General features: G+C 70.5%; 98 protein-coding genes, 1 tRNA gene and 7 pseudogenes (2 of these 106 running past the window's edge). 47 read left to right on the top strand and 59 right to left on the bottom strand.

What is annotated here, in order from left to right; genetic code table 11:
• Window positions 1-1599: the 5' portion of an acyclic terpene utilization AtuA family protein gene (locus tag IG84_RS0107380; RefSeq protein ID WP_107053830.1), read on the bottom strand. Its footprint begins 195 nt before the window's first position; only the first 1599 of its 1794 coding nucleotides appear in the window; the start codon lies at window positions 1597-1599; its stop codon lies off the left edge, out of view.
• 159 nt (window positions 1600-1758) lie between these two features.
• On the opposite strand from IG84_RS0107380, the gene IG84_RS0107375 reads away from it, so the two are divergent.
• Entirely contained in the window at window positions 1759-2364 is a 606-nt protein-coding gene (locus tag IG84_RS0107375; protein WP_031052780.1) for a TetR/AcrR family transcriptional regulator, read from the top strand.
• Window positions 2365-2385: 21 nt separating this feature from the next.
• On the opposite strand, the gene IG84_RS0107370 is transcribed toward IG84_RS0107375, so the two are convergent.
• The 7 genes from IG84_RS0107370 to IG84_RS0107340 form a co-directional block, all read right to left on the bottom strand.
• Window positions 2386-3288, bottom strand: a complete 903-nt coding sequence (locus IG84_RS0107370; RefSeq protein WP_037799448.1) for an enoyl-CoA hydratase-related protein — start codon at window positions 3286-3288, stop codon at window positions 2386-2388.
• Window positions 3285-4076: an enoyl-CoA hydratase/isomerase family protein gene (locus tag IG84_RS0107365; protein ID WP_031052774.1), complete on the bottom strand. Its 792-nt coding sequence runs from the start codon at window positions 4074-4076 to the stop codon at window positions 3285-3287. Before IG84_RS0107365 ends, IG84_RS0107370 begins: the two co-directional genes overlap by 4 nt.
• 80 nt (window positions 4077-4156) lie before the next feature.
• Complete coding sequence (locus tag IG84_RS0107360; protein WP_031052772.1) at window positions 4157-5194, bottom strand: LLM class F420-dependent oxidoreductase; 1038 nt, start codon at window positions 5192-5194, stop codon at window positions 4157-4159.
• On the bottom strand, window positions 5191-6804 hold the full coding sequence (locus tag IG84_RS0107355) for a class I adenylate-forming enzyme family protein (RefSeq protein WP_051861479.1): 1614 nt from the start codon (window positions 6802-6804) through the stop codon (window positions 5191-5193). The genes IG84_RS0107360 and IG84_RS0107355 overlap by 4 nt, the downstream gene beginning before the upstream one ends.
• Window positions 6801-7973, bottom strand: coding sequence for a CaiB/BaiF CoA transferase family protein (locus IG84_RS0107350; protein ID WP_031052769.1), 1173 nt, complete (start codon window positions 7971-7973; stop codon window positions 6801-6803). The genes IG84_RS0107355 and IG84_RS0107350 overlap by 4 nt, the downstream gene beginning before the upstream one ends.
• On the bottom strand, window positions 7973-8737 hold the full coding sequence (locus IG84_RS0107345) for a crotonase/enoyl-CoA hydratase family protein (RefSeq protein ID WP_031052767.1): 765 nt from the start codon (window positions 8735-8737) through the stop codon (window positions 7973-7975). The genes IG84_RS0107350 and IG84_RS0107345 overlap by 1 nt, the downstream gene beginning before the upstream one ends.
• An 83-nt stretch (window positions 8738-8820) precedes the next feature.
• Entirely contained in the window at window positions 8821-9582 is a 762-nt protein-coding gene (locus IG84_RS0107340; protein ID WP_031052765.1) for a 3-hydroxyacyl-CoA dehydrogenase, read from the bottom strand.
• A gap of 197 nt (window positions 9583-9779) precedes the next feature.
• On the opposite strand from IG84_RS0107340, the gene IG84_RS0107335 reads away from it, so the two are divergent.
• From IG84_RS0107335 to IG84_RS0107325, 3 genes are all read left to right on the top strand, one after another.
• Window positions 9780-10835 carry an MBL fold metallo-hydrolase gene (locus IG84_RS0107335; protein ID WP_211266426.1) on the top strand — a complete coding sequence of 352 codons (1056 nt, stop codon included), beginning with the start codon at window positions 9780-9782 and terminating at the stop codon, window positions 10833-10835.
• A gap of 67 nt (window positions 10836-10902) precedes the next feature.
• Window positions 10903-11748, top strand: a complete 846-nt coding sequence (locus tag IG84_RS0107330) for an acyl-CoA thioesterase (RefSeq protein WP_245659250.1) — start codon at window positions 10903-10905, stop codon at window positions 11746-11748.
• Window positions 11749-11794: 46 nt separating this feature from the next.
• Entirely contained in the window at window positions 11795-13390 is a 1596-nt protein-coding gene (locus tag IG84_RS0107325; RefSeq protein ID WP_051861477.1) for a long-chain-fatty-acid--CoA ligase, read from the top strand.
• Between the two features lie 71 nt (window positions 13391-13461).
• Here the strand turns inward: IG84_RS0107325 and IG84_RS0107320 are convergent, their stop codons facing one another.
• Entirely contained in the window at window positions 13462-14253 is a 792-nt protein-coding gene (locus tag IG84_RS0107320; RefSeq protein WP_031052757.1) for a crotonase/enoyl-CoA hydratase family protein, read from the bottom strand.
• Window positions 14254-14545: 292 nt separating this feature from the next.
• Here IG84_RS0107320 and IG84_RS0107310 point away from each other — a divergent pair, with 292 nt between their 5' ends.
• Together IG84_RS0107310 and IG84_RS0107305 are read left to right on the top strand one after the other, a co-directional pair.
• A complete protein-coding gene (locus tag IG84_RS0107310; RefSeq protein WP_031052754.1) occupies window positions 14546-15703 on the top strand; it encodes an acyl-CoA dehydrogenase family protein in 1158 nt (385 codons plus the stop codon).
• Between the two features lie 72 nt (window positions 15704-15775).
• The gene (locus IG84_RS0107305; RefSeq protein WP_031052751.1) at window positions 15776-16948 is read left to right on the top strand and encodes a thiolase family protein; all 1173 of its coding nucleotides are present in this window, start codon (window positions 15776-15778) and stop codon (window positions 16946-16948) included.
• 22 nt (window positions 16949-16970) lie between these two features.
• Here the strand turns inward: IG84_RS0107305 and IG84_RS0107300 are convergent, their stop codons facing one another.
• The 6 genes from IG84_RS0107300 to IG84_RS0107275 form a co-directional block, all read right to left on the bottom strand.
• Window positions 16971-18176, bottom strand: coding sequence for an alkyl sulfatase dimerization domain-containing protein (locus tag IG84_RS0107300; protein WP_031052749.1), 1206 nt, complete (start codon window positions 18174-18176; stop codon window positions 16971-16973).
• 60 nt (window positions 18177-18236) lie between these two features.
• Window positions 18237-19553 carry a DUF1254 domain-containing protein gene (locus tag IG84_RS0107295; RefSeq protein WP_031052747.1) on the bottom strand — a complete coding sequence of 439 codons (1317 nt, stop codon included), beginning with the start codon at window positions 19551-19553 and terminating at the stop codon, window positions 18237-18239.
• Complete coding sequence (locus IG84_RS0107290; RefSeq protein WP_031052746.1) at window positions 19550-21592, bottom strand: acetate--CoA ligase family protein; 2043 nt, start codon at window positions 21590-21592, stop codon at window positions 19550-19552. Before IG84_RS0107290 ends, IG84_RS0107295 begins: the two co-directional genes overlap by 4 nt.
• A gap of 36 nt (window positions 21593-21628) precedes the next feature.
• Window positions 21629-22966: an MFS transporter gene (locus IG84_RS0107285; RefSeq protein ID WP_031052741.1), complete on the bottom strand. Its 1338-nt coding sequence runs from the start codon at window positions 22964-22966 to the stop codon at window positions 21629-21631.
• A gap of 203 nt (window positions 22967-23169) precedes the next feature.
• A complete protein-coding gene (locus IG84_RS38750) occupies window positions 23170-23799 on the bottom strand; it encodes a TetR/AcrR family transcriptional regulator (RefSeq protein ID WP_031052738.1) in 630 nt (209 codons plus the stop codon).
• Window positions 23800-23879: 80 nt separating this feature from the next.
• Window positions 23880-24842 (bottom strand): TauD/TfdA dioxygenase family protein, encoded by a 963-nt coding sequence (locus tag IG84_RS0107275; protein WP_031052735.1) that lies wholly within the window; start codon window positions 24840-24842, stop codon window positions 23880-23882.
• Window positions 24843-25239: 397 nt separating this feature from the next.
• On the opposite strand from IG84_RS0107275, the gene IG84_RS0107265 reads away from it, so the two are divergent.
• The 9 genes from IG84_RS0107265 (at window position 25240) to IG84_RS0107230 (ending at window position 37175) form a co-directional block, all read left to right on the top strand.
• Entirely contained in the window at window positions 25240-26502 is a 1263-nt protein-coding gene (locus IG84_RS0107265) for an ROK family transcriptional regulator (protein ID WP_078648661.1), read from the top strand.
• 44 nt (window positions 26503-26546) lie between these two features.
• Complete coding sequence (locus IG84_RS42895; protein ID WP_382467422.1) at window positions 26547-26618, top strand: putative leader peptide; 72 nt, start codon at window positions 26547-26549, stop codon at window positions 26616-26618.
• Between the two features lie 192 nt (window positions 26619-26810).
• Window positions 26811-28400, top strand: coding sequence for an ABC transporter substrate-binding protein (locus IG84_RS0107260; protein ID WP_031052731.1), 1590 nt, complete (start codon window positions 26811-26813; stop codon window positions 28398-28400).
• Between the two features lie 2 nt (window positions 28401-28402).
• The gene (locus IG84_RS0107255; RefSeq protein ID WP_031052728.1) at window positions 28403-29347 is read left to right on the top strand and encodes an ABC transporter permease; all 945 of its coding nucleotides are present in this window, start codon (window positions 28403-28405) and stop codon (window positions 29345-29347) included.
• 5 nt (window positions 29348-29352) lie between these two features.
• Entirely contained in the window at window positions 29353-30237 is an 885-nt protein-coding gene (locus IG84_RS0107250; protein WP_031052726.1) for an ABC transporter permease, read from the top strand.
• Window positions 30234-32117, top strand: coding sequence for an ABC transporter ATP-binding protein (locus IG84_RS0107245; RefSeq protein ID WP_051861475.1), 1884 nt, complete (start codon window positions 30234-30236; stop codon window positions 32115-32117). The genes IG84_RS0107250 and IG84_RS0107245 overlap by 4 nt, the downstream gene beginning before the upstream one ends.
• Window positions 32114-33055, top strand: coding sequence for a formylglycine-generating enzyme family protein (locus IG84_RS0107240; RefSeq protein WP_211266425.1), 942 nt, complete (start codon window positions 32114-32116; stop codon window positions 33053-33055). The genes IG84_RS0107245 and IG84_RS0107240 overlap by 4 nt, the downstream gene beginning before the upstream one ends.
• Entirely contained in the window at window positions 33052-34860 is a 1809-nt protein-coding gene (locus IG84_RS0107235; protein ID WP_031052720.1) for a sulfatase, read from the top strand. Before IG84_RS0107240 ends, IG84_RS0107235 begins: the two co-directional genes overlap by 4 nt.
• Complete coding sequence (locus IG84_RS0107230; protein ID WP_031052717.1) at window positions 34857-37175, top strand: arylsulfatase; 2319 nt, start codon at window positions 34857-34859, stop codon at window positions 37173-37175. Before IG84_RS0107235 ends, IG84_RS0107230 begins: the two co-directional genes overlap by 4 nt.
• Before the next feature lie 33 nt (window positions 37176-37208).
• Here IG84_RS0107230 and IG84_RS0107225 read toward each other — a convergent pair whose 3' ends face one another.
• The 3 genes from IG84_RS0107225 to IG84_RS0107215 form a co-directional block, all read right to left on the bottom strand.
• On the bottom strand, window positions 37209-38384 hold the full coding sequence (locus IG84_RS0107225; protein WP_031052715.1) for a globin domain-containing protein: 1176 nt from the start codon (window positions 38382-38384) through the stop codon (window positions 37209-37211).
• Window positions 38385-38531: 147 nt separating this feature from the next.
• Entirely contained in the window at window positions 38532-38960 is a 429-nt protein-coding gene (locus IG84_RS0107220; protein ID WP_031052713.1) for an RrF2 family transcriptional regulator, read from the bottom strand.
• A gap of 59 nt (window positions 38961-39019) precedes the next feature.
• A complete protein-coding gene (locus tag IG84_RS0107215; RefSeq protein WP_107053823.1) occupies window positions 39020-40210 on the bottom strand; it encodes a YncE family protein in 1191 nt (396 codons plus the stop codon).
• A gap of 88 nt (window positions 40211-40298) precedes the next feature.
• Here IG84_RS0107215 and IG84_RS0107210 point away from each other — a divergent pair, with 88 nt between their 5' ends.
• The gene (locus IG84_RS0107210; protein WP_031052708.1) at window positions 40299-41810 is read left to right on the top strand and encodes an MFS transporter; all 1512 of its coding nucleotides are present in this window, start codon (window positions 40299-40301) and stop codon (window positions 41808-41810) included.
• A gap of 1 nt (window position 41811) precedes the next feature.
• Here IG84_RS0107210 and IG84_RS0107205 read toward each other — a convergent pair whose 3' ends face one another.
• From IG84_RS0107205 to IG84_RS0107170, 8 genes and pseudogenes are all read right to left on the bottom strand, one after another.
• Window positions 41812-43323 (bottom strand): MFS transporter, encoded by a 1512-nt coding sequence (locus tag IG84_RS0107205; protein WP_051861474.1) that lies wholly within the window; start codon window positions 43321-43323, stop codon window positions 41812-41814.
• Between the two features lie 96 nt (window positions 43324-43419).
• Window positions 43420-45033 carry a carboxylesterase/lipase family protein gene (locus tag IG84_RS0107200; protein WP_031052704.1) on the bottom strand — a complete coding sequence of 538 codons (1614 nt, stop codon included), beginning with the start codon at window positions 45031-45033 and terminating at the stop codon, window positions 43420-43422.
• Window positions 45034-45200: 167 nt separating this feature from the next.
• Window positions 45201-46769, bottom strand: coding sequence for an FAD-dependent oxidoreductase (locus tag IG84_RS0107195; protein WP_031052700.1), 1569 nt, complete (start codon window positions 46767-46769; stop codon window positions 45201-45203).
• Window positions 46770-46830: 61 nt separating this feature from the next.
• Window positions 46831-47754 carry an AurF N-oxygenase family protein gene (locus tag IG84_RS0107190; RefSeq protein ID WP_031052699.1) on the bottom strand — a complete coding sequence of 308 codons (924 nt, stop codon included), beginning with the start codon at window positions 47752-47754 and terminating at the stop codon, window positions 46831-46833.
• A gap of 167 nt (window positions 47755-47921) precedes the next feature.
• A pseudogene (locus IG84_RS37745) lies at window positions 47922-49142 on the bottom strand (pectate lyase family protein); the annotation flags it as partial.
• Window positions 49143-49283: 141 nt separating this feature from the next.
• Window positions 49284-51308, bottom strand: coding sequence for an ATP-binding protein (locus tag IG84_RS0107180; RefSeq protein WP_245659265.1), 2025 nt, complete (start codon window positions 51306-51308; stop codon window positions 49284-49286).
• A 167-nt stretch (window positions 51309-51475) separates the two neighbouring features.
• Window positions 51476-52459, bottom strand: a complete 984-nt coding sequence (locus IG84_RS0107175; RefSeq protein ID WP_078648660.1) for a PP2C family protein-serine/threonine phosphatase — start codon at window positions 52457-52459, stop codon at window positions 51476-51478.
• 119 nt (window positions 52460-52578) lie between these two features.
• Window positions 52579-53382, bottom strand: a complete 804-nt coding sequence (locus tag IG84_RS0107170) for an SDR family NAD(P)-dependent oxidoreductase (protein ID WP_031052694.1) — start codon at window positions 53380-53382, stop codon at window positions 52579-52581.
• Window positions 53383-53679: 297 nt separating this feature from the next.
• On the opposite strand from IG84_RS0107170, the gene IG84_RS0107165 reads away from it, so the two are divergent.
• The 6 genes and pseudogenes from IG84_RS0107165 to IG84_RS0107140 all read left to right on the top strand — a co-directional run bounded on the left by IG84_RS0107165 (window position 53680) and on the right by IG84_RS0107140 (window position 58191).
• Window positions 53680-54861, top strand: a complete 1182-nt coding sequence (locus IG84_RS0107165; RefSeq protein WP_031052688.1) for an acyl-CoA dehydrogenase family protein — start codon at window positions 53680-53682, stop codon at window positions 54859-54861.
• Between the two features lie 368 nt (window positions 54862-55229).
• Window positions 55230-56102, top strand: a pseudogene (locus IG84_RS37740) (helix-turn-helix transcriptional regulator).
• 352 nt (window positions 56103-56454) lie between these two features.
• On the top strand, window positions 56455-56967 hold the full coding sequence (locus tag IG84_RS37735; RefSeq protein WP_051861471.1) for an MFS transporter: 513 nt from the start codon (window positions 56455-56457) through the stop codon (window positions 56965-56967).
• Between the two features lie 119 nt (window positions 56968-57086).
• Window positions 57087-57644, top strand: a complete 558-nt coding sequence (locus IG84_RS0107150; protein WP_031052685.1) for a heme-binding beta-barrel domain-containing protein — start codon at window positions 57087-57089, stop codon at window positions 57642-57644.
• A gap of 81 nt (window positions 57645-57725) precedes the next feature.
• Complete coding sequence (locus IG84_RS41515; protein ID WP_169749864.1) at window positions 57726-57881, top strand: hypothetical protein; 156 nt, start codon at window positions 57726-57728, stop codon at window positions 57879-57881.
• A gap of 37 nt (window positions 57882-57918) precedes the next feature.
• Window positions 57919-58191 (top strand): hypothetical protein, encoded by a 273-nt coding sequence (locus IG84_RS0107140; protein WP_031052682.1) that lies wholly within the window; start codon window positions 57919-57921, stop codon window positions 58189-58191.
• 47 nt (window positions 58192-58238) lie between these two features.
• Here the strand turns inward: IG84_RS0107140 and IG84_RS37730 are convergent, their stop codons facing one another.
• The gene (locus tag IG84_RS37730; RefSeq protein WP_037799439.1) at window positions 58239-58793 is read right to left on the bottom strand and encodes a hypothetical protein; all 555 of its coding nucleotides are present in this window, start codon (window positions 58791-58793) and stop codon (window positions 58239-58241) included.
• Between the two features lie 434 nt (window positions 58794-59227).
• Between IG84_RS37730 and IG84_RS42080 the strand changes: the two genes are divergently transcribed.
• A complete protein-coding gene (locus tag IG84_RS42080; protein ID WP_245659248.1) occupies window positions 59228-60394 on the top strand; it encodes an FUSC family protein in 1167 nt (388 codons plus the stop codon).
• Between the two features lie 248 nt (window positions 60395-60642).
• Window positions 60643-61113, top strand: a complete 471-nt coding sequence (locus tag IG84_RS0107120; protein ID WP_031052676.1) for a DIP1984 family protein — start codon at window positions 60643-60645, stop codon at window positions 61111-61113.
• 511 nt (window positions 61114-61624) lie between these two features.
• Here IG84_RS0107120 and IG84_RS0107115 read toward each other — a convergent pair.
• Window positions 61625-62653, bottom strand: a complete 1029-nt coding sequence (locus tag IG84_RS0107115) for a LacI family DNA-binding transcriptional regulator (RefSeq protein ID WP_031052673.1) — start codon at window positions 62651-62653, stop codon at window positions 61625-61627.
• 140 nt (window positions 62654-62793) lie between these two features.
• On the opposite strand from IG84_RS0107115, the gene IG84_RS0107110 reads away from it, so the two are divergent.
• Genes IG84_RS0107110 through IG84_RS0107095 form a run of 4 tightly spaced genes read left to right on the top strand, consistent with a single transcriptional unit; the run spans window position 62794 to window position 68253 of the window.
• Entirely contained in the window at window positions 62794-64104 is a 1311-nt protein-coding gene (locus IG84_RS0107110) for an ABC transporter substrate-binding protein (RefSeq protein WP_031052671.1), read from the top strand.
• Between the two features lie 32 nt (window positions 64105-64136).
• The gene (locus tag IG84_RS0107105) at window positions 64137-65027 is read left to right on the top strand and encodes a carbohydrate ABC transporter permease (protein WP_031052669.1); all 891 of its coding nucleotides are present in this window, start codon (window positions 64137-64139) and stop codon (window positions 65025-65027) included.
• On the top strand, window positions 65024-65845 hold the full coding sequence (locus tag IG84_RS0107100; protein WP_031052659.1) for a carbohydrate ABC transporter permease: 822 nt from the start codon (window positions 65024-65026) through the stop codon (window positions 65843-65845). The genes IG84_RS0107105 and IG84_RS0107100 overlap by 4 nt, the downstream gene beginning before the upstream one ends.
• Window positions 65846-65895: 50 nt before the next feature.
• Complete coding sequence (locus IG84_RS0107095; RefSeq protein WP_417828488.1) at window positions 65896-68253, top strand: beta-xylosidase/alpha-l-arabinosidase; 2358 nt, start codon at window positions 65896-65898, stop codon at window positions 68251-68253.
• Window positions 68254-68462: 209 nt separating this feature from the next.
• Here IG84_RS0107095 and IG84_RS0107090 read toward each other — a convergent pair whose 3' ends face one another.
• Complete coding sequence (locus IG84_RS0107090; RefSeq protein ID WP_051861470.1) at window positions 68463-69746, bottom strand: MFS transporter; 1284 nt, start codon at window positions 69744-69746, stop codon at window positions 68463-68465.
• A 45-nt stretch (window positions 69747-69791) separates the two neighbouring features.
• Entirely contained in the window at window positions 69792-72521 is a 2730-nt protein-coding gene (locus IG84_RS0107085; protein ID WP_051861469.1) for an alpha-L-rhamnosidase, read from the bottom strand.
• 120 nt (window positions 72522-72641) lie between these two features.
• On the opposite strand from IG84_RS0107085, the gene IG84_RS0107080 reads away from it, so the two are divergent.
• A complete protein-coding gene (locus IG84_RS0107080) occupies window positions 72642-73286 on the top strand; it encodes a TetR/AcrR family transcriptional regulator (RefSeq protein WP_037799436.1) in 645 nt (214 codons plus the stop codon).
• Between the two features lie 90 nt (window positions 73287-73376).
• Here the strand turns inward: IG84_RS0107080 and IG84_RS41510 are convergent.
• A pseudogene (locus IG84_RS41510) lies at window positions 73377-73621 on the bottom strand (IS5/IS1182 family transposase); the annotation flags it as partial.
• Window positions 73622-73993: 372 nt separating this feature from the next.
• On the opposite strand from IG84_RS41510, the gene IG84_RS41505 reads away from it, so the two are divergent.
• The 3 genes from IG84_RS41505 to IG84_RS0107065 are packed head-to-tail and all read left to right on the top strand — an operon-like array spanning window position 73994 to window position 77673.
• The gene (locus tag IG84_RS41505) at window positions 73994-74806 is read left to right on the top strand and encodes a hypothetical protein (protein WP_031052650.1); all 813 of its coding nucleotides are present in this window, start codon (window positions 73994-73996) and stop codon (window positions 74804-74806) included.
• Window positions 74796-77024: a CHAT domain-containing protein gene (locus tag IG84_RS0107070; protein WP_031052648.1), complete on the top strand. Its 2229-nt coding sequence runs from the start codon at window positions 74796-74798 to the stop codon at window positions 77022-77024. The genes IG84_RS41505 and IG84_RS0107070 overlap by 11 nt, the downstream gene beginning before the upstream one ends.
• Window positions 77025-77028: 4 nt before the next feature.
• The gene (locus IG84_RS0107065) at window positions 77029-77673 is read left to right on the top strand and encodes a hypothetical protein (protein ID WP_031052645.1); all 645 of its coding nucleotides are present in this window, start codon (window positions 77029-77031) and stop codon (window positions 77671-77673) included.
• A 177-nt stretch (window positions 77674-77850) separates the two neighbouring features.
• Here the strand turns inward: IG84_RS0107065 and IG84_RS0107060 are convergent, their stop codons facing one another.
• Window positions 77851-78045: a hypothetical protein gene (locus IG84_RS0107060; protein WP_031052643.1), complete on the bottom strand. Its 195-nt coding sequence runs from the start codon at window positions 78043-78045 to the stop codon at window positions 77851-77853.
• Between the two features lie 110 nt (window positions 78046-78155).
• A complete protein-coding gene (locus IG84_RS0107055) occupies window positions 78156-78998 on the bottom strand; it encodes a helix-turn-helix transcriptional regulator (protein WP_031052641.1) in 843 nt (280 codons plus the stop codon).
• Between the two features lie 250 nt (window positions 78999-79248).
• Between IG84_RS0107055 and IG84_RS37725 the strand changes: the two are divergent.
• Window positions 79249-80185, top strand: a pseudogene (locus tag IG84_RS37725) (SDR family oxidoreductase).
• A 70-nt stretch (window positions 80186-80255) separates the two neighbouring features.
• Here IG84_RS37725 and IG84_RS0107045 read toward each other — a convergent pair.
• Genes IG84_RS0107045 through IG84_RS0107015 form a run of 7 tightly spaced genes read right to left on the bottom strand, consistent with a single transcriptional unit; the run spans window position 80256 to window position 87565 of the window.
• The gene (locus tag IG84_RS0107045; protein WP_031052636.1) at window positions 80256-81650 is read right to left on the bottom strand and encodes an FAD-binding oxidoreductase; all 1395 of its coding nucleotides are present in this window, start codon (window positions 81648-81650) and stop codon (window positions 80256-80258) included.
• Complete coding sequence (locus IG84_RS0107040; RefSeq protein WP_051861468.1) at window positions 81647-82861, bottom strand: acyl-CoA dehydrogenase family protein; 1215 nt, start codon at window positions 82859-82861, stop codon at window positions 81647-81649. The genes IG84_RS0107045 and IG84_RS0107040 overlap by 4 nt, the downstream gene beginning before the upstream one ends.
• Complete coding sequence (locus tag IG84_RS0107035) at window positions 82858-83898, bottom strand: ABC transporter substrate-binding protein (protein WP_031052632.1); 1041 nt, start codon at window positions 83896-83898, stop codon at window positions 82858-82860. The genes IG84_RS0107040 and IG84_RS0107035 overlap by 4 nt, the downstream gene beginning before the upstream one ends.
• The gene (locus IG84_RS0107030) at window positions 83895-84998 is read right to left on the bottom strand and encodes an LLM class flavin-dependent oxidoreductase (RefSeq protein WP_031052630.1); all 1104 of its coding nucleotides are present in this window, start codon (window positions 84996-84998) and stop codon (window positions 83895-83897) included. The genes IG84_RS0107035 and IG84_RS0107030 overlap by 4 nt, the downstream gene beginning before the upstream one ends.
• Window positions 84999-85005: 7 nt before the next feature.
• Window positions 85006-86010 carry an ABC transporter substrate-binding protein gene (locus tag IG84_RS0107025; protein WP_031052618.1) on the bottom strand — a complete coding sequence of 335 codons (1005 nt, stop codon included), beginning with the start codon at window positions 86008-86010 and terminating at the stop codon, window positions 85006-85008.
• Window positions 86007-86804 (bottom strand): ABC transporter ATP-binding protein, encoded by a 798-nt coding sequence (locus IG84_RS0107020; protein ID WP_051861467.1) that lies wholly within the window; start codon window positions 86802-86804, stop codon window positions 86007-86009. Before IG84_RS0107020 ends, IG84_RS0107025 begins: the two co-directional genes overlap by 4 nt.
• Window positions 86801-87565, bottom strand: coding sequence for an ABC transporter permease (locus IG84_RS0107015; RefSeq protein WP_051861466.1), 765 nt, complete (start codon window positions 87563-87565; stop codon window positions 86801-86803). The genes IG84_RS0107020 and IG84_RS0107015 overlap by 4 nt, the downstream gene beginning before the upstream one ends.
• Window positions 87566-87605: 40 nt before the next feature.
• On the opposite strand from IG84_RS0107015, the gene IG84_RS42575 reads away from it, so the two are divergent.
• Window positions 87606-87740: a hypothetical protein gene (locus IG84_RS42575; RefSeq protein WP_281179326.1), complete on the top strand. Its 135-nt coding sequence runs from the start codon at window positions 87606-87608 to the stop codon at window positions 87738-87740.
• Between the two features lie 55 nt (window positions 87741-87795).
• Here IG84_RS42575 and IG84_RS0107010 read toward each other — a convergent pair whose 3' ends face one another.
• The 3 genes from IG84_RS0107010 to IG84_RS41075 all read right to left on the bottom strand — a co-directional run bounded on the left by IG84_RS0107010 (window position 87796) and on the right by IG84_RS41075 (window position 89826).
• A complete protein-coding gene (locus IG84_RS0107010; RefSeq protein WP_051861465.1) occupies window positions 87796-88668 on the bottom strand; it encodes a sulfurtransferase in 873 nt (290 codons plus the stop codon).
• Complete coding sequence (locus IG84_RS0107005) at window positions 88665-89396, bottom strand: alpha/beta hydrolase (RefSeq protein ID WP_031052609.1); 732 nt, start codon at window positions 89394-89396, stop codon at window positions 88665-88667. The genes IG84_RS0107010 and IG84_RS0107005 overlap by 4 nt, the downstream gene beginning before the upstream one ends.
• A 268-nt stretch (window positions 89397-89664) precedes the next feature.
• A complete protein-coding gene (locus IG84_RS41075) occupies window positions 89665-89826 on the bottom strand; it encodes a hypothetical protein (RefSeq protein ID WP_157848839.1) in 162 nt (53 codons plus the stop codon).
• A 96-nt stretch (window positions 89827-89922) separates the two neighbouring features.
• On the opposite strand from IG84_RS41075, the gene IG84_RS0106995 reads away from it, so the two are divergent.
• The gene (locus IG84_RS0106995) at window positions 89923-90801 is read left to right on the top strand and encodes a LysR family transcriptional regulator (protein ID WP_031052607.1); all 879 of its coding nucleotides are present in this window, start codon (window positions 89923-89925) and stop codon (window positions 90799-90801) included.
• Between the two features lie 186 nt (window positions 90802-90987).
• Here the strand turns inward: IG84_RS0106995 and IG84_RS0106990 are convergent, their stop codons facing one another.
• Window positions 90988-91674, bottom strand: coding sequence for a DUF2848 domain-containing protein (locus tag IG84_RS0106990; protein ID WP_031052606.1), 687 nt, complete (start codon window positions 91672-91674; stop codon window positions 90988-90990).
• A gap of 155 nt (window positions 91675-91829) precedes the next feature.
• Here IG84_RS0106990 and IG84_RS0106985 point away from each other — a divergent pair, with 155 nt between their 5' ends.
• Together IG84_RS0106985 and IG84_RS0106980 are read left to right on the top strand one after the other, a co-directional pair.
• The gene (locus IG84_RS0106985; protein WP_031052605.1) at window positions 91830-93182 is read left to right on the top strand and encodes an MFS transporter; all 1353 of its coding nucleotides are present in this window, start codon (window positions 91830-91832) and stop codon (window positions 93180-93182) included.
• Between the two features lie 54 nt (window positions 93183-93236).
• The gene (locus IG84_RS0106980; protein ID WP_031052603.1) at window positions 93237-94031 is read left to right on the top strand and encodes a carbon-nitrogen hydrolase family protein; all 795 of its coding nucleotides are present in this window, start codon (window positions 93237-93239) and stop codon (window positions 94029-94031) included.
• A 75-nt stretch (window positions 94032-94106) separates the two neighbouring features.
• Here IG84_RS0106980 and IG84_RS0106975 read toward each other — a convergent pair whose 3' ends face one another.
• The 5 genes and pseudogenes from IG84_RS0106975 to IG84_RS42565 form a co-directional block, all read right to left on the bottom strand.
• Entirely contained in the window at window positions 94107-94754 is a 648-nt protein-coding gene (locus IG84_RS0106975; protein WP_245659247.1) for a GntR family transcriptional regulator, read from the bottom strand.
• A gap of 47 nt (window positions 94755-94801) precedes the next feature.
• Window positions 94802-95027: pseudogene (locus IG84_RS41785) on the bottom strand (ISAzo13-like element transposase-related protein); the annotation flags it as partial.
• A gap of 9 nt (window positions 95028-95036) precedes the next feature.
• Window positions 95037-97211, bottom strand: coding sequence for an ATP-binding protein (locus tag IG84_RS42570; protein ID WP_169749863.1), 2175 nt, complete (start codon window positions 97209-97211; stop codon window positions 95037-95039).
• A 407-nt stretch (window positions 97212-97618) separates the two neighbouring features.
• Window positions 97619-97975, bottom strand: a pseudogene (locus IG84_RS0106965) (alpha/beta hydrolase); the annotation flags it as partial.
• Window positions 97976-98195: 220 nt separating this feature from the next.
• Window positions 98196-98324, bottom strand: a complete 129-nt coding sequence (locus IG84_RS42565) for an LPFR motif small protein (protein ID WP_281179322.1) — start codon at window positions 98322-98324, stop codon at window positions 98196-98198.
• 602 nt (window positions 98325-98926) lie between these two features.
• Between IG84_RS42565 and IG84_RS0106960 the strand changes: the two genes are divergently transcribed.
• Window positions 98927-99772 (top strand): SigB/SigF/SigG family RNA polymerase sigma factor, encoded by an 846-nt coding sequence (locus IG84_RS0106960; protein WP_031052592.1) that lies wholly within the window; start codon window positions 98927-98929, stop codon window positions 99770-99772.
• A complete protein-coding gene (locus IG84_RS41070) occupies window positions 99769-99909 on the top strand; it encodes a hypothetical protein (RefSeq protein ID WP_157848838.1) in 141 nt (46 codons plus the stop codon). The genes IG84_RS0106960 and IG84_RS41070 overlap by 4 nt, the downstream gene beginning before the upstream one ends.
• Window positions 99910-100022: 113 nt before the next feature.
• On the opposite strand, the gene IG84_RS0106950 is transcribed toward IG84_RS41070, so the two are convergent.
• Window positions 100023-100096: transfer RNA gene (locus IG84_RS0106950), tRNA-Met, on the bottom strand.
• Between the two features lie 352 nt (window positions 100097-100448).
• Window positions 100449-100598 carry a hypothetical protein gene (locus tag IG84_RS41065; protein WP_157848837.1) on the bottom strand — a complete coding sequence of 50 codons (150 nt, stop codon included), beginning with the start codon at window positions 100596-100598 and terminating at the stop codon, window positions 100449-100451.
• On the opposite strand from IG84_RS41065, the gene IG84_RS39675 reads away from it, so the two are divergent.
• Window positions 100533-101228, top strand: a complete 696-nt coding sequence (locus IG84_RS39675) for an ANTAR domain-containing protein (protein ID WP_342668410.1) — start codon at window positions 100533-100535, stop codon at window positions 101226-101228. The genes IG84_RS41065 and IG84_RS39675 overlap by 66 nt on opposite strands.
• Window positions 101229-101241: 13 nt before the next feature.
• Window positions 101242-101507 (top strand): annotated as a pseudogene (locus IG84_RS42765) (transposase); the annotation flags it as partial.
• A gap of 30 nt (window positions 101508-101537) precedes the next feature.
• Here IG84_RS42765 and IG84_RS42890 read toward each other — a convergent pair.
• From IG84_RS42890 to IG84_RS0106900, 7 genes are read right to left on the bottom strand one after another with little or no spacing between them, the layout of a single operon-like run.
• On the bottom strand, window positions 101538-101834 hold the full coding sequence (locus IG84_RS42890) for an ArsR/SmtB family transcription factor (protein ID WP_031052570.1): 297 nt from the start codon (window positions 101832-101834) through the stop codon (window positions 101538-101540).
• A gap of 5 nt (window positions 101835-101839) precedes the next feature.
• Window positions 101840-102703, bottom strand: a complete 864-nt coding sequence (locus IG84_RS0106925; protein WP_157848835.1) for a sulfotransferase — start codon at window positions 102701-102703, stop codon at window positions 101840-101842.
• 57 nt (window positions 102704-102760) lie between these two features.
• Window positions 102761-103198 (bottom strand): ATP-binding cassette domain-containing protein, encoded by a 438-nt coding sequence (locus IG84_RS0106920; RefSeq protein WP_031052565.1) that lies wholly within the window; start codon window positions 103196-103198, stop codon window positions 102761-102763.
• A 12-nt stretch (window positions 103199-103210) separates the two neighbouring features.
• Window positions 103211-104626 (bottom strand): sulfotransferase, encoded by a 1416-nt coding sequence (locus tag IG84_RS0106915; RefSeq protein WP_051861461.1) that lies wholly within the window; start codon window positions 104624-104626, stop codon window positions 103211-103213.
• Entirely contained in the window at window positions 104623-105225 is a 603-nt protein-coding gene (locus tag IG84_RS0106910) for a sulfotransferase family protein (RefSeq protein ID WP_051861460.1), read from the bottom strand. Before IG84_RS0106910 ends, IG84_RS0106915 begins: the two co-directional genes overlap by 4 nt.
• Window positions 105222-106220 (bottom strand): NAD-dependent epimerase/dehydratase family protein, encoded by a 999-nt coding sequence (locus IG84_RS0106905; protein WP_211266423.1) that lies wholly within the window; start codon window positions 106218-106220, stop codon window positions 105222-105224. The genes IG84_RS0106910 and IG84_RS0106905 overlap by 4 nt, the downstream gene beginning before the upstream one ends.
• 8 nt (window positions 106221-106228) lie before the next feature.
• The gene (locus IG84_RS0106900; RefSeq protein WP_031052555.1) at window positions 106229-107374 is read right to left on the bottom strand and encodes a glycosyltransferase family 4 protein; all 1146 of its coding nucleotides are present in this window, start codon (window positions 107372-107374) and stop codon (window positions 106229-106231) included.
• 699 nt (window positions 107375-108073) lie between these two features.
• Here IG84_RS0106900 and IG84_RS0106890 point away from each other — a divergent pair.
• The 6 genes from IG84_RS0106890 to IG84_RS37720 all read left to right on the top strand — a co-directional run bounded on the left by IG84_RS0106890 (window position 108074) and on the right by IG84_RS37720 (window position 114206).
• Window positions 108074-109030: an aKG-HExxH-type peptide beta-hydroxylase gene (locus IG84_RS0106890; protein WP_031052553.1), complete on the top strand. Its 957-nt coding sequence runs from the start codon at window positions 108074-108076 to the stop codon at window positions 109028-109030.
• Window positions 109031-109120: 90 nt separating this feature from the next.
• Window positions 109121-110347: a YcaO-like family protein gene (locus tag IG84_RS0106885; RefSeq protein WP_031052551.1), complete on the top strand. Its 1227-nt coding sequence runs from the start codon at window positions 109121-109123 to the stop codon at window positions 110345-110347.
• Window positions 110348-110392: 45 nt separating this feature from the next.
• Window positions 110393-111142: a class I SAM-dependent DNA methyltransferase gene (locus IG84_RS0106880; protein ID WP_031052548.1), complete on the top strand. Its 750-nt coding sequence runs from the start codon at window positions 110393-110395 to the stop codon at window positions 111140-111142.
• Entirely contained in the window at window positions 111139-111984 is an 846-nt protein-coding gene (locus tag IG84_RS0106875) for a class I SAM-dependent methyltransferase (protein ID WP_031052544.1), read from the top strand. The genes IG84_RS0106880 and IG84_RS0106875 overlap by 4 nt, the downstream gene beginning before the upstream one ends.
• A gap of 83 nt (window positions 111985-112067) precedes the next feature.
• Window positions 112068-112967, top strand: a complete 900-nt coding sequence (locus IG84_RS0106870; protein WP_157848834.1) for a phytanoyl-CoA dioxygenase family protein — start codon at window positions 112068-112070, stop codon at window positions 112965-112967.
• Window positions 112968-113678: 711 nt separating this feature from the next.
• Window positions 113679-114206: a TetR/AcrR family transcriptional regulator gene (locus tag IG84_RS37720; RefSeq protein ID WP_245659246.1), complete on the top strand. Its 528-nt coding sequence runs from the start codon at window positions 113679-113681 to the stop codon at window positions 114204-114206.
• 63 nt (window positions 114207-114269) lie between these two features.
• Here the strand turns inward: IG84_RS37720 and IG84_RS0106860 are convergent, their stop codons facing one another.
• Window positions 114270-115343, bottom strand: the 3' portion of a protein-coding gene (locus tag IG84_RS0106860) for an RsbRD N-terminal domain-containing protein (RefSeq protein WP_063761748.1). The gene runs 180 nt beyond the window's last position; the window shows 1074 of its 1254 coding nt (coding positions 181-1254); its start codon lies beyond the right edge, outside the window — the gene reads right to left on this strand; the stop codon is at window positions 114270-114272.

Here is a 115343-nt window from a genome sequence, read left to right as displayed (position 1 = left end):
CTCCTTCGCCTCGGGGACCATCCGCCGCAGCTCGTCGGTGCTCAGCGCGGACCGCAGCCACGGCCACGCCTCCGGGTCGGTCGCCCAGATGCCGACATTGCTGTTGCCGCCCTTGTCCCCGCTGCGGGCGTGGGCGATCCGGCCCAGCGGGGCACGCTCGGTACGGGCCCGCGGGTACGGAGCGGGCTCCGCGTGCACCGGCTGCCCCGCCGGCGCCTCGGTGACGGCCGGCGGCGCGACGGCGATGCGGCGACCGTCCGCCAGTACGACCTGGTGCTCGACGGCCGCCATGGGCAGCAGCCCCGGCCAGTACTCGATGCGCGGCTGCGGCCCGGTGACCCGCTGCGCACCGGTGTCGTAGTAGAAGCCGGGGACGCTGCACAGGAACAGGCCGCCGATCCGCCCGGCGAAATTCGCGTACTCCAGCGGCTCCCGCTCGCGTGCGGTGGCCATGATGCGGACCGGTACGGTCGCCTCCCACTGGCTCTGCGGATCGGCCGCGACGGTGCCGATGATGCTGACGTCCAGCTCGTCGACGCCCGGCCCGGCCACCTGGTCCCGGATCTGGGTGCGCAGCAGCTCGTACTTCTCCTCGATGTCCAGCCCGGTCAGATAGACGGTCATGACGATCTGGTGGCCGATCGGGGCGAAGAGCGCGACCTTGGTGGTGGGCGGCGGCGGGGAGCCGGCCGTACCGGAGACCCGCACCCGGTCGGGGCCCGCCTGGCTCAGCCGGACGGTGTCCAGGTGGACGGTCACATCGGGGTTGAGGTAGCGCGGGCCCTGGATCTCGTAGACCAACTGGGCGGTGACGGTGTCGACGGTGACCGTGCCGGGATCGCGCCCGTGCTTGGTGATCACGCTGCTGCCGTCGGCCGCGACCTCGGCGATCGGGAAGCCCGGCCGGTGCGCGCCGGGGATCTCGGTGAAGCCGGAGAAGTTGCCACCTACGGCGTGCGGCCCGCACTCGATGATGTGTCCGGCGACGACGGCTCCGGCCAGCCGGTCCCAGTCCTCGGTGCCCCACTCGTGCCACCAGGCCGCCGGGCCGGCCGTCAGCGAGGCGTCGGTGACCCGGCCGCAGACCACGATGTCGGCGCCCTCCCGCAGCGCCGTGGCGATGCCCCGGCCGCCGAGGTAGGCATGGGCGCTGATCGGCTCGGCGTCCCAGGCCGACAGCGGCTCACCGGTGTCCAGATTCTCGAACCGGTGCCCGGCAGCGCGGAGTTCGTCCAGCCGGGGCTGGAGGTTGTCGCCCTCGACATGCGCCACCCGGAGCGTCACACCCGCCTCCGCGATGGCCTCGCGCAGGGCGTTCGCCAGCGCCTCCGGGTTGAACGCGCCGGCGTTGGTCACGACCTTCATGCCGCGCTCGGCGAGGGCGGCGAGGTGCGGGCGGATCTGGCGGAGGAAGTAGGTGATGTATCCCTTCGACGGGTCCTTCGTGTACAGCGGTGACATCGACGCCAGCGTGATCTCGGCGAGGTAGTCGCCCATCAGCACATCCACCGGGTCACCGGCCATGGCCTCGTCGAAGGCGCTGTAGCGGTCGCCGTAGTAGCCGGAGAAGTTCGCGATGCGGACCGGCCGTCGGTTCATGTGCTTCATTCCCCTCTGACTTCTCCGTGAATGAACGATCGTTCAGGTACGAGAATGGCGGGTGCGGCGGAGGGTGGCAAGCCCCGCCGCGGGACGACCTCGGCCGGGGCCGGGACGCGTACACTGACCGACGTTCGTTCAGGCGTAAGGAGGGCACCGGTGCGAGGTGCAGGCCAGCAGGCCATTCTGGAGGCCGCCCGGCACGAGTTCGCGGAGCGCGGCTACGCCGCCGCGTCGATCCGGGACATCGCCCGGCGGGCCGGCGTGAGCCTGTCGGCGATGTACCACTACTACACCGGCAAGCAGGAGCTGCTGCACGCACTGGTGAACGACAGCGGTCAGGCGTACTTCGAATCCTGCCGCAAGGAGCTGGAAGCGGCCGGCGACGACCCGGGGGAGCGGCTGGCCGCCCTGGTGCGGGCCACCGTGCGCTACCGCGCGGAGTACCGGCTGGAGAGCAGCCTGACGCTCACCGAGTGGCGCAGCATGTCCGCGGGGCAGCTCGAGGACTTCCAGCGCCGCCAGTTCGACGGCTCCCGGATGTTCCAGCAGATCGTCGAGGACGGGGTGGACCAGGGGGTCTTCCGCACCCCGCACCCCGAGGACGCACGGCGCGGTGTGATCGCGATGTGCAACGCGATCGCCCAGTGGTACCGCGAGGGCGGCGAGCTGAGCGTGGACGAGCTGGCCGAGCGCTATGTGGAGCTGGCGCTCGTACTCGTGGAGTACCGCCCGGCGGGGCGGCGCCCGCGCCACCCCGCCTGACGGGCCCTCAGCAGTCGCGACTCAGGACATCTCCTCGGGGCGGACGGGCCACGGTGGTACGACATCGAGGTGGTCGGCGATGCGGGCGGGGAACTTCGGGGGGCGCTTCTCCAGGAACGAGGTGACGCCCTCGGCCGCGTCCGGGGCCTGGCCGAGCCGGTTCATCGCCCGCGAGTCCAGCCGGTGCGCCTCCCACGGAGTCGAGGCGCCGAGCATCGACCACAGGAGCTGCCGGGAGAGCGCGACCGACACGGCGGAGGTGTTCTCCGCGATCTCGGCGGCGATGGCGTATGCGGTCGGCAGCAGCTCGGCCCCCGGTACGACCCGCGAGACGAGCCGGCCGGCCAGCGCCTCCGACGCGTCGAAGACCCGCCCGGTCGCCACCCACTCCATCGCCTGCGAGATCCCGACAATCCGGGGCAGGAACCAGCTCGAAGCGGCCTCCGGCACGATGCCGCGGCGGGCGAAGACGAAGCCGAACCGGGCCGTGTCCGAGGCGATCCGGATGTCCGCCGGGAGCGTCATCGTGGCGCCGACGCCGACCGCGGGCCCGTTGAAGGCCACGATCACCGGCTTGCGCGAGGCCGCGATCCGCAGTGACACGCAGCCGCCGCCATCGCGAGGCGCCCCGCCGACGGTAGCGAAGTCGGCACGCTCGGCGGCCCGTTGCGGGTCGCGGTGGTCGAAGGTCGCGGCCCCGCCCTGCAGATCGGCGCCCGCGCAGAAGCCCCGCCCGGCGCCGGTGAGCACCACGGCCCGTACGGCGTCGTCGGCATCGGTGGCGTCCAGCGCGGCGATCAGCTCGGCGGCCATCGTGGTGGTGAACGCGTTGAGCCGTTCCGGGCGGTTCAGTGTGATCGTGGCGATGTTGTCGGCGACGGCGTAGCTGATCTGCCTGTAGTCGGTCTGGGTGTTGTCGGTCACTTGACGGCCCACTCTCCCGTGAACTCCGGTTCCCGCTTCTCGTTGAAGGCGGCGATGGCCGCCGGCGCGTCCGCGGTCGCGAAGTTGACCGTCTGGGCGCGTGCCTCGCTCGCCAGCGCGTCCCGCATGGTCCGGTCCGCCCCCTCATTGAGCAGCGCCTTGTTCTGTGCCAGCGCCACCGGCGGCCCGGCGGCCAGCCGCTCGCCGAGGCCGGTGACGAACTTGTCCAGCTCGTCCGGCTCGACCACCCAGGTCACCAGGCCCAGCCGGTGCGCCTCGTCCGCTTCGATCATCTCGGCCAGCAGCGCCAGCCGCTTGGCCTGCTGCAGCCCCACCAGCTTGGGCAGCAGCCAGGAGCCGCCGAAGTCCAGCGACAGACCGCGGCGCGCGAAGATCTGCGAGAACCGGGACCGCGCGGTGGCGACCACGAAGTCGCAGCCCAGGGCGAGGTTCCAGCCCGCGCCGACCGCCACGCCGTCGACCTTGGCCACGGTCGGTACGGGCAGCTCGTGCAGCCGCAGCGCGATCTCGTTGATCCGGTGCATCCGGGACAGCGGATGCGCTTCGGCGCGCCGGCCGGAAAGATCGGCACCGGCGCAGAACGCCCCGCCGGCCCCGGCCAGCACGACCGCCCGCACCTCCGGATCGTTGCCCGCCGCGGTCAGCGCCTCGCCCAGCGCGTTCCACAGCTCGTCGTTGATGGCGTTCTTGCGGCGCGGACGGTTCAGCGTCAGCGTCAGGACGCCACCGGCGCGGTCGGTCAGCAGTACGGGCTCGTCGTCGCTCATGGCGTCAGGCCCAGCCTTTCTTACGGCGGTGGAGGAGAGGTGGTCGGTCACGGCCGGCAGAGAGCCGGTGGCCGGGCCGGCTAAGCCATGGCCTTGAGCCGTTCCAGGTCGGCCAGGCGGCGCGCCGGATCGGGCGATACCGGGTTGACCTTGAGGGTGGTGACACCGGCGGCCCGATAGGCGGCGAGGCGTTCGGCGACATAGGAGGCGGGCCCGATCAGCGAGATGTCCCGCAGCAGATCGGCGGGGACCGCGGCGGCGGCCTCCTCCTTGCGGCCGGCCAGATAGAGATCCTGGATCTTGGTCGCCTCGGCCTCGTAGCCGTAACGGCGCGCGAGGTTGTTGTAGAAGTTCTTGCCGCGCGCGCCCATTCCGCCGATGTAGAGCGCCAGTTGGGGCCGGGCCAGGTCGATCAGCTCGTCGACGTCCTCGCCGAAGGCCAGCGGTGCCTGCGCCACGATGTCCAGCGGTCCGAGCGCCGGGTCACGCCGGGCCGCACCCTCGGCCAGCGACGGCCCCCAGACCTGGCCCGCCTTCTCCGGGTGGAAGAAGATGGGCAGCCAGCCCTCGGCAATCTCGGCGGTCAGCGCCACGTTCTTCGGCCCGATCGCGGCGAGGATGACCGGGACCCGGTCCCGCACCGGATGGTTGATGAGCTTGAGCGGCTTGCCCAGCCCCGTGCCCCGCTCGGCCGGGAGGGGGATCTGATAGTGCTTGCCTTCGTGGACGACCTTCTCGCGGCGCCACACCTGCCGGCAGATGTCGACGATCTCCCGGGTGCGCGCCAGCGGAGCGTCGTACGGCACGCCGTGGAACCCCTCGATGACCTGCGGCCCCGAGGCGCCGATCCCGAGGGTGAACCGGCCGCCGGAGACATAGTCCAGGCCGGCCGCGGTCATCGCGGTCAGGCTGGGCGTCCGGGTGTAGATCTGGAGGATGCCGGAGGCGATCTCCAGGCGTTCGGTGCGCGCGGCGATGAAGCCGAGCTGGCTGATCGCGTCGTAGGAGTACGCCTCCGGGACGAAGACGATGTCCAGTCCGGCCTTCTCGTAGTCGCCGAGCACCTCGACGGTCTCCTTGAAACCACCGCTGTAGCTCAGCATCATGCCGATTCTCATGCCTGCCTCCGGGTGTCCTGAGCCGCCGGGCCCGCCACTGCCGCGTGCCGGGCGCGCAGCTCGTTCTTGAGGATCTTTCCTGCCGCGGAAACGGGGAGGGCCGGGACGAAGTGCAGTTCGCGCACCCGCTGGTACGGGGCGACCCGCTCGGCCACGTACGCCATCAGCTCCTCGGCGGTGGCCGCGGCGCCGTTGCGCAGCACCACATAGGCGGCGGGGATCTCGCCCGCGTCCTGATGTGGCACACCGATCACCGACGCGGTGGCGACCGCGGGATGACCGGCGAGGATGTCCTCCAGATGCACGGGATACACGTTGTAGCCCTTGTAGATCAGCATGTCCTTCGCGCGGCCGGAAAGAAAGAGGTGGCCCCGGTCGTCCAGGTGGCCGGTATCGCCGGTGCGCAGCCAGCCGTCGCGGAACTGATCGGCCGTCAGGTCGGCCATTCCGTGGTAGCCGTCGGTGATCTGCGGCCCGCGGGCCCACACTTCACCGGTCTCGCCGGCCGGCAGCTCGCGCTCCAGGTCGGTCAAGTCACGGATCGACAGTTCGGTGTCCGGCAGGGGGAGACCGACGGAGCCGGGCGGGATGCCTGCATCTCTGTCCAAGGGGTGCAGCACCAGCGCCACCGTGGCCTCGGTGAGGCCGTACCCCTCGGTGATCCGGGCGTGGGGAAACAGTTCGGCCAGGCGCCGCCAGGTCTCCGGATCGATGGGCGCGGCACCGGAGTTGACGACCGAGACGGACTCCATCCGCCGCCCGGCGGCCGCCGGCGAGGCCAGCAGCGCCCGGTACATCGTGGGGGAGCCGTTGAGCAGGGTGACCCGGTGCTCGTCCACATCGGCGAGGAAGCGTTCGGGGTCGAAGCGGGAGGAGAGCACCGTGGTGGTACCGACCAAGGTGTTGGCGACCATGCTGGCCAGCCCCAGTGCGTGGAAGAGCGGTGCCACCGCGAGCGTGACCCCGGTACCGGGCGGCCGGTGCCAGGATGTGGCCCGCTCCTTGTCCTGCTCGGCGCCGAGCACCCCGTCGACGAGCACCGTACGGGAGGCCGAGCGGACCCAGCTCACCTGCGTGACATTGGCGACCAGATTGCGGTGCAGCACCCGCACCGCCTTGGAACGGCCCGTCGTCCCGCCCGTGTACGAGAGGTGTGCCAGGTCCTCCGGGCCGCGCGGGACGCGCTCCGCGGTGCCGTACCCCAGCAGGGCCTCGGCGGCCACCACGGTCCCGCCCGACGGTGCCGGCGCGGTCGCTTCGGGGCCGGGGACGATGACGGCGCGGGCCCCGGAGTCCTCGATCTGGGTGGCGAGCGCCGCGGCGGGCTGCGCGGGGTTGGCGGGGCTGACGACCGCACCGGCGTACAGGGTGCCCCAGTAGGCGACCGGGAACCACAGGGTGTTGGGGAGCAGCAGCAGTACGGTGTCGCCGGGCCCGATGCCGTACTCGCGCAGTCCCCGGGCGAAGCGCAGCGCGTGGTCGTGGAGTCCGGCGAAGGTGAGGGTCCGCTCGCCGTCGCGCACCGCGACACGCTGCGGGTAGTGGTGCGCGGCCCCGGCAAGGACGGCACCGGCGTCCACGGACGGGTAGTCCAGCGTGGTACGGGTCATGCGATGACTCCTCGCGCGGTCAGTCTGTCGAGCTGAGCAACGGTGAGGCCGGCATCGGCCAGGACACCCAGGGTGTCCTCGCCCGCCTTGGGCGCGACGCCGGGCGCGGTCGCCGGGGTGGCAGAGAAACGGGGTGCCGGGGCGGGGCGCAGCGGGCCGTCCGCATTCAGGAACGTGCCGCGGGCCGCGTTGTGCGGATGCGCCGCGGCCTCGGTGAGGGAGAGGACGGGCGTGACACACGCCTGGGTACCGGCGAAGTGCTCGGCCCACTCGTCCCGGGTACGGGTCGCGAAGACCCCGGCGAACCGCTGCCGCACGGCGGGCCAGTTCTCCCGCGCGCCCTGCGTGCCGCACTCGGGGTCGTCCGCCAGGCCCAGTCCACGTACCAGATCGGCGTAGAACCGCGGCTCGATCGCGCCGACCGCGACGTGGTTGCCGTCCGCGCAGCGGTAGGTCGTGTAGAACGGCGCGCAGCCGCTGAAGAGGTTGACGCCGCGTTCCTCCTGCCACATCCCGTGGGCGAGGAACCCATGGGTCATGGCGAGCAGCAGGGCGCTGCCGTCGGTCATGGCGGCGTCCACCACCTGGCCGCTGCCGGTGGCGCGGGCGTGCAGCAACGCGCTGACCACGCCGAGCGCCAGCAGCATCCCGCCGCCGCCGAAGTCGCCGATCAGGTTGAGCGGGGGTACGGGGTCGCCGCCGGCCGGGCCGATCGCGTGCAGCACACCGGTGAGCCCGATGTAGTTGATGTCGTGGCCGGGGGCCTGGGCGAGCGGGCCGTCCTGGCCCCAGCCGGTCATCCGCCCGTACACCAGGCGCGGGTTACGGGCCAGGCAGTCCTCCGGGCCCAGGCCCAGCCGCTCGGCGACGCCCGGCCGGAACCCCTCGATCAGGGCGCCGGCGGAGTCGGTCAGACGCAGTACGGCGGCGGCGCCCTCGGGGTCCTTGAGGTCGACGGTCACCGACCGCCGGCCGCGCAGCAGGACCGTGTCGGCGGCGCTGACGCGCGCGCCGGGCCGCTCGATCCGGATCACCTCGGCACCGAGACCGGTGAGCACCATGCCCGCGAACGGGCCCGGGCCGATGCCGCCGAGCTCGATGATCCGGACTCCGGCGAGTGGCCCGCCGGGCGGGTCCGGCGGATCCTGCGCGTATGGTCCGGTGGACATCAGCGGCCGGTCCAGCGCGGGGCGCGCTTCTCGGCGAATGCGCGCGGGCCCTCCTTGGCGTCCTCGGAGACGAAGACGGGCTCCACCAGGGCCTTCTGGCGCTCCTTGGCCTCGGCGGCCGGCCAGACGGTGGAGCCCACGACGACCTCCTTGCTGACCCGGACCGCGAGCGGGCCGTTGGCCGCGATGGCGGCGGCGAGGTCACGGGCGCCGTCCAGCGCGCCGCCGGGCTCGGCGAGCCGGTTGACCAGACCGTAGCCGTGGGCCCGGTGGGCGTCGAGGAAGGCGCCGGTCAGGGCCAGTTCCATGGCGATCTGGTACGGCAGGCGCTGCGGCAGCCGCAGCAGTCCGCCGGCCGCGGCGACCAGCCCGCGCTTGACCTCCGGAAGGCCGAACTGCGCGTTGTCGGCGGCCACGATCAGATCGCAGGCGAGGGCGAGTTCACAGCCGCCGGCCAGCGCGTACCCCTCGACCGCCGCGATCAGGGGCTTACGGGGCGGCGCGTCGGTGAGGCCGGCGAAGCCGCGCCCCTCGATGCCGGGGCGCTCGCCCTTGAGGAACGCCTTGAGGTCCATCCCTGAGCAGAAGGTGCCGCCGGCGCCGGTGAGGATGCCGACGGCCAGGCCGTCGCGGGCGTCCAGCTCGTCGATCGCGGCGGCGACACCCTCGGCGACGCTCAGGTTGACGGCGTTGCGGGCCTCGGGGCGGTTGATCGTGATGACGGCGATGCCGTCGGAGAATTCAGTGTGGACCGCATCGGTCATCGGTGGCTCCGTACGGGGTGGGCGGCCGCGAAGGGCCGGTGCGGGTGCGCTTTCTTCGGGACCGGTCCGGATGACGCGGGTTCTTACTTGGGAGCCATCCGGATGGCGCCGTCGAGGCGGATGACCTCGCCGTTGAGCATCGGATTGTCGACGATGTGCGCGACCAGCGAGGCGTACTCGTCCGGGGTGCCGAGGCGCGACGGGTGCGGCACCTGCTTGCCCAGCGAGTCGCGCAGCTCCTGCGGGGCACGGCCGAGCAGCGGGGTGTCGAACAGGCCCGGCGCGATCGTCGTCACGCGGACCTGACGGTTCGCCAGGTCGCGGGCGATGGGCAGGGTCATGCCGACGACACCGCCTTTGGAGGCGGAGTACGCGGCCTGTCCGATCTGGCCGTCGAAGGCGGCCACCGACGCGGTGTTGACGATCACGCCCCGGTCGCCGTCCACGGGCTCGTTGCCGACCATCTTCGCCGCGGCCAGCCGGATCACGTTGAAGGTGCCGATCAGATTGACCGTGACCACCTTGGTGAACCGCTCCAGCGGGAACGGGCCTTCCTTGCCCACCGTACGGGCCGATCCGCCGATGCCGGCGCAGTTGACGGTCACCCGCAGCGGCGCCGGCCTCGACGCGGCCTCCACCGCACGCGCCACGTCCGCCTCGTCGATCACGTCGCCGGCGACGAACACCGCCCGCTCGCCCAGCTCCTTCGCCACCGCCTCGCCGTCGGAGGTCGGCAGGTCGAACAGCACCACGTGGGCGCCCGAGGCCAGCAGTTTCTTGGCGGTGGCCAGGCCGAGGCCGGAGGCCCCACCGGTGACAAGAGCGGAAACACCGTCGGTGCGCATGAGAGAACCCCACTTCCTTCCCTGTGGCGGGCTGCCACCGGAGGGCGGCCGCGTGGGAGCCCCTCGCGATGAGCGTTCTCCGCTCCCGGCCGAGGGGCTGCCAGTGCCGCGCCTGGTCTGCTAACTTAACGAGCGTTCGGCAACTGCCGCCCACAGGCAACCACAGCCCCATGGCGGTGTCAACGGAAAGGACAGCCGTGGCACTTGAGATCAGCGGCACCGTGCAGTGGCAGGCGTGGCAGGACCGCGTCCTGCCGCCGGTCGAGCGGGTGCGCGAGGGGCTGTGGTCCATCCCCGTACCCATCCCCGACAACCCGCTGCGCTACGTCCTGGTGTACGCGCTCGAAGCCGGCGACGGCGTCGTGCTCATCGACGCGGGATGGGACGCCGAGGTCTCCTGGCAGGCCCTCAACGACGGCCTGGCCGAGCTGGGGACCGCCGTCGGGAACGTCAAGGCCGTCCTCGTCACCCACAGCCACCCCGATCATCTCGGCCTGGCCGGCCGGGTGCGCGAGGCATCGGGGGCGTACGTCGCCCTGCACACCCTGGACGCCACACTCCTCGGCGCGGACACCGAGACCCGGGACAAGTGGCACAGCAGCCTCCTGCAGTACCTGACCACGCACGGGGTCCCCGGCGCCGAGGCCGCCGCGACGGTGGACGGCATGAACAGCGACCTGGTGTTCGGGGCCGCCCGCCCGGACGTGCTGCTGCAGGACGGGGAGCGGATCAAGCTGCCGGGGCTGGACCTGCGGGTGGTGTGGACCCCGGGGCACAGCCCCGGCCACTCCTGCTTCTACGAGCCCGAGCGGCGGCTGCTGTTCTCCGGCGACCATGTGCTGCCCCGGATCACCCCGGCGGTCGGCGTGTACGCCCAGACCCCCGGCGACCCGCTGGCCGACTTCCTGCTCTCGCTGGAGCGGCTGGAGCGGTTCGACGTCGACGAAGTGCTGCCGGCGCACGAGTACCGCTTCCGCCGGCTGGACGAGCGGCTGGTCCAGATGGCGCGGCACCACACCGAGCGGCTGGCGGAAACGCTCACCGCGGTGCGGGCGGCGTCCGGCGCCACCGCGTGGGAGCTGTCGGCCCGGCTGAAGTGGTCGCGCCCCTGGGCCGACTTCGGCGTGCAGCAGCGGCGGTTCGCGCTGGGGGAGACGCTGGCGCATCTGAAGCTGCTGGAGGCGAGGGGTGAGGTTGTGGAGGCAGTCGAGGGCACTGCGGCCGGGCCGGCTCGTTGGTATCCGACTCGTTGACATCGCCGCGCTCCGATTGGGAGAGTGCACCTCTGTCGAACGACCGTTTAGCTGAGAGGCGCTGAGCGTGATCAAGGCCAGGTCCACCCAGCCGCTGCCGCCGCCCGCCCCCGCGGGGGTCTCGCTGCTGGAGCTGCTCGACCTGGAGGCCGTGGACCGCGACCTGTACCGCGGGAACGTGGTCTTCGACGAGCCGTTCGCGCTCTTCGGCGGGCAGGTCGCCGCGCAGGCGCTGATGGCGGCGGGGCGCACCGTCGGCCCCGATAGGACACCGCACTCGATGCACGGCTACTTCCTGCGCGCCGGGGATTCCGGCCGCCCGACCGTCTTCCGGGTCGAACGGGACCGGGACGGCCGCTCGTACTCCGCGCGCCGGGTGGTCGCGCTGCAGGACGGTGAGGTCATCTTCAGCATGTCCGCGTCGTTCCACGTCGCCGAGGACGGCAGGGACCTCCAGGCGTCGCCGGTACCGGACGCGCCACCGCCGGACACGCTGCCGACCGGGACGATGCCGCGGCTGGCCTCCTTCGAGGCCCGCCAGCCGCAGCAGCCGTACCCCGAGGCGTCCTGGCCGACCCGGTTCTGGGCGCGCTGCACCGCGGACCTCGGGGACGACCCGCTGCTGCACACCGCCGCGCTGACCTACCTCTCCGACGTCCTCAGCGGTCTCGCGCCGCTGCGGGACGAAAGCTGGACCCCGATGAGCAGCCTGGACCACGCGGTGTGGTTCCACCGCCCGGTACGGCTCGACGACTGGGTGCTGCTCGACCTCGTACCGCATACGACGGGTGGCGGGCGCGGCTGGTACACCGGCACGGTCAGCAGCGCCGACGGCGTCCTGCGGGCGAGCCTGACCCAGGAGCAGCTCTACCGTCAGCGCCGCACCCCACAGGAGAAGCGCATCTCGGAGTGACCTTCAACCGCACCTCACCGGAGACGGGGAGGGAGAGGGAGGCCGTATGCAGGCACACGACAACGACGCCGTGGCCGCTGCCCGACGGATGTCGTACGGGGCCCAACTGGCCCGCTGTGCAAGGAAGTTCCCCGACCGCATGGCGATGCGGCACGGCACGCGCGCGCTCACTTTCACGGAGCTGGACGAGCGGGTCAGCCGGCTGGCGAACGCGCTGAGCGCCCGCGGGGTCGAGCGCGGCAGCCGGGTCGCGGTCGTCATGCACAACCGTATCGAGACCGCCGAGAGCTATCTGGCAGCGGTCCGGCTCGGGGCGATCGCGGTACCGGTGAACTTCCGGCTCGTCGCCGCCGAGATCGCGTACATCCTCGCCGACTGCGGCGCCACCGCGCTGCTCGTCGACGAGCGGCTGGCCGCCACCTGCGCGGAGGCGGCGCGCGATGTCGAGGGGCCGATCACCGTGCTCGTCACCGGGGACCCGGCCGCGTACGGTCCGGACGCCGAGCCGTACGAGGCCGCACTCGCCGCCGCCTCGCCGCAGGACCCCGGCATCGACGTACCGGAGAACGACCCGGCATTCCTCATGTACACCTCCGGCACCACCGGTCGCCCCAAGGGCGCCGTGCTCACCCACTTCAACCTGGTCATGGCAGCCTTCACGGTGCTCTCCGCGACCGGCGGCATCCGGCGCGAGCCCGATGTCTCGCTGCTCGGGGTGCCGATGTTCCACATCGCCGGGCTGAGCGTGACCCTGCGTGGGCTGCTCAGCGGCGGCCGGCTGGTCATCGACGCGTCGTTGGCGTTCGATCCGGCTGCCTTGGTCGACGTACTGGAGAAGGAGCGGATCACGAGCTGTTTCCTCGTACCGAGCCAGTGGCAGGCGGTCTGCGCGGTGCCCGGGATCAAGGACCGCGAGCTGGCATTGCGCACGCCGGTGTGGGGCGCGTCCGTCGCGCCGCCGTCCGTACTGGAGTCGCTGCAGGAATGCTTCCCGGACGCCCCCGCCTACAGCGCGTTCGGGCAGACCGAGATGAGCCCGACCACCACGATGCTGCGGGCCGAGGACGCGGTGCGGAAGATGGGATCGGTCGGCACCCCGCTGCCGGGCATCGAGGTGCGGATCGTCGACGAGGAGATGCGGGACGTTCCGGTCGGGGAGGTCGGCGAGATCGTCTACCGCGGGCCGACGACGATGCTCGGGTACTGGAATAAGCCGGCGGAGACCGCGGCCGCATTCGCGGGCGGCTGGTTCCACTCCGGCGACCTGTGCCGGATGGACGAGGAAGGATTCATCTATGTCGTCGACCGCAAGAAGGACATGATCATCTCGGGCGGGGAGAACATCTACTGCGCCGAGGTCGAGGCCGCCATCGACGCGCACCCGGGCGTCGCCGAGGTCGCGGTGATCGGCGTCGACCACCCCAAGTGGGTACAGACGCCGCGCGCGGTGGTCGTCCCGGCCGACCCGGCGAACCCACCGGCCGAGAAGGAGCTCATCGACCACTGCCGCTCCAGACTCGCCTCGTACAAGAAGCCGACTTCGGTGGTCTTCGTGGACGCCATGCCGCGCAACGCGAGCGGAAAGATACAGAAATTCCGGCTGCGCGAGCGGTACGGCCGGGAGGCCGATTCCCACGACTGACCGGCCTCACCCTGCGGCGGCTCGGGGTAGGACACGCGCCCCTGACCGCGCCCGCCCCGTGAGGGCTCGGCTCAGACGTCCGTGAAGCGCGGCTCCCGCTTCTCGAAGCGTGCCGCGACCGCCTCCGCCTGGTTGGGACTGCCGATCAGGGCGCCGATCTCCTTCTGTTCCTCGGCGAAGCCGGTGCCGAGGTCGGTGCGGCCGCCCAGGTCGAGCAGCCGTTTCGCCGCGCGGACCGCGTGCGGGCTGTGCTGGGCGATCTCCCCGGCCAGGGCGAGCGCCTCGGCGAGCGGGTCGGGCGCGGTGCGGGTGGCGAGGCCGATGCGGGCGGCCTCCTCACCGCCGACGATCCGGGCGGTCAGCGTCAACTCCTTCGCCACGTCCCGGCCGACGAGCTCCGGAAGTAGCTGAGTGCCCGTCATATCCGGTACCAGCCCCCACGCCACCTCGAACACGCTGAGCCGGGCGTCCGGCGCCACGATCCGGATGTCGGCGCCGAGCGCGATCTGCAGGCCACCGCCGAGCGCGTTGCCGCGCAGCGCGGCGATCACCGGAACGGGCAGCTCGGCCCACACGTACGCCGCGCGCTGTCCGGCGGCCTGCGCCGGCCCGTCCGACGGCGGGAGCTGCGCGAGTCCGGAGAGCCGCTGCCCGTCCCGCATCGCCCGGAACGAGGTGAAGTCCAGCCCGGCGCAGAAGTCCGGACCCTCGCCCGACAGCACCACCACCCGCACCCCGGGCTCGCTCTTCAGTCGCTCCCCGGTCGTCACGAGTGCCTCGAACATCGCCGGGTCGAGCGCGTTGCGTTTCTCGGGCCGGTTCAGCCGGACATCGGCGATCCCGTCGGCCAGTGTGACGGTCACCCGCTCGGATGTCCTGGACGTATCGGATGTTTCAGACGTGCTTGCCATCCGCTTTCTCCCTCTTCCCTCGGCGTTGAGGACGCTGCCATGCTAGCCGAACGATCGTTAAGGAGGAGTCATGGATGATGAACTCCCCGCGGAACTGACCCGGAAGCTCGCGGAACTCGACGCGTTCATCGAGCGCGAGATCGCGCCCTTGCGCTCTGGACAGGTGTGCAGTGCAGGTATAACTTAACGATCGTTCAAGAGACCGGTGTGATGGTTCGAGAGACCGCGGAACGAAGGGGTTGCTGTGCGCCTTTCGGTGTTCAACGAGGATCACGAGGCTTACCGACAGACGCTGCGGGACTTCATCGACAAGGAGGTCGCGCCGGTCCATCACGAGTGGGAGGAGCAGGGGCACCCGCCGCGGGACTTCTACCGCAAGCTCGGCGAGCTGGGCGTGCTGGGCATCCAGGTGCCGGAGGAGTACGGCGGCGCCGGCGAGAGCAGCTTCAAGTTCGCCGCGGTCACCATGGAGGAGACGGCCCGGGCCGGCGTCTCGTTCGGCAACTACTCGGTGCACGCCAACCTGATCCTGCCCTACCTGATGAAGTACGCCACCGAGGAGCAGAAGCGGCGCTGGCTGCCCGGCTTCGCGAGCGGCGACATCATGACGGCGATCGCCATGACCGAGCCCGGCACCGGCTCGGACCTGGCGAACATCCAGACCAAGGCGCAGCTCTCGGCTGACGGACGGCACTACGTCCTCAACGGCGCCAAGACCTTCATCACCGGCGGTGCACTGGCGGACCTCATCCTGGTCGTGGCGCGCACCACCCCGTACGACCCCGAGGACCGGCGCGCCGGCCTGTCCATCCTGTGCGTGGAGACCGCCTCCGAGGGCTTCGCGGTCGGCCGCAAGCTGCAGAAGATCGGGCTGAAGGCGTCCGACACCGCCGAACTGTCCTTCACCGACGTCAAGGTCCCGGTGGAGAACCTGCTCGGCGAGGAGGGCAAGGGCTTCTCCTACCTCTCCCACAACCTCCCGCAGGAGCGGCTGTCCATCGCGCTGGGCGCCGCGGCCTCCGCGGCCGCCGCACTGCGTTTCGCGACCGGGTACGTCAAGGACCGCACGGTCTTCGGCAAGCCCGTCGCGCACTTCCAGAACACCAAGTTCGTCCTGGCGGAGTGTGCGACCGAGGTCGAGGCGGCGCAGTTGTTCGCCGACCGGGCTCTGGAACTGCACGACGCCGGGGAGCTGACCGTCGCCGATGCCGCCAAGGTGAAGCTGTACTGCACCGAGGCGGCGGGTCGCGTCATCGACAAGTGCCTCCAACTGCACGGCGGTTACGGCTACATCACCGAATACCCGATCGCCCGGCTGTACGCCGACACCCGTGTCTCGCGCATCTTCGGCGGCACCAACGAGGTCATGAAGACCATCATCGCCAAGTCGCTCGGCCTGTGACACCGCCCTTGCCACGGCCCTTTCCACGTCCCTTCCCCCGCACGTACCGAGACGGACCAGAGGAGCACCTCCATGCGTGACGCAGTCATCGTCGACGCCGTACGCACGCCCGTCGGCAAGGGCAAGCCGGGCGGCGCGCTGTCCGGCATCCACCCCACCGACCTGTCGGCGCACGTCCTCAAGGCGCTGGCCGAGCGCAACGGCCTCGACCCGGCCACCGTCGACGATGTGATCTGGGGCTGCGTCTCCCAGGTCGGCGAACAGGCCGGCTGCATCGGGCGGTACTCGGTCCTCGCCGCCGGCTGGCCCGAGCACGTCCCGGGCCTGACCATCGACCGCCAGTGCGGCTCCTCCCAGCAGGCCGTGCACCAGGCAGCGGCGGGCGTCATCGCCGGTCAGTACGACATCGCCATCGCGGGCGGCGTCGAGTCGATGTCCCGGGTGCCGATGGGGGCCAGCCGCTCCGGCGGCCAGTTCGGCGAGGCGTACGGCCCGCTGGTCGCCGAGCGGTACGACCACTACCGCTTCAACCAGGGCGTCGGCGCCGAGATGATCGCCGAGGAGTTCGGGCTGAGCCGCGAGGAGCTGGACCAGCACGCGCTGGACTCGCACGCCAAGGCCGCCCGCGCGATCGACGAGGGCCGCTTCAAGGGCCAGATCGCGCCCGTCACGGTCACCGACGCGGATGGCAACGAGCGCGTCTTCGACACCGACGAGGGGGTGCGGCGCGGCGGCACCCTGGAGAAGCTGGGGGGCCTGACCACCCCGTTCAAGGAGAACGGTGTCATCTCCGCGGGCAACGCCTCGCAGATCTCCGACGGCGCGGCAGCACTGCTGGTCACGACCCGGCAGGTCGCCGAGCGCAACGGCTGGACTCCGATAGCCCGCTTCCACACCGGTACGGTCACCGGCGCCGACCCGATCACCATGCTCAAGGGCCCGATCCCGGCCACCCACAAGGTACTGGAGCGGTCCGGCCTCACCCTGGCCGACATCGGGACCTTCGAGATCAACGAGGCGTTCGCCTCTGTATCGCTGGGCTGGCAACGCCAGGTCGGCGCGGACTACGACCGGCTGAACCCCAACGGCGGCGCCATCGCCCTCGGCCACCCGCTCGGCGGCTCCGGCGCCCGCCTGATGACCACCCTCGTCCACCACATGAAGGACAACGGCATCCGCTACGGCCTGCAGTCCATGTGCGAGGGCGGCGGCATGGCCAACGCAACGATCCTCGAACTGCTCTGAACACCGCCCTGCACGCCTGGTTTCATTGTGATGTCCCGTAGCAGCTACGGGAGACGTAGCTGGGGGCGTCCTTCCTGCGCAGCGCGCACAGGTCGGCCTTGAGCTTGCGGGCCTGCGCGACATGGGGGTCGCCGCCGGGCGCCAACGCCAGCAGATCGATGACGTGCAGCGCCTCCTGCACCCGCCCGGCGTCACGGAGCCGGGCGGCATGGTCGAGCACCGCCTGCTTGTCGGTGATGGCGTCGGCGCGCGCGGCGGCGGCAACGGCGGGCGGGCTGGGGTGCAGAGTGGTGGGGTTGCCGTCCCACCACCCGGTTTCCGACCGCACGATGTCGCGCACGATGAATTCGCGATGCCCGTAGTTCTCGCGCATCCAGGGCACGTCGAACAGCTCGGCCGGGTAATCGATGTCATGCACGAGGTCATCGACGCCCATGCCCCGATTGAGCCGCTCGACGACCGCGCGGCGCAGCCAGCGCAACGCGGCGGCGGTCGCGGTCAGTTGCTCGGCCGCACCGTCGCGGAGCACCGGACCGAACTCGGGGATCACGATCGCCGGATCGAGCGCGGCGAGCCGGTCGAGGGTGTCCGCCCAGCGCACGGTGTCGCGCATGGTGCGCATCGGGGTACCGATGTTGGGGATGCCGTTGATCACGGCCGCGCTGGCGTACAGTATCCGCTCCTGCGGCAGCCACACCGCGGTCACATCGTCGGTCTCCGAGGGTGCCCACAACAACCGGACCGTGCGGCCCGTGCTGTCCAGGGTGAGGGACTCGGCGTAGGTCTGATCGGGAAAAGTCAGCGGGGGAACGGGCGGGAAGTCCTCGATGGGCCGGCGGAACTGGCGCGCGTTGATGTGGTTCTGCAGGCCCGCGGTCTCCAGGTAACGGCGGTACCGGCGCTCGACGTTCTCGTGGGCGATCACCGTGGGGCGCGCCTCGCCGCGCTCCTCGGCGGCCTGGAGAAAACCGGGCACACCGTAGTTGTAGCCGAGATGTCCGTGGCTGTAGACGATCCAGCGGACCGGCTTGTCGGTGTGCGCACGCAGCCGGTCGAGTACCGGGCGAACGAGGCGGGGCGCCGGCCCGGAGTCGACGACCAGCAGACCTTGTCCGGTCTCCACGGCCAGGCTGTTGCCCTGCAAGCCGATGGTGTAGACCCCGGGTGCGATGACTTCCACTTCCCTGAGCCCGAGCAGGGGATTGGTCTCGTCGTTTGTCGCCAGCATGGCGGAAGCTCCTCGATTCGGTGTCCTGCCGTGGGGATGTGCGGTCGGTGGTGACTTTGATCAGCGGCGCTGGATGGGCGGCAGAGGGTATTTCCCTTGGAGCATCTCTTCGCGCGGCTGGTAGAACCGCAGGGTCAGTTCGAACTTTCCGGACGGTGCGGGCAGCCAGTTCGACGGGCAGTCGGCGGGTTCCTGGCGCTGGACGAAAATGTCGAGGGACCCGTCGCTGTTGTAGGTGAGACCGGGGGTTCGGTCACCGATGGCGTACCGGTTGATGTCGTTCTCGACGAGGAAATTCTCCTCGTCGTAGGCCGTGAGAGACCAGAAGGCGTCCACGGGCGGCAGCCGGTCGGCATCAAAATGCAGCCGGTAGGTGTTTTCGCCGGTGAGCTGATGGCCGGCCGCGTCCAGCCGAGTACTGGCGTAGACGGCTTCTTCCGCGGTGAGCGCGCCGAGGCCGTGCTGGGCGATGATCGCGCGGAGCAGGTGATTCTGCCCGTAGCTGCCGAGGTCGAGATCGTAGGACCATCCGGCCCCCTTTTCGTCTTTCTTCGCACCCCTCGTCGAGCCCCTGGTCTTCAGGAGACGGTCGCCGAAGTGGACCGCCTGCTCAAGGGCCAGCCTGGCCACGCCCTCGGGTACGTCCTGAGAGGGACGGCGCCCCGGCCCGATACCGAGGGAGGCGAAGCTGTCGAGGAGGGCGGTTTCCGTCGCGGGCGGGGGATTGACTTCGAGCGCGGCGCCCAGTTCATCGAAGAAGGAGATGCCCGCGGCGCCGATCTCGTGCGGGGAGAGCAGCGGTCCCGTCGACCATTCCGCAGTACGGTCGCTCTCGTCGGCCGGTGTCAGCCGGTACTGATTGATGAGTTCCGATGCGGCCTTGAGATCGCCTTCCCCGTCGACGATCGTCCGCCCGAGCAGCCAGACGGTGTTGGTCGGGGACTTCAGAACCGGAAGACCGGTGCTTTCTCCGTGCCATTGAGGCCCGACGATGAGGTGGCGGCCGGCTTCTGTGCCCGTTGTGCGACGGCCCACATATGCCCAGGTGTTGGTGTAGGCATCCAGAAACTGGAAGCTGTAATAACGCCCGCTGACGTCGGGGACGTCGAGGACGAGCGGCCCGCTCGCCAGGTCGAGCCAGGCGATGGAGTAGAGGGTGTCATTGTTCGGCTTGACGATTTCGCGGTCGCGTGGCGTTGCCAGTTTGGCACGGTGGCGAAGCGTGTTGAGAGGGGCGCTGCCGCGGTGGTTTTTGTGTGTGAGCAGTTTCCTGGTGCGTTCCATCAGGACCAGCGGATAGCCCCACACATAAGCCTCGACGCCGATGGCGAAGGTATCCGTGGCACGCTTGACGATTCCGAATCCGGCAGTGCTCATGACCGTATCTCCTTGGACAGCACGATGAGTGAGTCGACGGCGACCGCGGAGCCGTCGGTGCGGACGAGCAGCGGGTTGATGTCGAGTTCGGCCACGGTCGGTGCTTGCATGAGGAACTCGGCGAGCAGCGACAAGATCTCGGCGATTGCGGTGTGATCGAGCCCGGGGTACGTGGCGGCCAGCGTCGCAGCCACGTGTTGTACGGCGCCCGGGGCAGCGGGGAGCGGGATGGCGTGCCGTGCCTCGTCCGCGTCTTCCGCGTGAGCGCCGCCCGGGCCGATGACGAGGGCCGGCCCGTAGTGGGGGTCGCGGACGGCTCCCACGGACAGTTCCCCGCAGTGGGAGAGCTGAGGCTGCACTACTGCCTGTACGTCGCGCAGGCGCAGCTCATCGGCCCTGTCCAGCAGAGCGGAAGTCACCTTGGGGACGTCGGCGCCCGAGACCCCCAGGCGTACGAGGCCGAGCCGGGCGCGGTGCGGGGCGTCCGGAGAGTCGATCTTGACGACGAACGGCCCGTTGTCGTACGGCGTCGTGGTGACGGACTCCACGTACGGCACACCGAGCTCGCCGAGGAGCGTGCTCGCGAGTACCTCGGTCACCACACCGGGCTCGCGCGGCAGGCGGGCCGCGGCCCTCATCGCCGCTGCTTTCACGGCCGCTGTCGTGTCCTCGTCGAGCAGTTCGGGATCGGGTGCGCGTACGAGGCCGGGGAGTGCGCGCATCAGGCTCGCGATGCTCGTATGGACGACGCCGGCAGGGGTGTCGGCCAACGCACCGTCAGGGGGACAGGCCCAGATCAGCCAGCCGGGGGTCTCCAGGCCGGCGAGCGTGACGGCGAGCCGGTGGTACACCTCCGGGAACTGGTCGCCGAAGGTGAAGTAGCAGACGATGCCGTCCAGCGACGCGTCCTTGTCCAACGTCGTGAGCAGTTCGCCGAACGCGTCCGTTTTCCGGTAGAACTGACCGCCCAGGTCGATCGGGTTGTCGATCGCGGCCACCCCCGCCAGCTCCAGCGCTGCCACGGCAGCCCGCGTGCGCGGCCCCAGTTCCGGCACCTCGGCACCGAGCGCTGCCAGCCGGTCGGCGATCACCGCCCCGGCGCCACCGGACATGGACAGCACGGCGAACCGCGGGCGCGGGGGCAGTGCGATCGGGCGTTGCATCGCGGTCATCAGGTCGGCGAACGACTCGTCGTCCCCGGCCACGACGATCCCGGAGTCCCGGCACAGCGCGCTGAACAGCAGATGGTCGCCCGCGACGGCCGCGGTGTGCGAGAGGGTGGCCCGGCCACCCGCCTCGCTCACACCGGACTTCAGGACCACGACGCGCTTGCCGAGTGCGGCTGCCCGACGGCCGAGCCGGGTCAGTGCCGCGGGGTCCCGCACCTGTTCCACGTACAGGCCAAGGACGTGCACGTCGGGCCGTTCCAGCAGGTAGCCGCCGACATCGGTGAGTTGCAGGCACGCCTCGTTGCCCACGCTCGCGTAGTAGGAGTACGCGGCGCCGCGCTGATTGAGGAGACCGGCCAGTACGAATCCCATCGCGCCGCTCTGGGTGACGATGGCCAGCGGTCCGGGCGGTGGTGCGGGGCGTGCCACGTACGCGGACGCGGTCACCGCGGCAGCGGCGGGCTTGCTGATCACGCCGAGGCAGTTCGGGCCGAGCAGGGGCATGTCGCCCGCGGCGGCACGCAGCCGTTCCTGCCGGCCGCGGCCTTCCGGGCCGTCCTCGGCGAATCCGGCCGAGAACAGGACCACCGCTCCCACCCCACCGCGCCGCGCCCGCTCGACCACGTCGATGGCGGATGCGGCCGGCACGGCGATGACCAGCAGGTCGAGGAGGTGTCCCGCGGCCACGAGGTCGTCGATGACGGGGAGCCCGGGATCGGGGTCCCGCGGCTCGACGGCGTAGACCTCGCCCTCGTAACCTCCTGCCTGCAGCAGTTCGACGACGCGGCGGCCCCAGGTGCCGGGGCGCGCCGACAACCCGATCACACCGATTCTGCGGGGAAAGAAGAGCGCGTCGAGCGGATCGGACATCGAGCACCTCCGTGACTCGGTACGGGAATCAGCTGGTCAGCCTGACGTCAGCTGGAAGCGGCGGGCCTCGCGTTCCGGGTTGATGGTCAGCACGCCGATGAGGCCGCCGACGATCATCAGTCCGGCGCACACGGCGAAGGCCCCGTGGAAACCCGAGCCCGGCGACGGTGCCGCGTCGATGATCCAGCCGGTGACGGCGGGGGCGACGACGCCCGCCAGGGTCACCAGCGCGGTACTGGTGGCCAGCACCGCGCCCCGCCGGCGGACGGGTACGACCTGTGCCCCGATGAGGTAGTTCAGCGGGAACACCGCACTGGGCAGACCGAACGCGAGCGTCATCAGGAGCACGGCCAAGCCGTCGCCGGCGTAGGGGAGAGCGAACATGCACACCCCGGCGACGATCACCACCAGGCCGCCGGTGACGCCCCGGGCGACGCGGCCGCTCGCTCCGCCGCGCATCCAGCGGCCCGAGAGCCAGGGGACGAGCAGCAGCACTGCCGCGCTGACGATGTGCGGGACGACCACGAGATTGCCGGCCCCGGCCGCGGTGTACCCGAGTGAGGTCTCCAGGTACGCCGGAAGCCATGCCACGTTGAGCGCCAGCGCCCAGTAGGCGCCGATCCCCGCGGCGAGCGTGCCCAGCCAGGTGCCGTTGAAGAACAGCCGGCGGTATGAGACGTGCGGCTCGACGCGGGCGTCCGTGTTCTCGGCGCCCCTGTTCTCCGCGCCGTGCAGCCCGGCATCGTAGGTGTCCAAGGGGCCCTCGCGGCCGATGAACGCCCACAACACGACCCAGGCGAGCCCTGCCGCCGCGAGGGCGGCGAAGGCCGACCGCCAGCCGTGGTGCGTGATGAAGTACACCAGTGTCGGAGCGGCGATCGCCAGGCCGAGGGCGCCGCCCATGTTGGTCAGCGCCGTCGGCACCGATCGGGAGCGCTCGGGGAACCACTTCTGTACCGCGTGCACGGCCATCGGCGCGGTCGGACCCTCCGCCGCGCCCAGTGCGATGCGGCTGACGTACAGCGCGGGGACGCTGGCGGCCAGCAGTACGGGCAATGCGGTCAGCGACCACAGCACGGCGAGCGCCGCGAGGATCCACGTCGTCCGCACCCGGTTGGAGAGGAACCCGACGATCACCGCCGACAGGCTGAACAGCAGGTAGAAGCTGCTGGCGATCGCACCGTACTCGCCGGCGGTGAGGCCGAACTCCTTCATGATCGGGGCGGCGGCGAGCCCCAGCACCGCCTTGTCCGCGAAGTTGATCACCATCAGCGCGACCACCATCGCGGTGACCGCCCAGCCGCGCATGGTGCGCCGCGTGGTCTCGCCCGTGCCGCGCACGCCGGATCGTCCGACAACTTGCGGAGCCGTCATCGTGTGGCCTCCTGGACGCTGAAGGGAGCCGGGCATACCGCGTGGTATGCCCGGGCGACACCGATGAAACCGGTCCTTTAGCGTTCCGTCAACGGGGTGGGCGCCAGCGTTTTAGCGAAACGCTAAGCTTCAACAGGGCGCAGCCAAGCCGGTATTGACGCGGTGACCTGCAGATACGCCTGTCCGCCGAGGCAGGTCCGGAGTCAGCCCTTTCCGCTTTCCTCGGACGGTCCGGCGGTGCGCTCGGATGGCCCGTCGGGGTCCTCGGCCGGGCCGTCCACCGCGCTGCAGAGCCGCTCCGCGAGCCCGATGAACCGGTCATCGAGCTCGCGGACGCCCACCCCGAACTCCTTCGCCAGGCGCGAGCGCGCAAGGACGTAGCCCGTCGAGAGGGAGGTCAGAGCGGTGTGCAGGGCGACCAGATCGACATCACGGTCGATCAGCCCCGCCTCCTGATCCTGCCGCAGGAGTTCTTGTGTACGCGGCAGGTCGGGCATCAACCGGAGCTGTGTATCGCCGTCGAGGAGCAGGAGGACCGCCAGCCGGAAGGCCGACGCGTACCGGACGCCGCCCTTCAGCACGTGCCGGACGCGGGAGCTGAAGCGCGCCGGGCGGTCCTGGAGCCGGATGGCGGCGATGCGTTCCCGTACGTTCCGGCGGAGCGCCGAGCGCAGCAGATCCCGGCGGGAGCCGAAGTAGTGGTACACCAGCCCACGGTTGACCCCGGCCCGGTCGGCTACCTCGCGCAGGTTCAACCCGCCGAGCACACCATCGCGTTCGAGCAGGTCGAGAGCGGCGCGTTCGAGTGTCTGCGCGGTGAGTTCGCTGTCCATCGACGGCCCGGAAGACGCCCCCCTCTTGCCCACACTCTCACCCCACGACTCGGCAGCCTTGATACCGCCCCATCCTAGGGTTACGACTCGACTGCGGTGGTGGTGGCGCCGGAGGCCGGGCCGAAGGCGGGCGCGGGCACGGTTTCCGGGGACAGCAGTACGGAGGGCCGGCCGTCCACGCCCACTGGTACGTCGCCGTCGATGGTGACCCGGCGCAGCTTGCGCGTGTGGTCGTCGGAGTCGTCCACGCCGTAGTGCTGGGTGGCGCGGTTGTCCCAGATCGCCACGTCGCCGACCTGCCACTGCCAGCGCACGGTGTTCTCCGGCCGCTCGATGTGGGACTGGAAGAGGTTCACCAGGGCGCGCGAGTCCGCTCCGGTGAGGCCGGCGATGCGCTGTGCGAAGTTGCCGAGCAGCAGGACGCGTTCACCGGTCTCCGGGTGCACCCGGACCACCGGGTGCTCGGTGCGGAACTTCGTGGCGGTGAAGACCTCACGGTAGTGGACGAGCTGCTCGGGCGCGGCGTTGGGACGCAGCGCTGCGTAGTCGTAGTCGTTGGTGTGCACGGCCCGGAGACCGTCGGCGAGGGCGCGCAGCGGTGCGGGGAGGTTGCTGTACGCCGTCGCGGTGTTGGCCCACAGGGTGTTGCCGCCGTAGGGCGGGATGACGACGGCACGGAGGATGGAGAAGGCCGGGTAGGCGGGGACGAAGGTGACGTCGGTGTGCCACTGGTTGGCCCGGCCGCCGTAGTCGGAGTCGATCGGCAGGGCGTAGCGGCCGTCGGCCGAGGGAACGGTGGGGTGCGCCACCGGGGTGCCGAGGAGCGTGGCGAACTCCTCGTGGCTCTCCTCGTCCAGATGGTCCTGGCCGCGGAAGAAGACCACCTTGTGTTCCAGCAGGGCCGCGCGGATCGCGGCGACCGTCTCGGGCGGGAGGTCGCCGCCGAGGCGTACTCCGGAGATGACGGCGCCGAGGCGGCCGCCCACCTTTTCGACGGTGAGCGTTGCGGAAGCGGGGGCGGGCGCTGCCGTGGTGGAGGTCATGACGGGGATGTCCCTTCGGGAGGCGGAGGCGGAGGCGGAGGTGGAGGACGTCCGGGCTCGATTCGGCGTGGAATTCGACTCGGAGCGGAAGTAATGCCCGGGAGCGTCGCAGCGTCCGTGAAGGTGCGTCAAGCGGTCGCGGGCTCCCCGCACAGCACTCCCTGATGGTTCAATCGGCCTCTGCGCCGGTGTCTTCGCATCATCGGCGTCCGGCTGCGAAACCGGCCCTGACCAGCGACGATGACCACATCGCTGGGACAGAAGCGGAAGCGCGGAGCCGCTCGGGCGCCCACTGTTGTCTCGCCGTCTCCCCGGCGAACGGATTTCACACTCCGGCAACGTGAGAACCAACTGCGGCAATGTGCGAACCACATAGGAAAACCAGGAAGGCCGACCGATGACACTTGCCACCCCCGGTCCGCGCATGGCGGGCGACGGGCGCCGCGAAGCCAACACCGCCGCCGTGCTGAGGACAGTGCTCGATCACGGCCCCGTGGCGCGCAGTCGCATCGCCAGGCTGTCCGGGCTGAGTCCCGCGGCCGTCTCCCGGCAGTGCACGGACCTCACCCGGCTCGGCCTGGTCCGCGAGGTGCCGGGCCGCGCCGAAAGCGGTGGCGTGGGCCGCCCGCAGGTCCCCGTCGACCTGCACACCGGCGACGGCGGACCGGTCGCCGCGGGAGTCCACATCGGCGTGCCCGCCTCGACGTTCGGCATCGTGGACCTGCGCGGCACGGTGCTGGCCAAGGAGGTGTTCCCGCACGAGGGGATCTCCACCGAGCACCTTCAGGAACATGTACTGGACGGGCTGCGGGAGTTCGTCGCGACCGCTGTGCCCGGGCGGCCGTTGCTCGGCGTGGGCGCGGCGATGGGCGGTTGGATCGAGCCGCGCGAGGGCACCGTGGTCCGGCACGACCTGCTGGGCTGGCGGAGCCGCCCGCTCGGCAGCGCCCTCACCGCACGGCTGGGCCTGCCCGCCGCGGTCGACAATCACGCCCGTGCCATTGCCCAGTCGGAGATCCTGTTCGGCAGGCCGGCGGCCCGCCGCAGTCTGGTGCACCTCTTCGTCGGCAATGTGGTCGATGCCGCGGTCGGCATCGCGGGTGTGGTGCACCGCGGGCCGCGTGCGGGCGCCGGTGACGTGGCCCATCTGCCGGTGCCCGACTCCACGGTGGCCTGCGACTGCGGGCGCGTCGGCTGTCTCGGGGCGACGGCTTCCGACACCGCGACGGCGCGTACGGCGGTGCGCCGCGGCATCGTCCCCGAGCCGGATGCCGCGCTGTTGGTGGAGGCCGCGGCGGCCGGGGACGCGCGGGCCGACCGGCTGCTGCGCGAGCGGGCCAGGGCCGTGGGGCGTGCCACCGCGCTGCTGCTCGATGTGCTCAACCCCGACCTCGTGGTGATCACCGAAATCTCCAGTGCCCGGAACCCGGCGTACTTGGCGGAGATCCGGGGCGCGGCGGTCGATCTGTCGCACGTGTGCGACGACCCGGAACGCATCGTGAGTCCACATGCCGGACGGGAGGTACTTCCCGTCGCGGCCGGCACCGTCGTGCTGAACCCCCTGTTCAGGCGGCCTCTGCGGTCCCTCGGGGCACGGGCGACACATGAGGTACATACGGGCGCAACAACTGACGGTGCGTCGGCAATGGACGTCGGTTGACCGGTCGTAGGACTCACTGTCATATTGCTCGCGTGAATCCGGACATGCGCCTCATCGCCCGCAGGCACGTCGACCTCTGTCGACAGGCCAGCGCGGTCTGTGCCGTCCGCGACTGATTCACCCCTCTCTTCTCACCATGCCTTGAGGCCGTCCCGCCTGCTTGCACGCGGGCGTCAGGCCGTTGCGTGTTCCTCAGCCACCAGGTGTGAGTCCCGCGGCCATTAATTGCTGCCGCAGCGAAAAGAACTTCCCCGCACTCTCCCGGGCACTGGCCGTCCACACCATCACTCCGTCATCAGGCAGGCCCCATGACCGAGCCACACCCTTCCCCGTCACCCCATCCGTCGCGGCGCAGCACCCTGCGTGCCACCGGCGCCGGCGCCCTGCTGCTCGGACTGGGGCTGACCGGCTGCCGTTCGGCGGTGTCCGCTTCGAGCTACCGGGCCGGCGACGACAGCGGCCCCCGCCGGGGCGGCACCGTCAGCGTGGCCATCAACAGCGACTTCACCCCGAGCCTGCTGTTCTCCCAGAGTTCCCAACCCCTGCAGAACCGGCTGCTGTTCAACACCCTCACCCGGTACGACGACGCACTGAAACCGCACCCCGAACTCGCCACGTCGTGGACGTACGCGAAGGACGGCCGCAGCGTCACCCTGAAGCTCAGGGACGACGTGACGTACCACGACGGCCGCCGGTTCACCGCTGACGACGTCATCTTCGCGGTACGGAATCTGCAGGACCCGCAGCGCGCCGCCCAGTTGAGGGCGACAGCGGCGGCCATCACCGATTTCGAGAAGCGCGGTGACCACGAGCTGGTGCTGAAGCTGGCCCACCCGGTGACCAATCTCTTCGACCTCTTCGAATTCATGATCATCCCGGACCGGCACACCGTCGAGCAGGCCGTCACCGGCAAGACGCTCAACGGCACCGGGCCCTTCCGGCTGAAGAAGTGGAGCCCCGGTTCCGCCCTGAGCCTGATCCGCAACGACAGATACTTCAAGCCCGGACGCCCCTACCTGGATGCGGTGGAACTGCGCGTCATACCGCAGGCCGAGGCCCTGATCTCCTCCCTCCGCTCCGGCCAGTCGCACCTCTCCTACCAGGTGCCCGGGAAGAGCATCCGCACGGTCAGGGACAACCCCGATCTCGTGGTCACCACGTACGACACGGGCGCCGGCGCCAGCTATCTCGGCGTCAACACCACCATCGCGCCCTTCGACGACAAGACCGTCCGCCAGGCGCTGGCCTGGTCGGTGGACCGCGACCGGATCCTGAAACAGTCCCTCGGCGGCTACGGCCTGGCCTCCGCGGCGCCCTGGCCCAAGTCCTCCCCGGCCTACACCGAGGCGAACCGCACCCACTACACCTACGACCCCGCCAAGGCGCGCCGGCTGCTGAAGTCCGCGGGCCACAGCCGGCTCACAGCACCCCTGCTCCACCTCAACTCACCCGAATCCACTGCCATCGCCGAGGCCGTCCAGTACGACCTCCAGCAGGCGGGCGTCCGCGTCACATTGCAGCCCACCGACCCGGCCACCGCGCAGAAGAAGCTCATCTCGCAGGACATGCCGGCGCTGTGGACCATGGACCACGGCTTCGCGCAGGTGCAGCCCGCCACCCTCGCCGTCAGCGCGTACCCCTTCAACGAGGCCAAGAACACCTCGAAGTACCGCTCGGAGCACTACACGAAGGTGGTACGGGAGGCATGGACGGCCGCCGGAGCCGGCACCGCGCGGCAGCACGCCCTGGAACAACATGTCTCCGACGTCCTGCTCGACGAGGCGTTCATCATCGACCTCGTCGTCCAGGGGAGCGTGCAGGTCGCCAGCAGCAAGCTGCACGGCGTCACGCTCAACAAATTCATGTACCTCAACCTCGACGACGCCTACCTGGTGTGATCATGCGCAGCTACCTCCTCAAGCGGCTGCCGTCCGCTCTCCTCGTCCTCGTCCTCGCCTCCTTCCTGATCTTCGGCATCCTGCGGCTGGTCCCCGGCGATCCCGCGAGCGCCCTCGCCGGGCCGGACGCCGACACCGCCACCGTGGCCGCCATCCGCGAGCGGCTGGGGCTGAACGAGCCGCTGTTCGCCCAGTACGGCTCCTGGATCGGCGGACTGATCAGCGGCGACCTCGGCCCCTCGTACGTGATCGGCGGCGACACCGCTGACCTCATCACCGGCGGGCTGGGCGCCACCGTCGAACTGACCCTGGGCGCCCTGCTGTTCACCGTCCTCCTCGGCACCGCCTTCGGTGTACTCGGCGCGACGTCGCGCAGTCGTGGGGTCCGTACCGCCGTCCGCGTCGTCACCACCGGCGCGCTGGCCGTGCCGTCGTTCGTCACCGGCGTCCTACTCGTCCTCGTCTTTTCGGTGGCCGTCCGCGTCCTGCCCTCCGGCGGGCGGGTGCCACTGCTCGAAGCGCCCGACCTCTCCGTGCAGTACCTGCTGCTGCCGTCGCTGTGCCTCGCACTGCCCAGCGCCGCCGTCCTCGGCCGGTACCTCAAGGACGGCATCGAGCGGACCCTCGGCGAGGAATACGTCCGCACCGCCACCGCCGCGGGCATTCCGCCGCGCAGGCTGCTGTGGCGGCACGCACTGCCCAACGCGCTGCCGCCCGTCGTGACCGTCCTCGGCATGCAGATCGGCCAACTCCTGGGCGGCGCCGTCCTGGTGGAGGCCATCTTCGCCTGGCCGGGGCTCGGCCAGCTCGCCGAACAGGGCCTCGTCCGCCGCGACTACCCGGTCGTCCAGGACCTGCTCCTCCTCCTGGTCACCGTCTTCGTCCTCGTCCAACTGCTCACCGACCTCGTCTACGCCTGGCTCGATCCCCGGATCAGGTGGGAGTGACCGCCATGACCACCACCACACCGACCGCCGGTGCCGTCCCGGGCACCGCGCCCGCCGCCCGTAAGGCACCGGCCCGCCGCCACCCGTACCTGGCAGCGCTGCGCACCCCGCGCGGCCTCACCGGCCTCGCCCTCGTCGCGCTGATCGTCCTCGGCGGACTCTTCGCACCCCTGCTGAGTGGCCACGACCCCACCGCGCAGAGCGGCCTGGGCCTCGCCGCGCCCGGCACCGCAGGCCACCCGCTCGGCACCGACGACCTCGGCCGCGACCTGCTCGGTCGGGTGCTGTACGGCATCCGCACCGACCTGGGCGTCATCGCCCTGGCCGTGCCACTCGGCGCCCTGCTCGGCTGCCTCTTCGCACTGCTGGCGGCCGCCCACCCGGTCGCCGACACAGCAGTGCAGCGGGTCTTCGACCTGATCCTCGCCTTTCCCGGGCTGATCCTCGCGCTCGCCGTCACCGCCGTGCTCGGCCCGGGGCGGCTGCCCGTGATCCTGGTGATCGCCCTCGCCGAAATACCCGTATTCGGACGGCAGTTGCGCGGCGGCATCCTCGTCCAGCGGGAACGCGAGTACGTCGTCGCCGCGCGCGTCGGCGGCACCTCCAGTTCCCGGGCACTGGTCCGCCACATCCTGCCCAACGCCGCCGACCCGCTCGTCGTGCAGCTCGCTCTCTCGCTCACCGTCGCGGTCTTCCTGGAAGGCGCCATGAGCTTCCTCGGCGTCGGCGTCCGGCCCCCGGAACCCACCCTCGGCAGCGTGCTGAACCAGTCCATGCCCTACCTCGCCGACGCTCCGCAGTTCGCCGCCGGGCCGCTGCTCGCGGTGACCGTACTCGTCCTCGGCCTCTCGCTGGTGGCCGATGCCCTGAACCGGGAGATACGCCGATGACGACCACTCGGACCAGCCCCCTGGCCGGAGAGCGGGCCGCGGGAGTCGACGCCGAACTGCTCGAAGTACGCGACCTGTCCGTCGAGTTCACCGGGGCCGACGGACGCCCCGTACGGGCCGTGCGCGACGTCTCCTTCACACTGCGGCGCGGCGAGACCCTGGCCATCGTCGGCGAGTCCGGCTCCGGCAAGTCGACGACCGCCTTCGCGGCGGCCCGGATGCTGCCCGGCACCGGACGTGTCACCGGCGGCTCCGTCCTCCTCGACGGCGAGGACCTGGTGGCGGCCGATGAACGCCACCTGCGCACCGTACGCGGTGCCCGCATCGGCATGATCTTCCAGGACCCGATGACGTCCCTGAACCCGGTGCTCACCGCGGGCAGACACCTCGACGAAGTACTCCGCGCGCATGGATACGGCGACCGGGCCGCACGCAGGGCCCGCGCCGCCGAACTCCTCGGCCTGGTCGGCATCCCCGACCCCGAGCGGCGCCTCGACGACCACCCGCACCGCTTCTCCGGCGGCCAGCGCCAGCGCATCCTCATCGCCATGGCCCTCGCCGGCGAACCGGACGTCCTGATCGCCGACGAGCCCACCACCGCCCTCGACGCCACCGTCCAGGACCAGATCCTGAACCTGCTCACCGACCTGAACCGGCGCACCGGCACCGCACTCGTCCTCATCTCCCACAACATGGGCGTGGTGGCCCGCACCTGCGCACGCGTGCTGGTGATGTACGGCGGCTCCGTCGTCGAGGACGGCCCCACCGACCGGGTACTCACCCGGCCGCGCCACCCCTACACCGCGGGGCTGCTCGCCGCCGTACCGCGGCTCTCCGCCCCCTCGGGCACCCGGCTGACCGGCATTCCCGGCAGCCCGCCCGACCCCGCACGGCCGACGGAGGGCTGCGCCTTCGCGGAGCGGTGCGCCTTCGCCGAGGACGGCTGCCGCACCGCCCGGCCCCGGCTCGTCACCCTTGACGACGGGGTGCGCGCCGCCTGCCCGCCGGCCGCCGCGCGTACGGAACCACTGTCCGGCCCCGCGGCGCCCGAACGCATCGACCGGCCGACGCCCGGCGGCACCGTGCTGGCCGCCGAGAACATCCGCAAGGTGTACCGGGGCCGTGGCCTCACCGGGCGCACGAAGGGCTTCACCGCGCTGGACGGGGTGTCCCTCACCCTAGCGGCGGGGGAGACCCTCGGCATCGTCGGCGAATCCGGCTCGGGGAAATCGACGCTGGCCAGGGTTCTCGCCCACGCGCACCCCTCGGACGGCGGCACGCTGCGCCTGCGCGGCCAGGACATCACCCGGCCGTCGCGCACGGAGTTGCGCGAGGTGCGGCGGGCCGTCCAGATGGTGTTCCAGGATCCGTACGCCTCCCTCAACCCCCGCATGACGGTGGGTCAGGTCGTGGCCGAGCCGCTGATCTCCCTCGGCCTCGGCGACCGTCGGGCACGGGAACAGCGGGTCGCCGAGCTGCTCCGGCAGGTCGGTCTCGACCCGTCAGCGGCCGGCCGGCACCCGCGCGCCTTCTCCGGCGGGCAGCGGCAGCGCATCGGCATCGCGCGCGCCCTGGCACCCGAACCCACCGTGCTCATCTGCGACGAACCCGTCTCCGCACTCGATGTCTCTCTGCAGGCAGGGATCGTCAACCTCCTCGGCGACCTGCAGCGCGACCTGGGGCTCGCGTTGGTCTTCATCGCACATGACCTCGCGGTGGTCCGGCAGGTCAGCCACCGCATCGCCGTGATGCACAACGGGCGGATCGTGGAGACCGGCAGCGCCGACGAGGTCTGCGAGAACCCGCGCGATCCCTACACCCGGGCGCTGCTCGCGGCGGCCCCGGAGCCCGTACCCGTCGCGCCGGGGGTGGTCGTATGACGGCACGCATTGCCACCGCCTCGTGTTGTGCGCCGCGCCGACCTGCCACGGCGGCTCCCGTTTCCCTACCCCTGCGGAAGCCGGAGCCCGCCACCCCACCGGGACACCGCATGGCCGACCTCCCCGGCGGCACCTTCCGGATGGGGGATGCCTTCGGCGAGGGGTACTGGGCCGACCGCGAAGGCCCCGTCCGCGAGGTGGCCGTGGCGCCCTTCGCCATCGACACCACCGCCGTCACCAACGCCCAGTACGCCGCCTTCACCGCCGCCACCGGCTACACCACCGATGCGGAACGCCTCGGCAGCTCCTTCGTCTTCCACCAGCTCCTCGCGCCCACCGCCCGTAAACACGTCCTCGGCCGGGTGGCGGGCGCACCGTGGTGGCTCGGCGTCGAAGGCGCCGTCTGGCACGCCCCCGAAGGCCCCGGCTCGCACGTCGACGACCGGCACGACCACCCCGTGGTCCATATCTCGCACGCCGACGCCCTTGCCTACTGCGACTGGGCGGGGCTGCGGCTGCCCACCGAAGCCGAATGGGAGTACGCAGCTCGTGGCGGGCTCGACGGCGCCCGCTTCCCGTGGGGCGACGACTTCACCCCCGGCGGCCGCGAGATGTGCAACACCTGGCTCGGCTACTTCCCCCGCCGCTCCGACCGGCCGGGCGGACGCACCGGCACCGTCCCGGTCACCGCGTACGAACCCAACGGCTACGGCCTGTACAACACCTCGGGCAACGTCTGGGAGTGGTGCGCCGACGCCTTCGCGCCCGGCGAGCGGGTCATCCGCGGCGGCTCCTACCTGTGCCACGCCTCGTACTGCCACCGCTACCGGGTCGCGGCGCGCTCCCACAATACCCCCGACTCCTCCACCGGACACGGCGGCTTCCGCTGCGCCCGCGACCTCCCGCAGCCCCCGACGGAAGAAGGAACCACTCCGTGAAGGCCGTCATGGTCATGTTCGACAGCCTCAACCGGCACCTGCTGCCGCCCTACGGCGCCGACTGGACGCACGCACCGAACTTCTCCCGGCTCGCCGAACGCACCGTCACCTTCGACAACTGTTACGCGGGCTCGATGCCCTGCATGCCGGCCCGCCGCGAGCTGCACACCGGGCGCCACAACTTCCTGCACCGGAGCTGGGGGCCGCTGGAGCCGTTCGACGACTCCATGCCGGAACTCCTCAAGCAGCACGGTGTGTACACCCATCTCGTCAGCGACCACCAGCACTACTGGGAGGACGGCGGCGCGACCTACCACACCCGGTACAACTCCTGGGAGTTCTTCCGAGGCCAGGAGGGCGACCCGTGGAAGGGCCAGGTAGCCGACCCGGAGCCGCCGCGCGACCTGCACTCGGGCCGTGGCGAGATCTGGCGGCAGGACTGGGTGAACCGGCAGTACCTCGACACCGAGGCCAAGCAGCCGCAGACCCTCACCTTCGACGCGGGCCTGGAATTCCTCCGCGTCAACCACGCCGAGGACGACTGGTTCGTCCAGATCGAGACCTTCGATCCGCACGAGCCCTTCTTCACCCAGGAGCACTACAAGGACCTCTACCCGCACGACTACGACGGTCCGCACTTCGACTGGCCCGACTACACGAAGGTCACCGAGACCGAGGAACAGCAGGCCCACGCGCGGTACGAGTACGCCGCACTGCTGTCGATGTGCGACCGGTCCCTCGGCCGGGTCCTCGACGCGATGGACGAGTACGGGCTGTGGGACGACACCCTGCTCATCGTCTGCACCGACCACGGCTTCCTGCTCGGCGAGAAGGGCTGGTGGGCCAAGGTCGTCCAGCCCTGGTACAACGAGTTGGTCCACACCCCGCTGTTCGTGCACGACCCGCGCCGCCCGGAGGCCGCCGGCAGCCGCCACGACGGACTCGTGCAGACCATCGACCTCGCGCCCACCCTGCTGGAGTACTTCGGCGTCCCGCCCACCCCCGACATGCAGGGACGCCCCCTCGGCGAGGCGCTGACAAGTCAACTGCCGCGCGAATCAGCGCTGTTCGGCATGTTCGGCGGCCATGTCAACATCACCGACGGCCGTTACGTCTACATGCGCGCCTGCCACGACGACACCAATAAGCCGCTGTACGAGCACACCCTCATGCCCACCCACATCCGCGGCCGCTTCTCGCCCGAGGAACTCTCCGACATCCGCCTCGCCGAGCCGTTCCCCTTCACCAAGGGAGTGCGCACCCTCCGTGTCGAGGCCCGCACCTCACCGCTGCTGGGCCCGGCCCGCTTCGGCACCCTCCTCTTCGACCTGGAGACCGACCCCAGGCAGGAGCACCCCCTCGCGGACGACGAGGTCGAGCTGCGGATGCTGCGGCTCCTGGTCGAGCAACTGCGCGCGGGGGACGCGCCCGACGACCAGTACGAGCGGCTCGGTGTACCGCGAGACCCGGCCGAGGTCGCCGAGAAGGACCTGCTGGTCACCGCGCAACGCGAGCGTGCCGACGCCGCCCGGCTGCCGGCACCGCGCTCCGACCAGTTCCCCGAGGGGCGGCTGAACCTCCGTACCCCGCTGGTGGAGCTGTTGTCCGCACCGGCGGCCGTCGAGGCGGTGCGCAGGCTGCTGCCCGGCTTCCTCGACACCGAGCTGCTGACCGTACGCGGCGGCGGCTCCCTGCTGCAGCTCGCCGCCGTCACCGGCCACCCCGCCCCCGACCAGCTCACCGCGCTGGCCGAAGAACTCGCCCGCCTGTATCCGGCCCACGCCCAGGAGATCCCCGCACCGTGACCACCCGCCGAGACCCCTACGAAGACTTCCCCGGCCACATCGCCCGCACCTTCGCCGCGTCCGAGCCCGCCTGGCCCGCACGTCGCACCGCTCCCGCCGGCGCACCCAACATCGTCGTGGTGCTTGTCGACGACATGGGCTACAGCGACATCGGCCCCTTCGGCTCGGAAATCCCCACTCCCACCCTGGACGACCTCGCCGACCAGGGCGTACGGCTCTCCAACTACCACACCATGCCGCTGTGCTCCCCGGCCCGCGCCGCCCTCCTCACCGGGCTCAACCCGCACCGCGTCGGCTACGCGCACGTGGCCAACTCCGACCCCGGCTTTCCCGGCTACGGCATGACGATCGCCGAGGACATCCCCACCCTCGCGGAACTCCTGCACGACCAGGGTTACGCCACTTACGCCGTCGGCAAGTGGCATCTCGTACGCGACTCGGCCTCCAACGCCGCCGACGACCGCGCCAACTGGCCGCTGCAGAAGGGCTTCGACCGCTACTACGGCGTCCTGGAGGGCCTGACCAGCCTCTTCCACCCGCACCAGCTCGTCCGTGACAACAGCCCCCTCGACATCGACGAGCTGCCCGAGGGCTACTACTACACCGATGACCTCACCGACCAGGCCCTCTCCATGATCAAGGGCCTGCGCGCCCACGACCCCGACAAACCCTTCTTCCTCTACCTCGCGCACAACGCCGTGCACGGCCCCCTCCAGGCCAAGGAGGAGGACATCGCCCGCCACCGCGGCCGCTACGACGAGGGCTGGGACGCACTGCGCGACCAGCGCTTCGCCGCCCAGATCGCAGCCGGCCTCTTCCCGCCCGGCACCGCACTGCCCGACCGCAACAGCGAGGCCGGACTCGACGTACCCGCCTGGGACTCCCTCACGGCGGACGAACAGCGCCGCTACGCCCGCTACATGGAGGTGTACGCGGCGATGGTCGACAACATCGACCAGAACCTCGGCCGCCTCACCGCCACCCTCGAAGCCCTCGGCGAACTCGACAACACCGTCATCGTCTTCACCTCCGACAACGGCGGCACCGGCGAGGGCGGCGCGGAGGGCACCCGCTCCTACTTCAGCCGCTTCGTGCACCACCCGCGGCTGCCCGGCGACTGGGAGCCGGACGTCGACCGCGACCCGGACCTCATCGGCGGCCCGCGCAGCCTCGTGCACTATCCCCGAGGCTGGGGGATGGCCTCCAACACGCCCTTCCGCCTGTACAAGGGACACACCTACGCGGGCGGGGTGCGCGTACCGTTCGTGCTGTCCTGGCCGCGCGGCGTCCGCGACGGCCGCCTCGCACGGGGGCTGCGCACCCAGTACCAGTACGTCACGGACATCACCCCCACCCTCCTCGAACTCGCCGGTACCCCGCGCCCGGACGAGCGTCGCGGGGTGCCCCTGCAGGAGGTGGACGGAGCGAGCTTCGCCCCGGTCCTCGCCGACCCGGCCGCCGGCTCCACCCACCCCGAGCAGTACTGCGAGATGACCGGGAACCGCAGCTACTACCGCGACGGCCACAAACTGGTCACCCTGCACCGCCCCGGCACCCCCTATGACGACGCCGAGTGGGCCCTGTACGACCTTCGCACCGACCCCACCGAGATCCATGACCTGGCCGGTCAACGGCCGGACCTTGTAAAGGAGTTGGCGGCCGCATGGGAGGAGGCCGCCTGGCGCAACGGTGTCTTCCCGCTCCCCGACGGCAGTGGCGCGCTCGCCCACCGCCACCCCGCCGACGAGCGCTACACCCGCGAGCTGCGGCTGCTGCCCGGCACCCCCGAGCTGGAGCGCTACCGCTCCTCCCGGCTGATCGCCTTCCGCTCCTTCGAGATCGCCGTGCGCCTGGAGTCGTACGCCGACGGCGACCAGGGCGTTCTCGTCTCGCACGGTGACCAGGGCGGCGGCTACAGCCTCTACGTCGAGGACGGCCGGCTGTACTTCGCCTACAACGAGTACGGCCGGCTGCACGAGACGGATGCCGGGCCGCTACCGCCCGGCACCCGCGACATCCTGCTCACCGCCACCGCCGAGGAGGGACTGCGCTGGCGTTTCTCGCTCACCGTGGACGGCGCGGAGCGGCCGGTGCCGGGCAGTGTGCACCAGCTCATCGGCATGGCACCGTTCCAGGGCATCAGCGTCGGCATCGACCGCAAATCACCGGTCTCCTGGCCGCTCCACGAGCGCCACCGCGCCTTCCGCTACGACGGCCGGCTGCACTCGGTGACCTACCGCCCCGGCGCGCCGGGCCCGGACGCGCCGGAGACAGTGGCGAAAACCCTGCGGGAGGCGGCCGCCGCCTTCGAGTGACCACTCCGGTACGGCACCGGGACGCGGGGTGGCTCAGGCGGTCGCCAGCCACAGGTCGGGGCCGAAGACCTCGTAGTGAATCGCCGCGGCGGGCACCCCGCGCTCCAGGAGCTGGGTGCGCACGGCCCGCATGAAGGGCAGCGGACCGCACAGGTAAGCCTGCACCCCTTCCGGCAGGGCCACGTCGGCGAGGTCCACCAGGCCGGCGCGGTCGCCCTGCTCGGCGTCCTCGGTGTTCTCGTACCAGAAGTGCACCGCGCTGTCCGTCAGCTTGCCGGCCAGTGCCCGCTGTTCGGTGCGCAGGGCGTGGTCGGCGGGGGAGCGGTCGCCGTGCACCACGGTCACGGGGGCGGCGTAGTCGGTCTCCGCGAGGTGGTCGAGCATGGCCAGCATCGGGGTGACACCGATCCCGGCGGACGCGAGGAGCAGCGGGGTCCGGGTGTCGGGCAGCACGAGGTCGCCGTAGGGGGCGGACACATCGAGCCGGTCGCCCTCGCGCACGTGGTCGTGGAGGTGGGCCGAGACCTCGCCGTCGCGCTTGACGGTGATGGTGCGGGTCTCCTTGCCGGGGGCGCCGGAGAGGCTGTACTGACGGATCTGGCGGGCGCCGTCCTCGAGCGGGACGCGTACCGAGACGTACTGGCCGGCGCGTGCGGTCGGCAGCGGGCCGCCGTCGGCCGGGCGGAGGCGGAAGGTGACGACGTCAGCGGTCTCCTGGGTGCGCTCGGTGACCACCCAGGGCCGCCAGGTGTCGCCGAGCAGCACGCCGTGCTGGGCGTACAGCCGGGCCTCGATGGCGATGAGGCCGTTGGCCATGAGCCAGTAGACCTCGTCCCACGCGGCGGCGACCTCTTCGGTGACCGCGTCACCCAGTACCTCGACGATGGCGGCGAAGAGGTGGGTGTGCACGACCTCGTACTGGCCGGGGGTGACGCCGAGGGAGGCGTGCTTGTGCGCGATGCGCTCGAGCATGGCGTCCGGGCGCTGTTCGGGGTGTTCCACGAGGCCGGTGGCGAAGGCGGCGATGGCGCCCGCGAGGGCCTGCCGCTGGGTCCCGGCCGCCTGGTTGCCGCGGTTGAACAGGTCCCGCAGCAGTTCCGGGTGGGCGGTGAAGAGCCGGTCGTAGAACCGCTCGGTGATGTCTCCGATGGCCGCGCCGACGGCGGGCAGGGTGGCGCGGATGGTGGCAGCCGAAGCGGGGGAGAGCATGACGGGGCTCCGTATCTGAATGAATCTGAATGTGAGATGCGTATTTACGGGTGAGAGGAAGCGTCGCTGGCGGCGCGACGGATCAGGGTCTCGGGCCAGGGTCCGGTCGGTGGGTCAGATCCTCGGGTCAGGGCCTCGAGCGGTGGCTCACGGGCTCGACAGGGAGAGGAGTACCGGACCGGCCGGTGAGGCGGTGAGGTCATCCACGGTCAGCGGGTCCAGCGTGGCGTAGAACGCCTCCTGGGCCTCGCGCAGCGCCCTGCGCAGTCGGCAGGCCCCTGCGAGGGGGCAGGGTGGATCACCCTCGCAGTCGACCACATCGCCGACACCCTCCAGCTCCCGGACCAGCCATCCGACCGACGCCGTCCGCCCCGTGGCGGTGAGCGCGAGCCCGCCGCCCCGTCCCCGGCGGCCTTCGACGACCCCGAGGTGCTGCATCCGCGCGGCGACCTTGGCCAGATGCGAATGCGGCACCTGCATCGCCTGCGCGACGTCACGCGCGGTCGACGCGGTGTCGCGTACGGCCAGGAACATCAACGTCCGCAGCGCGAGATCGGTGGACTTCGTCAGGCGCATGCCGGAACCCTAGCTAAATGCGAATATCGCATGCAAGTTTAGGTGGGGGTGGCCGGTGATCACCGGAAAATGCCGGTGTGTCCGAGTGAGTAGCGGCCCGGCTGCGGATAGACGGCGAGGCCGTGCGGCCCGCGGCCCACCGGGATCTTGGCCAGTGTGCGCCCGTTCCGGGTGTCGATGGCATACACCTCGGAGTCGTAGCGCCCCGAGAGCCACAGCACCTTGCCATCGGCCGACAGCCCGCCCATGTCCGGACTGCCGCCACCGCGGAGGTGCCACTTGCCGACGAGCCGGCCGCTGTCGAAGTCCAGCAGGGAGATCGAGCCCTCCTCCCGGTTCGAGATGTACATCGTCCGCGAGTCCCGGCTCACATACAGGCCGTGGGTGCCCTCGCCCGTGTGCAGCAGCCTCGGCTCGGTGAACCGGTCCCCGTTGAGCACCCACACCCCGTCGGACATCATGTCCGCCACGTACCAGGTCCTGCCGTCCGGGGAGATCTTCACGTCCTGCGGCATCGCGCCCTTCCGGGGCAGCCGCTGCTTGCCGATCACCGCCATCCGCGCCGTGTCGACCTTGAGCAGCTCACCGGAGAACTCGCAGGAGACGATGAAGTACCGGCCGTCGGGCGAGAAATCCGCGTGATTGACCCCGGCGCAGTCGACGGAGAGGGCCTTGCGGACCTTCAGCGTCCTCGGATCCCGGAAGACCACCTGGCGGTCCTTGGAGGCCATGACCACCGCGTACCTGCCATTGGGCGTGAAATAGAGGTTGTACGGGTCGTGCGTGTCGACCGTGCGGCCCTTCTTCCCGGTGGCGGGGTCGAGGGCGGTCAGGCTGTTGCCGAGGTCGTTGTTGACCCACAGGGTCTTCAGGTCCCAGGAGGGCACCACGTGCTGCGGCTGCCGCCCCACGCGGATCGTCCTCGTCACCTTGTACGTCCTGGGGTCGATCACGCTGACGGTGTCCGACTCGGTGTTGGGCACGTACACCCGCGACGGGAAGTCCCTGACCACCGGAGACAGCTTGTTCGGCCGGTCCGCCGCGTACAGGTCGCGCGGGTTCAGAACCGGCGGCATCCCGGGGAGCGCGCGTGCCGCCGCGGTACGTGCCTGCGGAGAGGCGCTGTGGCCGTCGTGGCCCTCGTGCCCGGCCGGTCCGCCACAGCCCGCGGCCGGCAGCACGCCGGCCAGGGCCGCGGCGGCCACGACACGCCGCCGACCCGTCGGCGGCCTCTGGGAGAACGATGGCATACGCGTATTCATGCACGGTTGTGCGACGTGTTCAGCGTTTCCCGTCTGTTCGGGTGGTTCCGTGCCGTAGTGGGTGCATGCTCACCCTATGAGCAACCTCGCAGCTCCCGGCACTGTACGGATGGCGACAGCCCAGGGCCGCTGGGTCCTGCTCACGGCCGTCCTCGGCTCGGGCATGGCGATGCTCGACAGTACGGTCGTCAATGTCGCCCTGCCCCGTATCGGCACCGACCTGCACACCCCTTTGGCCGTCCTGCAGTGGACCGTCAACGCCTACCTGCTCACCCTGGCAGCCCTGATCCTGCTCGGCGGCGCCCTCGGCGACCGCTACGGCCGACGCCGGATCTTCCTCATCGGCATGGTGTGGTTCGCCGCGGCCTCTCTGCTGTGCGGACTGGCACCCAACGCCGCGGTGCTCCTCGCGGCGCGGGCCCTCCAAGGCGTCGGCGGCGCCCTGCTCACCCCCGGTTCGCTCGCCCTCATCCAGGCCGTCTTCCATCCTGATGAGCGGTCCCGCGCGGTCGGCGCGTGGTCCGGCCTGGGCGGCGTGGCCACCGCGGTCGGCCCCTTCCTCGGCGGCTGGCTGGTGGACGGCCCCGGCTGGCGCTGGGTGTTCTTCCTGAACGTGCCGCTGGCGGTGGCCTGCGTACCGATCGCCGCCCGCCATGTGCCCGAAACTCGTGACCCCGCCACGCACGGCCGCTTCGACGTGCTCGGCGCAGCCCTGGGTGCGCTGGCGCTCGGCGCGGTGACCTACGCCCTGATCGCGGCGCCCGGCCGGGGCGCGGCACCCGACGTGCTGCTCACCGCGATCGCCGGCGTGCTGCTCGCGGTGGCCTTCCTTCAAGTCGAGCGGCACCACCCCGACCCCATGCTGCCGCCGTGGCTCTTCACACTGCCGCAGTTCACCGCGGTCAACGCGGTGACCGTCTGCGTCTATGCGGCCTTCGGCGGCTTCTTCTTCCTTACGGTGCTGTACTTGCAGGTGGCCGCGGGCTATTCGGCGCTCGCCGCCGGAACCGCACTGCTTCCCACCACCGTACTGATGCTGCTGCTCTCGGCCCGCTCCGGCGAACTGGCCCGGCACATCGGCCCACGCATCCCGCTGGTCGTCGGCCCGCTGCTGTGCGCCGCGGGGATGCTGTTGATGACGCGGGCCGGCACCCATGCCTCCTACCGCGCCGAGGTCCTGCCCGCCGTGTCGGTGCTGGGCTGCGGCATGGCGCTCCTGGTCGCGCCGCTCACCGCCACCGTCCTGGCCTCCGTGGACGTCACCCGCGCCGGACTGGCCAGCGGCGTCAACAACGCCGCGGCACGCGCGGCCGGTCTGCTCGCCGTGGCGGCCCTGCCCCTGCTGGCCGGCATGGGCCCGGAAACGTACCTCTCGCCCACCGCGTTCGCCGCCGGCTACCGGCGGTCCCTCTTCCTCTGCGCGGCACTGCTGATCGCCGGCGCGGTCCTCGCCTGGTTCACGGTGCGGTCCCGCGCCCCGGAGCGCGCCCAGGAGCGCACCCCGTGCGCCTACCACTGCGGCGTATCAGCGCCGCCCCTCGACCCGGGCGCCTCGACGCAGTCCCCGAGGCGGAAGGGCGGCAACTGACTCAGTGCTTTCCGGAATGCTCGGCCGTACCGGAATGCGCGGCAGTCTCCGGCGCCGGCCTGGCCCGTTCCTCCGCGTCCGCGTCAAAGCCGACCGGCTCCCAGCGCTTCACGAGGAGCGCGGTCAGGCCGAGGACGGGCGCGGCGAGGATGACCCAGTACACATCCGTGCCCAGGCCGCTGCTGAGGACGGGGAAGAAGAACAGTGTCAGCGTCGAACCGAGCCGCAGCACGGCCTGGTTGAAGCCGATGCTGACGCCGCGCATCGACGTGGGGAAGCCCAGCGAGGCGTAGCTCATGATGTGCGCGCCGGGGCCGAAGCCCTGGGCGAACATGAAGGCGCCGAGCATCAGGATCCCCGCCGTCACCACGGCCGTCCCGGACGGTTGCCCGATGAGCCCGAGCAGGGTGATGGCGACGAGCTGGATCGCGAAGCCCAGCGTCATCATCGGCCAGGCGCCCTTCGTCGACGCCCAGCGGATGCCGAGCAGCCCGCCGGTGAGGGCGAAGACGAGGTTCAGGGCGAAGGAGGACGCGATCGTGGTCAGCGGGCCCTGGGTCATCAGCGTGGCGATGATGATCGGCAGCCCGAACGCGACCGCGTTGTATCCGAAGGTCTCGGCCACGCCGACGGTCACGGACTGGATCGTGCGTGCGCGGTACGGCGGGGTGAAGAGCCGCGCGTACGAGGCGAGCCCGGGCCGAGGCGGGCGGGGCGCCCGCGCGGGCACGTCGTCGGCGACGCGCGCGTCCACACCGTACGACTGCCGCAGAATCCTCGCCGCGCCCTCCAGGTCGCCCTGGTCGGCGGCCCAGGTCGGGGACTCGTTCATGTACCGCCTGCGCAGCAGCAGGACGACCAGCGCGGGCACCGCGCCGAAGCCGACGGTGAACCGCCACAGCCAGCCGAGCTGCGCGTCCGGCAGCAGGAAGTACAGCAGCATGATCACCAGGTAGCAGCCGCTGGTCGCCGCGTACCAGGCGGGCGACCAGGCGGCCGTGCGCGAACCCTTGCTGCCCTTGCCGCGCAGCCGGGAGAACTCGGCGAGGAACGCGATGGCGACCGGGATGTCCATGCCGACGCCGATGCCCATCACGAAGCGCGCCACGATCAGCGTCCACGCGTCCTGCGCCACCGCGCACACCAGCGCGGTGACGACGAAGAACAGCATGTTGGCCATGAAGACCCGGTAGCGGCCGATGCGGTCCACCAGCCAGCCGCCGATCAGCGCACCCAGCAGCGACCCGACGCTGATCGAGGCGGTGACCAGCCCCGCCATGGCCGAGCTGAGCCCGAACTGTTTCGTGATGTCGGGCAGCCCGTACGCGAGGGAGCTCAGGTCGTACGCGTCGAGGAAGATGCCGCCGAGCGCGATGATCACGATCATCCTGGCGTGCCGGCCGCGTGCCGTGCCCGAGTTGACCAGATCGGAGACATCGGCCGCCGAACGGATCAGCACCGCGCCGGACGCCGTCTCCGGCGATGTGGCGGACGGGGGAGGGGTGGAGCTCACGGGGGCCTTCCGGTGCGGTGCGGGGACGTACCGGCGAATCGTATGCACTGACCGGAATTCGTCTGCGCGAGTGTCCGCATATCGGTCACCAGCACGCTACTGGCCTGCACCGTCCCAGAGATCACACAGGTGGTCGGTGTGAAGGGTGGCGGTCACCGCGTTGCCGCCCGCCGACGCCGTGCGCAGGGAGAGGGCGCGTCCCGGCGCGGTGCGCTGGTCGGGAAGGTCGGGCTGGCCGGCGACGTGCGGGGTGCCGGTGCGGATGAAGGCCGTCCAGTACGCGGTCATCTGCCGGGCCAGTACGCGCTGTTCCGCGTTGAGCGGGGCGTCGTGCCCGAAGTGCCGGAAGAGGTACTGCACTTCGTTGACGTGAGTCGCGCCGAAGGGGAAGTCGGTGCCGAGGTTGCGCAGCGACTCGAAGGGCGGTGAGGTCCGGTCGGCGAACTCGTACGCGTACACCGGGGTGCGTGCGCCGAGGCGGTCGTCCAGGCGCAGCGCCGGGCAGGCCATCAGCTGGTCGCCGACGGTGGCGGCGTAGGCGAGCGTCGGCGTCGGGTAGTCGGCGAGCGGGTAGCGGGCGAGGGCCTTCTCGCCGGTTTCGGGGCCGTACGCGGTGCGCAGGGCCTGCGGGTACTGCTCGGCGGTGAGCGGTGTGCCCTGGGCGTCGTAGCTGCCGAAGGCGAAAAGGGTGCCTTCGTCGCGGTTGGCGCCGTTGATCACCGGTACTTTCGCGTAGCGACCGCTCGCGAAGGCGGCGGCGGGCTGTTCGGGCAGGAAGGAACCACCCGTCACCGGACCCCAGTCGTGGCCCGCCTGAGCAGCGAGAATGTCCTTCGCGGGCTTGCGGCGCAGACAGGCCGTGGCGGTCGCGGGGTCCTTGCAGCCGACGGAAGCGGCGAAGGACGTGCCGTCGGCGTCGGCGGCACGGCGCGTACGGGCGCCGCAGTCGCTGTAGGCGCCGCTCTGGATGATCGCGCGATGGAACAGGCCGCGTGCGGTGGGCGAGGCGAGGTGGGTGCAGACGGAGCGGCCGCCGGCCGATTCGCCCGCGATGGTCACCTGGTCCGGATCGCCGCCGAACCGCGCGATGTTGGCCCGCACCCAACGCAGGGCCGCCTGCTGGTCCTGCATGCCGAAGTTGCCCGAGGTGCGGTCTCCGGCCTCCTCATCGAGGCCCGGTGTGGCGAGGAACCCCATAGCGCCGAGGCGGTAGTTGAGGGTGACGGCGACGACCGATCCCTTGGCGGCGAAGTCGTCGGGGACCACATCGGCCCCCGCACCGCCGGTGAGTCCGCCACCGTGCAGCCACACCATGACCGGAAGCTTCCGGCCGGAACGGGCGGCGGCGGGGCTGTACACGTTGAGGTTGAGGCAGTCCTCGGTATGGGTGGGCTGTTCATAGCCGGGGTCCCAGCCGGCGGACTGGACGCAACGGTGACCGAAGTCGGTGGCGTCCCGTACGCCGGACCAGGGAGCCACGGGCATCGGTGCCCGCCAGCGCAGCGCACCGACAGGCGGCGCGGCGTACGGGATACCGAGGAACTGACGCCCGGCCGCGGTGGCTTCGCCCCGCACCCAGCCCTGCTGGGTACGCACGGCGGTGTCGGTGTCCGGTACTGGTGTGGTGGCGCCTGCCTGCGGCGCGGCGAGCGCGACCAGCGCGCCCGCCAGCAGGGCGGTACACGCGCGGCGTAAACGAGTGGTGAGCATGGGCGGCCCTTTCAGTGTGCATCGACGCGGATACAACTACTGAACGCACTGAACGCATTACGCCTCGGAAAGCTACGGGCGTGACCCAAGTCGGTCAATAAGTTGAACAAGAAAACGTTGGGCCCGAATGACCTGGCTTGCGCGGTCAGTGCTGGGCAGCCCTGCCGTCAGCGGCGTCGGCGGCGTGCGAGGCGGCGGAATGCCTTTGGTCCGCCGGTCGGTGCGGGCAGTGCGCCCGCCACCGCGTCGGCCAGCAGTGTGCCGACCGTCTCGGCCGCGCACGTGCGGTTCGCGCCGATGCCTCCCGAGGGTCCGCGCTTGATCCAGCCGACGACGTACGTCCCGGGACTGCCGGTCACCCGGCCACGCTCGTGCGGCACGGTCCCGGTGACCTCGTCGAACGGCAGCCCCGCCAGGGGCACTCCGCGGTAGCCGATCGCTCGCAACGCCATGCCGGCCGGGATCTCCAGCTCCCCGGCGCCGCCGGTGACGCGCACCGCGCGGAGGGTGTCGTCCCCGCACACTTCCACGGGCGTGGAGTGGAAGCGGAACACGATGCGGCGCCGCCGTCCCGCCGCCTCCGCGGGCACGGTCCAGTCGACGGCCTCCCGCGCCACGCCCTGCAGTACCTGCGCCTTCTCCATCGGCCCGGCGGCGTCGATCGTCGCCCCGATCCGCGGATCGTGGTCGTCCACGAGCAGGTCCACCTCGGGCAGGTGCTTCAGGGCGAGCAGCTCTGACCTGGTGTACGCCGAGTGTTCCGGGCCGCGGCGCCCCAGCAGTACCACCTCGCGCACCTTGCTGCGGCGCAACGCTTCCAGGGCGTGGCGGGCGATTTCAGTGTCGGCCAGTGTCTCCGGGTCGGAGACCAGGATCCGGGCCACATCGAGGGCGACGTTGCCGTTGCCGACCACGACCACCCGCTCGGCCGAGAGGTCGACGGCGTCCGGTGCGACCTCCGGATGCGCGTTGTACCAGGCGACGAAGGTGGTTGCGGAGATGCTGCCCGTCCGGTCCTCGCCGGGTATGCCGAGCCGCCGGTCCGTGGCGGCACCCACGGCGTAGATCACCGCGTCATGGTGTGCGGCGAGCTCCTCGGCCGTGACATTTGCGCCCACCTCGAGGCCGAGGTGCATGCGCACGCGCGGATGAGCGTAGAAACGGGCGAAGGCGTTGCCGATCTTCTTGGTGGCCGGGTGATCCGGCGCCACTCCGTACCGGATGAGTCCGCCGGCGACCGGCAGCCGGTCGACGAGCGTCACCTCGCTCCGGGTGTTCAGCAGCAGGTCCTCGGCGGCGTACATGCCGGCCGGCCCGGTGCCGACTATCGCCACCCGGAGCGGCTGGAAGTCCGAGGGCAGGATGCGTTCGAAGGCCGGCTTGCCCCAGGCGTGGAAGTTCGGGCCGTGGTCGGCTGCCTCCGAGGCTGCCGGCGTTCCCGCCTCCGCGTCCGTCTCCGGCTCCGCCTGTGACGTCAGCTCCGACTGCTGGAAATAGGCCGCGTTGATGTCGGCGTACTCCCGCTGTCCGCCGGTCAGGCTGTCGACCGGGAAGATGGCGTCCACCGGGCAGGCGTCGGCGCAGGCGCCGCAGTCGATGCATGCCTTCGGATCGACGTACAGCATCTCCGTACTGCCGAAGGCCCGCTCATCGGGCGTGGGATGAATGCAGTTGACCGGGCAAACGGCCACGCAGGTGGCGTCCGTGCAGCAGGTCTGGGTGATCGCGAAGGCCATGTCGTCCGCTCGGCTGAAAGTCGTCAGATCAGGTCGTTCAGGTCAGTCGTGTGATCAGTCGTCAGATCAGGTTGGCGCGCTTGTAGAAGTACAGCGCGGGCTTGGTGAGCAGTCCCACCGAGGTCAGGAACTCCATCAGGCCCGAACAGCTCGAGCGCATCATGGACTTGTGGTGCTCGTTGGCCTTCGCCTCGCGGAGGGCGCGTTCCTCGTCCAGCCCGGCGTTCGCGTAGACCTTCCGGTTCACCATGCTCGTGACGATGACGTAGGACGCCACGGCTATCAGGAGGGAGTGGATCTGGCGACGCACCCGGCCGGCGCGCGCGAGGCGCTTGCGCGTCTCGTCGCGGGCGAACTTCATGTGCCGTGACTCCTCGACGACATGGATGTTGTTGATGGTGCGGACGAACGGCACGACCCGCTCGTCGCGCATCCAGTCGCGCTGCATGACGTCGAGGACCTCCTCGGCGACCAGGATCGCCGCGTACGCCGCCTCGCCGAACGCGACGGTCTTGAAGACCCGGCCGAGTTCGACCGCGGCCCGGTGCGGGCGGTAGGCCGGGGCCCGCAGCTTCTTCGCGCCGCGCGCGAACATGATCGAGTGGCGGCACTCGTCGGCGATCTCGGTGAGCGCCCACTGGAAGGTGTCGTCCGTGGGGTCCTTGGCGTAGATGTCCCGCAGCACCATCTGCTGCAGGATCATCTCGAACCAGATGCCGGTGCTGGCCACCGAGGCGGCCTCCTGCCGCGTCAGCGCCTTGCGCTGCGCGTCGGTCAGCTCGTTCCAGTACGCCGTCCCGTACAGGGTGCTCCACTCCGGGCTGGCGCCGTGGAAGCCCTCGTCGAGCGGGGTCTCCCAGTCGACCTCGGTGAGCGGGTCGTACGAGAGCTGCGCGGACGAATCGAGCAGCCGCCGCGCGATGCCGTCAGCGGGCGTCTCGGGGGTGCGGTTCCGGGCCTCCGGCCGCGGGATGCTGATGGCCATGCGGGGCTCCTCCAGTCGAGTCCGGGAAGTACCTCATCCACTGCTGCTATTACCGGCGGTAACGGCGTCGGCTTGTTGACGGACTTTATAGCAAGAGCCGTGGTGTGCCTACCCCTCGGTAACGACGAGGACGGGCATGGCTGCGGAACCCCTGGTCAGGGGCACCGTGATCTTCGCTTGACCGAGCCGGAACCGTCGGCGCCGACCCCGAGGCCGAGGCCGGCGCCGCTGGGTTCCGTCGGTTCCAGTGAGGGCTCGGTCGGTGCTGCGGCCGGCGACTACGCCGAGCAGTCGCCGTTCGACTCCTGCAGTCCCTTGCCGGCTCCCGCGGTCCGGCTCACGATGTCCGGCACGCAGGCGGCCTCGTCGAGGCCGTAGGAGTAGGGGATGCCGACCGAGGTGTTGGACTGCGGGTTCGGGCCGGCGGGGTGGTTCTCCTCGCTGGGGCTGGACCAGGTCACGTTGTCGAAGGTGTTGCCGCTGACCTGCCAGTAACCGGCCGCGTCGGTGTAGAAGGTGCCCAGGACGTCCTTGGAGTCCTCGAAGTAGTTGTTGTCGACCTTGGCGCGGGCCCCTGCCCGGGAATTGATCCCGGACTCGTTGAGGCTCACGTAGTGGTTGTTGTACATGTGCGCGACGCCGCCACGCAGCAGCGGCGCACGCGAGTCGATGTTCTCGTACAGATTGTGGTGGTACGTGATGTAGCCGTTGGAGACGTCGCTCTCGCTGGACCCGACGAGGCCACCGCGGCCGGAGTTGCGCAGGATGCTGTAGGACAGGGTCACGTACTGGGTGTTGTTCTTCATGTCGAAGAGGCCGTCGTATCCCTCCGACTCCCCGCCCGACGCTTCCAGCGTGGTGTGATCGACCCAGACGTTGCGGACGTCGCTCTCCATGCCGATGGCGTCCCCGCCGTTGGAGGTGGGGGAGCCCGACTTCTTGACGTTCTTGACGGTCACGTTCTGGATGATGATGTTGCTGGATTCCCGGATGTGGATGCCCAGTTGGTCGAAGACGGCGCCATTGCCGACCCCGATGATCGTGACGTTGCTGATCTGCTTGAGCTCGATCACGCCGTCGGCGGTGTTGCAACTGTCGCCCGACACCTTGGAGGTGTTGCCGTGATTGATGGTGCCCTCGACCTGGATGGTGATCGGAGTGCTGCTGCTGGCCCGGTTGCACAGGGCCGTGTGGATCGCGGTCCCTGTGGTGGCCCGTACCGTCTGCCCGCCCGCACCGCCGGTGGTTCCGCCGTTCTGGCTCGCGTAGCCGGTGGCGCCGGTGGTCGCCGCCGAGGCATCGGGTGCCCCCAGAGCCACCCCGGCCGCGGCCGCGAGCGCCATCGTGGCCAGCGCCGCATGAAGTCGCAGCGCTACTGATCGTCTCATCCTCGTCTCCCCATTCCTCTTCGAATGCTGGGTGCTACTGCACGCTGTAGTCGTCGCAGCAGCCGTCGAGGTTGCCGACCTGTCGATGAACAGTCGGCTGCCGGCGCGGCCGACCTGTCGACGGAGTTCCCGGAAGCCGCCTTACGGGAATCGCATCTCCGGCGCGGATTTCCGGAGCAGCTGGTCCACCTCGACCAGCGCCGAAGCGACCGCCTCGCCCAGAGGGAGCCGGATACCGCCTTCCACGGCCGCTGCGTACTGATCGTCACCCAGGGCCTTCCGGGCGAGGGCAACGGCCGCTTCGTGCGGGGCGTTGAAGTATGCGGATCCAAAGAGGGGCAGCCCGACCTTCCGCCAGATGCGCCGGGCCGCGCCGTGCAGCATGGCGGCCGGGAAGCTGTGTCCGCTGGAGGCGCGGAACAGGGAGATGAGTTCGATGGGCAGGACCACGCCGACCAGGTCGCGGAACTCGTAATTGATGACCAGGCACTCCTGCGCCAGCTCCGCGGCCTCCTCATACCGTCCTGTGGTCCAGGCCGCATAGGAGAGGACGTAGAGGGCGTATGCCTTGGCCCAGCGCTCGCCGTGCGACTCGCAGATGGAGCGGGCCTCCGCGCAGAGGCCGACGGCGGCCTCCAGGTCGCCCTGGAAGGCAAGGGCCATGGCCAGTTCGACCTGAGCCATCATCACATTACTGTTGAGCTCACCGAGTTCGGCGTAACGGCTGCGTGAGGTCTCGAAGAATTCCTGCGCCGTTCGATGGTCATCCCGCATCAGTGCGGCACAGCCGAGCCGGTGGGTGGCGTACGCGTACGCTGTGTCGTCGCCGGTACGCAGCGCCTGCGACCGGCACTCGGTGAGCATGGCCAGGGCCGCCTCCGAGTCGCCTTGGAGGATGGCGACATACCCGCCCACCCAGAGCACCTTGAGCCGCTCGCGGGTGGGACCGGACCCGAGGGCGCGGGCACGGTCGAGCCAGTAGCGGCCGTCGCCGAGCAGACCGCAGCCGACCCAGTAGAACCAGAGTGTTCCGGCGAGCCGCAGCCCGGCCTGCTCGTGGCCCGGAGTGGACAGCGCGAAGTCGAGGGCGGCGAAGAGCTGTGCGTGCTCGCGGCGGGTGGCGTGGAAGACGGCGGCCTGACCCGGGCCGAACCAGTTCCGTTCACCCCGCTCGGCGAACGCCTGACACCAGTCGAGGTGGCGGGTGCGCTGGGGTAGTTCCTCGCCGAGGCGCCGCAGCCACTCGGCGCCGTACGCACGTACGGTGTCGAGCTGTCGGAACCGCTCGCCGTCCGGTCCTCTCTCCCGGACCAGGAGCGATTTCTCGACGAGCCCGGTGAGCAGATCGCCGATCTCCGCCTTCTCCAGAATGTCGTCACCGCATACGCGCTCGACGGCCGTGCGGGAGAAGTCGCCGATGAATACGGAGAGCCGGGCCCACAGCAGCCGCTCGTGCGGCCGGCACAGCTCATGGCTCCAGCCGATCGCCGTGCGCAGCGTGTCGTGGCGGAAGGCGCTGTGGAGCGGGCCGCCCGGATCGCCGGCGGCCTTCTCGGCGAGGGTTTTCTCGTTGACGAGGAGCTGGAAGCGGTCGTCCAAGCGGTCGAGGAGATCCTCGAGGCTCTCGGTCCGCAGTCGCCCGGCTGCCAGTTCGATGGCGAGCGGAATGCCGTCGAGCCGCGTGCAGATCCGCTCCACGGTCGCCCTGTTGCGGCCGGCCAGCGTGAAGCCGGGACGAGCGGCGAGGGCGCGCTGCGCGAACAGGGCGACCGCGTCTTCCGTGACGGGCAACGGTTCCAGCAGGAATGCCTGTTCGCCGGGGATGCTGAGAGGCTGCCGGCTGGTGACGAGAAGGTGTAGCCGGGGGGCGGCGCGCAGCAGCAGGTCCGCGAGGTCCGCGCAGGCGTCTACGAGGTGCTCGCAGGTGTCGAGGATGAGCAGCAGATGCTTGGTGCTGAGGTGATCGGCCAGCACCTCCTCCATGGGCCGGGTCGTGTGGTCGGTGGGGCACAGCACCCTGGCGACCGCGTGCATCAGCAACTCACTGTCCTGGAGCCCGGAGAGCTCGACGAACCAGGCTCCATCGCGGAAGTCGCCCGCAATCTCGGCGGCGGCGCGCAGCGCGGTGCGGGTCTTCCCGACACCGCCGATCCCGGTCAGTGTCACCAACCGGGAACGCTTCCACGCCTGCCGCAGGGCGGCGAGTTCACGGCTACGTCCGATGAAGCCCGGCTTTTCCGTAGGCAGACCGCCAGCCACAGCCGACTCACCTCAGTGATATGGACGCCTTATTCAGGGATGGGCACGGCCACCGGCACGCCCCCTATGGGGCCCTACCGTATGGGCCTGGTGGCACTCTTCCGAGGCGATTGACAACTTTCCGCCCACGCTTGGCGCGCACGTGCACGAATCTCTCCGAAGTCGATGAGCAAAAGCGCGGCGTCGTCGTGCAGTTTGCCCATCGAGTACTGAATGAGGTCGGCAGTGAGGACGTCGAGGAAGGTTCCGGGATCGTCGTCGTTCAGCACCGCCGCCCGCTCCGCGAGGGGATAGAAGTCCCCCTTGGCGTCGCGGGCTTCGGTGACGCCGTCCGTGTAGAGCAGCAGCCGGTCGTTGTCGGCCAGCGGTACGGTGCCCGCCCGGCACCAGTCGTTCTGGAGGCCGAAGAGGCCGAGCGGTGGCGACGGCGGCAGAACGTCCACGAAGGTGGCTCGGCCGGCGCGGATCAGCAGCGGTGGCGGGTGGCCGCAGCAGACCAGCTCGGCGCTGTCACTCCCGTCGGCGACCTCGATCAACAAGGCGGTGACAAAGTCCACGCCGCCGTCCCGGACGGCGAGGACCGAGTCCATGCGCTGTGCCAGCGCGGACAACCGCCTTTCGCGCTGGGCCAGGTTACGGAAGGCGCCGAGGGCATCCATGGCGGTCCCTACCGCCGACAGGCCCTTGCCCATCGCGTCACCGATGAACAGCCGCACACCGAAAGGCGTATGGACGGCGTCGTAGACATCCCCACCGACCAGCGCCCCGGATTGCGTGGCCTCGTAGCGGACCGCGGTACGCAGTCCCCCGAGCCGGTCCGGCAGCGGTCGCAGCATCTCCCGCTGGACCGTCTCCGCCACCGCCCGCAGCGCACTGAGGCCCCGCCCCCGGCGACGGAGTATCACCGCGGAAACGCCGGAGGACGCCGCTACCAGCGCCATGCAGGCACCGGCCATCACGGTGTCGGAAGGTTCACGTGCGAGCGTGCCGAGAATGGCTGCGGCACCCGCACCTGCCGCTGCGGGAAAGTACCAGGAATAGTCCCGGGGAGACTTCATCGCCGTTCCAGCTCGATCAGCCGATGTATCGCCCGGACCTCAAGGAACGACCCGGACCCTCGACCGAACGCCATTCCGCGCCGGCCGCTCATACGCCGCTTTACCGTTCACATGTTCCTCTACATCCCCATGCCGCCATCGACCGGCAGACCCGCGCCGGTGACGAAGCGGGCCGCGTCGGAGGCGAGAAAGACCACCGCATCGGCCATGTCGGTGACCTCACCGAGCCGACCGAGCGGGGTGAGCCCGATGACATCGCCGACGGCCGCCTCCGCGCTGGGCCAAAGCCCCAGCTCCTCCATGTCCCGGGCGAGTTGGATACCCATCGCGGTGGGTACCAGGCCCGGATAGACGCAGTTGACCCGCACGCCGTAGCCGAGCTTGCCGGACTCCAGCGCGGCCACGCGGGTCAGCCGGTCGACTCCGGCCTTGGTCGCCGCGTAGCCCGCGATGCCGGGGAAGGGGACCGTCGCGGCCACCGACGAGACATTGACGACCGCACCGCCACCCCCGGCCGGCCCACCAGGGCGCATGGCCCGGAAGGCATGCTTGATACCGAGCGCGACCCCGAGGACATTCACCTCCAGCATCTCGCGGACCGCCTGGCGCTCGAGGTCGGCGATCAGCCCTGAGGCCAGCACTCCCGCGTTGTTGACGACGATGTCCAGGCCACCCAGCGCGGTGACGGTCCGACCGACGGCCGACTCCCAGCTCGCATCCTCGGCGACATCGAGGGGGACGAACTCCACTGTGGCACCGGACTCCCGCAGTGACTCCGCGGTCTCCCCGCCGGCCTCCTTCTGCACATCGCCGATCATGACGGCCGCGCCGGCGCGGGCGAGCGCCTCGGCCATCCCGGCTCCCAACCCCTGCGCACCGCCTGTCACCAGCGCCGTTCGCCCGGTCAAGTCATATGGCGCCATGGCGCCCTCCTTCTGTGGGCCGACTCTGCGACGACAAGGGCCGCTCGGGCCAACGACGGAATGTATCGGCCCCGAATGGCTTGATGCAGTGCATCGTAGGGAGCTCGGTGCCCCACTCCACACGATTTTCAGATAATGCGTACGCAGCCGACGGCGAGTTGATACAGCCACTGGCCGCAGCCAACGGGTTATCGCCCGGCAGCTCGGGATGGGCAACGGCGGTCTGGGGAATGGTACGGCCCCTCGCTAAAGTGACGCTGACTCAGTACTGATACTGATAGCGAGGAGCGACCACCCATGGCGGTCTCGGCCGGATTACATGTCAGCCCGGAATGTCCCGCGATGCTCGAGCGGATCGACGCACTCGGCGGGGCGCTGGAGGCGAACGCGGACGCGGCCGAGGGGCTCGGCAGACTCACCGAGGGCATCGCGCAGGCATTGCTGGACGCTGGGATCATCCGGGCCGCACTGGCGCGGAACCTCGGCGGCCACGAGTTCTCCCCACGTCAACTGATCGAGACGGTCGAGCGGGTCAGCTACCACGATGCCGCGGCCGGTTGGACGATGATGGCGCTGCAGTTGATGACCGGCACGACTGCGGCCTATCTCGATGCCGTTGCGGCCGCCGACTTGTTCCCGGACGTCGCGCGCGGGGATTACGCGTTGCTGGCCGGGCACGGCACCCGGCCCGGACGGGCCGTCCCCGTCGAGGATGGCTATCTGGTGAGCGGCAGTTGGCAGTTCGCCTCCGGCATGGCGCACGCCACCCATATCCACAGTGCGATCCAGGTCGAGGGCACCGGGGAGCTGCGGGTGCTGGCGATGCCGAAGTCGCAGGTGGAACTGGTCGACAACTGGGATGTGCTCGGGCTGCGTGCGACGCACAGTATCGACTACCACTGCGCCGATGTGTACGTCCCGGCGACGCACACCTATCTCGCCACCACGACCACCCCGGCCAACGGTGGCGCGATCTACCGCCTCGGCTTGGTCAACATGTCCGCAATCGGGCACACCGGCTGGGCGCTCGGTGTCGGGCGGCGCCTGCTCGATGAACTGAAGTTGGTCACCGCGGCCAAGTCCGGCACGCGTAACGCCGCCGTCGACACGGCACAGTTCCACGCGGAGTACGCGACCGCCGAAGCCAAGCTTCGTTCGGCGCGGGCGTGGGTGATGGAGGTATGGCACGGTATCGAAGCCACTCTGGACACAGGTGAGTTGCTGAGTACCGAGCAGGACACGCTGCTCAGGCTGGCGCTCAACCACGCGACATGGACCGTGCAGGACGTGGGCCGGACGGTGCACCGCTGGGCAGGGACGGCGGCGATCCGGCGCGGGCCGATCGACCGGTTCCTGCGCGATCTCGGCACAGGCACCCAGCACATCACCTCGAGCCCGATGGTCCTGCAGAACTGCGGAAAATGGCTCAGCGGTGCACAACCCCGATCCCACTGGGAGTTTCTCGACCTGGCGCCGTGATCAACAGGTGGCGGAGACCTCCAGCGAGCCGATGGTCCTGGTCTTCATGTCCGTGACCTTTCTCGTACGCAGAGTCGGGTGTACGGCGCAGCCGGGGCGGTCGCTCCGCCGGCGCGATGCCGGGCCGAGGACAGTCCGGCCCAGCGCGGCTGCGCCTCATCCGGCTCACACACGCGTCGTGTCGAGCCCGATGTCCCTCACCCGGAGCAGGAGCCCGCGCCAGTACCGGTGGACGCACCCCGAGCGGGGCAGCCCGGTGAGGGCCTCGCTGTCCAGCGAAACGCGGCCGGCGGTGGCGAGGGAGCCTCTGACCAGGGGTGTACCAGCAGGGACCCGCTCGCTGGACGCTCCGCTCCTATGCTGGTGACGTGGACAAGCGCAGTGAAACCCGTGCATTCCTGAAATCCCGTCGGGACAAGATCACGCCTGAGCAGGCGGGCCTCCCGGTGTACGGGCAGTGGCGGGTGCCCGGGCTGCGCCGGAGTGAGGTCGCGATGCTCGCCGGGGTGAGTGTCGAGTACTACACACGGCTGGAGCGCGGCAATCTCGGCGGGGCCTCCGACAGCGTCCTGGACGCCCTCGCCCAGGCTCTGCGGCTCGATGACACCGAGCGGGAGCACTTGTACGCACTGTCCCGTGCCGGCAATGCCGGCAGGACCCGCGTCCAGCGTCGCGGCAAGAAGGCCGCCGTGCGGCCCAGCGTGCTGCGCATCATCGAGGGCCTGAACGACCAGCCGGCGTACGTGCGCAACTACCGCATGGACATCCTCGCGGCCAATCCACTCGCCCCTGCACTTCGAGGTGTTCGAGCAGGAGCCGGTCAACACCTGCCGGTTCGTCTTCCTCGATCCGCGGGCCACCCGGCTCTACCCCGAGTGGGAACGCGTGGCCCGCGAAGGAGTGGGAGTGCTGCGCGTTGAGGTCGCCAAGAACCCGCACGACCGCGAGCTGTCGAATCTGATCGGAGAGCTGTCCACCCGCAGTGATGCCTTCCGCACCATGTGGGGCGCGCACGACGTGCATGTCTTTACGGCGGGAACGAAACGGTTCATGCCCCGGCGGTGGGCGAGATGGAACCGGTCCACGAGACTCTGGAGCTGCCCGGCGATGACGGGCTGTCCATCACCGTCTACAGTGCCGACCCCGATACACCGGCCGCAGACGCCCTGAAACTGCTGGCCGGCTGGGCAGCCTCCCAGGACCAGGACACGCCTGCCGCACAGGCCGGTACCGAGCGCTGACGCCGGGCCCGGCCTCCCTCTCGCGCGATGTCATCCTCCGTGGCCCCATCACGGCCCGTTTCGGCCGGTGTCACCGCACCATTCCCTGCTGCGGCGCTTCCTGCACTGTCGCCACGTCCCCTCGCACGGTTCTCGGAACGAGGGAGCCCCTGGCATTACCCCTCTCCAGCGTGTCTGTTACCTGGTCTTCGGGGCTGTTTTCGTGGGTCCTGGCGGCTGCCGGCGTGATCGGCCGCCAGTTGTCCGCCGACACCGGTGCCGACGGCACCACCGCCCGCGCCGAGCTCGGCGCCCTCAAGCACCCCGTCTGTGGCTGGTCTACCTCGCCACCGCGCTCGTACAGGGCGGCATCATGGCCGCCTACAGCTACGTCGCCCCACTGCTGACCGAACGGGCCGGTCTCCCGCAGACCGCGGTGCCGCTGGCGATGCTCGGCTACGGCGCCGGCGCACTGACCGGCACCGTCTTCGGTGGACGCCGAGGCGACCGCCGAACCTACGCCACGCTGATCCCGGCCGCCGCCGTCACCGCCGCGCTGCTGGGCGCCATCACCCTGTGGGCGACCAGCAGCATCGCCGCGGTGGCCCTGGTCGTTCTGCTCGGCGCCGCCGGCATGTCCACCAACCCGATCCTGGTGGGGGAGGTGGTCCGCATCGCCGGACCCGGACGTGCGCTGTCCATGGCACTGGCCACCTCCTCCTTCCAGGTCGGCATCGCCGTCGGCTCCTGGCTCGGCGGGGTGGCCTTCAGCTCCGCGCTGGGGCTGAAGGGTCCCTCCATGACGGGCCTCGCCCTCCTCCTGGCGGCCCTGCTGCCTCTCGGCATCCTGGCCGCCACCCGACGACGCGCCACGGCACCTCGCTGATTCCCCACGACATGGTTGGTCGGGGGCATTTGGCCGCGTCGCCCGGCGCGGCGCGGCCTGCCGCCCGCCGAGCCCCTAGGCTGCCACCCGGCACCGGCCTCGACCCAGGAGCACCCCTCATGTCCGACCCCACCCGGCAGCTTCCGTACCCCGACGCCCTCGACCCGGACGGCCTCCCTGCGCCGCACCCGTTGCTCGCCCCGGTGGCCGGGCTGCTGGGCACTTGGGCCGGACGGGGGAGCGGTGAGTATCCGACGCTCGCCGAGGACTTCACGTACGCGCAGGAGGTCACCTTCAGCCACGACGGCCGGCCCTTCCTCGCCTACGAGGCCCGGGCCTGGCTGCTGGACGCCGATGGTGCACCGCTGCGGCCGGCGGCCCGGGAGAGCGGCTGGTGGCGGTTGCAGCCCGAGGGGCGGGTGGAAGCGCTGATCACCCAGCCCACCGGGATCGCGGAGATGCTGGTGGGCCGGGCGGACAGCCAAGCGGTCGACCTCGCCACCCACCAGGTGGCGCTCACGCCCACCGCCAAGGAGGTCGACGCCACCCGCCGCCGCTACACCCTGACCGACGCGGACACCCTCGACTTCGTCCACGACCTGGCGGCGGTCGGCCGACCGTTGCAGCACCACCTCTCGGCGCGGCTGCGACGCGCGGGCACGAGCGTGGTGTGGTGAAACCGGGACGAGTGGGTACCCGCGGGGTGGCAGAGCACGAACGGTACTCATGACACCGAAGTCCGCGATGAGAGGCACGGCATGCTTCTTCCCTTTCTCGGCCTCCTGCTGACGGAAGGTCTGCTGGGCGCTTCGGCGCACGCGCCGCCCTCCGCCACGTTGCCGGCCGCCGTCGTCATCGGCGGCTGCCTGCTCGTGGTCGCCGTACGCGAGCGTGTCCGCCACCGGCACCAATGACTCGAAGAAGTCGAATGATGGAGGTCACCGCTTCATGATGGAGGTCACCGCTTCCGCCCGCCGGCGGACCGGACTGCGCGACGCCAACGGCATGGCCGTCGCCTCGTTCGTCATGGGCCTCATCGGATTGCTGGTCATGAACCTGATCCTGGGGCCGGTCGCCATCGTCCTGGCGAGCCTCGCGCTGTCCCGCTCCACCGACCGCCGCTTCCCCGCGCTGGCGGGGCTCGGACTCGGACTCGGCGACCTGCTCGTGTACGGCGTCCTCGTCGCCGCCGACGACTCGGTGGCGTGGACGTTCAGCGGATGAGCAGTCGGCACACGCGGGTGCAGAATGTGGCAGTGCGATTCGGGTTGCTACCAGCGTGTCAGGTCGTAGACGGCCGAGCAGTAGCGATCCACCGCGTCCGAAGGGTTGTACTTCAACTGGTCGCCGGAGACCAGCGTGGGCAGGGCGGTGGCCAGCCCGGTGATGCCGACGGTGACCGCTCCGTTCTCATCCCGAAGAGCGACATCGAGACCGACCACGCCGGGCAGGCCGTCTCCATCCACGTACAAGCGTACGGACCGCTCGTCGAGGAGAAGGAAACCGCGCAGTCGTAGCTCCTCTTCGTCCTCATCGACGGGCGGGCACAGGGCGGCCACCGCGGCGTGGAGCGCATCGGTGAGGTGAAAGACCGGCCCTTCCTCGAGGAAGCGTGTCGCTTCCTCGACGGATACGACGGAGATGCCATGCGCCTCGCGAGGGAGCGCGGGCGTGGGTGTGGTCGGCCGACCGTGCACCCGTTGCCACACGATGCGACGCAGCAGCACTGACAGTTCGTCAGGCGGTACGTTGTCGCCGTCGCGGCCGACCAAAGGGAGGTCGTAGGCCACCGAGCTGGCGAGATCATTGCCGTCCCAGACGACCACCCTGCCCACTCCCGGTGCCTCAGGCGGTGGCAGCACCCCTCGTACCAGAGGGCCCGTCGCACCGAGTGCCGGTGCGGTGAACCGCAACATCTCGTGGACCAGAGACGCTTGAAGGCCCGCGAGGCTTTCCTTACTCCAGTGCTGCATTCCGCCGCATCCTCGTAGTTCGGCCGCGCTCAGGTGTTGTTGACTGCATCCGGGCCCTTGTTGTGGGCGACACGCTCACAGTATGCGGTGATCGTGCCGATCTTCCCGAGACGATTCGTCAGTTCGCCGCCGCACACTCGACGAGCGTCCTTCTCCTCCTCCGGCGCTCGTCTGATGAATGGACTCCTCGCTGATGACACAGCTTGCAGCCGGGTACTCACCTGCGGGATTCAGCAACCGCTGGTTCCAGTGAAGCAACCAGGCAAGTACAGCGGGAAGAGGTGCGAGTGACAGTGCGGGAGCAGCTCCGGGTGGGGTGGCGATGGCTGGGTTGGGAGGCGGCAGCGGTCGGGCGTACGGTCCGGTATGCGATACGCGGTACGGGCCCGGAGCGCGACACGATGGTGCAGGCGCTGAAGATGGCCGGTGCCGCGATCGCCGCGTGGGCGCTGGCCGGGTGGTGGCTGAAGGCACCGCTGGCGCTGATGGCGCCGTGGACGGCGCTCGCGCTGGTCGACGCCACGGTCTACCGTTCCCTGCGCTCCGGCCTGCAGCAGATCTCCGTGATCGTCGTCGGTGCGGTGTGGGCGTCGCTCGCGATGGCCCTGGCCGGTGGCAGCACGCTGGGCGCCATGATCATTGCCTTGCCGGTGCTGGCCCTGGTGGGCACCTACCGCCGCTTCGGCGCGCAGGGCATCTACGGGTCGACGACGGCGCTGTTCGTCATCACCTACGGCGCGTACTCGCTGACCGAGGTGGGCCACCGGCTGCTGGAGACCTGCATCGGCGCCGTCATCGGCATCAGCGTGAACGCCTTCGTCTTCCCGCCCATCCATCTGCGCTCCGTGTACGACCAGCTGCAGCGCCTGCCGCGCGACAGTGCCGATCTGCTGCGGCACATGGCCGACGGGCTGCGGGAAGAGTGGGGATCGGCCGAGGCAGAGGAGTGGCGGGACCGCGCCCGGCGCCTCCAGCCGATCCTGCGCTCGCTGGCCGACGCACGCCAGTGGACCAACGAGAGCCTGCGTCTCAACCCCGCCTGGAATCTGCGCCGGAGGAGCCCGCAGCCTCCGCCGGAGTCGGAGGACACCCGCTGGCACGACATCACCGAACACCTGACGGTCATCAGCCGGACGCTGGCCAGGACAACCGGCGAGGACAGCGACCTCGCCCGCCCCGCCCCCGCGTTCCTGGACCGGTATGCGGTCCTGGCCGAGCGGACGGCCGAGGTCTGCGCGGCCGAAGCCGGTCTGTTCGACCAGGACGAGGACGAGAAGTCGGCCCGGGAACGGCGGAAACAGGCCGCGCAGGATGCCTGGCGCTACTACGACAGCCTGGCCGACGCCTTCGGCCAGGAGACCGGCCCCGCTGCCGCGGTCAGCGGGGAACTGCTGGTGGAGACCCGGCAGTTGCTGTCCGTACTCGCCCCCCACCACGGCCGGGAACCACAGTGAAAGAAGAAGGAAAACGCCGGTGACGACCGCACCGGCCACCGCCACGTGCAGACCAGCCGCCGTCCGGTACTCCGCTGAACCGAGTCCCAGTCCGCGTCGGCCAGTATCCGCTGACGCAGGGCAGTACAGGCCCGGCGTTCTCGTTCCGGCAGTCGGCCGACCTCGGGTTCGGAATAAAAACCTGGTGCGTCTGCGGCGTTCGCATTCGTATGCTCGTGCGAGATTCAGGCGGATGGGAGGTGGAGACAGTGAAGCTTGCTGAGGCGCTGGCAGAACGGGCGGAGGCGACGCGGCGCGTGGAACAGCTGCGCGCACGCGTGGTGAGCAGTGCGCGTTACCAGGAGGGGGAGACGCCTGCTGAGGATGCGGCTCTGCTGCTGGCCGAGGCCGGTGAGGTGATGGACTCCCTCGAGACGTTGATCCGGCGCATCAACCGGACCAACGCCGCGGTGGAGATGGGGGAGGACGGTACGCTCACCGACGCGCTCGCGCGCCGGGACGTGCTGCGGCTGCGTCACTCGGTGGTCACTGCGGCGGCGGATGCGGCAGCAGGTACGGGCGAGCGGGGGTACGGTCGGCAGCTCCGCTCTGAGCTGATGATGCTCTCCGCGCTTCCGGTCGCGGAACTGCGCGGTCAGGCAGACGACCTCGCACGGGAGATCCGTGAGATCGATGTGCGGATCCAGCGGAAGAACTGGGAGGCCGATCTGCTGGACTGAGCGCTCCCAGCAGGGCAGGACGATGCGGAGCAGGTAGGCGTTTCGGAGGCGTGCACACACCGAGGGCCGGCGGTTTTCCGGCCCTTCCTGGCGCGTGAAGAGCAACGCTGGGGTTCGATTCCCCACCAACAGTGCAGCTCAGCACCGCGCACAGGTAACAGTGCACAACGCACAGCACATCACCACGTGCAGATCCGGGCGACGAGGGCGGGTTCGGGGTCTTCCGCAGCACAGCAAATCGCAACTTCCGAGGGTCTACGTCATGAGGGAGACCTCCGGAGGCGGCGGCAGTCCGGGCCGGTGACGGCGAACCAACGGTTCGTTGGGTGGTTGCTCCGGCTCGAAAACGTCATCAGTGGTGGCCCGGCGACGGCGAACCGGCTCCCTCCGCGTCACGGGCCTCCCGCCCGCCGCCCCCTGGCTGCTCCTCGTGGCAGTACCGGCACTGGCCGTGCTGCTGCCCCGTCGCGTATCGGTCGGCAACGCGCAGTAAGGCGTCCTCGGCCGACGGTCAGTCGCGGGGTGGGGCCGTGCTCTTCCTGACGACGAGGCTGGTGGCCAGTTCGAGCCTGGTCGTCACGGGTTCCTGTGCCCGCATGCGCAGCAGCATCTGGGTCGCCTCCTCGGCCATCTGCCGCAGTGGCTGGTGCACCGTGGTGAGCGCCGGGCTGGACCAGCGCGCGACCGGTACGTCGTCGTAGCCGACCACGGACAGGTCGTGCGGGACACGCAGACCGCTGACGCGGGCCGCCTCCAGGGCGCCCAGCGCCTGGAGATCGCTGCCCGCGAAGATCGCGGTCGGTGGCCGGGGGAGTCCGAGCAGTTTCCGCGTTCCTTCGTAACCGCCCTCCACGTGGAAGTCGCCGTACAGGACGAGATCGGGGTCGGTCTCCAGGCCCGCCATGCTCATCGCCGAGCGGTAGCCGTCCAGGCGCGCCAGCGAGCAGAGCATGTCGTCGGGGCCGGTGATGATGCCGATGCGGCGGTGCCCGGACTCGATGAGATGGCGCGTCGCCGCTAGCCCGCCGCTCCAGTTGGCCGAGCCCACCGAGGGCACGTCGGGGTCGGGGTCGCCGGCCGGGTCGACGATGACGAAGGGGATGGAACGCGAGCGAAGCTGCTGCTTGACCTCTGCCGGCAGGGCGGAGAAGACCAGCACCACGCCGAGCGGCCGGCGTTGCAGGACCCCTTCGATCCAGTCGGGGCCTGGGGCCTGCCGGGTCCCGCTCTCGGTGAGGACGACGCCGGCCTGGTGGTCCTTGGCGACGTTCTGCACGCCCCGGATCAGCTCCATTGCCCAGATGCTGTCCAGTTCGTGGAAGACGAGCTCGATGAGCGGCGCCTCCTGGGCCGAGCGCGTCGTGCGCCGGTAGGCATGCGCCTCCAGCAGGCGTTCCACCTTGAGCCTGGTCGGTGCGGCGACGTCCTGCCGCCCGTTGAGCACTTTCGAAACTGTCGAGAGGGAAACGCCGGCCTTCTTGGCCACCTGGGCCAGGGTGATACGGCCCAACTCCTGGTCATCGCGCATGGTGAGGAGCATAGAGCACGAATAACTCCGAGCGCAGCGTCACGAGTTGGTAACTCGGCCCCCAAGGGTTGACCTGCCTCAGTGGGGAGTTCTAGCGTCCCGACGCATGAAGTTTCGGTAATCCTGCCGAAATACTTTCGAGAGGTGTGCCGATGAGGCAACGCGCACGGTTTCTGCGGAACACCGCTGTCGGCGGTGCGGCTCTGACCCTGGTACTCACCCTGTCGGCATGCGGAGGGGGCGGCTCGGACTCCGCGGGCGGGGACGACGGCAGGATCCACGTCCTGGTCTACGGCGACAGCGCCAACAAGGTGGAGAAGCGGATCATCGCCACCTTCAACAAGACGTCCGAGGTGAAGGCGGTCCTGGACACCATCCCGGGCGCCGACTACCAGGCCAAGCTGCAGACCATCATCAACAGCGAGCAGGCACCCGACGTCTTCTTCAACTGGGGCGGCGGCAGCATCAGGCCGTTCGTCGACGCCGGACTCCTCATGCCGCTCGACGACTTCATCGCCAAGGACCCGGACCTGAAGGACAAGTTCCTGCCCACGGTGTTCGAGAGCGCGGAGGTGGACGGGAAGCCGTACGGAATCCCGATGCGCGGCACCCAGCCCGTGCTGCTGTTCCACAACAAGAAGGTGCTCAAGGAGACCGGTGTCGAGCCGCCGAAGACCTGGGACGACATGCTGGCAGCGGTAGGGAAGCTCAAGGCGAAGGGCGTCACGCCGATCGCGCTGGGCGGCGGCGACAAGTGGCCCACCCTCATGTGGTTCGAGTATCTCTACGACCGGGTGGCCGGACCCGGGCTGCTCCAGAAGGCGCTGGCCGGGGACAAGGACGTCTGGGCGAGCGCCGACAGCAGAAAGGCTCTCGGCATGATCAGAGAGCTGGCGGACGCCGGCGCGTTCGGTACCCACTACGACTCGGTGAAGTTCACCGACCAGGGCTCACCCACCCTGCTGGCCACCGGCAAGGCCGGATTCGAGCTGATGGGCTCGTGGGAGTACGCCACCCAGCAGGAGAGCCACCCGAAGTTCGCCGAGCGCGACCTCGGCCACAGTGCGTTCCCGGCGGTCGACGGCGGCAAGGGCGATCCGGCCGACCTCGTCGGCAACACCAACAACTTCTACTCCGTACTGAAGAAGACGAAGCATCCCGAGGCGGTCGCGGAGTTCCTGAAGCTGCAGTACTCGGAAGAGTCCGTCAAGGCGCAGCTCGCCATCGGCAACGTGCCCACCACCACGGACACCGAGAAGCACCTCGACGCCGCCGCCGACCCGGACTTCGCCCGTTCCCAGCTCAAGATGGTCGAGAAGGCCCCCGCCTTCCAGCTGTCGTGGGACCAGGCATACCCGCAGACGGCGACGGTCGGCATGCACCAGGCCGTGCAGCAGTTCCTCAACGGCGGACTCGACGAGGACGGCTTCATCAAGGCTATGCAGGCCCTGCCCACGTCCTGACCGCGCCGGCCTCCCGACTTGGATCCCCTCTCATGACCACTCGTTCCGGCACCGGCGTCAGCCGCCCGGGTTTCGTCTGGGCGGCACCCGCCGCCGTCTTCTTCGGTCTCTTCGCGCTCCTGCCGCTCGTCCTGGTCGTCGTGCTCTCCTTCGCCGAGTGGAACGGACTGAGCAGCCCGCGGTTCTCCGGACTGGGCAACTGGCAGCGGCTGTTCGACGACCCCGTCATGCTCAAGAGCCTCTGGCTGAGCGTCCTGCTCACCGTGCTCGGCGTCGTCGTGCAGAGCCCGCTGAGCATCCTGCTCGGCGTCTGGGCCGCCGGCCACCAGCGCAACCGCGCCGTCCTCTCGGCGATCTACTTCGTCCCGCTGCTGCTGTCGGCGGCCGCCGTGTCCGTACTGTGGCGGGCCGTCCTCGACCCCAACTTCGGTGTGCCGGCGCACGCCGAGTGGCTCGTCGGCGACGGCAACCTCTTCGGTACGCAGAGCAGCGCCATCGGTGTCCTCGCCTTCGTGAGCGCCTGGCAGTTCACACCACTGCACACGCTCATCCACCAGGGAGCGGCGCGCGCGGTGCCCCAGGTCCTCTACCAGGCGGCACAGATCGACGGCGCGGGCAAGGTCCGGCAGTTCTTCCACATCACCCTGCCGCAGCTGCGCAACAGCATCATCACGTCCATGATCCTGATGGTGGTGGGCGGCCTGACGACCTTCGACACCGTCCTCATCCTCACGCAGGGCGGCCCGGGAACGGACACCACGATCAGCGCCTACTACATGTACCAAAAGGCATTCAAGAACTTCGACTACGGGACGGCCTCGGCGATCGGCGTGCTGCTCGTCCTGGTCGCCACGGTCATCTCGCTGATCGTGGTGCGGCTCTCGGGCTACGACAGGATGCGCAGCACGATGGAGGGCCTGTGAGCAAGCGCCGCCCCAACTACCTCGCCGGCTTCGGTTCCCTGATCTGGCTCTTCCTGGTCGGGCTGCCGCTGTACGTGATGCTCGTCGCCACGCTCCAGTCGCGGGCCGACTACGCGGCGAACGGGCCACTGTCCTTCCCGGAGAACCTCACCTTCGACAACTACATCAAGGACTTCAACAGCGGGTTCGGGCAGTACTTCCTCAACACGGCCATCGTCACCGTGTGTGTGGTGGGCATCGTCGTGCTCCTCGTGCCGCCGCTGTCGTACGCCATCGTGCGGAGCCGCAGCCGGCTGACGAACACGGTCTTCCGGCTCTTCCTGCTCGGTCTCGCCATTCCCTCTCAGGCCGTCATCGTCCCCATGTTCTTCGTCATGAGCGAGGCCGGCCTCTACGACAACCTCATCGGTGTCGTCCTGCCGACCGCGGCCTTCGCCATGCCGGTGTGCGCCCTGATCCTCAGCGGGGTGATGCGTGACATCACGCCGGAGCTGTACGAGGCGATGACGGTGGACGGCGCCTCACCCCGGCGGGTCTTCTTCCAGCTGGTCTTGCCGCTCTCCCGCAGCGGCCTCTCGACGATCGTCGTCTTCTCCGCCCTGCAGGCATGGAACGGTTTCCTCTTCCCCCTGGTGCTCACGCAGTCCGCCGGCACCAAGGTCATCACCATGGGCCTCTACGACTTCCAGACCGAACACGGGGTCGACATCCCGGGCATGCTCGCCGCGGTCGTCCTGTCCATGCTCCCCATCCTGCTCGTTTATCTGTTCGCCCGCCGCGCCCTGGTCCAGGGCCTGATGGGCGTCGGAGGAAAGTGACCGGCCACGTGTCCGTACAGACCGAACAGCCCGAAGAAGGCCGCCTCCCGCTGTGGCGGGACCCGGCCCGCGACCCGGGGGAGCGGGCCGACGCCCTGCTCGCCGGGATGACCCTCCAGGAGAAGACCGCCCAGCTCTTCGGAGTGTGGGTCGGGGCCTCCGACGAGGGCGCCGAAGTCGCCCCGCATCAGCACGACATGGAGGAGCCAGTACCCCTCGACGACCTGCTGCCCCACGGCCTCGGCCAGTTGACCCGCCCCTTCGGGACGACGCCCGTCGATCCCGCCCTCGGCGCGCTGTCACTGCTGCGCACCCAGCGCAGGATCGCCGGCGCGAACCGTTTCGGGATACCGGCGCTGGCGCATGAGGAGTGCCTCGCGGGTTTCGCCGCCTGGGGCGCGACCGCCTACCCCGTGCCCCTCTCCTGGGGTGCCACCTTCCACCCCGAGCTGATCCAGGACATGGCCGCGGCGATCGGCCGCGACCTGCGCGCGGTCGGCGTCCACCAGGGCCTCGCCCCGGTCCTCGACGTCGTACGCGACGCCCGCTGGGGCCGGGTCGAGGAATCCATCGGCGAGGACCCCTACCTCGTCGGCACCATCGGCACGGCCTACGTACGCGGCCTGGAATCCGCCGGCGTCGTCGCCACCCTCAAACACTTCGCCGGATACTCCGCCTCCCGCGCGGGACGCAACCTGGCCCCCGTCGGCATGGGCCCCCGCGAGCGCGCGGACGTCATCCTGCCTCCCTTCGAGATGGCCGTACGCGAGGGCGGCGTCCGGTCGGTGATGCACGCGTACACCGACACCGACGGCATCCCCTCGGCGGCCGACGAACGACTGCTGACCGGACTGCTCCGCGACACCTGGGGCTTCGAGGGAACGGTGGTCGCCGACTACTTCGGGATCCCCTTCCTGCAAACCCTGCACGGTGTCGCCGGAAGCCTCGGCGAGGCCGCGGCCGTCGCCCTCACCGCGGGCGTCGACGTGGAGTTTCCCACGGTGAAGGCGTTCGGTGCGCCGCTGCGCGACGCGCTCGCCCGGGGGCTGGTTCCCGAAGCGGCCGTGGACCGCGCCGTTCGCCGGGTCCTGATACAGAAGGCCCAGCTGGGGCTGCTCGACGCCGACTGGGACCCGACACCGGCAGCCCTCGCCGGAACGGACGCGCACACGGACGCGGACACGGCGGACCTGCGCGGCACCGTCGACCTCGATACGGCGGACAACCGCGCCCTGGCCCGCCGCGTCGCGGAACAGGCCGTCGTCCTGCTCCGCAACGACGGCACACTGCCCCTCGCGGCAGGCCGCGCCCCGGCGCGCATCGCGCTGATCGGACCCAACGCCGACACACCGACGGCCGTCCTCGGCTGCTACTCCTTCCCCGTACACGTGGGCAGCCAGCACCCGGAGGCGCCCGCGGGCATCGAACTGCCGACCCTGCGCGAGGCACTGGCCGCCGAGTTCCCGGACAGCGAGATCGTCACCGCTCCGGGTACCACTGTCGACGGCACCGGCACCGACGGCTTCGCCGAGGCCGCCGAGCTGGCACGCGGCGCCGGCCTGGTGATCGCCGTACTCGGTGACCGGGCCGGGCTCTTCGGCCGCGGGACCAGTGGTGAGGGCTGCGACGCCGAGTCACTGGCCCTGCCCGGGGTGCAGGAGCAGCTGCTCGACACACTGCTGGACACCGGCACGCCGTTGGTCGTCACCCTGCTCGCCGGCCGTCCCTACGCCCTGGGCCGTGCCGCGGACGAAGCCGCCGCCATCGTCCAGACGTTCTTCCCCGGCGAGGAGGGGACGACGGCCCTCGCCTCCGTCCTCAGCGGACGTGTCGCCCCCACGGGCCGGCTTCCCGTCAGCGTGCCGCGCCTCCCGGGCGCCCAGCCGTCCACGTACCTCGCGGCCCGCCTGGGCCACGCCACCGAGGTCTCGAACATCGACCCGGCCCCCGCCTTCGGCTTCGGCCACGGACTGACGTACACCACCTTCGACTGGTCACACCTCGTCGTGGAGAACGAAGAGGCCGGTACCGACGGAGAGTTCGAGCTGGCCTGCACCGTACGCAACACCGGGGCACGCCGTGGCACCGAAGTCGTCCAGCTGTATCTGCACGATCCCGTCGCCTCCGTCGTCCAGCCCGTGCAGCGCCTCATCGGTTACGTACGCGTCGGCCTGGCGCCCGGCGAGGCGGCGGAGGTGCGAGCCACCGTCCCCGCCGACCTCGCGTCCTTCACCGGCCGCGACGGCCACCGCATCGTCGAACCGGGCGAGCTGGAACTGCGATTCAGCGCGTCCAGCACGGATGCCCGGCTGACGGCCCGACTGGAACTCACCGGCCCGGTCCGCACGGTGGACCACCGGCGCCGACTGCACGCGGACTTTCAGGTGACGCACCGTCAGGAGCGGTAAATATCCCTTCGACCCCACGCCGGGTGCCGTAAAGAAACCACTGAGGCCGCACCAGAGGCCGTAACGGCCTTTCCCCGTGCCCGGCTGCCGGCCCAACCGGTGGCCGGGCACGTGCCCGTGCCGTGCCCGTGGGCCGTACCCTTGGCGACCGCGGTTGTGCCGGTGCGGCTCATTTCTCTCCGGATACGGTGGGGCGCCGGGGTGCACGGCTACCTGACGCGGCGGATGGGGATGATCGCCAGAGCCCCGATGAAGACGGCGACGGCTCCCGTGCCGAAGAGCGCGGTGAAGTTCTGTGGGTTGGTGGCGGAGATTCCGATGGCGAGCAGCGTCGGTGCGATGGCGGGCACGAGCGAAGACGGCAGCGACATGGCGAGGTTCATGATGCCGAGGTCTTTGGCGGTGTCTTTCCGGTCCGGCAGGACCTCGGTGATGAGTGCGAAGTCCACCGCGAAATAGACGCTTTGGCCTATCCCCATGATGGCGACGGCCGCGAGGAATCCGGTGAAATCGGTTGCCAACGCGGTGAGACCGAGCCCGATGGCGAGCAGTATGGCGGAGACGATGACGAACGGCTTGCGCCGGCCGACCTTGTCGGAGATCTTTGCCGCGAGTGGTGAGAAGACAAGGGCCATACCCGTTCCCACCAAGGTGGCTTGGAGCACGGTCGTACCGACGGTCGCCGGATCGGCGTTCAGAACCTTGATGAGGTAGAAGGCCTGGTACGAATTGACGGAGGCGACGCCGAAGAAGATGCAGAACCGGCTGAACCAGGCGAGCCCGAACGACGGATGGCGCAGCGGATTGACCCAGAACGTCGCCAGCGTGGCCCGGAGGGTGATGGGCGGGCGTTCGGTGCGATCGAGACGCCGGTCTCTCATGAAGGCTGCGAGGAAGAGTGAGGCGATGACGCCCACGCCGGTGGGGAAGAGAACCATCAGGCCGAGATCCGGCTGTCCCAACTGGGCCAGGAAGGTCCCGAGGACCGCACCGACGGGCGCCCCCAGGCCGATCGCCGCCGAGGCGGGGCCGCGCTGTTCGGCCGGAACCTGGTCGGGAACGATCGCGTTGCAGGCGACGAGTCCGCAGATGGCCCCGACGGAAAGAGTGACATAGGCCAGGGCGAGGGCCGGCGTCGAACGAGCGATGACCTCCAGAAGACCTCCGGCAGTCATGATGACGGCCCCGGCGAGCAGGTACGGGCGGCGGCGGCCGAGGCGTGACAGGGTGCGGTCGCTGAGCCTGCCGATGAGGGGATAGCCGAGGAGCTGAGCCACTCCTCCGGCCGTGACGGCCACGGAGAGCACCGTTGTGGCCCGGCCGCTGTCGATCTCGCCGGCGGCGATGGACAGGGTGAGGACCGCGGCGGCGAGGAGGACTCCGTTGAGGGAGCCGGCCACGAGGGCGAGCACGGCGATGAGTCCGCGGCGCGGATCCTGAGCAGGGGAGGTGGGTATGTCTGCCGGGGTGAAGGGAACGGCATTGGCGGCCATCGAGAACTCCTTTGTCCATTCGAGGAACGACCGTGCTGTTCGGCGTCACTTCACAACAGGCTCCGGCGTCGGCATGGTGACGCGGAGGTCGTGGGCACCGGGGGCGAGAGACGTGGAATGCCCGCCGACGACGAGGACGGCGTCGACGCCGTGCGGGACATCGGCGTGGATCGCGGCGTCGTCGCCGGTGAGGGTCCACGCGACGCGGATCGGGCCGTACGGTGTCCAGACCTCGGCGTCGGCGTGATCCAGCTGTCCGGCGAGGTCGGGTTCGATCACGACGGACCGGAATCCCGGCGCCGTGGCTCGGATTCCGGCTATGCGCCGGTAGAGCACGTCGTCCACGCAGCCGAAGGCATAGTGATTGAAGGAGACGGCACGAACCGAGCCGTCGGGTGCGATCGCGTCCCATGACTCCCAGATGGTGGTGGCGCCGCGATCGACCTCGTACAGCCAGGACGGGCACTCGTCCTGCCACAGCAGTCGTCGGGCGAGCTCCGCGTGGCCGGAGTCCCAGAGCACGTCGAGCAGGTGGGGAACGGAGAGGAACCCGGTGTCGAGCCGGTCGCCGCGTTCGGCGATGAGGTCGACGAGGTGCTGGACGAGGAGAGGACGCTTCCGGGCCGGCACCATGTCGAAGGCGAGGGCCAGGACGTAGGGGCCCTGCAGGGCGACCGGCAGGCGGCCCTCGGCGTCGACGTACTCGGCGGCGAAGGCCGCGCGTACCTGTGCGGCCCGGTCGCGGAGGCTTTCGGCGAGGCCGGTGTCGCCGAGTGCGTCGGCCGAACGGGCGGTGATCGTGAGCGTCCACGCCTGGAACATCGGTGCGACGAGTTCGGCCGTCAGCTGCGGAGCGATCCCGATGGCCTCGTGGAGCGGGCGTCCTTCCAGGGTGCTCGGTGTCAGCCAGTCGCCGAAGTGCTCGCCGGCGTTGTACAGGAGGGCTTGACGCTGTTGCCGCTCGGGCGTGAGGGACACGTCGCGCAGCCGCTCGGGGAGTTCGGCGGCCGCCGTGCGCTGGTACTCGATCCACCGCAGCGCGGCGTCGAGTGTGTCGGCCAGGACGCGGCGGTCACCGTACCGTTCGTAGAGCACCCAGGGCACCAGCGCGATGGCGTCGCTCCATCCCGCGCAGGCCACGATGGAGCCGAAACCGCTGCCGGTTGACGCCAGTTCATCGTCGTAGGCCGAGCGGGGCGAGAGGATCGGAACGCGTCCGTCGGCGTCCTGGTCCGCGCGGAGGTTCTCCAGCCACCGCGTCAGGAACGGCGCCACGAGGGCGTTGTTCGTCGCCGACGGGGCGAAGACCTGGATGTCACCGGTCCAGCCGGCGCGTTCGCGCTGCGGGCAGTCCATCGGGACAGAGAGGAAGTTCGTACGCTGGCTCCACACCACGTTGCGGTGCAGTCGGTCGAGGCGCTGGTCGGAGAGGTGCAGCGATCCCGTCTGCCGAAGATCGCTGGACAGCACCACCGCCACGAAGTCGCCCGGTTCCGGCGGGTGTTGGAGTCCGCGCACCCGCACATAGCGGAAGCCGTGGAAGGTGAAGCTGGGCTCCCAGACCTCGGTGGGCCGGCCGGCGGCGACGTAGGTGTCGAGCTGGTCCTTGTTGATGCCTTCGATGTTGACGAACCACCGTCCGTCCGCGTCCAGGGTCTCGGTGTGTTCGAGCGTGATGACATCGCCCTCGCACGGTGCGTGCAGCGTCAGTCGTACGCGTCCCGCGATCACCTGTCCGAAGTCGATGATCCAGCCGTCGTCGGGGTCGGCGATGACGGAGAGCGCGGGCAGTTCGGCGACACGGCGCACCGGTTCCCCGGCGAAGGGAACGAGGACCGCGGGGTCGGCGGTCTCGACTTCGACCGGGTTCCAGGCGGTGTCGTCGAAAGCCGGCGTGCTCCATGCGGGGTCGTGGAGACGCATGTCGAAGCGCTCTCCGATGAACAGGTCCGCATGCGTCCACGGCCCCTCGGCCGACACCACGTCGCCGTCCGAGGCGATACGGCGCCGTCGTCCGTCCTCGGTCTCGACATGCAGTTGCCAGGTCGCACCGGTGGAGGCCCCGAACTGGGCGCTTGATCCGGTGAGTCCGATACGTCCGGCCCACCAGCCGTCCGCCAGGGCCACTCCCAGGACGTTCTCACCGTCTTCGAGCAGGTCCGTCACGTCGTAGCACTGCACGGACAGGCGGGAGGCGTAGCTGTCGAAGCCCGGCGCGAGCACCTGGTCGCCGACGGTCGCGCCGTTGATCTCCGCGGTGTAGACGCCCCGTGCGGTGATGAACAGCCGGGCCCGCGCGACCGGTGCTTCCGGCGTGAAACGCTGCCGGAGCAGCTGGACCGGACGCAGGCGCTCGCTCACGTCGCGCTCGGGGCGGCGCCCTTGGATCCAGTCGAGCAGCGTCCACCGCTCGACCGCGGTGCCACGGGCCTTGGGGAGGACCCAGCGGGCCGTCCAGTCATCCGGGTTCAGCAGTGCGGTCCCGAAGCTGGAGGAGGCCCAGCCGCTCACCGCGCCGTCCTCGTCCCAGACCCGCACGCGCCACTCGTAATCGGAGTCGGAGCCGAGGACGAGGCCGGGAACCTCGACGAGGTGGCTCTCCCGGCTCGGTACCTGGCCGGTGTGTGCGACGACGACGTCGCCCGTGCGGACCTCGATCTCGTAGGCGGCCTGCGCTCGCCCGGGTATCCAGGACAGGCGCGGACGCGGCGTCGCCACAGCCAGCGGGGACGGCTGGTACTCGACGGTCAGGCCGGTGACAGGTGCTGCGACCACAGGTGCTCCTTCGCGGCTCCCTCGCCGCATGGCGAGAACGAAAACCGAAGGTACTCGGCTTTCAAGGAAAAGCCAGCGCGTTCGGTTTTCAGCGGCCCCGTCTGCTCGTACGCTGAAGCCATGAGCAAGTCGGGAGTCCGGGGTAGCTACGCCGTGGGGCGCGAGCGGCGCGAACGCATCATCAAATCCGCCACAGAGCTGTTCTCGACGACCGGATACGCACGGACCTCCATGGCGCGCGTCGCGAAGGACGTCGGCATCTCCACGACCGGACTGCTGCACTACTTCCCGACGAAGCAGCATCTGCTGCTCGCGGTCGCCGAGCACCGCTTCGACGTCGCGACCGCGCTGATGGACGCCTCGACCGAGGCGGACGGCGACTCGCTGATCGAAACCCTGCTCGCGATCACCAAGAGGTTCGTCGACGAACCGGGCCTCATCGAGCTCTTCGTCACGCTGAGTGCCGAGGCCGCCGACCCTTCCAGCGCCGCGCACGAGCTCTTCGCAGCCCGCTACGAGCGCACGGTCGGCGAACTCAGTGCACGGTTCCAGTCATGCGCTCGCAACGGCTCCTTCCGCACGGACATCGACTACGACGCCGTCGCGCGGGAGTGCGTCGCTGTCTCGGACGGCCTTCAGTTGCAGTGGGTGCTCTCCGACGGACGCACCGACCTGCTGGCGGGCACCCGAGCCCACCTCGAACGGCTCACCCAGACCCTCCGCCCTGCCCACGAAGCCGACCCGCGCGCTGAGACCTCGGCATAGGCAGCAGGGCACCCTCGCCCGCCGACCCCGGCCGGCGCCACCGCATGGTGGCCGTCTGAGAGGCCGAGCCGTTCGTTCTGTCAGAGGTTCTCATTCGGCGATTCGGCGGTGGCGGATGAGGGTTGCCGCGGAGACGACGAAGGCGAGGAAGTGCTCGGGCTTGGGTGCGTAGCGGCGATGGAGACGTCGGCGTCCGGACAGCCAGGAGACGGTGCGCCTCACGACCCAGCGGCGCCGACCCAGCCGCTGCGAGGATGCGGTGCCTTGCGGGCCAGGCGATGGCGGATCCCGCGGCCAGCCCATCATCGTCGCAGGTGGCGGTAGTCGTAGCCCTCGGCGGCGCCCCCGGATCGTACCGCCGCGCACCTGCGCACGCTGCACGAGGCGCACGGAGTGCACCTGCCCGCGCTGGAACAGTCCACCCCGCCTGCCGTGATCGACCGCGCAGTGGATACGGCCGACCGGCTGCTCGACTGGCCACGCCCATCGACCGTTATATGGAGGCCTTCTGACAGGTAATCAACCTAGCCAGGAGACCTCCAATGGTGCTGACCATGACTCACCAGGTGTTCTACGCGGGTGAATCGTGAAAGCCACGCGCGTGAAGCACAGGCAGGCCAGGGTTTGCGCCTACTAAAAGACCTTATCGCCGTGCGAGCTGGCCGCTATCCTCGCTGTCAGACATCGTCGCAACCTACGGACTCAACGTGGACCCGAGCGATCAGTACGTGAGCGTGGAACTCAGTAAGAGCCCTGACGAGATCGCGAACGTGCTGTTCGGCAGCATGCTGCCCGACGATCCGCTGGCCCGCCTTGACCTGCGTGCCGCGACCGGTGAACGCGGACTGGCGCTGTTCATGGCGGCGCTGGTCCACCGACTGCCGCAGCGTTCCCTCGAGCGCGACGAGATCGTGGCCTTCGTGGAGCGCAACCGCGCCACCCTGCAGCACGAGGGTTGGCTCGAGTTTCTGATCGACAAACTGCCTGCCGGTCGGTCCAATGACGAGGGTGCGCCTCTGCTGGACGCAATCCGGGACGCCGCAGTGCAGATGCGGCACGCATTACGGGGGCGCCCGCAGGACATCAACGTGATCAGCAACCGGCTCCTGTACCTCTGCATCGCGCTCGACATGAAACTCGGCGACGACGGCTTCACTTACGAGACGGCGGTGGCCTACCTGCGCCGGTCGCAGACGCAGGCGCTCATGTCCGACGCAGCGGTCATGTTCATGTTCGCCGACTACTACCGAAACATGGACGAGATCGACGAGCCGCGCACCGGCCACGTCATGCTGCTCACCGAGTGCGCCCTTCTCGCCGATGCCAACGGCGCGTTGCTCATGGCCAAGGTCCTCCTGCGCGGACTGCCGCCGCCGGTCGATACCGCCGCGTGGCTCGACGTCCGCCGCCGGCTGGCGGCGCGGCTGCGCTCAAGCGGGTCGTGGACCGCCGAAGACGAGTCCTCGCTGGCCCGGGCGGTCGGGCGTTTCACCGACGAGGTCCCCGACGATGACCTCTGAGGCTGCGCTGTTCAGCGCATTGGTCTTGCGGGCCCTCGTTGACGCACGCCGGTACGACCAGGTGCTCGAGCACGCGCCGGCCGTCCTCGACGCGCTGGGCGCCCGCGAGATGGAGCCGGAGGTGGACGCGACGTTCCGCAGTACCGTGCTCGGTTTCGCGGCGGTCTCGGCGTACGGCCTCGGCCGGTTTCCGGAGAGCCTTGCGTACGCCGAGCGCAGCGTTGCCGAGGGCCGCCGGGTCGCCGGGCCAAACCTCAGCCTCGCCCGCGCCCTCGGCAACCGTGCCCTCGCCAAGGAGGCACTCGGCGACCTCGTCGGCGCGCAGGAGGACTACACCGCGGCGCTGGCGATGGCGGGGGGCCTTGACGACGGCGCCGCCTCGGAGGCCATCCAGACGCTGCGCACCAACTACGCCGACTTCCTGCACAACCGCGGCCAGCACCCCGAGGCACAGGCCCTGCTGAGCCTCCTGTCGACGGCGCACGGCGACCTCACGGCGCTGAACAACACGGCGTGGGCCCGGTCGATCCTCGGCGAGCCTGAGCCCGAAGCGATTGCCCGGTTCGAGGACGCACTGCGCCGGGCGAAGGCTGCGGGCAAACTCCAGCTGGCCGGCGTCGCAGCCAGCAACATCGGCATGCTGTACTTCGACCTCGGTGAGCCTGACCGCGCCCTCGCGTACCTGACAGAGTCCGCCGACCTGCTCAGCCGCGAGGCGGAGTCGGAGAGCCTGGCGATAACGGAGTACAACCTCGGCGTCGTCCTGCAGCGGGCCGGGCGGCTCGACGACTCGGTCGCCCACCTCAAGCGGGCGCTGAAGCTGTACCTGCAGCTCACCCCGCGGTCGCTGAAGATCCTCTGGGTGCTGCGGCACATCGCCCTGACGCGCCTCGTGCAGCGTGACTTCCGCCGGGCGCGGGCGGCGCTGCGCCGCGGCATCGCTCTGTACGAGCAGGTCCGGCCCAATGTCGGCCACCGCGAGGACGAGCACTCCGGCGGCTTCGACAGCTACCGCACGCTCATTGAGCTACACCTGTACCTCAGCATGCACGAGAGGTGGATCGACGAGGCATTCGAGCTTGTCGAGCGCGGCCGGGCCCGGTACTGGGCGGAGACGCTGACGCCGCTGGTGCCGGTCCCCGAGCCTGGGCGGTTCCATCCGCAAGGCATTGTCGGCGCCACCGCGCCCGACGTGCTGCTGCTGAGCTTCTTCGTTGGGCCGAACGCCACCTTCCTGATACACGGCCGGGGCGGGCACCTCAGCTCCCGTCGGATCGACATCGGCGCCGACGGACTGCGGGCGCTCGTCCAGGACATGACGTTCGACCTGCTGGCGACGCCCTCTCGCCGGGGTGCGCGGGAGGACAACGCGAAGGCGCTTGCGGCGATGCTGCTGCGGGACATCGACCCGAGCGGCGCACGGGCCGTACTTGTCCTCCCCGACGGTCCGCTCTGGGCGCTGCCCTTCGACGCGCTGCCGTTGCCAGGCGGCGGGTACCTCGGCGACGCCGCCCCCGTCGTCGCCGCGCCCGGCATCCACGTGTTGCGAGCGATGCGCGGTCAGCAGTCCGACGCCGAGCCGGGGCCGGTCGTCGTGGCGCGACCCGAGCTTGGCGCGCACCTGCCCGACCTGCCGGGCGCCGAGCGGCAGGCAGCGGTGATCGCCGGGCTGTTCCCCGCGACGCGGCCGCCGTTGCTCGGCCCCGCGGCGACGTGGCCGGCCCTGCGGGCGGCGCTGCCGACAGCGACCCATGTGCACGTCGCTGCGCACGCGACGGCCCACGCGGGGCAGGAGCCGGCGGTGCTGCTGTGCGACGGGGCCGGCGCACCGGTGTACGTACGCGTCGCCGACATCGCGACGGTGCCGCTGACCGCCGAGCTGGTGTTCCTGGCGGCCTGCAGCACCTCGCTTGGGCCGACATCGAGCGGCGAGGGGCTGATCAGCATCGGCCGCGCCTTCCTGTTCGCCGGGGCCCGGTGCGTCGTCGGCACCCTGTGGCCGGTGCCGGCGGACGAGACGGAGCTGATGGTGGCAGAGTTCTACCGGAGGCTCGCTTGCGGTGCAACGCTGTTGGACGCGCTGCATCAGACCAAGCAGGTCGCGCGGTCGCGCGGTCTGAGCCCGCGGACCTGGGCGGCCTTCCAGGGCGTCGGCAACTTCCTCACGGAGGTGGACGCGGTGGCGGCCTTCGTCGAGCGGTATTGGGAAGCGGAGTGAACACATGGAACTGACCGAGATCCCGGGCAACGACCTGCACCTCGACCTCGCGTCGCCGGTCATGGAGCCCGAGACCGGGTTCGACGGCATCCTGCGGATCGGCGAGGTGCTCACGTTCGACGCCGTCAAGCTCGCCGGTTCGGACCTCGACGCCCAGGTGAGTCAGCTCGTCGCCGACCACGACTTCACACTCGTGCGGATCCCGGTGAGCGTACGGCCGACCGAGGCGACCAAAGTCCGCTTCATGGCGGTCGAGATCGACATGGCGGGCGGCACCTGCTGGTCACTCGACCCCGATCGGGTCGATGACGAGATCAAGGTCAGCTCCGCCATCTCCGTTGGCGCCGGACTGAAGCCCAACGTCGTGGAGATCTCCGCCAATCACCAGCGGAGCAGTGAGTACATCATCCGCCGGCCGAGCGTGCTCGCGTTCGGCGTGGGGCTGGACGAGGCGGCCTGGGAGTTCAACCCCGCGCGGGCCGACGCGCTGGCTGGCGTGCAGCTGCTGCATTTGGTCGCGAAGACGCCGCGGGGCACGGCGCTGTCCGGCACCATCGGCATCAAGGCGGACATCGTGGCGCAGGGGCTGCTCTGGAACACCCGCGCCGTGGGCCGCGACGCGACCACTACCGTCGCCCGCTTCGGTTGACCGGGCCCGCGTTACGAAAACCGCAACCAGTGCCTGTTCTCATGCGCCGACGCCGCCGCGATCACAGGATCCAGAACCCAGTTCGACTGACCACGCCCATCGACCGGTATGCGGAAGCCTTCTTAGAGCATTCAGATGGCTGGCCGTTTGATCTGGTGAAGCCGGGAGTGTCGTTCCTCATGGCGGAGGTACACCGATGTGCTGCCCGTCGTGGTCGATGCGGACGTGGAAGTCGACCAAGCGGGGCCGGCCCAGGGTCTTCCACGGCTGACGCTGGCTGCGCGGCAGCGTGAAGCTGGCGGCGGTGAGCAGTTGGCCGGTAGCGCTGCCGGTGTCATCGGTGGTGAGGCTGGGGAGCGCGTCGGTGCTCACGGTGACGGATGGGGAGTGATCGCATGCGGAGCCGCGCCGGCCGCCTTCCCTGAAGGCCTCCGGGCGGCTGGTTCCTCCTCCGCGCGTCTGTAACCGCGTCCGCGGCGGAGTCAGCCGACTGTCCGGGTGCCGATGACGGAGAGCAGGCGCAGTTTGTCGTGGCTTTCGGAGCCGGGGGTGGCGGTGTAGACGAGCAGGTGGTGTGACTGGTCGGGGTCGAGGAGGGTCTGGCAGTTCAGCTCCAGGGGCCCGACCTCAGGGTGGAGAAAGTGTTTGACCTGGGCGGGGCGGACGCCCACCTCGTGCGTGTCCCACAGGCTGCGGAACTCCTCGCTGCGTTTCAGGAGGAGGTCGGCGTAGTGAGCCGCCCGGGAGCCCGGGCCCCTCAGCGTGGCGATCTGGCGCAGTCCGGAGGTGAACATGCGGGAGAGGTGGGCGTGGTCCTCCGGCGCGTACAGCGCGCGGGTGGCCGGCAGGGTGAACCAGCGGAAGCCGATGCTCCGTTCCGGTCCGGTGAACCGGGTGGTGTCGCCGGTCAGCGCCACGCCGAGCGGGGTCTGGCGCAAGGTCTCCCCGAGCTCGGTGACGATCTCGGCGGGGGTGTCGGCGAGGCGGTCGAGGATGCGCAGCAGGCCGGGGCCGATGTGTTCGCCGGCCGCGCCGCGGACGGGTGGGTGGTGTCCGGCCAGCCGGAAGAGATGGTCACGCTCGGTCAGGGACAGTCGCAGGCCCTGCGCGATCGAGGCGACCATCTGCTCGGAGGGTTGCGGGCCGCGCTCCCGTTCCAGCCGCGCGTAGTAGTCGGTAGACATGTGGCACAGTGCCGCGACCTCCTCGCGCCGCAGGCCACTGGTCCTGCGGCGTTGTCCCCGCGGGAGTCCGACGTCCTCGGGCTGCAGCAGCTCCCGCCGGCGCCGGAGGAAGGCAGCCAGCCCGGTCCGATCGATCTCCATTGGGTCCTCTCCTGTGTGCTCTTTTGTGCCGCTTCTATTTCTATCGCCGCTGCGGTGGCGCAGCCACGGATTGTCGATCCCCCTCTCCGGCGCATGAGGCGGCACAGCCTGCTCGACAACCGGTGCCGGCCTGGGGAAACGGCAGGAGGCCGCCGTAGCCACGACCTCCGGATCAGGGGATCGGCAGGCCCTGCACCGCGTCGGCGGGTTCGGTCACGGTGGAAGCAACGACACCGAGGGAGCTTCACCCATGCCACGCACCGACTTCGACATCACCGTCCCCGATCTGTCCGGCAAGCGCGCGGTCGTCACCGGCGCGAGCGACGGCATCGGACTCGGCATCGCGACCCGCCTCGCGGCCGCCGCCGCAGAGGTGCTCCTGCCGGTCCGCAACCCGCGCAAGGGCGAGGCGGCTCTCGACGCGATCCGTGCGCAGGTCCCCGAAGCAAACGTGTCACTGCGTACGCTGGACCTGTCCTCGCTCGCGTCCGTGGCCGCGCTGGGCAGGACTCTGCTGGCGGAGGACCGCCCGATCCACCTGCTCGTCAACAACGCCGGCGTCATGACACCGCCCGAGCGGCAGACGACCGCGGACGGGTACGAGCTGCAATTCGGCACCAACCACCTCGGCCACTTCGCCCTCGTCGCCCACCTGCTGCCTCTGTTGCGGGCCGGTCGGGCGCGCGTGACGTCGCAGATCAGCGTCGCGGCGAACCGCAACGCCGTCAACTGGGACGACCTGCACTGGGAACGCTCCTACGACGGCATGCGCCTACAGCCAGTCGAAGATCGCGTTCGGCCTCTTCGGCAGGGAACTCGACCGCCGCAGCGCAGCCGGTGACTGGGGCATCACCAGCAACCTGTCCCACCCGGGCGTCGCCCCCACGAACCTGCTCGCCGCCCGCCCCGAAGTGGGCCGTGCGCGGGACACCTGGGGCGTACGCGTCATCCGCGCCCTGTCCGCCCGCGGCATCCTCTTCGGCACGGTCCGCACCGCACCGCTCCCCGCGCTGTACGCGGCTACCTCGCCGCACGCCGAACGCGGAGCGTTCTACGGCCCCAGCGGCCCGGGCCACCTGGGCGGCCCTCCCGCGCAGCAGAAGCTCTACAGCCGTCTGCGCAGCACGAACGACGCCCATCGGATCTGGGAACTGTCCGAGGAGCTGGCCGGGGTGCGCTGCGCGTGACGGACCAGGTCAAGGTCACCGCGACGCTGTCTCGGTCGGCCGTCGCCAACGACCTGGGCCGGCAGCCGGCTCACAGTGCCTTTCCCGGGTTGAGGGTGCCGTGCGGGTCGAAGGCTGCCTTGAGACGGCGCTGCAGTGCGTGCTGTGCCGGGCCGAGTTCGGCGCCCAGCCACTGCTGCTTCAGGGTGCCCACGCCGTGCTCGCCGGTGAGTGTGCCGCCGAGGCGGAGGGCCGCGGTGAAGATGTCGCCCGCCGCGCGCCAGGCCGGGTCGGGGATCCCCGGGAGGTCCGGGTCCACGACGAGGATGGGGTGGAGATTGCCGTCGGCGGCGTGCGCGAAGGTGAAGATGCGTACGCCGTGCCGCTCGCCGGCGGCCGTGATTTCCCTTACCGCTTCGGCGAGTCGGGCCCTGGGCACGGCGATGTCCTCGATCAGTACGCGTCCCAGCCGTTCCAGGGAGGGCAGGGCGAGCCGGCGTGCGGCGAGCAGCCGGTCGGCCTCCGTCGGGTCGTCGGTGATCTCGACGGTGGCCGCCCGGTCGCGCAGCAGCGGCACCGCCAGTTCCGCCTCGGCCGCCGCGGCCCGGCCGTCGCACTGCAGGAGCAACAGGGCGCCGCCGCGCGACCGCAGATCCGTGGCCTGCGCCTCGTCCACGGCGGCCAGCACCGGCCCGTCCAGCAGCTCCGCCATGGCGGGTTCGATCCGGGCGGCGATGAGCGCGGAGACGGCCTCGGCCCCCTCGGCGAAGGTGTCGAAGGAGGCGGCGACGGTGACGGTCGTCTCGGGCACCGGCCGCAGTCGTACGGTCGCGGCGGTGATCACGCCCAGGGTGCCCTCGGAGCCGGTGAGCAGCGCCGTCAGGTCGTAACCGGTGACGCCCTTGACGGTGCGTCGGCCGGTCCGTACCGGCGTCCCGTCCGCGAGCACCACGTCGAGCCCCAGTACCGCGTCCCGGGTGACGCCGTACTTCGCGCAGCGCAGCCCGCCCGCGTTGGTCGCGATGTTCCCGCCCACGGTGGACAGCGCCGCGCTCGCCGGATCGGGTGCGTACCGAAGCCCGAACTCGCCCGCCGCGCGGTCCAGATCGGCGGTGATCACGCCCGGCTCGACGACGGCGAGCTGGTCCTGCGGGTTCAGTTCCAGGATGCGGTTCATTCGTGACAGGTCGATGACGACGCTGCCCGTCCCCGCGTTCGCCCCGCCCGACAGGCCGGTCCCGGCCCCGCGCGGTACCACCGGTATCCGCAGGGCGTCGGCGTGCCGCAGCGTTGTCCGTACGTGGTCGGCGTGCGCGGCGTGCACGACGGCCAGGGGCGCGCCCTCGGCATGGCTGCCGGAACGGTCGGCGGCATACGGGACGGTGGCCTCGGGGCCGATGGTGAGGACGGCGTCGGGCAATTCGCCGCGGAGTGCGGTCAGCAGCGCTTCGGCGTTACGGGGGCGCGACGCCAGGGGGAGGGTCATGCTGGTGCCTTTCCGGGCCGGGCTGCCCTTTCGTGCTGGGCGCTCCGTGTCTCCAGTGCCCGCTCGCCGATGGTGAGCAGGGCGGTGTCCGCCTGCGGGGCATGCACCGGGGCGCACTGGATGTCGCGGAAGTGACGCTCAAGGGGGTTGTCGCGGGTCAGGCCCGGGTTGCCGAGGAGGCGGACGGCGAGCTGGACCGCCTCGGTGGCGTGCCGGTCGGCCAGGACGCGGGCGCCCAGGGCGTGTTCTGGTGCGTAGGTGTCATCGGCCGCGTCCACTCGCTCGGCGCCGCCGAACACCAGTTGTTCGGCCGCATCGAGGCGCAGGGCGATCTCGCCCGCCGTGCGCCGGAAGCGTTCCGTACGGGCCACAGGATGACCGAGGTTGGCGGGCACCCGCTCCTGCGCGAAGCGGTGGAAGTACTGCTGCGCTGCACGGGCCACGCCCAGGTAGAGGGCGGCGAGCGGGAGGTGGAGGGCGGCACCCGCGCGATTGTCCTGCTCCGCGGCAGTGCTGTGCGGGGCGATCTCGACCACGTTCCCGGCCGGGACCTCGACCCCGTGCAGTGTGATGTCGTGGCTGCCGCTGGCGCGCAGTCCCAGATGGTCCCAGCGGTGGGTGACCTCGATGCCCGGGGACGCGCCGGACACGGCGAACGTACCGACGCGCGGCGTGGGCTCGTCGGTGGTGGCCCACACCAGTAGCCAGTCCAGCCCGTCCACACCGGTGGCGAAGCGCTTGCGGCCGGTGAGGCACCAGCCGGAGGCGGTGCGCCGGGCCACTGTCGCGGGCAGCCCGCCGCGCGCGGGGGAGCCCAGTTCGGGCTCCCCCCGGACGTGGTTGAGCAGTACGGGGCGGTGTGCCGCGTCGGCCAGCAGCCGTGCGTAGAGCGCCTCCGGCCAGTGCGGGCGTACCGCCTGGCGGTAGTGGATGGTGAGGCTCATCGCGGTGATCAGCGCGACCGAGGGGTCGCCCGCGCCGAGTGCGTGCAGGATGCGGGCGGTGGCGGCGACGCCGAGCCCCGGACCGCCGTACCGTTCGCCGACGGTGGCGGTGAGCAGTCCCGCCTCGTGCGCGGCACGGATGCCCTCGGCGGGGAAGGCGCCGCTGTGGTCGTACTCGGCGGCGGTGGCGGCGAGCCGCTCGGTGACGGGCGCGAGGGCCGAGAGATCGGGGACGGGGAGCAGGGCGGGAGGAGCGGGTGCGGTCATGAGGAGAGGGCCTTTCGCAGCGGGGAGTTCAGGGCGTTGCTCCAGAAGCCGCTCACCTTCGGTGTCCGCCGCAGCGCTCCCAGGTCATGGAAGGAGTCGGCGACCTCCTGCTGGGAAGCGGTGGCCCGGGCGCTCACCGGCCGCATCTCGGTGCGACGCTGCGCCTCGGCGGATCTGAACTCCGCCAGCGCCTCGTCCACCGGCTGATGGGTCGCGGCGGCGGTGACCTTCGCGAATTCCTTCTCGCGGCCGTCGCGGACGTATGCGTACGCGCGGTCGATGCGGGCGAGCAGATCGGCCAGCGCCCGGCGCGCGGCCGCGCTGCCGAGAGTGCCGTCGGAGGCGGTCCACAGAAAGTTGCCGGAGAGGATGTCCCTGGCGGAGCCGATGGTGCGGGCGCCCTGCTGATGGGCGGCGATGACCGAGTTGCCGTATCCGGCGAAGGCGTCGACGGCTCCGCCGTTGAGCGCGGCCATTCCCTTGTCGGGCTCCAGCGGGGCGGCGGTGATGTCGTCCCACTGGAGCCCGGCCTGCTTCAGCAGCCGGTAGAGGAAGTAGTGCGCTGTGGTGTTCTTGACGTACCCGACCTTCTTCCCCTTGAGCTGCGCGATCGTTGTGATCTTCGAGCCCTTGGGGGCCACGACCTCCTGGTTGAGCGTGTTGCCCCGCTGTACGGCGACCACCTTGAAGTTGGGTCTTCCGTCGGCGGCGGCGAAGACCGGTGGAATCTCGCTGGACTCCGCCACGTCCAGCGCCCCGGCACGCACCGCCTCCAACTGCTTGTCGCCGCCCTGGAAGAGACTCCAGCGCACCTGGTACGGCGTGTCGTCCAGCCCGGCGAACTTCAGCAGCGCCTCCTCCCGCTTCCAGCCGGTCGCGCCCACCCGCAGGGTGACCGACGACAGGCTGTCCCCACTGCCCCCGGCCCCTTCCGCGCTGGCCGGCCCGCCGCAGCCGGTGAGGGTGCCCGTCAGCAGGACGGCCGCGGCGGCGAGGGAGAGTGCGCGTCCGGCCGCCCGGACTCCGAGTACCCTCACGCGGCCGCTCCCGTGGCAGCGCGGTGCGCCAGTTCCTGGCGGACCAGCGGCAGGACATGACGGCCGTAGTCGATCGCGTCGTTGAGCGGGTCGTAGCCGCGGATGGAGAGCAGTTCGCAGCCGATGTCGACGTAGTCCAGCAGCGCCTTGGCGACCGTTTCCGGGGAGCCGACCAGTGCGGTCGAGGCGCCGGCGGCATTGGTGGCCGCTGCGGGCGCGGTCCACAGGCAGCGGTCGTGCACCTCGCCGCGCTCGGCGGCGGCCAGCAGCCGCTGCGAGCCGACGTTGGCCGGGGTGCCCTGGCCGACCGCCGGATAGTGCCGCTGCGCGGCGCGCTCCGCGTGCCGGGCCTTGACCGTGCCCAGGATGCGGTGCGCCTTCTCCCAGGCCAGCTCGTCGGTGGGGGCGATGATCGGGCGGAAGGAGACCCAGATTCGGGGCCGCGGCCGACCCGCGGCATCCGCGTGCACGTTCACAGAGGCGATCTGCTCCGCGGTCTCCTTCAGCGGCTCGCCCCACAGCCCGAAGATGTCGCCCTGCTGCCCGCCCACCCGGTAGGCGTCCTCCGAGGAGCCGCCCACCGAAATGGGGATGGTGTCCTGGTACGGCTTCACATCCGAACGGAAGCCCTCGAAGCGGTAGTACGGGCCCTCATGGGAGAGCGGCCCGTCCGCCGCCCACACCTTGCGCAGGATCTGTATGTACTCGTCCGAGCGCGCGTAACGCTCGCTCTTGCCCAGGTAGTCGCCCTCGCGGCGCTGCTCCTCGTCGTTGCCGCCGGAGATGATGTGCACCGCCAGCCGGCCCTTGCTGATCCGGTCCAGCGTGGCCAGGGCGCGGGCCGCGTGGGTCGGGAAGATCACGCCGGGGCGGTGTGCCAGTACCGGCTTGATGCGCTCGGTGTGGTTCGCGACGAACTGCGCCAGTTGCAGCGCGTCGGGAGCGGCCGAGTGGTACGTGACGAGGGTGTAGTCGAAGCCGCCGTCGTCCAGGGCACGGGCGTAGCGGCGGGCGTAATCGGGGTCGATGCCCGACCCGGCCGTGGGGTCGCCCTCGGTGGCGGGGTTGGGGTGGACAGCGCTGATGAACTCGACGGGCATGGCGGGGTCACTCCTTGAAGAGGCTGGGGTCGACGTGGTCGGCGAGCTGCGGATTCGGGGTGAGGACACCGATGCGGTGCATGGTGTCGCCGACCTGCTGCACGTCCCGGGTCACCCGGTCGCTCACCGGCAGCAGATCGCTGTTGGACTGGCTCACCAGCGTCCTGGCGATCTCCGCGGAGGCGCCGTTCTGCTGCCGGATGGCCTTCGCGTACTCATCGGGGTGCTTCCGGGACCAGGCCAGCGCCTTGTCCAGACGGCGCAGGAAATCCGAGATCGCGGCCTTCTTGCCCTTGTCGGCCAGCGCTTTCTCGGAGGCGCCGAGGAAGCCGTAGCCGCTGATGCGTCCGTCGGTGCCGTTGACGAGGAGACGGCCGCCCTGCTGCTCGGCCGCTGCCTTGTAGACGCCGAAGGTGGCCCAGGCGTCGATCTTCCCGGAGGCGAAGGCGGCCTGGGCGTCGGTAGGCAGCAGGTACTGGACCTTGACGTCGGAGTAGCGCAGCCCCGCCTGCTCCAGCACGTGCGCAAGCAGGTACTCGGCGATGGAGCCCTTGGCCGAGGAGACCACGACCTTCTTCCCTCTGAGGTTCTTGACGCTCCGCACCGGCGAGCCCTTGCGGACCACGATCCCGGTATGCGAGCCATCGTTGTGCAGCGCGCCCACCGCCTTGACCGGCACCCCGCCGGAGAGCGCCTGCAGCGTGGGGAGGTCGGCCGCGTACGAGGTGTCCGCCGCGCCTGCCTGTACGGCCTGGAAGAGCGGCGCGGCGCCTTCGAACTCCGCCCACTTCACCTTGTACGACGTCCCCTTCAACGCTCCGGAGGCGGTGAAGAGGGTCTGCAGGTTCCTGGCCTGGTCGCCGAGGGTGAGTGTCACCTGTGACGTGCCCGTACCGGACGCCGCCTCAGTACTGCCGCCGCAGGCGGTGGCGGCGAGCAGCGCGGTGACCGACAGTGCGGCGCCCAGCACTCGCACCGCGCGTGGGTTCGTACGGCTGGTCGTGCGGGTCATACGGTCGTCGCCTCTTTCTGATGTTCCTGGCGTTGCTGTCGCTCCGGGCCTCCGTGACGTGCGGCGGCATCGCGGACGCCCAGTCGGTCCAGCAGCTCGCCACGCAGCCGTACGAACTCGGGAGAGCCGAGGTCGCGCGGCCGCTCCAGGCCGACTTCCGCCTCGTACGCGATCCGCCCGCTGTCCATCACCAGCACCCGGTCGGCCAGCAGCAGTGCTTCCTCCACGTCGTGCGTGACCAGCAGGACCGAGCAGCCGTGCCGCTGCCACAGGTCGGCCACCAGCCGCTGGGCCTTGCCGCGGGTCAGTGCGTCCAGCGCACCGAACGGCTCGTCCAGCAGCAGCAGTTCGGGTTCACGGACGAGCGCCCGGGCCAACGAGACGCGCTGGGCCTGACCGCCGGAGAGCGTCTTGGGCCAGGTGCCGGCGTGGTCCTCGATGCCGACCTCGGCGAGGTAGCGCCCGGCGAGCGCCCGGTCCGGTGTGCCGGGCAGGCCGAGCACGACGTTCCGCCACACCCGCAGCCACGGCATCAGCCGCGGCGTCTGGAAGGCCGCCGACCGGCGCTCCGGCACGCTCACGTCACCGTCGGCCTCGCCGTCGAGACCGGCGAGGATCTTCAGTAGCGTCGACTTTCCGCACCCGCTCTGTCCGAGCAGAGCGACGAACTCGCCCTGCCGGATGGTGAGATCGAGGCTGTCGATGACGGTCGTGCCGCTGAAGGCGCGGCTGAGGCCGTGCACCTGGACGCTGTTCTCACTCTTTTCGCTGTCGGCCGTGTGCACTGTGGTCACTCTCCTTCGCCCTCGAAGGACGCCCGCCAGGCCAGCAGCCGCCGGGACAGCAGCCGTACGGCGAAGTCGCACAGCAGCCCCAGCACTGCGTAGACGGCGAGGCACAGGACGATGACGTCGGTCTGGAAGTACTGCTGGGCGTTGCTCATCAGATAGCCGATGCCGGCGTCCGCGTTGATCTGCTCGGCGAAGACCAGGGCCAGCCATGCGGTGGACAGCGCGTACCGCAGCCCCACCAGCGCGCCGGGCAGTGCGGACGGCAGGATCACGTACCGGATCAGGCCGATGCGGCCGAGCCCCAGCATCCGGCCGGCCTCGATCAGTTGGGCGTCGGCGGACCGGATGCCGCCGTAGATGTTGAAGTACAACGGGTATGTGACACCGAGCGCCACCAGCGCGATCTTCGGAGTCTCGTCGATTCCGAACCAGACGATGAACAGCGGAATGAGCCCCACCCACGGGATCGCCCGGAACATGCCCATCGACGCGTCGATGACGTCCTCGCCCAGCCGGAACAGCCCGGCGGCGAGCGACAGCGCGAGCGCGACGACCGCACCGATGAGGAAGCCGGTCGCCGCGCGTCGGCCGGAAGCGGCGATGGCGTGCGGCAACTCGCCGGTACCGGTGAGGTCGACCGCGCGCTGGACGACATCGATCGGAGAGGCCAGCACGGATTCGGGCAGCAGCCCGGTGGTGCTTGCCAGGAACCAGACAGCCACCAGCCCGACGGGTCCGGCAACCCGTCGCACACCACGTGGCACACGCCGGGCGGGGCGCTTCTCCTCGGGAGTGGCCGGCTTGGTGACCGGAGTGCTCCGGTTCGCCGCGGCGGTCGGTGGCGGCGGCGCGGAGGAGGACGCCGGCGGGGAGCTGCCGGAAACGGCGGTGGGCGGGGAGGACATGGAGAGCCTCTCGGTCGGGGGGGGAGGAGTGTGAGTGGGATACGGGAAGTGGGATGCGGGGTCCGCACGCGGTGTCCTATCGGTGCGGCTCAGCCCGGTTGTGGTCCTTCCGCGACAGGCCGTGCGGGGTCGGCGGACCAGGCGGACCAGGAGCCGGGGTAGAGGGCGGCCGGGATGCCGGCGTGGGCGAGGGCCGCGATCTGGTGGGCCGCTGTGACGCCGGAGCCGCAGTAGACCCCGACCTCGGTGGCGCCGTCCGCGCCGAGTGCGGCGAAACGCAGCGCGAGCTCTTCCGGGGGGCGGAAGGCACCGTCGGCGGTGAGGTTGTCGCCGGTCGGCGCGGAGCGGGCGCCGGGGATGTGCCCGGCACGCGGGTCGACGGGCTCGCTCTCGCCCCGGTACCGCTCGGCGGCCCGGGCATCCAGCAACACACCGGTACGGGCCACCCTGGCGGCCGCTTCGGCGTCCAACACCGGCAGGTGCCCCGGTGTGAGCACGATGTCGCCCGGCTCCGGAGGGACGGCCTGGCCGGTCTCCGTGCGCAGCCCTGCCGCACGCCAGGCGCCCAGCGCTCCGTCGAGCAGTGTGACCTGCTCGATCCCTGCCCAGCGCAGCAGCCACCAGGCGCGGGCAGCGGCCGTGTTGCCGTTGTCGTCGTACACGACCACCGGGTGGCCCGCGGAGAGTCCCCAGCGGCGAGCCGCCGCCTGCAGGGCGGCGACGTCCGGCAACGGATGGCGGCCCGCGTCGGACGTGGGCGGAGCGGCGAGCTCGGTATCCAGGTCGACGTAAAGAGCGCCGGGTATGTGCTCCTTGAGGTAGTGCCCGTGGCCGTCCGGATCGCCGAGCTGCCACCGTACGTCGAGGACCACGGGCGCCGGGTCGTCGGTGTGCAACCGGGCGTAGAGCTCGGCCGCGGTGATGAGGACGGGAGCGGTGAACCAAGGCGTCGGGGCGGTCATCCGAGGTCCTCCGTGGCGGCGATGGACGGCAGCTCGGGAGAGAGCCGCAGGCGCTCCAGGAAGAGCACGACGGTGGCAGCGGCCGTACGGTGGGTGACATCGTTGAGGACGTCGTGTCGTGTACCGGCCAGGCTCACCAACTCCGCTCGAGGGAACGGCCGGTAGGCATGGCGGGCCTCCTTGAGGGGGCTGACCGTGTCGTCCGCACCGTGCAGCCCGAGCACCGGAAGCGTGACCCGGGCCAGTGCGGGCAGCTCCGGCGGCGGCGCGTCCGCCAAGGCGCGGCGCCGGAACGTGGTGTCGGCGGAGAGCTGGCCCTGGTGCGTGGGGCATGCGGTGCGCTGCGAGAGTTCGCTCTCCCAGTCCGGGGCCGTCGCAATGGAGTGCGGTCCGGCGGGCAGCCCCGCGAGGACCAGCGCGTCCAGGCCAGGGGCGGCACGCGCGACGAGCTGCGCGGCGTACGACGCCCCGGTGTCCGAGCCGACCAGTACCCGCGGCCCGGGCAGCGTTTCGTCGCGCAGCAGTTTGGCGGCCTCGTCGGTGACCGCGGCCGGGTCGAGGGTGGCGTCCCCCAGGGCCCGTACGCGATAGCCGTCAGCAGCGATTCGGCGGCCGAACCGCTCGTACACGCCGCCGTGTTCACCACGGCCGGGGAGCAGGACGAGGGTGCCGCGCGGCGCGATTCCCTCCGGTTCGTCCCAGGAGTGGACAGGCTGAGGAGAGCTCATGGTGACTCGATTCGTCGAAAGGTCGAAAGGCCGAAAGATCGAAAGGTCGAAAAGCGGAGTCGAAGGCCCCGCGGCGGGGGAGCCGTTGTGCGGAACGACGGGCTACAGAGATCGCCACAGACCTGGCGATGCAGCGGAGTACCGACACAGCGAAGTGCCGACACAGCGACGTAACGACCCGGAACTGCCCGGCGTTGGGAGCGGGCGCAGCAAGGGGAAAAGGTCTCCTTCGCCCTGCGTTCCCGCCGGGCGAAGAGAAAGGAAAAGGTCAGCGACAGCGCATCGCGCACACGCGGCCGAAGTCGACCACGCGCCGCTGCGTCAGCCAGGTGCCCGCGCCACAGCACACCACGGCACCGGCGGCCGACGGCCCGGTTCCGGCGTGGTGGAGGCGCGGCTCGCAGGCCGGCGCGATGGCTGTACGCAGCATGCGCTCAGCATGCCGGAGGCGGGAACCGTACGTCCAACGACGATTCGCCATCAAAATCGATCACGATTCATAATCAATTACTGCTAGCCTCGGCCCATGCGACCGACCCTGGACATCGTGGCGCTGCGCAGCCTCGTCGCCGTAGCCGACTACGGCGGCTTCCACCGCGCAGCCGGTGCGCTCGCGCTCAGCCAGTCCGCGGTCAGCCAGCACGTCCGACGGCTGGAGAAGACTCTCGGCGCTCCCGTCGTCGAACGCGACGGACGCAGAACCCGGTTCACCGCCCACGGCACCCAGCTCCTCGAAGAAGCCCGGCTGATCCTCGGTGCGCACGACGGCGCCGTCCGCCGACTGCTCGGCGAAGACGGGCCCGCGGCCGCGACCGTCGTCATCGGTGCCACCGAGCATGGTGCCGACCAGATCCTCCCGGTGCTCACCGAGGCGGTGCGGGCGGTGCGTCCGGGTGCCGAGGTCCGGGTACGGATCGACCGCTCGGTACGCCTGACGGACGCGGTCGAGCGCGCCGAAGCCGACCTCGCCGTCTACGTCACCGAGGCAACCGCCGCCGCGGGCACCCCTGTTGGTGCCCTCCCGTTGCGCTGGTACGCGGCTCCCGGCTGGACGGCGTCCGCCGCCGCCCCGCTGCCACTGGTCGCCATCAACGAGCCGTGCGTCATCCGCCGCCGTGCCCTCACGGCGCTGGCCGCCCATGACATCCCGGCCACCGTCGTCGCAGAGGCCGGATATCTCGCGGGTGTCCTGGACGCCGCCCGCGCCGGGCTCGGCGTCGCCCTGCTCGCGGTTCCCGGCGGCCAGCACCCCGAGGGACTCGTCCCGCGCGACGACCTCCCCGCCGTCTCCCCGGTCCCGCTCAGCGCGCGCCCCCGGCGCGGCGCCGACCCCTCCCTGACCGGCACCGCCATCGAGGCCGTACGCGCCCTCCTCGCCTCCCGCGAGACCGACCGCGCGGCATGATGCAACGGCCGCATGGCGCCGCTACGAAGGTGCCATCGCGGCAGCGGCCAGGCGCTCCACCCTTGGCACGACCGGCTCTTGACGCACGGCCAGCTGCGCCGGCATGCGGAACGGTCTGACCGGCAGGGACCGACGTTCACCGTCGGTCCCTGCCGGTCCTCGTACCCCCACCGGGCGGATCTCGCCTCAGCCGATGGGTTCCGGCATCGGCCGTACGTCGTAGGCGACCCGGATGGTGTCACCGGTGGCGGGGTCGCCCAGTTCCACCCGCCAGGCGTCGGCGAACTGGTCGACACCCGAGGTCATGGGGATGGTCCCGGAGATGAGGACGGTGCCGGGCGTGAGATCGCCGCGGGAGCTCAGGACGTCGGCCCAGTAGGCCGGGGTGAGGAGCTCGGCGAGCGTGCCGTGCTGTATTTCGGTCTCCTTGCCGTCGTGGGCGACCCAGGCGCGCAGGGTGAGTGCGTCGAGGCGCGATTCGACATCGGCCAGGCGCCAGGCGCGCCGTCCGAGGACATCGGGAGAGGCGTTCTTGCTCCAGGCCACGCCGTGCACTTCGAGGTCGCGGTCGGTGTGGTCGCAGGCGGCCGTGAGCAGCAGTTCCCCGTCGTCCGCCACGATCAGCGCCCACTCCGCCTCGCCCGAAGTGCGCCCGTGCTGGACCGCTACGCACTCGGTCTGCTGGGCAAGGTAGGGGGGAACGGGGTAGAGGGCGGGCGTCACGGAGGGGGCAGGGACACCGAGTTCGGCGAGTTCGGCGACATGCGCGGCGACATCCTCCTGATTGCGGCCGGCGTATCCGGCGTTGAAGACCTGTATGACGTCGACCTCGCGTGTCGATCCGTCGGGCAGTTCGAAGGTCAGCACAGCCACGGGGTACTCCCAGAGATCGAGATCGGATTCCGGTACGGGAAGCGAATTTCTCCGCGGTTAAAACGGTTAAGTTCTTGCGCGGAGGCTTGCGCATACGACCTGTATACAGGAAGTATGCCGACAGGTCGATGTCCCCCGACGCAAGGATGGGAACCATGCACGACACCCCGAAGGGCGGGCCGACGGCGTCCGAGCGGCGCTCCGGCGTCCGCCGGGCCTTCGCCGCGAGCCTGACCGGCACGGCCCTGGAGTGGTACGACTTCGCTATCTACTCCGCCGCGGCGGCCCTGGTCTTCGGCGACCAGTTCTTCCCGTCCAAGGACCCGCTCACCGGCACCCTCCTCGCGTTCTCGACCTACGCGGTCGGCTACGTCTCACGCCCGCTGGGCGGGTTCGTCTTCGGCCGCCTCGGCGATGTGATCGGCCGCAAGAAGGTGCTCATCGCCACGCTGATCCTCATCGGCGCGGCCACGTTCCTGATCGGCCTGCTGCCCGCGTACTCCACGATGGGTGTCGCCGCCCCGATCATCCTGGTCGTGCTGCGATTCGCGCAGGGCGTCGGTGTCGGCGGCGAGTGGGGCGGTGCCGTGCTGTTGTCCAGCGAGTTCGGCGATCCACGGCGCCGTGGCTTCTACGCCTCCGCCGCCCAGGTGGGTCCGCCCGCGGGCAATCTCCTGGCCAACGGGGTCCTGGCCGCCCTGGGCGTACTCCTCACGGAGGCCCAGTTCGAGTCGTGGGGCTGGCGCGTGGCCTTCCTCCTCTCCGGGGCCCTGGTCGGCTTCGGACTGTGGATCCGGGTGAAGCTGGAGGAGACCCCGGTCTTCAAGGCCATGGAGGCCGAGCAGTCCCGGCCCGAGGCCCCGATCCGCGAAGTGTTCACCACGCAGCCCCGCGCCCTGATCGCCGCGATCCTCTGTCGCGTCGGCCCCGACGTGCTGTACGCGATGTTCACCGTCTTCGTCCTGACGTACGCCACCCAGGAGCTGGGGATGGAGCGCGGCTCCGCCCTGGCGGCCGTTCTGATCGGCTCCTCGCTCCAGGTCGTCCTCATCCCGCTGGCCGGCGCCGTCTCCGACCGGATCAACCGCCGTCTGCTGTACGGCGGTGCCACCGTGGCCGCGGGCGTGTGGCCGTTCGTGTTCTTCCCCATGGCGGACGGCGGCTGGCTCCCACTGGCTGTCGGCGTCGTCGTGGCCCTGGCTGTCCACTCCTTCCTGTACGGGCCGCAGGCCGCCTTCATCGCCGAGCAGTTCTCGCCCCGGCTGCGCTACACGGGTTCCTCGCTGGCGTACACCCTGGCCGGCATCATCGGCGGCGCCGTCGCCCCACTGCTGTTCACCGCCCTGCTCAGCGCGTACGACAGCTGGGTGCCGCTCGCCCTGTACGTCACCCTCGCCGCGGCCGTCACCGTCATCGGGGTGTACCTGGGCCGGGACCCCGAAGCCGCCGTCGACGAAGACGCCCGACTCGCCGCGCCGACCGCCGAGGCCGCGGCAGACGCCAACTGATTCCCTCGGTTCCCCGGCGAGCCATCGCCTCATCCCACCAAGGAGCAGACCGCCATGCGCATCGCCCTGAGCCAGCTCACCACCGGCCCCGACCCCGAGAAGAACCTGCGGCTCATCGAAGAGTGGACGCGGCGCGCAGTGGACGCCGGAGCCCGCGTCGTCGTCTTCCCCGAAGCGTCGATGGCCTGCTTCGGCACCCCCCTGGCGCCACTCGCCGAGCCGCTGGACGGGCGGTGGGCGGACGGGGTGCGGGAGATCGCCAGGGCCACGGGCACGATCGTCGTGGCGGGCATGTTCACCCCCGCCCCCGACGGACGCGTGGCCAACACCTTGCTCGCCACGGGACCCGGCGTCGACACGTCGTACGACAAGATTCACCTCTACGACGCCTTCGGCTACGCGGAGTCGGACACCGTCGCCGCGGGCTCGCGGATCGTCACCATCGACGTGGACGGCGTACGGATGGGCCTCGCCACTTGCTACGACGTCCGCTTCCCCGAGCTGTTCCGGGCCCACGCCGACGCCGGCGCGGCGGCGACGCTGCTGGCGGCCTCCTGGGGCGCCGGCCCCGGCAAACTCGACCACTGGGAGCTGCTGGTGCGTGCCCGGGCCCTGGACGCCACCGTTTGGGTCGCCGCGGTCGACCAGGCCGACCCAGGCACCCCGGCGGGCCCGGCACCGACGGGCATCGGGCACAGCCGGATCGTCGGCCCCGACGGGACCGTACGTCACCGCCTGGGAAGCGACCCGGAGCTGCTGGTGACCGACCTGGACATCGACGAGGTCGCCGCCGTACGCGAGAAGACGTCCGTGCTGGCCAACCGACGGCCGGAGCTGTGGCGGAGCTGAACAGGTGAGTCCGCGCCCCGTCCTTCGGACGAAGGGCGGGGCGCGGACTTCTCTCCTCGGCCCGGGCGGGTGCGTCTATCCCGCCAGCAGCACCTTGAGCGTCGATTCCAGATGGTTGTCGATCGCGGCGCACGCGGCTTCGGTGTCGCCGGACGCGACAGCGTCGAGGATGGCCCGGTGCTCCTCCAGCACCGCCTCCTGGCGCCCCTGGCGGTTGAACACCGCCGCCGTACCGGCCCTGACCTGACGGCTGCGCAAGCCCTCGTAATGCCGCTCCAGGAGGGTGTTGCCGACGGCCGAGACCAACGTCGAGTGGAACTGCTGGTCGACGGCGATGAACTCCCTGGCCTGGTCGGGGCCGGTGAGCTCACGCTGCCGCTCCAGCAGGGACTGCAGCTCCGGTACGGGGGCGCGGTCGGCCGCGATCAGTTGCTGCGCGGCATGCCGTTCGACGATTCCCCGCAGCTCCATCAGTTCCCTGATCTCCCGCCCCGTCAGCGGCGCCACTCGGGCGCCCCGCTTGGGTACCAGCTCGACCAAATCCTCGGCGGCGAGCAGCAGCAGGGCTTCCCGGATCGGGGTGCGGGAGACACCGATCCGGTCGGCGATCTCCTGCTCGGACAGGAAGACCCCTTGCATCTCGGGGTCCGTCAGAACCGTCTCCTTGAGGTACTCGTAGGCCTTCTCCCGACCGGACACCACCGCAGCCCCCTGAGGTCGCATACTTCTTGTATACGTAAGCTACCACCTGGTTTCCGCGCGGGAGACTCCGTCGCGGCGATGGTCTCGATGATGACCTGATAGCTGGTCAGCGGTCGGCCGCGCCAGTTGGCGGAGATGGCTCAACATCCGGTGCTCGATCTTGTTCCACTTCGAGGTGCCCGGTGGGAAGTGGCAGACCGTGATCTCCAGGCCGCTGTCCCCGGCGAAGCTGTGAAGGTGCTTCTTCCAAGTCCGGCGTCGGTGGGCGTTGGAGCCGCCGGCGTAAGCACGGAGCGGGGAGCATCACCCGGGCCGGCCGGGCGCCGTGGCGGGGTGGGGCGGATCGGGCACGCTCAGGGCGTAGGCGATGCCGGCGGCGGGGGCGGTGGCGTAGCCGGTGCGGAAGGCGGTCCGGTAGGCGTCGTCCCCGATGAGGCGGCGGGCCTGTGCCTCGCACGCCGAGCGAGCGGCGACCAGGTCGGGCGAGCCCATCTGGGGAGTGCCGATGGTCTGCCAGGTCCGCTCGGCGATGCCCAGCAGCCGGGCGGCCCGTTCGGCGTGCCCGGAGGCGACGGCCGCGGAGGCGAGCAGATCGATGATCATGGCGATGCCGAGGTTGTCATGAAAGGGCCGCTTGCCGTTGAGGGCGGCGCGGGCGTGGGCCGCGGCCTCCTCGGTCCGTCCCAGTCCCTGCGCGGCGAGGGCGCGCGTGTAATCGCCCCAGGCGCGGGCCCAGGTCTCGTCACGCCGAACGCACTCCGTGCACACGTCCTCGGCGACGGCCAACGCGTCGGCGAACTGCCCGAGGTGGATATGGACGAAGGCCCGGGTGGCCCGCGCCACGAACCACGCGATGTCATAACGCCCACGGCACGGCGGAGCGTGCGGCACCGCGTCGAGCGCCTCGGCCGCCTGCGTCTGGTGGCCGCTGATGGTGAGACTGGCGCCCTCCAGATAGGCGGCGGCGACCAGCGCGGTCCCGTCGGTTTCCCCGGCCACTGTCTCCCGGAAGACACCGGCGAGGCGCAGACTGGCCTCCGCGTCGCCCTGGGCGATGGCGGTGAGGCCGCAGGCCCACAAGGCCTTGGCACGGGCCGGTCCAGGCGGCAACTCCAGTTCAAGGGCCTGATCCAGATAGTGACGGCCTTCCCGCACGAAGCCGCAGGCGGACCAGAAGAACCACAGCGCCCCGCCCAGCTCCAGCGCGCTGTGCCCGTCCCCTTCGGCGAGGCAGAAGTCCAGCGCGGTACGCAGGTTGGCATGGTCGGCGACCGTCCGGTCGTACCAGGCGACCTGCTCCGATCCGACCCAGGCGGCGTCGGCGGCGTGGGCCAGGGCCAGATAGTGGTCCCGGTGGCGGCGGCGCACCGCCCGCTCCTCGCCCAGGCCGCGCAGCCAGAACGCGCCGAACTCGCGGAGGGTGTCCAGCATCCGGTACCGCTCCCCGGTCCCGGTGGGCACCCACTCCACGATCGAGTCCTGCACCAAGGCGGTCAGGAGGCGGGGAACGTCCTCGGCGGTCAGATGCTCGTCGGCCAGCACCCGGCAAGCGGAGTCGGTATCGAAGGTCCCGGCGAACACCGACAGTCGGGCCCAGGCCAGCCGCTCGGCCGGGGTGCACAGCTGGTGACTCCAGCCGATCGCGGTGCGCAGCGCCTGGTGCCATGGGGGTCCCTCCCTGCTCTGGGGGCACCTCCCGGCCGAAGGCTGGGGGAGAAGCCGAGAGCTTGGGGGAGGATCCGCCTCGTCCACGGCTTGCTCGGTCTCTCCGAGGACGGCGTAGCGGTCGTCCAGCCGCCGGTTCAGCTCGGCCGACGACATCTCGCGCAGCCGGGCGGCGGCCAGCTCGATGGCCAGCGGCAGCCCCTCCAGCCGGCGGCACAGCGCCACCAGCTCGCCCCGGTTGGCCGGAGTGACCGCGAAGTCGGGCACCGCCGCGGCCGCCCGCTCGGCCAGCAACTGCACCGCGTCGTTGCCCTCCGCCGCCGCGTCGTCCGCCTCCGGGACCGGCAGCGGGTCCAGGGTGATCATGTCCTCGGCGGGCAGGCCCAGCGAGCGGCGGCTGGTGACCAGAATGCGCAGCCGGGGCGCCACGGTCAGCAGCGTGGCGGCCGCCTCCCGGCAGTCCGCCACCAGGTGCTCGCAGGTGTCCCATACCAGCAGTGCCTCCCGGCCGACCAGATACTCGGCCACCACCTCCAGCATCGGCCGGGTGGTCTGGTCGGCCGGCGGCAGTGCCTCGGCGATGGCGTACGGCAGCGCCGAGCCCTGACTCACCGGCGACAGCTCCACCCACCACACCCCGTCCGCGAAGTGCGGCTGCACCTCGGCGGCGGCGTGCCGCGCCAGCCGGGTCTTGCCCACTCCGCCGACCCCGGTCACCGTCACCAGCCGCGAGCGCCGCAACAGCCGCGCCACCTGCGCCAGCTCCACCCGCCGCCCGATCAGACGGCCCCGCTGCACCGGCAAGTTCCCCAACCGCCGCTCCTCCGCCACCTCGACCGCCCCCCTTTCCGGACGCCAGCACGTCATTCGGCCACAGATGTCCAGGTGTTATCAGAAACCGGAGTCTCCCGCGGCAGTTCGGTCACTGTGGCCACGGCTCGTCGCCCGGGGTGGGAGAGTGCCCGGTTACCCGGCTTCCTTCTCAGGAGAAGTTCCCTGCCCGTGGGGGAGGGGTGGTGAGGGACGGGTGTGGGGGAACCGGTTCGTGTGAGGGCGTGCCGTGTCCGCGAACCGTGCGCCATCGCTGGCGGCGCTGACGGCCGAAGCGCCTCACGCGCTGTCCGCCCGCGACCGCCCCGCGACCGCCCCGCGGGCGGCGCCGGGCCGGGCGGCGATGGGTACGACGCCGTCCTCGCTCCGGCCGGCCCCCGGCTCGTCATCAGGCCGAAGACCGCGGCCGTGATCCTGGGCTCGACCACCACCAGCGGCACCCCGATCGCGGTGCCCAGGCCGATGCCGACGTAGCCCACCGGTTCCTCGCCGCGGATCTCCGGAAGTTCCTGAAGGGCGTACAGGATCGCCCGGTACTCGGGCACGGCGAGCTCCGCCAGGCGGGCGTTGTACGGGACGACGATCGGGCCTTCCGGCTCGCCCGCCGCCTGCGCCGTGCGCAGCTCGGCCATCTCCTGCTCGTCGCGCGCGGTGCGCGGCCGGTCGCCGTGACCGGGCGCGTCGATGACGGCGACATGAAAGCCGCAGCCGGTCACGAGAAGGTGAGCGCGGCCCACCATCGGCGGTGAATTGCAGAGAGTGCATAGGTGTTGCTTCTCGGGAGTGCCTTGTGGTCGAGACGCTCCCGGCAACACCTACGTCAATCGCCGACCGTGACGGGAAAGGGGGAGCACACCCACGTCGATACAGCGTTCATGGGGCTCACCTCCTCGGGCGGCGGCACAGTCAACTGCGAGCTGCAAGCCCGGATTTGGGGCGTCTGTGTGTCGAGGTGCGACTGTCGTGTCAGTGGTGTCCGTGGGCGGAGTCAGCGGCGCCGCCGAGCAGTCGAGCCACGGCCCGGAACGGCAGGGTGACGACGGTGGCGATGGCTCCGCCGATGGAACGAAGTACATCTGCGATTGCGCTCAACACTGTGGGCCTCCGTCCTTCTCCAGCGTGGTGCGCCGGTTCTGGCTTGCCGCTGTACGGCCGGTCATTGGCGCAGGTGCCCGGTGATCGGCTGCGGAAACACAGTCGGTGACTGTGAAACAGAGCACCGTCGGGATCGCGGATGATGCACGTGCCGAGCCAGCACTTGGGGCACCGGGAGGTGCCCGGAAGCAGGTGCCTCCGACGTCCGGAAAAGCGGTCCGATGGCCGTCGTATCGGGGGGGCGGTAGACCGCGACGATTTTTCACCGGGCTGTTTGCCACCAGAAGACGGGGGCAGCAGGGACTACGTGCTTCGGCCCGTAGGCACGCCCCGTGGGAGCAGTGTGACTCCCGCCCGGCGCACCTGCCTGGCCGCGCTTCCACGGGTGAACAAAGTGTCCATAGGAACGATTCGCTGACCCAGGAGCCCGGCCCATGCTCGTGAAGACGCAGAACACAGTTCAGATCGACGACCGACAGCTCGCCACCGCGGTGGAGCAGGCGTCGGACGGAGCGGCGGCGCCGCAGGGCGGCACGGAAGCGCGGGCCGCGCGGCGCCGCGCCGACCAGGCTCCCAGCCGGCCGCCGAACAAGCCCCGCGGTATCAAGCGGCAGCGCCGTGCGGCGAAGGCAGCGGCTCCTGCCGCCCCCGGGAGCCGTGGCCGGCATCCGCACGACGATGCGCCCGATACCACCGAGGACTTCCGCCGGCTGGTCACCCTGCCGGACGGTCCCGAGCGGCAGGAACTGCGCGGCCGGGTGATCAGTGCCTGGCTGCCGATGGCGGAGCGCCTCGCGCTGCGCTTCCGTAACCGTGGTGAAAACCTCGAGGACCTGCAACAGGTCGCCGCCGTGGGGCTGGTCAAGGCCGTGGACCGTTACGACCCCGCGCACGGCAACGCCTTCGAAAGCTTCGCCGTGCCGACCGTCGTCGGCGAGATCAAGCGGCATTTCCGGGACCACATGTGGGGCGTGCACGTTCCCCGCCGGGTCCAGGAACTGCGCAACCGCGTCCGCGCCGCTCGCCAGGAACTCACCAGCAGCATCGACGAGCAGGGACCCACTCCCGAGCAGGTCGCCGAGCACACCGGGATGCCGGTGGAAGACGTCCTGCTCGGCTCGCAGGCGCTGAACAGCTTCAGCCCTCTGTCCCTGGACGCGGAGCTGCAGAACAGCGACGACGGCTGCTCGCTGGCCGACACCCTCGGCACCCCGGAGGCCGGATTCGACCTGGTCCTCGCCCGGGAAACGGTCAAACCGCACCTCGACCGGCTGCCCGAGCGGGAGAAGAAGATCCTCTACCTGAGGTTCTTCCGCGACATGACCCAGAGCCGGATAGCCGAGCACCTGGGCCTGTCCCAGATGCACGTCTCCCGCATCATCTCCCGCACCTGCCGCCAGATCGCCGACCGCATCGGCGAGCCCCGCCCGGAGCGTACGGCGGCGTGAAGACGGTACGCCTGCTCACGATCCGGGCCCGGTCCGCCGCCTACCGGCTCCTGGCCCGGCGTGATCACCGCACAATGCGGCCCGCACGCGAACGCCACGCGCTCCACCGGCCGGCCACCGCCGACGACGCGGCCTGACGGCGTCCGCCCCACCGCGGCGCGGGGCGGCGGGACGGTTCATCCAGGCCGTCAGGGCATTCCTCGCCCCACGCATCCGGCCCCTCGACGAGTGTCGAGGGGCCGGAGATGAGTAGCGGGGACAGGATGTGAACCTGCGACCTCTGGGTTATGAGCCCAGCGAGCTACCGAGCTGGTCCACCCCGCTTCGGTAACGCCGCTCCTACGCGGCTCGAGCCCTCTCACCTGATCGATGAGCGGGCACATTCCCGCCAGAGCGCAGCCGCCGGTCGCCAAAACCGCGAAGAACACACCGCGCGTCCACTCGAGTGCCGGGTCCGATGTACCTCAGGCCCCTCCACCCTCTCTGTTCACAGGAGGCGCACACGCTCTGCATCGGGCGCACGTGAAGCGCGCACCCAGTCGCCCATGCACCCCTTGAGCAGTGTTGTGCGGCCCGCCATGGGCACTCGGGCCGGGACACCGCAGCCACGACTGGTGTCCAGCCATGCCAACGAAGGGGAAGTGCGATGCCAGATCCTTGCCACGGGCCCGCTCTATCAGGGGTCCTGCTGGAGCTGGCGGGCTCCCCGGGCCCCGGCGAGGGGCCGGCCCAGGCCGTCGCACGCCTCACCGGGCACAGCCTGCGCCTGTCCGGCGCCCCGGCCGGCGGCGTCCTCCTGGCCGATCGTCAGGGCCAGTTCCCGCACATGGACGCCTCCGATGACGTGGTCCGCCAACTCGTCCGACTGCAGATCGAACATACGGAAGGCCCCTGCCTGGATACGGTGCGCAGCGGCCGGCGTCACCTCGACCTGCTATTGCTCCATCCGCACTCCCGTGTCCGCTGGCCTCATTTCACCCCGCATGCCCTGGTCTGCGGTTTCAGTGCCGTCACGGCGCTACCGGTCCGCCACCGCGACCACACCTTCGGCGCGCTCAGCCTCTTCCACCGGCACCAAAGCCTCCCCCCGGCCGCCGTGGACGCCTGTCAGGCATTGGCCGATGCTGCTGCCCTCGGTCTGTCTCATCACCGTGCCTTGCGCGAAGCGCAGGAACACAACGCTCATCTGGAGGCCGCGCTCCGCTCCCGCATCCTCATCGAGCAGGCCAAAGGCATCCTGGCCGAACGCCTCCGCACGGTTCCCGCCGACGCCTTCGACCGGATGCGCCGTCACGCCCGCGCCCACCGGCAGAAACTCATCGATCTCGCCGCACAGATCATCAACGGTCCGGCGGAGACCGGCCCCTTCCCCCGTCCGCCCTGGGCTGAGCCGGGCTCTTCACCTGCCCGGCCAGTGCGAAACCGCGACACGACCGAGTCGTCCCCCATCGGCTGATCGCCAATCACCCCATGTGGAGCGCACGGGCTGCCAATGGGCCTGTCTCCCGCAGGACTTTCCGCCCCACCGGACGGTCCGCGGCTACTTCGCCAAGTGGCAAAAGGACGGCATCTTCGCGCAGAGCGTCAAGACCTCCACCAGCGTCCCCGCCACGAACCAGGTATCGACGTGGGCAAGAAAAGCGTGGGCCACAATCGCAGCACCATTACCGACCCCCTTGGCCTGCTGCTGGCGGTGCTGGTCACCGCGGCCGACGTCCAGAACTCCACCGCCGGCCAACGCCACCGCGGCCCGTGTAATGAAGGCTTACTGGCTCACCGCCGAACCATCGTCCGTGTTGGTCAAGATTCCTTGGAGGTGTCCGGGGAATCTTTGTTCCAATTCAGCTCTGCGCAGTCGCACATAGAGCTGGCGGCCGCGCTGAGAGCGCCACACGAGGCCGGCCTCCCGCAAGATGCGGAGGTGGCGCGAGGCGTTGGTCTTGGTCACGCCGAGGCCCTCGTACGTTGCTGAGCAGGCCATGTCGCTCCCCTTCGCGAGCACGTTCATCATGTGCAGCCTCGTTGGATCGCTTAGAACTTCGCCGGCCGCTCCCCGGGGCAGGTGGATCAGCGGGCGTACGGGATGTTGGTATCGCCCCCGATCGTCTCGAAAACTGCGAGGGCAGTCGGGGACATCTCCTCGCGCCAGCGCGTGTCCAGGACGACCGCCGGCGGGTGGTCACGGTAGTAACCGCGCTTGCTCGGTTCCAGGCCGGCGGTGTCCGGGGGCGGTGGCAGGCCAGGACCGGCCGGGGCGCGGGCGGCGCGTGCGCGAGCGACGAGGAACTGGGTCCCCTCGTTTCCGCCCAGCGGGTGCTGTTCGCTGTGCCAGGGGTCGAGCATCGCGGGGACGAACTCCAGGCCGAGGGAGGCTGCCAGGGCCCGCAGAGTGTCCTCGGTGCGCTCGGCGAGGTCTTCGTAGTGCACCCGCGTCACGGTGCCCGGCCAGCGAGTGGCGAGGTCTTCGGTCCGGCGCATCTGAGCGACCCACTCCGTGGTGAGTACTTCCGGTGTGGCGTCGGGATACTTGCGCAGGCCGGAGTTGACCACGGCCCGGCCGTCACGCAGCAGCACGATCAGGTGCCGGCGCACGGTCGAGAGCAGCGCACTCTCCTGCTGGTCGACCCATGCGACTGCCTTGGTCGAGTCGACGGCGAAACGGCGGCCCGTACGGCGGGCGAGCATTTCGTACACGTCGGGGCTGTCATCGGCGTGCGAGTCCGACCACACCGGACAGTCGGCGGTGCAGAAATTGCAGCCGAGGACTCTGCCCCGGTCGGTTCGGGAGCCCAGGCGGGTGCTGTTCCATGCCTCTCCCGCGAAGCAGATCCGGGGATGGGCGCCGAGTAACAGTCCGAGCAGCGTGGTGCCGGAGTGCCCTGCTCCGAAGATGAAGGCCACATCCTGATTGAGGCGTCCGCCACGAGCCACTGTTCTGCCTCCCTTGTCCCTGGGCGATTCGTCTTTGCCCTTCGGTGATCCATCCGGTCAGCGGTCCTGGGAGAGCCGATGCAGCTCGGCGAACAGGCCGCCCCGGCGGATGAGTTCGTCGAACGTGCCCTCTTCTTCGATCCGGCCGCATGCGAGGACGACGATGCGGTCGGCGATACGCGTGTTGATGAAGTTGTGGGTGACGAACACGGCGGCGCGTCCCCGGGCGAGCTCCTTGAAGCGGCTGATCACCTGGTGTTCCGCGCGTGGGTCCATGGCCGAGGTGGGCTCGTCGAGGACGAGGACGGTCGCCCGGCGGTAGCAGGCCCGCGCGACGGCGAGCCGCTGCCACTGACCGCCGGACAGGTCGTGGCCGCCCCAGAAGGACTTGGCGAGCAGAGTGGCCTGGTGCCGCAGGACTACACGAAGCGGCCGATGGCCGCCTGCGAGAACATCACCCTTGGCCGGCCCCGAGGCGGTGACGATCTCGTGCATGCCGCCGCCCGGTCATCGCACATGAGGGAAGGGCCGGGACGGAACCGGGTGACCGAGGAAGGGAGCGAGCCGCTCCCAGCCGTCACCGGCCGTGAGATCCACCGTCAGCAGGTCGCCGGGGCGGTCAGCGAAGTAGGCGCGCACAAGCTTCTGTTGATTGTTGTAGCTTTCTGCCAGCCGCTCGCTGTCGAAGGTGTTGCCGCAGTCGAACCACTCGCGGAACAGGCTCGCCACTTCTTCGTGAGCCGCCCGCTCGGCCCGCGGCGCCCCGGCAGGCCAGGGTGTGCGCCACAGCCGTTCCGCAGTACGCAGCCAGTCCTCGGTGGGCCGTGCGGTGAGGATGAACCGGGCTCCCGGGTGGCGGGCGTCCAGCGCCGGCAAGGACGGCAGGGCGTAGCTGCTGGTGAGGCCGTCATAGTGGTCGAGTGCGGGAAAGGCGCCGTCCCTGCGGCGCAGGGCGGCGAGGTCGTCTGCGCCGAGCGGATAGTGCGCGAGATCGTGGCCGATCTCGTGCAGCGCCGCGACCAGGCTGCGGACCCCCGTACCGGGCGGTCCGAGGCAGAAGACCTTGGGCCTCCGGGGTGCCGGGCCGAGGGCCAGGGGGTTGCCGGCAACGGCCGTCCGGACCTCGGCCGGGGTAAGGGGCGGAAGCGCGGGCAGGCCGAGCCGGGCGACCGCATCGGCCGCCGGCCGCGACAGGCTTTCGAGGTACCGGGCGAGCGCTCGAGGGGGCACGTCGGCGGGCACCGCGGCGCGCGTGTGGCGGACGGCCTCCCGCCCGAGGTCGAAGTCCGGCTCGTTCCCCCATCCCGGCATGGCCTCCTCCAGCACGGCCCGGCTCCACGCGGTGCGACTGCGTACCTCACGCAGTGCGTATTTGGCGAAGACGTCGGTGTGGTGCTGGAAATGATCGTGCAGGATGTGGAAGGTCTTCAGCTGTACGTCGGGCTGGAGGTGGCGCAGTGCGAGGTGGCGCCTGAAGGCTTCGGGGCGCAGGACCGGCCCCCGGCCCGCCCAGGCGGATTCGGCGGCCACGTCCACCTCGCGCATCGCCCGGACCAGGTCGGCCCGGGCGATGTGCACCCCACAGTGGACCCGGCCGCGGAAACGGTCCCGTACGTAGCAGTCGACGTACGCCAGGTCGTTCGCGTCCAGGAAGGGCCGCAGGTCTTCCAGGATCAGGCTGTCCGCGTCGACATACACGATGTGCGAGGCGTCGCCGTGGTCGATGTGGACCTGCCGGTCGACGGCCCGGGCGAGTGGGCGGATGTTCTCCACGACGTGGACCTTGCGGGGGCGGATGTGCCGGATCGCGAGACCGAGCGCCAGGCTCGTGGTGCGCTCGCCGAGCGTACGCAGCACCAGTTCGACCGGCCGCCCGCCCGGTGGAGACCAGTCGCCGCTCAGGGTACGGATCGCGCCGGTCATGTCGCCCCGGCCACGGTTCCCGCGCAGTTGACATGGGGGAAGGGGCCGCCGGGCGTCTCGACGCCGAGAAAGGGGGCGAGCCGTTCATAGCCCTCGCCGCCGACGATGTCGAGGACCAGCAGATCGCTGTCGCGGCCCTTGAAGTAGCGGCGCACCTGCTCGATGTGGCGGCGGTGGACCCGCGCGAACCGGCCGGCGTCGAAGTCGAGGCAGCCGTAGACGGCGGCGCGTAGGAAACGCTGGAGGTCCGGGTAATTCTCGCCCCGGTCGCCTTTGCTCGCCGTCGGGCGCTGCCAGTGCGCTCGGCAGGAGCGGAGCCAGCTGTCCTCGTCCCGCACGGTCAGGATGAACTTGGCGCCCGGCCAGGCGAGGTCGAGCTCCTCGTAGTACGGCACGACGGTGATGTCGGTGATCCCGTCCCGCCGGTCGAGCAGCGGGAAGCGGGCGGTACCGGCCAGCAAAGCCTGGTGGGTGGCCGGATCGCTCGGGTAATGGGCGACGTCGAAGCCGAGTGTGCGCAGTGCCGCGCTCAGCGAGCGGGTACCGGTGCGCGACAGGCCGATGCCGAAGACCTTGGGGCGGGGCGTTGCGGCGCTCACGGCGTGTCTCCTCGTCGGACGGCGAGTGGTGTGGGGGAGCGGGGGCCGTCAGGGCCGGCCGGCCGTTCGGTGGCCGCGTACCGGGCCATGGCGGCCAGTCCCTCGTGCAGCTCGGTGCGAGGTCGATAGCCGAAGGCGCGGGCGGCGAGGGAGATGTCGGCCCCGGTATGGCGGGCCTCGCCCGGGCCGGCGGGGCTCAGCTCGATGGTGACCGGGCCGATGAGCTGCTCGACGGCCGCCACCGCCTGCTTCATGGAGACCGGGGAGCCACCCCCGAGGTTCGCCACCCCGGTGAAGTCCGAGCGGGCCGCGTCGCGCAGGGCGGTGACGACGTCGCGTACATACGTGAAGTCGCGGGTCTGCTCGCCGTCGCCGTACAGCGGGAACGCCTCGCCGGTGCGGGCCGCCGTGACCAGCCGGACGAAGGCCATGTCGGGCCGCTGGCGGGGCCCGTACACGGAGAACAGGCGGAGCGAGACGCTGGGCAGATCATGGGCGGAACGGTAGAGCTCGCAGAGATGCTCGGCCGCAAGCTTGGTGACGCCGTACGGTGACACCGGCTTCGGGAGGACCGTCTCATGAGTAGGGAAGGTCGGCGCGTCTCCGTACACCGAGGAGCTGGAGGTGTGGACGAGCTTGCGCAGCGGACGGCTGCGGTGCCGGTTCCGCAGGGCCTCCAGCAGTACCTGGGTGGCCAGCAGGTTGCGTCGGGCGTAGAGACCGAACTCCGAGCCCCAGGAGGGCCGCACACCGGGCTGGCCTGCCAGGTGATAGACGACCTCCGCGTCGGCGAGCAGCGGGGCGAGGTCGGTCTCCAGCAGGTCGGCCCGGTGGAAGCTGAACGCGGGGTGGGCGATGAGGGTGCGCAGATTCCGTACCTTGAGAGCCGGTTCGTAGAACTCGGTGAGCGCGTCGATGCCGAGGACGGTGTCGCCGGCGGCGAGAAGGTGCGCGCACAGATGGGAGCCGATGAATCCGGCGGCTCCTGTCACCACCGCCCGCATCAGCACTCACCGACGGCGACGGGGTGACCGGGCATGCCGGACAGTACCTGTTGCGCGCGGGCCCGCCAGGTGTGGTGTTGGAGCATCTGACGCCGTGCCTCGTTGCCGAGGGCGACGCGCAGGCCGGGGTCGCCGGCGAGTCGTTTCACAGCGGCCGCCCACGCCTCGGTGGAGTCCGGAGGACACAGCAGGCAGTTGACTCCGTCGGTGAGGACCTCCCGCAGTACGGGCAGATCCGAGGCGATGACTGCCTTGCCGTACGCCATGTATTCGAAGAGCTTCATCGGTGACACCCATCGGCTGATCTCACCGACGCCCCCGGCGCAGTACGCCTTGCGCTGATAGGGCGCCAGGACGATGTCGAACGCCCGGTGATAGGGGGCGATTGCGGCTGGCGGAAGATGGCCGTGGAAGTGGACGTGGGGCAGTCGGCTCCGGCTCTGCCAGTGCGCCCGGTCAGCCGCGGTGCCACCGACAAGGTGGAAGTCGGCGTCGGGCAGACGCTCGGCGAGGTCGAGGATGACATCCGTGCCGCGTCCGGGGTAGAGATGGCCGACATAACCGATCTTCAACGCCTGCGTGCGCCCCGGAAGTTGGGCGACGGGGCCGTTGTCCGGGACGGGATCGGCACAGTCATGGGCGGTGACCAGGTCGGTACCGCGCAGGGAACCGAGGCGCGGAAAGGCGAGACGGTAGTCGTCCGCGAGCGCTTGGGACACGAACACCACGCGGCGGAGGTTGCGGCGGCGCAGGAGCAGGCGTTCGATGCCCCGGGCTGCCGGGCTGGACCACAGCAGATGAGTCTCGTACACGAGCGGGGCCAGGTCGGAGCAGGCGAGCAGGGCGCGCAGGTCACGCCCGTACAACAGATCGGGCAGGCCCTGGCGACGGAGATCGGCCCGGACCCGCCCGGCGCGTGACCACACGCCGAGGCCCGGCAGGGGGGTCTGTGCAACGGTCCGCACCGCGAAGCGGTTGCGGGTGCCGTAGTAGCCGTGGACGTCCTCGGCGGGGGCCGTTCCCGGCAGGGCGTACAGCACGACCTCGTGCCCCGCATCGGTGAAGGCATCGCACATCCGCATGACGTGGATGCCATTGGCGTAGATCGAAGGGATGCTGCCGGAGTGCAGATAGGCGATCCGCATGGCTGAAGTTCCTCCAGGGCGTGGAGAAAATGCCCGCCCATGCTCGCTGCCTCGTTCCGGGGGAACAACCATGTCTGCCTGATGATCGGCAGCATGGTGGGGCGCAGAGCGGCGCACACGGAATTTGTCTGATGGGGTTATCGGACATGTTCGCAACGCCCCACGCGATTCCCCACTCACCGAAAACCGCAGTTGTTCTCCGCCGTCGGACCCTGACTCCTCGACACTGCAGGCGTTCTGAGCCCGCGAGGGTGTACGGCGACGGCCGCGGGCGCATGAGAGTCCCCCGATGGCCGGTTTCCCGGCGCGGTGGAGAGGGCGCGATGGTGTGGGGGGTGGTCCTGCGGTAGTCCTGAAGGGTCCGCACAAGACGGAACATGCGCGGCTGCCATTGATAACCCGTCAGGTCCGGTCCTCGGACGGCGGGCCCGCAACCAGATCAGCATGGAGGACCGCATGGAGAACCAGGACATCCAGACAGGTACGGACATCGAGCAGGTCACCGAGGAGCTTCCCGAGTACGCACTGATGATCGACATCCCGGACCAGGACTGACCGACGGCCCGGAAGGGCCGCCTGGGCCGGATCGGTCGCCGGTGAGAGGACAGCGCGCGGGCACGGCCGCCGCACCGGCCGTGCCCGCCGTGCCCGTCCGGTCCTGGGCAACCGGAAGGCCCTGCACTTGGTGGAGGTGAGTTGGTGCTGCGGGCAGGTCCCGACGCGCGCGAGGCCGCGCGCGACGAGGCGGCCGTCGGAAAAGTGGTGCGCTCCGTCCTGGCCTCGAACGGGATGCGTGCTCCGGCCGTCCTCCATCCGTCAGCGGTCGCCGCCGCCTTGACCGTGCAGTCCGGGCGCCGGCCGGTACTCGACGAGGACGCCGAGCGGTGGCACTCCGAGGCAGTCGCCACTCGTGCGGGCCTGGAGCCCGCACAGCCGGCGCCCCACCTGATCCGTTCCGCTGACCGTGCTCTGGCGGCGCTGCCGGCCGGTACGGACAAGACAGGCGGATCGCGGGTGGCATCCTGGCGGGGCACGGAGCGCGCGGTGCTCGGCGAAAGCTGCACACTCCTCGCGGGCCACTGGCCACAGATGCTGGCCGAACTGCGTGCCTGCGTGGTGCAGGTGGCACTCCTCGAAGGCAGTGCGATCGACGGCTTCACCGACTTCGCCACGCACGGCGCGATCTACATCAACCGCGCTCGCCTGGGCCCGAGCCCGCGCGGCCTGCCCGGCCCGGTCAGGTGCGCTGAGGCACTGGTGCACGAGGGAACGCATACCCGCTGCAACGCCGCCCAGCTGGGCACCCCGTTCCTCACCACCGAGGCCGGCGACACCGCCCCTGTACGCACCCCGCTGCGGTCCGACCCTCGACCCCTCGCGGGATTGTTCCAGCAGGCGGTGGTCCTGGCCCGGTGCGCCGCCCTGTACGAACGACTGCTGGAGCATGGCACGACGAGCGCCACGGAGAGTCCGGGCATCCCCGAGCGCGCCGTCGGCTCCCCGGTCGCCCTTGCCCTGGCATCCCGCCGGGACCGACTGTCGACCGGAGCCCGGCAGGCGATCGCCGTGCTGTACGAACGCCCCGCACTGCTCACCGGGCACGGGAGAGCCGTGCTGGGGGAGTGCGACGACCTGCTGCGGCTGATCGCCGCCTGACCGGCGGCCCCGAGACCCCACCGACGTACCCCGCCCTCCAGGGCCGGAAACGCGGCGCCGCCGCCCGGCCCCTCGTCCCGGGAGCCCTGCATGTCTGCGCCCACCGTGCCCGCCACGCCGGCCATCTGGTCGCCCCAGGTTTTCGCGCCCTACCCCTTCGCGGCACAACTGCTGTTCGGCCGCGTCGCCGCCCGCAGCCCGATGTTCGGCGCATCCGCCAGCGCGGGCGGGGACCACGTACTCATCGGCAGTTCCGCCGGCACCGACGCGGACGACGTCGCGCTGCGCTCCCGTGGCGAACTCCTGGAACGCTTGGGCAACGTCCTCGCGGGCCGGGCCGCGGAGTCCCGCGCCGCACTCGTCGCCGACCACACCGAACTGCTGCGGCGCGGGGCACCCGCGCTCGACCCGTCGCCGTGGACCGGGCCGGACGGCAGGCGGGCGCGCCAGCTCTGGGTGAGCGGCCGGTCCCTCCTGCACGACACCGAGGTCCTGGTCCCCGCGGGCCTGGTCTTTCTCCAGCACCGCACGCCCACGGGCTGCGCCGCCGCCTTGCGTACCGGTTCCACCGGCCTGGCCGCCCATCCGGAGCGGAGCGCCGCCATCGGGCACGCGGCCTGGGAGACACTGGAGCGTGACCTGCTGCGCCGCAGCTGGCAGAGCCCGGCGAAGCTTCCCCCCGCCGTACGCGCCGTACACGACGAGCTCCCGCCCGTCGTCCGGCGCGTGTGCGAGGAGTTCGGCCTGGCCGCCACCGCCCTGACCGTCTCCGTTCCCGGAGCCGATGCCGTTGCCGTTTGTCTGCACACACCCGGCCGACGACAGCAGACCTTCGGTGCCCGGTGCGGCCCGCCCGGCCGCCGCCACGAACTGCTCGCGCGGGCCGCCCATGAGGCACTGATGGTGCGCTGGAGCATGCACACCCCGGCTGCCCACCGGGCCTGTGAGCGGCTGGCGGCGACGGGGACGCCGGTGTCCGCCGTCGAGCACGCCCTGTGGACGTACCAGGGAAAGCAGGACGCACTCGCTCACTGGACATGCGGCTCCCCACGCGGCCGCGGGGCGGCGCCGCCCGGGTCAGAGGAGACGGCCCACGGAGGGGCGGACGCGGCATCGGGGAACGCCGGCGTGGCGGCCGGGCCCGCCGATCCGGTACGCGTGCTGGCCGAGCACACCGGTCAGGACGTCATCGCCGTCGACACGACGCCGCTCGCCCTGCACGACGAGGGGACGACAGTCCTCCGTGTGGTCGCCCCTGGCGCCCTGCCCCTGCCCTCCACCTCCCGCCCGGGCACCCCGCCCCACCCCTTCGGCTGACCAACCCACTCCCACTCCCGTCCAGGCCGCCCGCAGAGGAGCACGATGTCCCCGGCCCCCGGTTACGCGACCGACTTCGCCGAGCGTTACGACGACTGGTTCACTCCGCCGCCCCAGACCACCGACGCCACGGTCACCCTGCTGGCGAAGCTCGCCGCCGACGCCCCGGACGGCCCCTTGCTCGAACTGGGCATCGGAACCGGACGTGTCGCCCTCCCGCTGGCCGCACGCGGGTACGAGGTCCACGGCATCGACGCCGCCAAGACCATGCTCGACCGTCTCCGCGCCAAGACCGGGGGCGAGCGCATCAACGTCAGCACCGGAGACTTCGCGGAGGTCGACCACGACGGCAACTTCGCCGTCATTTACGTCGCCAACGGGACGTTCTCCGAACTCCCCACCCAAGAAGCTCAGCTCCGATGCTTCGCACGCGCCGGACAACGGCTGCTTCCCGGCGGCCTGTTCGTCCTCGACGCCCACGTGCCCGAGGCCCTGGCCACCGACTGCCTCACCGGTGCACAGCCAGTCGAGTCCGCCAGTGGCGCACCGGTCCTCCGGACCCGCCGGATCCACCCTGCCACCCAGCGCTACGTGTCCGACTACCTCGTCCTCGACCACGGCCTCTTCCAGCACATCAAGGTCACCTTCCGCTACGCGTCGCCCGGCGAGCTCGACCTGATGGCCGCATCGGCCGGCCTACGGCTGCGCGAGCGCTTCGGGGGCTGGTCCGGTGCCCCCTTCAGCGACCGCAGCAGCTACCACGTCAGCGTCTACGAACTGCCCGCTTCCGCATGACGGCGGCGAACGCGGGCGGGCCCCGCGACCCGCAGGCGTACGTCCTCGGCAATCGTGAGCTGTGGGAATGCTGGACCCCGCTGAAAGCCGCGTCCGCCCAGTACGATCTGGACGGCTTCCGCTCCGGCGGATCCCGGATGCGGGCACTGGAGTGCGCCGAGGTCGGTCCGGTCCGGGGCCGTTCGCTGCTCCACCTGCAGTGCCACGTCGGCGTGGACACGCTCTCCTGGGCGCGGCTCGGCGCCCGTGTCACCGGCGTCGACTTCTCCTCGGAAGGCGTGGCCACGGCCCGCTCCCTGGCCGCGGACATCGACCCCACCGCCGTCTTCGTCGAGGCGGATGTCCTCGACCTGCCCGCCCATCTCGACGGGACGTACGACATCGTTTACACCTCGCACGGGGTTCTCGGCTGGCTGCCCGATCTGACGCGCTGGGCAGAGGTCGTCGCCCACTTCACCGCACCGGGCGGCTTCGTCTACGTTTTCGAGTCCCACCCCGCGGCCTGGATGCTCGACAATCGTGGCCAGGAGCCCCGGCTGAGGCTGCGCTATTCGTACTTCGGCGAGGCGGAGCCGCTGTCCTTCGAGTACCGGAGCCCCATCGCCGTCCCGGATCAGCAGGTACCTGGCGTGGAGTACGCCTGGGGCCACAGCCTCGGTGACGTCGTCAGCGCTCTTGCGGCCGCTGGAATGCGCATCGAGTTCCTGCACGAGTGGCCGTTCGTGGCCTGGCGGCTGCTGCCGTTCATGGAGCAGGACGCGGATGGCTGGTGGAGACTGCCGGAAGGCTTGCCGGCCATGCCCCTGTCCTTCTCCCTGCGCGCGTCCAAACCGCCCGCCTGAGCCCGAGCCATGGCCTGTCCGGCTCCTGGCCGTCGGTCTGTCCGGCTCAGGAGCCGCCCGCCGGAGTAGAGGTGACGACGATCGTGCCACTCGCAACACTGCGCGTGACGACCCTTCGGGAACTGGATCTCGGCGACGTACTGGCCGGCGAGTTGGTCGTGGTCCGCGGGGGCCTGGACCAGCTCGCCGCAGGCCGGCCGTTCGCCCACACGGCCCTGGAATGCGTCGCGGCGGTGGCCTCGCCGGAGGCGGGGCATCGGCTGACGAGCCTCGGCCTGGAGGCGCTGCACACCGTCGCGGAGGTGGCGGAGATCCGGTCGGTCCGCGACGAACTGGACCGCCGCGTACGCCCGGCCGCCCATCAGCTTCTGCTCCGATTCGCCGAGAAGGTCTCACCGCAACGCCGCCGCCTGTACGTCAGTGACCACCTCGGGGTGCGGATCATGCCGCCGCGGAGCTGCGTCGACGGACGAGAAGGACAGCTGCGGGACTACACCGGTTTCCTGATCCCCACGGACGCCCACGTGGACTCCTGGTTCAACACCGCTCTCAACTCGGTGAACCTCTGGATGGCCGTCAGCCGCGTGCGGCACGACAACGGCCTGCTCCTCTGGCCGGACGCCTATCGCAGCCCCCTGCGGCACGACGGCGTACGGCTCGTTCCCCACCAGCAGATCGGCGAGCCCGTCGAGGTCGAACTCGGCCGGGGCGACGTGCTGTTGTTCGCCGGTGATCACCTGCACGCCACCCGCCCGAACACCGGTCCCGAGACCCGCTGGGTGGTCACCAAGCGGATCTGCCTCGGCCCGCCCCGCTACCATCCGCACGCCACAGGCTGGACCCCCTACGCCGACCCCCGCCTGCTCGGCACCCCTCTCGCCCCGCTGGCCCCCCTGCGCTCCACGCTGACCACAGGCCGGGCCCGTCAGCTGCTCCGCTCCACACGCCGTAGCCTGCCGCTCCGAGGGCGGCGGTATGGGTAATCAACAAGACGACACCAGGCAGCGGGGGCTGACATGGGCCGACGCGAATATTCGCCCCACATCGGCTGCTCGACCCGGTAACCAGCCTCTGCCCCTGCGTCTGCGCGCTCAAGAGCGCGGCCGTTTGCCCTGTGACGCGGCCTGGCGGCTGGCCAGGGTGACGCGTCACCTCGACGAGGTGATGTACCACTGCCACGGTCATCTCGTCGAGGACACCCGCCCACTCGCGTAAGTCCGAAAGGCAGCGTGAGGACCTACTCCTCCGGACCTTCGAGGTTAGCCCTGAGTCAGTAGCACTTGTCAGCAATGGAGTATCGGCCGTGAGTCAATGCATCGAGCGATATACCTGTACAGCACGAATCAGCGACCTGTGTGATTCGGAGGACGGTGGTATCGGTGAGCTGGGACATTAACGCAGGTCAGGGTAGGTGCGCAACGATGCTTATGAGCTGGCTTGGTGGTCGGCGGGTGGTCCGCGAGTAAGCTGCACGCTTCTTGTGGGTCGAGGTGGACCGCCGGCCACGACCAGGAACTCCCCAAGGAGGGTGGGAGGGCGGCCCTCTGCCTTGAGCCGGTTTCCCCATCAAGTCAGGACGCTCTCCGTGGCCTGCGGTGCCAGGCGGAGGATGCCGTCCGCCCCCAGGCAATGTCCGAGCAGGCGTGTTGCCCTGACTACGGCACCGGCACCGCTGACTGAGCGGATTGCGCGCCATGGACACTGGATGCGGGGCTGGCCGCCGCCCCAGCTTCCGTACGAGAGCTTCCACCCTGCCCAAGTCGCCCACGAAGTGCCGCCCTCGCACCGTCGCCGGTCTGCTGGAGAGCGCGTTGGCCCTGTTCACCGAGAAGGGCTTCCACACCACCTCGATCAGCGGCATCGTCGAGCGGGCAGGGCTGACCCGTGACGCCCTCTATTCCCATTACCGCGACAAGGAGGAGCTGTTCCCGGCCCTGTACGACGCCCGCACCGGCCGCCTGCTCGCTCGGCTGGAGGACGCGGCGGTCGGCCTGGACCCTGAGCAGGGCCCGTGGCGCAGTTCCTGGACCGCATCAGGCAGTACCCGGAGGAGCAGCGCTGGTTCCGGGTCTCGATGGAGTTCACACTGCACGCGGCGCGCTCCTCTGACCGCACGGGCCCTGGCAGCTCATGAGGAACATCTGCCCCAGAGCCTGTCCCACCTGGACACGCGCGCGCTGACCGGCGTCGGCCGGCCCGCACAGTGCCCACAGAAAACCTGACGCGCCTGATGGTCGCCCTGGCCGAGGACGGGCGGCACCGCCTAGTGCTCTGACCGGGAACGTTCACGGCAGGGCTCGTTCTTCGGGGAACGTGGCCCCGGGGCTGAGGACGGCACGGCCCAGCCAGTGGCAGGCCAGTACGGCGAGTTCGATGGCCAGCCGGTTGTCGGCGACGGCGGCACCCAGTTCCTGCTCTGCCTTGCGAACGCGGTACTTGACCGTGTTGTAGTGCAGGTTGAGGCTTGCCGCCGCTGCCTTGTGGCTGGAGCCGCAGTTCAGATATGCGCGCAGGGTCTCGCGGCTGCGGGCGGCCGACTCGCTGTCGGCGGCGAGCGGGCCGAGCGTCTCGAGGACCCAGGCACGGGTGCCGTCGAGGTCCTTGGCCAGGAGGTCGGCCACGGCGAGCCCTGGTTCCTCGTGGAAGGTCACCCGGCGGGGATGCGGCTTGTGCAGCATGGCCACGTGCTGGGCGACCTTTGCCTGCTCGTGCGAGGTGCGGAATCCGCGGTGGCCGGAGGCCGGTCGGCCGGCGGCGACGGACAGTCGGTCGCCACGGCCGGTCACCTTGCGGGCGATCGAGGGCCTGTCCACCTGTACGCGTTCCCCGAGCGGGATCCATGTCCAGGCCGAGAGCCGGTCGACGGCGACGAAGAGTGGTGGCCGTACGGCTCCGAGGTGTTCGGCGATGGAGTGCGCCGCACGTTCGAGTTCACCGAGGGCCAGGTCGTCGGCCCGGTGCTCGGGTGACCAGAGGATCAGGGCCAGGTGGTACTGGTCGAGGCCGTAGCCGAGGCCGAGGTCGCTCGGGGCCGGGGAATCCTCCGTTGCGGCGAGGATCTCGCGCACGCGTACCGCGCGCATGCCGCTGCTACTGTCCTGCCAGCGGCTCCGTTCCTCTTCGTAGGCCCCGATGACCTGCTGCGAGATCCAGTCGATGTAACCGGAGACCACCGTGAAGATGCGGTGCGCGACCGTGAGCTTCAGCTCCGGGGCCAGGGCGCGACGGGTGATGAGTACGAGTGCTTGGTCGAAGAAGGCGGTCTGGCCGAGCCGGTAGGCACGGACGAGGGAATTGACCGGAATGTCGTTCTGGGCGAGCCGGCGCGCGTACTCCAGTGCGGCCGAAGGTGCCTCCAC

It is taken from the genome of Streptomyces ochraceiscleroticus (assembly GCF_000720485.1).
GTDB classification, from domain to species: domain Bacteria; phylum Actinomycetota; class Actinomycetes; order Streptomycetales; family Streptomycetaceae; genus Streptomyces; species Streptomyces ochraceiscleroticus.
The sequence above is the reverse complement of the archived record's forward strand: the minus strand, read 5'-3'. Positions and strand labels throughout refer to the sequence as shown.

What these genes read in the sequence shown, in the direction of transcription:
- IG84_RS0107025 (WP_031052618.1), bottom strand. Translation starts at nt 86,010, where the DNA reads ATGACCCGCACGACCAGCCGTACGAACCCACGCGCGGTGCGAGTGCTG.
- IG84_RS0107110 (WP_031052671.1), top strand. Translation starts at nt 62,794, where the DNA reads ATGAGGCAACGCGCACGGTTTCTGCGGAACACCGCTGTCGGCGGTGCG.
- IG84_RS0107080 (WP_037799436.1), top strand. Translation starts at nt 72,642, where the DNA reads ATGAGCAAGTCGGGAGTCCGGGGTAGCTACGCCGTGGGGCGCGAGCGG.
- IG84_RS0107215 (WP_107053823.1), bottom strand. Translation starts at nt 40,210, where the DNA reads ATGCCATCGTTCTCCCAGAGGCCGCCGACGGGTCGGCGGCGTGTCGTG.
- IG84_RS0107295 (WP_031052747.1), bottom strand. Translation starts at nt 19,553, where the DNA reads ATGAGCACTGCCGGATTCGGAATCGTCAAGCGTGCCACGGATACCTTC.
- IG84_RS0107200 (WP_031052704.1), bottom strand. Translation starts at nt 45,033, where the DNA reads ATGCTCACCACTCGTTTACGCCGCGCGTGTACCGCCCTGCTGGCGGGC.
- IG84_RS0106880 (WP_031052548.1), top strand. Translation starts at nt 110,393, where the DNA reads ATGTCCCCGGCCCCCGGTTACGCGACCGACTTCGCCGAGCGTTACGAC.
- IG84_RS0107030 (WP_031052630.1), bottom strand. Translation starts at nt 84,998, where the DNA reads ATGCCCGTCGAGTTCATCAGCGCTGTCCACCCCAACCCCGCCACCGAG.
- IG84_RS0107275 (WP_031052735.1), bottom strand. Translation starts at nt 24,842, where the DNA reads ATGACCTCCACCACGGCAGCGCCCGCCCCCGCTTCCGCAACGCTCACC.
- IG84_RS0106920 (WP_031052565.1), bottom strand. Translation starts at nt 103,198, where the DNA reads ATGCACGAGATCGTCACCGCCTCGGGGCCGGCCAAGGGTGATGTTCTC.
- IG84_RS0107240 (WP_211266425.1), top strand. Translation starts at nt 32,114, where the DNA reads ATGACGGCACGCATTGCCACCGCCTCGTGTTGTGCGCCGCGCCGACCT.
- IG84_RS0107090 (WP_051861470.1), bottom strand. Translation starts at nt 69,746, where the DNA reads ATGGCCGCCAATGCCGTTCCCTTCACCCCGGCAGACATACCCACCTCC.
- IG84_RS0107225 (WP_031052715.1), bottom strand. Translation starts at nt 38,384, where the DNA reads ATGCTCTCCCCCGCTTCGGCTGCCACCATCCGCGCCACCCTGCCCGCC.
- IG84_RS0107360 (WP_031052772.1), bottom strand. Translation starts at nt 5,194, where the DNA reads ATGAGAATCGGCATGATGCTGAGCTACAGCGGTGGTTTCAAGGAGACC.
- IG84_RS0107300 (WP_031052749.1), bottom strand. Translation starts at nt 18,176, where the DNA reads ATGCTGGCGACAAACGACGAGACCAATCCCCTGCTCGGGCTCAGGGAA.
- IG84_RS0107365 (WP_031052774.1), bottom strand. Translation starts at nt 4,076, where the DNA reads ATGAGCGACGACGAGCCCGTACTGCTGACCGACCGCGCCGGTGGCGTC.
- IG84_RS41515 (WP_169749864.1), top strand. Translation starts at nt 57,726, where the DNA reads ATGCTTCTTCCCTTTCTCGGCCTCCTGCTGACGGAAGGTCTGCTGGGC.
- IG84_RS0107355 (WP_051861479.1), bottom strand. Translation starts at nt 6,804, where the DNA reads ATGACCCGTACCACGCTGGACTACCCGTCCGTGGACGCCGGTGCCGTC.
- IG84_RS41075 (WP_157848839.1), bottom strand. Translation starts at nt 89,826, where the DNA reads ATGCTGCGTACAGCCATCGCGCCGGCCTGCGAGCCGCGCCTCCACCAC.
- IG84_RS37735 (WP_051861471.1), top strand. Translation starts at nt 56,455, where the DNA reads ATGGCCGCCTACAGCTACGTCGCCCCACTGCTGACCGAACGGGCCGGT.
- IG84_RS0107350 (WP_031052769.1), bottom strand. Translation starts at nt 7,973, where the DNA reads ATGTCCACCGGACCATACGCGCAGGATCCGCCGGACCCGCCCGGCGGG.
- IG84_RS0107245 (WP_051861475.1), top strand. Translation starts at nt 30,234, where the DNA reads ATGACGACCACTCGGACCAGCCCCCTGGCCGGAGAGCGGGCCGCGGGA.
- IG84_RS0106885 (WP_031052551.1), top strand. Translation starts at nt 109,121, where the DNA reads ATGTCTGCGCCCACCGTGCCCGCCACGCCGGCCATCTGGTCGCCCCAG.
- IG84_RS0107045 (WP_031052636.1), bottom strand. Translation starts at nt 81,650, where the DNA reads ATGACCCTCCCCCTGGCGTCGCGCCCCCGTAACGCCGAAGCGCTGCTG.
- IG84_RS0107195 (WP_031052700.1), bottom strand. Translation starts at nt 46,769, where the DNA reads ATGGCCTTCGCGATCACCCAGACCTGCTGCACGGACGCCACCTGCGTG.
- IG84_RS0107140 (WP_031052682.1), top strand. Translation starts at nt 57,919, where the DNA reads ATGGAGGTCACCGCTTCCGCCCGCCGGCGGACCGGACTGCGCGACGCC.
- IG84_RS0107260 (WP_031052731.1), top strand. Translation starts at nt 26,811, where the DNA reads ATGACCGAGCCACACCCTTCCCCGTCACCCCATCCGTCGCGGCGCAGC.
- IG84_RS0107290 (WP_031052746.1), bottom strand. Translation starts at nt 21,592, where the DNA reads ATGTCCGATCCGCTCGACGCGCTCTTCTTTCCCCGCAGAATCGGTGTG.
- IG84_RS0107345 (WP_031052767.1), bottom strand. Translation starts at nt 8,737, where the DNA reads ATGACCGATGCGGTCCACACTGAATTCTCCGACGGCATCGCCGTCATC.
- IG84_RS0107065 (WP_031052645.1), top strand. Translation starts at nt 77,029, where the DNA reads ATGGAACTGACCGAGATCCCGGGCAACGACCTGCACCTCGACCTCGCG.
- IG84_RS38750 (WP_031052738.1), bottom strand. Translation starts at nt 23,799, where the DNA reads ATGGACAGCGAACTCACCGCGCAGACACTCGAACGCGCCGCTCTCGAC.
- IG84_RS0106980 (WP_031052603.1), top strand. Translation starts at nt 93,237, where the DNA reads ATGCGCATCGCCCTGAGCCAGCTCACCACCGGCCCCGACCCCGAGAAG.
- IG84_RS0107305 (WP_031052751.1), top strand. Translation starts at nt 15,776, where the DNA reads ATGCGTGACGCAGTCATCGTCGACGCCGTACGCACGCCCGTCGGCAAG.
- IG84_RS0107210 (WP_031052708.1), top strand. Translation starts at nt 40,299, where the DNA reads ATGAGCAACCTCGCAGCTCCCGGCACTGTACGGATGGCGACAGCCCAG.
- IG84_RS0107055 (WP_031052641.1), bottom strand. Translation starts at nt 78,998, where the DNA reads ATGGAGATCGATCGGACCGGGCTGGCTGCCTTCCTCCGGCGCCGGCGG.
- IG84_RS0106900 (WP_031052555.1), bottom strand. Translation starts at nt 107,374, where the DNA reads ATGCGGATCGCCTATCTGCACTCCGGCAGCATCCCTTCGATCTACGCC.
- IG84_RS0107115 (WP_031052673.1), bottom strand. Translation starts at nt 62,653, where the DNA reads ATGCTCCTCACCATGCGCGATGACCAGGAGTTGGGCCGTATCACCCTG.
- IG84_RS0107150 (WP_031052685.1), top strand. Translation starts at nt 57,087, where the DNA reads ATGTCCGACCCCACCCGGCAGCTTCCGTACCCCGACGCCCTCGACCCG.
- IG84_RS0106995 (WP_031052607.1), top strand. Translation starts at nt 89,923, where the DNA reads ATGCGACCGACCCTGGACATCGTGGCGCTGCGCAGCCTCGTCGCCGTA.
- IG84_RS0107250 (WP_031052726.1), top strand. Translation starts at nt 29,353, where the DNA reads ATGACCACCACCACACCGACCGCCGGTGCCGTCCCGGGCACCGCGCCC.
- IG84_RS0107190 (WP_031052699.1), bottom strand. Translation starts at nt 47,754, where the DNA reads ATGGCCATCAGCATCCCGCGGCCGGAGGCCCGGAACCGCACCCCCGAG.
- IG84_RS0107340 (WP_031052765.1), bottom strand. Translation starts at nt 9,582, where the DNA reads ATGCGCACCGACGGTGTTTCCGCTCTTGTCACCGGTGGGGCCTCCGGC.
- IG84_RS0107040 (WP_051861468.1), bottom strand. Translation starts at nt 82,861, where the DNA reads ATGACCGCACCCGCTCCTCCCGCCCTGCTCCCCGTCCCCGATCTCTCG.
- IG84_RS0106975 (WP_245659247.1), bottom strand. Translation starts at nt 94,754, where the DNA reads ATGCGACCTCAGGGGGCTGCGGTGGTGTCCGGTCGGGAGAAGGCCTAC.
- IG84_RS0107255 (WP_031052728.1), top strand. Translation starts at nt 28,403, where the DNA reads ATGCGCAGCTACCTCCTCAAGCGGCTGCCGTCCGCTCTCCTCGTCCTC.
- IG84_RS0106875 (WP_031052544.1), top strand. Translation starts at nt 111,139, where the DNA reads ATGACGGCGGCGAACGCGGGCGGGCCCCGCGACCCGCAGGCGTACGTC.
- IG84_RS0107165 (WP_031052688.1), top strand. Translation starts at nt 53,680, where the DNA reads ATGGCGGTCTCGGCCGGATTACATGTCAGCCCGGAATGTCCCGCGATG.
- IG84_RS0107170 (WP_031052694.1), bottom strand. Translation starts at nt 53,382, where the DNA reads ATGGCGCCATATGACTTGACCGGGCGAACGGCGCTGGTGACAGGCGGT.
- IG84_RS0107265 (WP_078648661.1), top strand. Translation starts at nt 25,240, where the DNA reads ATGACACTTGCCACCCCCGGTCCGCGCATGGCGGGCGACGGGCGCCGC.
- IG84_RS0107285 (WP_031052741.1), bottom strand. Translation starts at nt 22,966, where the DNA reads ATGACGGCTCCGCAAGTTGTCGGACGATCCGGCGTGCGCGGCACGGGC.
- IG84_RS0106985 (WP_031052605.1), top strand. Translation starts at nt 91,830, where the DNA reads ATGCACGACACCCCGAAGGGCGGGCCGACGGCGTCCGAGCGGCGCTCC.
- IG84_RS0107010 (WP_051861465.1), bottom strand. Translation starts at nt 88,668, where the DNA reads ATGACCGCCCCGACGCCTTGGTTCACCGCTCCCGTCCTCATCACCGCG.
- IG84_RS0107005 (WP_031052609.1), bottom strand. Translation starts at nt 89,396, where the DNA reads ATGAGCTCTCCTCAGCCTGTCCACTCCTGGGACGAACCGGAGGGAATC.
- IG84_RS0107175 (WP_078648660.1), bottom strand. Translation starts at nt 52,459, where the DNA reads ATGAAGTCTCCCCGGGACTATTCCTGGTACTTTCCCGCAGCGGCAGGT.
- IG84_RS0107220 (WP_031052713.1), bottom strand. Translation starts at nt 38,960, where the DNA reads ATGCGCCTGACGAAGTCCACCGATCTCGCGCTGCGGACGTTGATGTTC.
- IG84_RS0107105 (WP_031052669.1), top strand. Translation starts at nt 64,137, where the DNA reads ATGACCACTCGTTCCGGCACCGGCGTCAGCCGCCCGGGTTTCGTCTGG.
- IG84_RS0106915 (WP_051861461.1), bottom strand. Translation starts at nt 104,626, where the DNA reads ATGACCGGCGCGATCCGTACCCTGAGCGGCGACTGGTCTCCACCGGGC.
- IG84_RS0107325 (WP_051861477.1), top strand. Translation starts at nt 11,795, where the DNA reads ATGCAGGCACACGACAACGACGCCGTGGCCGCTGCCCGACGGATGTCG.
- IG84_RS0107070 (WP_031052648.1), top strand. Translation starts at nt 74,796, where the DNA reads ATGACCTCTGAGGCTGCGCTGTTCAGCGCATTGGTCTTGCGGGCCCTC.
- IG84_RS37720 (WP_245659246.1), top strand. Translation starts at nt 113,679, where the DNA reads ATGGACACTGGATGCGGGGCTGGCCGCCGCCCCAGCTTCCGTACGAGA.